General features: G+C 73.3%; 62 protein-coding genes, 2 pseudogenes and 1 riboswitch (2 of these 65 cut by a window edge). Of the genes and pseudogenes, 38 read left to right on the top strand and 26 right to left on the bottom strand.

Annotated elements, in window-relative coordinates:
* On the bottom strand, positions 1-141 hold the 5' end (the start) of the coding sequence (locus BKA14_RS15935) for a substrate-binding and GGDEF domain-containing protein (RefSeq protein WP_184951720.1). The gene continues 1,686 nt to the left of window position 1, outside the view; 141 of the gene's 1,827 nt are visible here — the first part of the coding sequence; it begins with the start codon at positions 139-141; the stop codon falls past the left edge of the window.
* 702 nt (positions 142-843) lie between these two features.
* On the opposite strand from BKA14_RS15935, the gene BKA14_RS15930 reads away from it, so the two are divergent.
* Positions 844-1,155, top strand: coding sequence for a hypothetical protein (locus tag BKA14_RS15930; protein WP_184951719.1), 312 nt, complete (start codon positions 844-846; stop codon positions 1,153-1,155).
* 3 nt (positions 1,156-1,158) lie between these two features.
* Here the strand turns inward: BKA14_RS15930 and BKA14_RS15925 are convergent, their stop codons facing one another.
* On the bottom strand, positions 1,159-1,455 hold the full coding sequence (locus BKA14_RS15925) for a GNAT family N-acetyltransferase (RefSeq protein WP_184951718.1): 297 nt from the start codon (positions 1,453-1,455) through the stop codon (positions 1,159-1,161).
* A 216-nt stretch (positions 1,456-1,671) separates the two neighbouring features.
* On the opposite strand from BKA14_RS15925, the gene BKA14_RS15920 reads away from it, so the two are divergent.
* Positions 1,672-2,367 carry an alpha/beta fold hydrolase gene (locus tag BKA14_RS15920; protein ID WP_203722946.1) on the top strand — a complete coding sequence of 232 codons (696 nt, stop codon included), beginning with the start codon at positions 1,672-1,674 and terminating at the stop codon, positions 2,365-2,367.
* Positions 2,368-2,371: 4 nt separating this feature from the next.
* The gene (locus tag BKA14_RS15915; RefSeq protein ID WP_184951716.1) at positions 2,372-3,274 is read left to right on the top strand and encodes a DUF5996 family protein; all 903 of its coding nucleotides are present in this window, start codon (positions 2,372-2,374) and stop codon (positions 3,272-3,274) included.
* 79 nt (positions 3,275-3,353) lie between these two features.
* Here BKA14_RS15915 and BKA14_RS15910 read toward each other — a convergent pair whose 3' ends face one another.
* The 4 genes from BKA14_RS15910 to BKA14_RS15895 all read right to left on the bottom strand — a co-directional run bounded on the left by BKA14_RS15910 (position 3,354) and on the right by BKA14_RS15895 (position 8,221).
* Positions 3,354-3,722 (bottom strand): ATP-binding protein, encoded by a 369-nt coding sequence (locus BKA14_RS15910; protein WP_184951715.1) that lies wholly within the window; start codon positions 3,720-3,722, stop codon positions 3,354-3,356.
* 29 nt (positions 3,723-3,751) lie between these two features.
* Positions 3,752-5,860 (bottom strand): MMPL family transporter, encoded by a 2,109-nt coding sequence (locus BKA14_RS15905; protein WP_184951714.1) that lies wholly within the window; start codon positions 5,858-5,860, stop codon positions 3,752-3,754.
* 83 nt (positions 5,861-5,943) lie between these two features.
* Positions 5,944-6,522 (bottom strand): TetR/AcrR family transcriptional regulator, encoded by a 579-nt coding sequence (locus tag BKA14_RS15900; RefSeq protein WP_184951713.1) that lies wholly within the window; start codon positions 6,520-6,522, stop codon positions 5,944-5,946.
* A gap of 109 nt (positions 6,523-6,631) precedes the next feature.
* On the bottom strand, positions 6,632-8,221 hold the full coding sequence (locus BKA14_RS15895) for an outer membrane protein assembly factor BamB family protein (RefSeq protein WP_184951712.1): 1,590 nt from the start codon (positions 8,219-8,221) through the stop codon (positions 6,632-6,634).
* Between the two features lie 232 nt (positions 8,222-8,453).
* Here BKA14_RS15895 and BKA14_RS15890 point away from each other — a divergent pair.
* The 13 genes and pseudogenes from BKA14_RS15890 to BKA14_RS15830 all read left to right on the top strand — a co-directional run.
* Positions 8,454-13,316 (top strand): annotated as a pseudogene (locus BKA14_RS15890) (type I polyketide synthase); the annotation flags it as partial.
* Positions 13,317-13,593: 277 nt separating this feature from the next.
* A complete protein-coding gene (locus BKA14_RS15885; RefSeq protein ID WP_184951710.1) occupies positions 13,594-21,672 on the top strand; it encodes a type I polyketide synthase in 8,079 nt (2,692 codons plus the stop codon).
* Between the two features lie 6 nt (positions 21,673-21,678).
* On the top strand, positions 21,679-26,358 hold the full coding sequence (locus BKA14_RS15880) for a type I polyketide synthase (RefSeq protein WP_184951709.1): 4,680 nt from the start codon (positions 21,679-21,681) through the stop codon (positions 26,356-26,358).
* 30 nt (positions 26,359-26,388) lie between these two features.
* Positions 26,389-31,779, top strand: coding sequence for a type I polyketide synthase (locus tag BKA14_RS15875; RefSeq protein ID WP_184951708.1), 5,391 nt, complete (start codon positions 26,389-26,391; stop codon positions 31,777-31,779).
* Between the two features lie 23 nt (positions 31,780-31,802).
* Positions 31,803-42,776, top strand: a pseudogene (locus tag BKA14_RS15870) (type I polyketide synthase); the annotation flags it as partial.
* Positions 42,777-42,912: 136 nt separating this feature from the next.
* Positions 42,913-43,776, top strand: coding sequence for an ACP S-malonyltransferase (locus BKA14_RS15865; protein WP_239093758.1), 864 nt, complete (start codon positions 42,913-42,915; stop codon positions 43,774-43,776).
* Positions 43,777-43,802: 26 nt separating this feature from the next.
* Positions 43,803-44,051 carry an acyl carrier protein gene (locus BKA14_RS15860; RefSeq protein WP_184951705.1) on the top strand — a complete coding sequence of 83 codons (249 nt, stop codon included), beginning with the start codon at positions 43,803-43,805 and terminating at the stop codon, positions 44,049-44,051.
* Complete coding sequence (locus BKA14_RS15855) at positions 44,048-45,664, top strand: AMP-binding protein (RefSeq protein ID WP_184951704.1); 1,617 nt, start codon at positions 44,048-44,050, stop codon at positions 45,662-45,664. The genes BKA14_RS15860 and BKA14_RS15855 overlap by 4 nt, the downstream gene beginning before the upstream one ends.
* Positions 45,661-47,154: an AMP-binding protein gene (locus BKA14_RS15850; protein WP_184951703.1), complete on the top strand. Its 1,494-nt coding sequence runs from the start codon at positions 45,661-45,663 to the stop codon at positions 47,152-47,154. Before BKA14_RS15855 ends, BKA14_RS15850 begins: the two co-directional genes overlap by 4 nt.
* Positions 47,151-48,404 carry a type III PLP-dependent enzyme domain-containing protein gene (locus BKA14_RS15845; protein ID WP_184951702.1) on the top strand — a complete coding sequence of 418 codons (1,254 nt, stop codon included), beginning with the start codon at positions 47,151-47,153 and terminating at the stop codon, positions 48,402-48,404. The genes BKA14_RS15850 and BKA14_RS15845 overlap by 4 nt, the downstream gene beginning before the upstream one ends.
* Before the next feature lie 35 nt (positions 48,405-48,439).
* A complete protein-coding gene (locus tag BKA14_RS15840; protein WP_203722977.1) occupies positions 48,440-48,892 on the top strand; it encodes a cobalamin B12-binding domain-containing protein in 453 nt (150 codons plus the stop codon).
* Positions 48,889-50,166, top strand: a complete 1,278-nt coding sequence (locus BKA14_RS15835) for a methylaspartate mutase (protein WP_184951701.1) — start codon at positions 48,889-48,891, stop codon at positions 50,164-50,166. The genes BKA14_RS15840 and BKA14_RS15835 overlap by 4 nt, the downstream gene beginning before the upstream one ends.
* 10 nt (positions 50,167-50,176) lie before the next feature.
* On the top strand, positions 50,177-50,899 hold the full coding sequence (locus BKA14_RS15830) for a thioesterase II family protein (RefSeq protein WP_184951700.1): 723 nt from the start codon (positions 50,177-50,179) through the stop codon (positions 50,897-50,899).
* A gap of 880 nt (positions 50,900-51,779) precedes the next feature.
* On the opposite strand, the gene BKA14_RS15825 is transcribed toward BKA14_RS15830, so the two are convergent.
* Complete coding sequence (locus BKA14_RS15825) at positions 51,780-67,397, bottom strand: SDR family NAD(P)-dependent oxidoreductase (RefSeq protein WP_438861885.1); 15,618 nt, start codon at positions 67,395-67,397, stop codon at positions 51,780-51,782.
* A 246-nt stretch (positions 67,398-67,643) separates the two neighbouring features.
* Here BKA14_RS15825 and BKA14_RS15820 point away from each other — a divergent pair, with 246 nt between their 5' ends.
* From BKA14_RS15820 to BKA14_RS15810, 3 genes are all read left to right on the top strand, one after another.
* On the top strand, positions 67,644-69,212 hold the full coding sequence (locus tag BKA14_RS15820; RefSeq protein ID WP_184951698.1) for an MFS transporter: 1,569 nt from the start codon (positions 67,644-67,646) through the stop codon (positions 69,210-69,212).
* A 109-nt stretch (positions 69,213-69,321) separates the two neighbouring features.
* Positions 69,322-70,515, top strand: coding sequence for an FAD-dependent monooxygenase (locus BKA14_RS15815; protein WP_184951697.1), 1,194 nt, complete (start codon positions 69,322-69,324; stop codon positions 70,513-70,515).
* A gap of 139 nt (positions 70,516-70,654) precedes the next feature.
* Positions 70,655-73,426, top strand: a complete 2,772-nt coding sequence (locus tag BKA14_RS15810) for a helix-turn-helix transcriptional regulator (protein WP_184951696.1) — start codon at positions 70,655-70,657, stop codon at positions 73,424-73,426.
* 102 nt (positions 73,427-73,528) lie between these two features.
* On the opposite strand, the gene BKA14_RS15805 is transcribed toward BKA14_RS15810, so the two are convergent.
* Positions 73,529-74,290, bottom strand: coding sequence for a thioesterase II family protein (locus BKA14_RS15805; RefSeq protein ID WP_184951695.1), 762 nt, complete (start codon positions 74,288-74,290; stop codon positions 73,529-73,531).
* 249 nt (positions 74,291-74,539) lie between these two features.
* Here BKA14_RS15805 and BKA14_RS15800 point away from each other — a divergent pair, with 249 nt between their 5' ends.
* Both BKA14_RS15800 and BKA14_RS15795 read left to right on the top strand, forming a co-directional pair.
* Complete coding sequence (locus BKA14_RS15800) at positions 74,540-75,259, top strand: 4'-phosphopantetheinyl transferase family protein (RefSeq protein ID WP_184951694.1); 720 nt, start codon at positions 74,540-74,542, stop codon at positions 75,257-75,259.
* 412 nt (positions 75,260-75,671) lie between these two features.
* Complete coding sequence (locus BKA14_RS15795; RefSeq protein WP_184951693.1) at positions 75,672-78,830, top strand: AfsR/SARP family transcriptional regulator; 3,159 nt, start codon at positions 75,672-75,674, stop codon at positions 78,828-78,830.
* Between the two features lie 88 nt (positions 78,831-78,918).
* Here the strand turns inward: BKA14_RS15795 and BKA14_RS15790 are convergent, their stop codons facing one another.
* The gene (locus tag BKA14_RS15790; RefSeq protein ID WP_184951692.1) at positions 78,919-79,104 is read right to left on the bottom strand and encodes a hypothetical protein; all 186 of its coding nucleotides are present in this window, start codon (positions 79,102-79,104) and stop codon (positions 78,919-78,921) included.
* A 284-nt stretch (positions 79,105-79,388) separates the two neighbouring features.
* On the opposite strand from BKA14_RS15790, the gene BKA14_RS15785 reads away from it, so the two are divergent.
* From BKA14_RS15785 to BKA14_RS15775, 3 genes are all read left to right on the top strand, one after another.
* Complete coding sequence (locus tag BKA14_RS15785) at positions 79,389-79,727, top strand: hydroxyisourate hydrolase (RefSeq protein ID WP_184951691.1); 339 nt, start codon at positions 79,389-79,391, stop codon at positions 79,725-79,727.
* Positions 79,728-79,750: 23 nt separating this feature from the next.
* A complete protein-coding gene (locus BKA14_RS15780; protein ID WP_184951690.1) occupies positions 79,751-81,466 on the top strand; it encodes a 2-isopropylmalate synthase in 1,716 nt (571 codons plus the stop codon).
* A 154-nt stretch (positions 81,467-81,620) separates the two neighbouring features.
* Complete coding sequence (locus BKA14_RS15775) at positions 81,621-82,325, top strand: AMP-binding protein (RefSeq protein ID WP_184951689.1); 705 nt, start codon at positions 81,621-81,623, stop codon at positions 82,323-82,325.
* Here the strand turns inward: BKA14_RS15775 and BKA14_RS15770 are convergent.
* From BKA14_RS15770 to BKA14_RS15760, 3 genes are all read right to left on the bottom strand, one after another.
* Positions 82,291-87,645, bottom strand: coding sequence for an ATP-binding protein (locus tag BKA14_RS15770; protein WP_184951688.1), 5,355 nt, complete (start codon positions 87,643-87,645; stop codon positions 82,291-82,293). The genes BKA14_RS15775 and BKA14_RS15770 overlap by 35 nt on opposite strands.
* Positions 87,646-87,724: 79 nt before the next feature.
* On the bottom strand, positions 87,725-88,558 hold the full coding sequence (locus BKA14_RS15765) for a metallophosphoesterase family protein (protein ID WP_184951687.1): 834 nt from the start codon (positions 88,556-88,558) through the stop codon (positions 87,725-87,727).
* Positions 88,555-89,364, bottom strand: a complete 810-nt coding sequence (locus tag BKA14_RS15760; RefSeq protein ID WP_184951686.1) for a MerR family transcriptional regulator — start codon at positions 89,362-89,364, stop codon at positions 88,555-88,557. The genes BKA14_RS15765 and BKA14_RS15760 overlap by 4 nt, the downstream gene beginning before the upstream one ends.
* Positions 89,365-89,442: 78 nt before the next feature.
* Between BKA14_RS15760 and BKA14_RS15755 the strand changes: the two genes are divergently transcribed.
* The 5 genes from BKA14_RS15755 to BKA14_RS15735 all read left to right on the top strand — a co-directional run bounded on the left by BKA14_RS15755 (position 89,443) and on the right by BKA14_RS15735 (position 94,777).
* Positions 89,443-89,781 carry a nuclear transport factor 2 family protein gene (locus tag BKA14_RS15755; protein WP_184951685.1) on the top strand — a complete coding sequence of 113 codons (339 nt, stop codon included), beginning with the start codon at positions 89,443-89,445 and terminating at the stop codon, positions 89,779-89,781.
* A gap of 36 nt (positions 89,782-89,817) precedes the next feature.
* Positions 89,818-90,744 (top strand): zinc-binding dehydrogenase, encoded by a 927-nt coding sequence (locus BKA14_RS15750; RefSeq protein WP_184951684.1) that lies wholly within the window; start codon positions 89,818-89,820, stop codon positions 90,742-90,744.
* Positions 90,745-90,792: 48 nt separating this feature from the next.
* Positions 90,793-92,775, top strand: a complete 1,983-nt coding sequence (locus BKA14_RS15745; RefSeq protein WP_184951683.1) for a M6 family metalloprotease domain-containing protein — start codon at positions 90,793-90,795, stop codon at positions 92,773-92,775.
* Positions 92,776-92,811: 36 nt separating this feature from the next.
* On the top strand, positions 92,812-93,591 hold the full coding sequence (locus BKA14_RS15740) for a dienelactone hydrolase family protein (RefSeq protein WP_184951682.1): 780 nt from the start codon (positions 92,812-92,814) through the stop codon (positions 93,589-93,591).
* 142 nt (positions 93,592-93,733) lie between these two features.
* Positions 93,734-94,777 carry a DNA polymerase Y family protein gene (locus BKA14_RS15735; RefSeq protein ID WP_184951681.1) on the top strand — a complete coding sequence of 348 codons (1,044 nt, stop codon included), beginning with the start codon at positions 93,734-93,736 and terminating at the stop codon, positions 94,775-94,777.
* 51 nt (positions 94,778-94,828) lie between these two features.
* Here the strand turns inward: BKA14_RS15735 and BKA14_RS15730 are convergent, their stop codons facing one another.
* The 4 genes from BKA14_RS15730 to BKA14_RS15715 all read right to left on the bottom strand — a co-directional run bounded on the left by BKA14_RS15730 (position 94,829) and on the right by BKA14_RS15715 (position 98,942).
* Complete coding sequence (locus BKA14_RS15730; protein WP_184951680.1) at positions 94,829-94,990, bottom strand: hypothetical protein; 162 nt, start codon at positions 94,988-94,990, stop codon at positions 94,829-94,831.
* An 89-nt stretch (positions 94,991-95,079) separates the two neighbouring features.
* Positions 95,080-95,304: a hypothetical protein gene (locus tag BKA14_RS15725; protein ID WP_184951679.1), complete on the bottom strand. Its 225-nt coding sequence runs from the start codon at positions 95,302-95,304 to the stop codon at positions 95,080-95,082.
* Between the two features lie 297 nt (positions 95,305-95,601).
* Positions 95,602-96,597: a ribonucleotide-diphosphate reductase subunit beta gene (locus BKA14_RS15720; RefSeq protein WP_184951678.1), complete on the bottom strand. Its 996-nt coding sequence runs from the start codon at positions 96,595-96,597 to the stop codon at positions 95,602-95,604.
* Entirely contained in the window at positions 96,597-98,942 is a 2,346-nt protein-coding gene (locus BKA14_RS15715) for a ribonucleoside-diphosphate reductase subunit alpha (RefSeq protein WP_184956770.1), read from the bottom strand. The genes BKA14_RS15720 and BKA14_RS15715 overlap by 1 nt, the downstream gene beginning before the upstream one ends.
* 129 nt (positions 98,943-99,071) lie before the next feature.
* Positions 99,072-99,283, bottom strand: a riboswitch (cobalamin riboswitch).
* Positions 99,284-100,505: 1,222 nt separating this feature from the next.
* On the opposite strand from BKA14_RS15715, the gene BKA14_RS15710 reads away from it, so the two are divergent.
* Positions 100,506-100,832, top strand: a complete 327-nt coding sequence (locus BKA14_RS15710) for a hypothetical protein (protein WP_184951677.1) — start codon at positions 100,506-100,508, stop codon at positions 100,830-100,832.
* Here BKA14_RS15710 and BKA14_RS15705 read toward each other — a convergent pair.
* Positions 100,829-101,692 (bottom strand): alpha/beta fold hydrolase, encoded by an 864-nt coding sequence (locus BKA14_RS15705; RefSeq protein WP_184951676.1) that lies wholly within the window; start codon positions 101,690-101,692, stop codon positions 100,829-100,831. The two genes, BKA14_RS15710 and BKA14_RS15705, sit on opposite strands and share 4 nt — an antisense overlap.
* A 112-nt stretch (positions 101,693-101,804) precedes the next feature.
* Between BKA14_RS15705 and BKA14_RS15700 the strand changes: the two genes are divergently transcribed.
* The 3 genes from BKA14_RS15700 to BKA14_RS15690 all read left to right on the top strand — a co-directional run bounded on the left by BKA14_RS15700 (position 101,805) and on the right by BKA14_RS15690 (position 103,699).
* Positions 101,805-102,281, top strand: coding sequence for a hypothetical protein (locus tag BKA14_RS15700; protein WP_184951675.1), 477 nt, complete (start codon positions 101,805-101,807; stop codon positions 102,279-102,281).
* Between the two features lie 114 nt (positions 102,282-102,395).
* A complete protein-coding gene (locus BKA14_RS15695) occupies positions 102,396-103,181 on the top strand; it encodes a SigB/SigF/SigG family RNA polymerase sigma factor (protein ID WP_184951674.1) in 786 nt (261 codons plus the stop codon).
* A gap of 215 nt (positions 103,182-103,396) precedes the next feature.
* The gene (locus BKA14_RS15690) at positions 103,397-103,699 is read left to right on the top strand and encodes an EthD domain-containing protein (RefSeq protein ID WP_184951673.1); all 303 of its coding nucleotides are present in this window, start codon (positions 103,397-103,399) and stop codon (positions 103,697-103,699) included.
* A 60-nt stretch (positions 103,700-103,759) separates the two neighbouring features.
* Here the strand turns inward: BKA14_RS15690 and BKA14_RS15685 are convergent, their stop codons facing one another.
* Genes BKA14_RS15685 through BKA14_RS15665 form a run of 5 tightly spaced genes read right to left on the bottom strand, consistent with a single transcriptional unit; the run spans position 103,760 to position 108,414 of the window.
* On the bottom strand, positions 103,760-104,584 hold the full coding sequence (locus BKA14_RS15685; RefSeq protein ID WP_184951672.1) for a class II fructose-bisphosphate aldolase: 825 nt from the start codon (positions 104,582-104,584) through the stop codon (positions 103,760-103,762).
* Positions 104,581-105,489, bottom strand: coding sequence for a 1-phosphofructokinase family hexose kinase (locus BKA14_RS43990; protein WP_184951671.1), 909 nt, complete (start codon positions 105,487-105,489; stop codon positions 104,581-104,583). Before BKA14_RS43990 ends, BKA14_RS15685 begins: the two co-directional genes overlap by 4 nt.
* A complete protein-coding gene (locus BKA14_RS15675) occupies positions 105,486-106,400 on the bottom strand; it encodes a DMT family transporter (RefSeq protein ID WP_184951670.1) in 915 nt (304 codons plus the stop codon). Before BKA14_RS15675 ends, BKA14_RS43990 begins: the two co-directional genes overlap by 4 nt.
* On the bottom strand, positions 106,397-107,317 hold the full coding sequence (locus BKA14_RS15670) for an N-acetylglucosamine kinase (protein ID WP_184951669.1): 921 nt from the start codon (positions 107,315-107,317) through the stop codon (positions 106,397-106,399). The genes BKA14_RS15675 and BKA14_RS15670 overlap by 4 nt, the downstream gene beginning before the upstream one ends.
* The gene (locus tag BKA14_RS15665) at positions 107,317-108,414 is read right to left on the bottom strand and encodes an SIS domain-containing protein (RefSeq protein ID WP_184951668.1); all 1,098 of its coding nucleotides are present in this window, start codon (positions 108,412-108,414) and stop codon (positions 107,317-107,319) included. Before BKA14_RS15665 ends, BKA14_RS15670 begins: the two co-directional genes overlap by 1 nt.
* A gap of 101 nt (positions 108,415-108,515) precedes the next feature.
* Between BKA14_RS15665 and BKA14_RS15660 the strand changes: the two genes are divergently transcribed.
* Both BKA14_RS15660 and BKA14_RS15655 read left to right on the top strand, forming a co-directional pair.
* Positions 108,516-109,265 carry a GntR family transcriptional regulator gene (locus BKA14_RS15660; RefSeq protein WP_203722531.1) on the top strand — a complete coding sequence of 250 codons (750 nt, stop codon included), beginning with the start codon at positions 108,516-108,518 and terminating at the stop codon, positions 109,263-109,265.
* A 52-nt stretch (positions 109,266-109,317) separates the two neighbouring features.
* On the top strand, positions 109,318-110,475 hold the full coding sequence (locus BKA14_RS15655; RefSeq protein ID WP_184951666.1) for an acyltransferase family protein: 1,158 nt from the start codon (positions 109,318-109,320) through the stop codon (positions 110,473-110,475).
* On the opposite strand, the gene BKA14_RS15650 is transcribed toward BKA14_RS15655, so the two are convergent.
* The 3 genes from BKA14_RS15650 to BKA14_RS15640 are packed head-to-tail and all read right to left on the bottom strand — an operon-like array spanning position 110,395 to position 112,659.
* Complete coding sequence (locus tag BKA14_RS15650) at positions 110,395-111,309, bottom strand: hypothetical protein (RefSeq protein WP_184951665.1); 915 nt, start codon at positions 111,307-111,309, stop codon at positions 110,395-110,397. The genes BKA14_RS15655 and BKA14_RS15650 overlap by 81 nt on opposite strands.
* Complete coding sequence (locus tag BKA14_RS15645; protein ID WP_184951664.1) at positions 111,302-111,805, bottom strand: SigE family RNA polymerase sigma factor; 504 nt, start codon at positions 111,803-111,805, stop codon at positions 111,302-111,304. The genes BKA14_RS15650 and BKA14_RS15645 overlap by 8 nt, the downstream gene beginning before the upstream one ends.
* The gene (locus BKA14_RS15640) at positions 111,802-112,659 is read right to left on the bottom strand and encodes an endo alpha-1,4 polygalactosaminidase (RefSeq protein WP_184951663.1); all 858 of its coding nucleotides are present in this window, start codon (positions 112,657-112,659) and stop codon (positions 111,802-111,804) included. The genes BKA14_RS15645 and BKA14_RS15640 overlap by 4 nt, the downstream gene beginning before the upstream one ends.
* 115 nt (positions 112,660-112,774) lie before the next feature.
* Between BKA14_RS15640 and BKA14_RS15635 the strand changes: the two genes are divergently transcribed.
* From BKA14_RS15635 to BKA14_RS15625, 3 genes are read left to right on the top strand one after another with little or no spacing between them, the layout of a single operon-like run.
* Positions 112,775-113,491, top strand: coding sequence for a mycothiol-dependent nitroreductase Rv2466c family protein (locus BKA14_RS15635; protein WP_184951662.1), 717 nt, complete (start codon positions 112,775-112,777; stop codon positions 113,489-113,491).
* Positions 113,492-113,505: 14 nt separating this feature from the next.
* Positions 113,506-114,237, top strand: coding sequence for an SDR family NAD(P)-dependent oxidoreductase (locus BKA14_RS15630; RefSeq protein ID WP_184951661.1), 732 nt, complete (start codon positions 113,506-113,508; stop codon positions 114,235-114,237).
* Positions 114,230-115,051, top strand: a complete 822-nt coding sequence (locus BKA14_RS15625; protein WP_184951660.1) for a sulfurtransferase — start codon at positions 114,230-114,232, stop codon at positions 115,049-115,051. Before BKA14_RS15630 ends, BKA14_RS15625 begins: the two co-directional genes overlap by 8 nt.
* Before the next feature lie 42 nt (positions 115,052-115,093).
* Here BKA14_RS15625 and BKA14_RS15620 read toward each other — a convergent pair whose 3' ends face one another.
* Positions 115,094-115,343, bottom strand: the end of a protein-coding gene (locus BKA14_RS15620) for an FAD-binding oxidoreductase (RefSeq protein ID WP_184951659.1). It continues 1,046 nt past the right edge of the window; only the last 250 of its 1,296 coding nucleotides appear in the window; its start codon lies off the right edge, out of view; the stop codon is at positions 115,094-115,096.

The following is a 115,343-nucleotide window of genomic DNA, read 5'->3' as shown; positions in this document are numbered from 1 at the left end:
GACCTGATCGGCGCCCGCGTCCAACGTCTGCACCGCCACCACCGCGGCCCCGGCCTCCGCCGCGGCGCCCGCGATGCCCTCGAGCAGCCCCCCGAAATACCACCCGCCCAGAAACGGTGACAGAACACCCAGGACGGTCATCGTGCCCCCTCCGCGCGTCACTGCGTCGATAGGGGACGATACCGCCGACCTTGGTCACGTCACCACGTCCCGCGGCCCCGGCCCGAAGCCGCCCGGCGCCGGACCCGGGGCATCCTGCCACGACCGCCCGCCTCCTACCGCTCCGACCGCCGACACCAGCGCGTTGTGCCAGCGGGCGCTCGATCAGGGCGCGTTCGTATACGGCAACCCGCAGATCTCCATGGTCCTAACCAGCGGCGCGGGTCCGGCCTCACTGTCACGGCGATCGGCGCGGTCAACACACGCACCGTCCCACCGCGTTGGTGCCCAGCGACCCGCGGACCGTTCCCCTCGTCCCGTATTTCGACGAGGAGCGGCTGGACGTGCCCGCGGACGATACGGTGCCGCTCACTCTGATCATCGAGGGTCTGCCGCTTGAGAACGCTCGCACTTTCGAGCTTGCCGTGACCTATCGGTCCGAGGGCGCGGAGCACACCCCATTGATCAAACGGGGCAACGGTGAGCCGTTCCGGGCGACGCCGAGTGTGTGCCCATGGGTAGGTCACGACGCCGGGGTGGCAAGAAGGCGCGTCCAGCCCGCCCGGCCGTACGGGACGCGAGGCGTCCGCGACTCCGGGCACAGCTACGGTACGACCGTCCGCGCCGGATCGCGTCGGCCGGGCCCGGCCGGTCGACTGAGAAGCTGAACCAGGCCCCACCTACGTGCAGGCGTTGACGGCCGTCGCCGCGGTGATCGACATTCCGCCGTGCACGATCGAGGCGCATCGCATCGCGCCGCCGGGTGGTGACACCTTTGTGCGGTCCGAACGGCGGATCGCCGGGTACGACAAGCTGAGTTTGGAGTTCACCGTCGACACCAGGCAGTGGCGGCTGACCAACGACGAACTCCTCGATCTCGGCCGGACCACGGCACAGCCCGACGGCCGCCCCTCGGCCCGGCTCCGGAACGTCACGTTCGATCCGGGGCCGGCGGTCACCGAGGGGCAGGTGGAGGACTGCGGCGAAGGTGGCTGACCCTCAATCCCGTACGGCGTGGGTCAGATCCTGATATTCCGGGTGGTTGCGGATGAAGCGGGCGAAGAACGGGCAGGCCGGCACGACGCGCAGGTGGCGCCGGCGGGCGTCGTCGAGGGTGTCGCGGGCCAGGCGGCTGCCCAGGCCGCGGCCCTCGTACGCCATCTCGATCTCGGTGTGGACGAAGACGATCTTCTCCGGCTCGAGGAGGTAGACGACGAAGCCGGCCAGTTCGCCGGCGACCGTGATCTCGTAGCGGTGCCGGTCCGGGTTGTCGTGGACCTCGACGGTGTCGCTCACAGCGGTTCCTTCCGGTGGTCAGCCCGCGTGGGGGCGTCAAAGGTCACGCCGTCACGAACCCGGTGTACAGAGGTCTCCTGACAGCCATGATCCGCGATCGAACACTGTGTTCCAAGCACACGGTCAAGGCTCCGGTGAGCTATCTCCCAGGGCCCTTGCGCTGCGCATACTCGCCGGTTGAGAGTTCAGCGAATTGGCCGGCAGAAAGGCGCTTCCGTGAAACCCACCATCGTCCTCGTCCACGGCGCGTTCGCCGAGTCCGCCAGCTGGGGCGGCGTGATCCAGCGGCTGCGGGCCGACGGCTTCCCGGTCGTGGCCGCGCCCAACCCGCTGCGCAGCCTGTCCGGCGACGCCGCCGTCGTCTCCAGCCTGCTGGCCACGATCAGCGGCCCGGTCGTGCTGGTCGGGCACTCCTACGGTGGCGCGGTCATCTCCAACGCCGCCGCCGGCCACGACCACGTCCAGGCGCTCGTCTTCGTGGCCGCGTTCGCGCCCGAGGTGGGCGAGAGCATCGGGCAGCTGTCGGGCCGGTTCCCGGGCAGCACGCTGGGTGAGACCTTGCAGGAGGTGCCGCTGCCCGACGGCACTGTGGATCTCTACATCCGGCAGGAGAAGTTCCACCAGCAGTTCACCGCGGACGTGCCGGCCGAGCGGGCTGCCGTCGACGCCGCCGCCCAGCGCCCGCTCAACACCACCGCGCTCAACGAGGGCTCCGGCGAGCCGGCCTGGAAGAACCTGCCGTCCTGGTTCATCTACCCGGAGCTGGACCGCAACATCCCGCTGGCGGCGCACCGGTTCATGGCCGAGCGGGCCGGTGCCCGGATCAGTGTGGAGCTGGCCGGCGCGTCGCACGCGATCCCGGCCTCCCAGCCCGGTCCGGTGGCCGACGTGATCGTGAAGGCGGCGGGCTGACCCGATGACCGACACGATCACCACGCCGTGGCCGCGGCTGCGCGTGGCCGACTGGACCGAGACCCGCGACACCGTGCACATGTGGACGCAGATCGTCGGCAAGGTGCGGATGGCGTACGCACCGCCGGTGAACCACTGGTGGCACGTCACGCTGTATCCGACCGCGCGCGGTTTGACCACGTCGGCCGTCCCGTACGGGGACGGGATCTTCGACGCCGAGTTCGACTTCGTCGAGCACCGGCTGCGCATCCGGACGAGTGACGGCCGCGCCCGCGACGTCGCGCTCGAACCCAAGCCGGTGGCCACGTTCTACGCCGAGACCATGGACGCCCTGTCCGCGCTGGGTCTCGAACCGCAGATCCACGCGGCCCCCAACGAGGTCGAGTCCGCGATCCCGTTCGCCGAGGACCAGACCCATTGCTCGTACGACGGTGAAGCCGTGCAGCTGTTCTGGCGGCAACTGCTGCAGGCGCAGCGGGTGCTGGGCCGGTTCCGCGCCGAGTTCGTGGGCAAGGCCAGCCCCGTCCACTTCTTCTGGGGCGCGATGGACCTGGCGTACACCCGCTTCTCCGGCTGCCTCGCCCCGGCCCACCCGGGCGGCGCGCCCAACTGCCCGCCGTGGGTGATGCAGGAGGGCTACTCGCACGAGCTGGCCAGTTTCGGTTTCTGGCCGGGCGGCGGCGACGAGGGCGCTTTCTACGCGTACGCGTATCCGGAGCCCGCGGGTTACGCCGAGCGCACCGCCGCCTACTACGACCCGGACCTGCGCGAATGCGTGCTGCCGTACGAGATCGTCGCGGGTTCCGACGATCCCGACGCGACGCTGCTGACGTTCCTGCGCTCGACCTACACGGCCGCCGCCGACCTGGCCGGGTGGGACCGCCCCGCGGTGGATCTGCCCCGGTAGCGGCCCGGGGGCACGGCTGGGCGGGCCGGGGGGAGAGGCGTCCGGGTCAACGGCGACCCGGGCGCCTCACACCGGCACCTCAGATCAGGGGGACGTCGGCCCAGACCACCTTGCCGCCCGCACGCGGCCGGCTGCCCCAGTTGCGGGTCATCGCCGTCACGAGCAGCAGGCCCCGGCCCCCGATGCGGCGCGCGTCCGGCGGGTACTGCCGGGGCAGCTCGGCGCTGGTGTCGGCGACCTCGATGCGGACGGTGTCGCGATGCCGGCGGACGACGAGTTCTCCGCCGTCGCCGGTGTGCTGCATGACGTTCTCCACCAGCTCGGTGATCACCAGCAGGGCGTCGTCGAGGGCCGCCGGGCTCTGCAGCCGGACCAGCATCGACCGGGCGTCACTGCGCAACGAGGCCAGATCCGTACGGTGGGTGAAGGACACGCGGAGCTGTTCCACAGCGGCATGACTACCCGGTGAAGCTGCGCTTACGCACGGTCGGCGGCCAGGCTCCGGGGTTCCGCCGGGGTGCGCCGGCCCGGCCGCCACCAGTTCCAGCGGCCGAGCAGCGACATCGTGGCCGGCAGGAGCAGGCCGCGGACCACGGTGACGTCGAGCAGGACCGCCACCGCCATGCCGACGCCGATCTCCTTGACCGCGACCAGGCCGCCCAGGACGAAGCCGAGGAAGACCAGGCCGATCGCGAGGGCGGCCGTGGTGATCACGGGGCCCGCGGCGGTGATCCCGGCCAGCACGGCGCGGTCGTTGGCGGCGGCGTCGGTGGCCGTCCGCCGGTCCCACTCCTCCTTGATCCGGGCCAGCAGGAACACCTCGTAGTCCATGGACAGCCCGAAGGCGAACACGAACAGCAGCAGCGGCGTCGTCAGGTCGAGCGCACCCCAGGGCTCGAAGCCCAGCACGGCGGCGCCCCACCCCCACTGGAAGACCGCGACCAGCACCCCCAGGGTGGCCAGCAGCGTCAGCACGTTCATCGCAATGGCCTTGAGCGGCACGATCACCGAGCGGGTGAGCAGGAACAACAGCGCCCCGGTGGCCACGACGACGATCGCCAGAGCCAGGGGCAGCCGCTCGGACACCGATCGTCCGGCGTCGGTCAGCTCGGCCGCGGGCCCGGCCACCAGCACGGGGGCGGGCGCGGCGAGGGCCCGCAGGCCGGCCACCAGCTGCCGGGCCGGGCGGCCGTCCTCGGCGCCGTCGGGCACCACGTCGGCGATGCTCACCCCGGGCGGCAGGTCGGAGCGGACGAACACGTCGGAGACGCCCGGCATCCGCTCGATGGTGTCGAACAGCTGCGGCATGCCCGGCGCGTCGGGGGCCGCCTCGACCAGGACGGTCAGCGGCTGCCGGGGCGGGTCGTCGAATCTCGCCTGCGTGGCCTCGTACGTCCGGCGGGACTCGCTGGTCGTGGGCAGCGCGCGGACGTCGGAGTTGCCGAACTCCACGAAGAACAGCGGCGCGCTCAGCACCAGCAGACCGGCCGCCGCGGTCAGGGCCACCCCACGCGGCCGGCGCTGCGCGAACCCGGCCAGGCGGGCCAGCAGGCCGGGACCCCGGCTCCGGGTGCGAGGGGCGGGGAGGCGGCGGTGGGCGATCGCGATCAGCGCCGGGACGAGCGTCAGGCCGGCCACCGTGGCCAGGACGACGACCAGCGCCCCGCCCATCGCCATCGCGGCCAGCAGCGGGTCGGCGAAGGCCAGCAGGCCGGCCAGGGCCGCGGCGACGGCCGAGCCGGACACCAGCACCGCCCGCCCGGCGGTGGCCACCGTACGGGCCAGCAGCTCGGCCAGGGGCGCGCGGGGGTCGGCCGCCCGTTCCTGCTGGAACCGGGCGATCATCAGCAGGCTGTAGTCGACCGCCAGCCCGATGCCGAGGAGGGTGACCACGTTGACCGCGTACTCGCTGACCGGCAGCAGCCCGGCCAGTCCGGTCAGCGTGAGCAGGGTGGCGGTGACCGCGCCGAGGGCCGCCGCCAGCGGCAGCAGGCCCGCCACGAGCCCGCCCAGCAGCACGATCAGCAGCACGGCCACGCAGACCAGCGCGACGGACTCGCCGACGGCGGCATCCCGTACGGCCTGGTCGTTGAACTCCTGCTCGGCCAGTAACGCGCCGCCGATCAGGATCTCGGGCGCGTCGATCCGGCGCAGCGCGTCGCTCACCTGGCCGGCCACCCGCAACGCGTCGTCGTCGCTCAGCGCCGGCTGCAACTCCACGGTGATCAAGGAGGCGCGCTGGTCGGTGGAGATCCGGCGGTTGCCCGTGGTGTAGGAGTCGTCGACCTCCTTGACGCCGTTGACGGCGCGGATCTCGTACACGATCCGGGTGACGCTGGTGATCAGCTCGATCGAGCCGACCTCGCGCCCGGAGACGACCGCGACCAGCCGTTCACCCTCGGGGGCCAGCGTGTCCAGGCGGTCCTGCGCGACCGCGGCCGGAGCGTCGGCGGGCAGGGGGTCGATCGACTGGGTGCGGTCGTAGACGGAGCCGCCGAACACCGCGCCGGCCAGCGCGACCGCCGCCCAGACGACGACGACGACGACCCGCCGGACGTACATCGCCCGGCCCAGCCCAGCCAGCATGACGGCCTCCCGATGAGCGCCGCGGGGCGGGCGCGGCACATGCAATCATCGACGGCCGCCGAAGCGCAACTGTCCGGCCGGGCTCACTGGGCGACGGTGGCGGCCGCCCGGCGCAGGGCCACGGCCAGGTCGTGGCCGGTGGGGGCGGTCTCCGGGTCGATCAGCCACTGCATCAGCACCCCGGTGAGCAGCGCCTGGTAGAGCGAGCCGACCGCGGCCGTCGTCCTCTCGTCGGCCTCGTCGTTGCCCTCGTCGAAGAGCGCGGCCAGCCCGGCCCGGGCCCCGGTGAGCCCGGCGGCGAGCTGCTCGCGCACCTCGGGCTGATGCCGGCTCTGGATGACCACTTCGAGCTGCATGGCCCAGAGGGCCTGGTTGGCCCGGAACGAGTCGAGGATGCGCACCCAGACCGCCTCGAACCGCTCCAGCGGGGTCGCGCCGGCCAGGTCGTCGGTGGCCAGGGCCTTGGCCATCTCGTCGCCCCACTCCTGCATCGCCTGGAACAGGGCGGCGTTGAGCAGGGCGTCGGTCGAGCGGTAGTGGTAGCCGATCGCGGCCAGGCTGGTGCCGGCCGCGTTCGCGATGTCGCGCGCGGTGGTGCGGGCATAGCCCTTCTCGTACAGGCAGCGCTTGGCGCCCTCGAGCAGGGCCTCACGGTTTCCCATGGCTCGATCGTACTCCGTCTCAGACAACCGTCTTATGCGGAAATCCCTGGTCGAACGGATGATGCGGGGCCCGGCAGCGGCCGGGCCCCGCATCGTCAGAACCGCAGGATCACTTGCCGTCGACGGAGAAGGCGTAGAACGTGCCGCTGGTGAAGCTGCCGGTGGTGCCGGCCCCGTTGGCGAACTTGGCGTAGCCGTTGCCCCAGTAGACGACACCGTCCACCACCGAGGCGCCCGAGTTCGACGAGTACGGCGCGGTGAAGTCCCACAGGATCCGGCCGGTGGCCGAGTCCATGGCGTACATGTGACCGCTGGTCGAGCTGCCGTAGAGCACGTCCGCGGCGACCGTCAGCGGGCCCCACGCGAAGCCCGGCGTCGGGTCCGGGACCTGCCACTGCACGCGGCCGGTGGCCGGGTCGAGCGCCGCGTAGCTGCTGCCGGTGGACGGGGTGCCGTCGGCCAGCTGGTACGGCGTCTTGAAGAAGTTGGCCTCGGCGACGTAGATGCGCTTGGCGTCCCACGCCGTGCCCCACATGATGCCGCCCACGTGGCCGCCGGGGCCGGGCGCCGCGCTCCACAGCACATTGCCGGTGTCGGGGTCGAGCGCCCAGTACTCGCCGCTCTTCTCGCCGCCGCCGACCGCGTCGCGCAGCTTGCCGTTCTTGTCCTTGAAGCCGAAGATGTGCGCGCCGTCGCCGAAGTCGTAGTCGTAGCCGGGGTTGGCCGGGCAGTTGTTCGGCGGCAGGCCGGGGATGCAGGAGGCGTTCCACGCGTCGAAGCGCATCGCGCCGGTGGCCCACTTGATCGCGCCGGTCTTCAGGTTGAGGGCCAGGATCGAGTCGATGTGGTTGTCGGGCGAGTAGCACTGCGGCGGGGTGCCGCCGTTGTTCTGGCACTGGTTGACGCTGTCCGGCACGCGGTAGTTCTGGCCGCTGGTGACGTAGACGGTGCCGCGGACCGGGTCGATGGCCGGGGTGCCCCACATCGCACCGCCCGCGTAGCCGGTCGGCTGGTTGCCGTTGTCCGGCACCATGTAGCGCTTCCAGAGCACCTTGCCGGTGTTCGCGTCGACCGCGTTGAAGTTGCCGCGGAAGGTGCAGCACTTGTAGGTCGGGTCGAACGCCGACATCTCACCCTCGGTGGACGAGACACCCTCGTACACGACGCCGTTGTGCACCACCGGCGACATCGTCAGGATCGCCGCGACGTGCGGGTCGAGCTGGGTCTTCCACTTGAGCGCCCCGGTGGTGGCGTCGACCGCCAGCAGGTTCGCCCCGACCTGGGTGCCCAGGAACAGCGTGTTGCCGCTGATGGCGACCGCGGTGCGCGACAGCGAGCCGGTCACTCCGTCGTAGTCGGAGATCTTCTTCGACCAGATCTGCTGACCGGTCGCCGCGTCCAGCTTGTAGAGGTAACCGCCCCAGTCGGGGAAGTAGACGGCGCCCTTGGCCACGATCGGGGTGGCCGAGACGTCGCCGTGGGTGGCGAACGTCCACTTGGCCTTGAGCCGGCTCACGTTCTTCGTCGTGATCTTGGTTTCCAGCAGGTTCGAGCGGGTGTTGAGCAGGTTGTTGCCGTTCATCGTCCAGTCGGTGAGGGTGCCCGCCGTGGCGGGCGTCGTGCTCGCCGCCACGGCGACGGTCAGCGCCGTCAGCAGGCCCAGGACCCGTACGGACCTCCGGCGCAGGGAATGCAACATGGTGCTCCTCCAATTTTCGCAATGGAGAAAAGATTTCTGTTGACGGCCCGAAACCTGCCACTCTCCCGGCGCCCGCAACACCCCTATGCGACCCCTGGCTCACGCCTCAGCCCGTCTCCCAAAACGGGCTCCTACCTGGACTTTGCCCGACCGTAAGGGTCCCGGACGGCCCGCAGGGGTACTGCGATCGACCGGCCGATTCCTAGATTGACATTCGAATTGCTCACTGAATTTGGTTGATCCGAGGCGGCCGCAAATGACCGATGACGCAAAGCTCCTCGACTATCTGAAAAGGGCCACCGTCGACCTGCGCGAGGCACGTCGTCAGGTCGGCGAGCTCGAGGCGCGGCAGCACGAGCCGATCGCCATCGTCGGCATGGGATGCCGGTTCCCGGGCGGGGTCCGCTCCGCCGAGGACCTGTGGCAGCTGGTCGCCGGCGACGGCGACGCGGTGACACCGTTCCCGGTGGACCGGGGCTGGGACCTCGTCGGCCTCTACGACCCGGAGCCCGGCCGGCCCGGCCGCAGCTACGCCCGCGACGGCGGCTTCCTGCACGACGCGGCCGGGTTCGACGCCGGCTTCTTCGGCATCAGCCCGCGCGAGGCGCTCGGCATGGACCCGCAGCAGCGGCTGCTGCTCGAAACCACGTGGGAGACCTGCGAGAACGCGGGCATCGACCCGAGCACGCTCGAGGGATCGATGACCGGGGTGTACGCGGGCGTGATGTACCACGACTACGCCGGCAGCAGCGCGGGCAGCCTGGTCACCGGGCGGGTCGCCTACACCCTGGGGCTCGAGGGCCCGGCGGTGAGCATCGACACGGCCTGCTCGTCCTCGCTGGTCGCGATCCACGAGGCCTGCCAGGCGCTGCGCGCGGGCGAGGTCACCCTGGCGCTGGCCGGCGGCGTAACCGTGATGTCCACCCCGGAGATGCTGATCTACTTCAGTGAGCAGCGCGGGCTCGCGCCGGACGGCCGGTGCAAGCCGTTCGCGGGCGCGGCCGACGGCACCGGCTGGGGCGAAGGTGTCGGACTGCTGCTGCTGGAGAAGCTGTCGGACGCCCAGCGCAACGGGCGGACCATCCTCGGGCTGATCCGTGGGTCGGCGGTCAACCAGGACGGCGCCAGCAACGGCATGACCGCCCCCAACGGGCCGTCGCAGCGCCGGGTGATCCGGGCCGCGCTGGCCGCCGCCCGGCTCACGGCCGACCAGGTGGACGTGGTGGAGGCGCACGGCACGGGCACCACGCTGGGCGACCCGATCGAGGCGCAGGCGCTGCTGGCCACCTACGGGCAGGACCGGTCGGCGCCGCTGCTGCTGGGGTCGATCAAATCGAACATCGGCCACACCCAGGCCGCGGCCGGCGTGGCCGGCGTGATCAAGATGGTGCAGGCGATGCGGCACGGGCTGGTGCCTCGCTCGCTGCACGTCGACGCGCCGACGCCGATGGTGGACTGGTCGGCGGGCGCGGTGGAGCTCGCCACGGCGGCGGTGGACTGGCCGGCGACGGATCGCCCGCGCCGCGCCGGGGTGTCGTCGTTCGGGCTGAGCGGCACGAACGCCCACGTGATCGTCGAGCAGGCCCCGGCCGCCGACGCGGTGCACTCCAGCAGCTCCCCTCGTGACACCGACCCCCCTCGCACGGTGCCGGTGACCTTGAGCGCCCGTACACCGGTTGCTCTCGACGCTGTCGCGGAGCGGCTCGCGGGCGTTGCGGGCGAGGCTTCACCGGTCGATCTGGCTTGGTCGGCAGTCACCGGGCGGACCGCACTCGAGCACCGGCGGGTTGTGCTCGCCTCGACCGCCGGGGAGCTGCGGGCCGAGCTGACCGGCGGTGGGGGAGTCACCGGTGTCATCGCGGGCGGGAAGCTGGCCGTGCTGTTCACCGGTCAGGGTTCGCAGCGGGCCGGGATGGGCGGCGAGTTGGCGGCCCGGTTCCCGGTGTTCGCCGAGGCCTTTGCCGCGGCGAAGGTTGATGTCATCGGTGACATCGATCAGACCGGGGTGGCGCAGCCGTCGATCTTCGCGTTCGAGGTGGCGCTGTACCGGTTGATCGAGTCGTGGGGGATCAAGCCCGACTATGTGGCCGGGCATTCGATCGGTGAGATCGCGGCCGCGCATGTCGCCGGTGTCCTGTCGCTGGAGGACGCCAAGACGCTCGTGGGCGCGCGGGCCCGGTTGATGCAGGCGTTGCCCGCGGGTGGGGTGATGGTCGCCGTGGCCGCGCCCGAAGGTGTGGTCCGGCCGTTGCTGACCGGCGGTGTGGACATCGCCGCGGTCAACGGGCCGACGTCGGTGGTGCTGTCGGGGGCCGAGGAGGCCGTGCAGGCGGTCGTGGACGCGTTGGGTGTGAAGGCGACGCGGCTCAAGACCTCGCACGCGTTCCACTCGTATCTGATGGAGCCGATGCTCGACGAGTTCGCGGCGGCGATCAGCGGGCTGACGTTCCACCAGCCGGCCATCCCGGTGGTGGCCACGGGTGACATGACGTCGTCTTCGTACTGGGTGCAGCACGTCAGGGACACCGTGCGGTTCGCCGACAACGTGGGCACGCTGCTCGATCAGGGTGTCACCACGTTCCTGGAGGTGGGCCCGGATGCGATCCTGACCGGGCTGGGCCGGCAGATCAGCGACGACGCCACGTTCATCGCCCTGCAGCACCGCAGCCAGGCTGAGGAGCACACGCTTGTCACCGGTGTCGCCACGGCGTGGACGCGGGGCGTCGAGGTCGACTGGAAGCCGCTGCTGGCCGGTGGCCGGCGCGTGGACCTGCCCACGTACCCGTTCCAGCACGAGCGTTACTGGCTCGACGGGGCCGACGACACCGACCACCCGCTGCTCGGCGCGGTCGTCACCGTCCCCGACGCGGACACGACGGTCCACACCGGACGTCTGCACCCGGCCCGCCAGCCCTGGCTGTCCGACCACGGCATCCACGGCGAAACCGTGCTGCCCGGCACCGCGTACGCCGAACTGGCGCTGCACGCCGCGGCCGGCACCGGCACCCCGCACGTGGCCGAGCTGGTGCAGGAGGCGCCTCTCCCGGTCGACGGCAACGGCGGCACGACCGTACGGGTCGTGGTGGGTGCGCTCGCCGGCGGCCGCCGCCCGATCAGCCTGTTCTCGCAGCAGACCGACGCGTCGGGCGAGGAACAGCCGTGGATCCGCAACGCCCGCGGCGTGCTGACCGCCGACGACCCCGGCCGCGCCGCCGAGTCGCTCGTCGTCTGGCCGCCGCCGGGCGCCCGGCCGGTCGACCTGGCCGGTCTGCACGACCGTCTCGCCGCGGCCGGGCACCACTACGGGCCGTCCTTCCGCGGGCTGCGCGCCGCCTGGCAGCGCGGCGACGACCTGTACGCCGAGGTCGCGCTGCCCGCCGAGCACCGCACCGACGCCGGTCGTTTCGGCATCCACCCGGCCCTGCTCGACGCGGCCATGCACGCCGACGGCCACGACGACGACCCGGACGCGCCGGCCATGATGCCGTTCGCCTGGAACGACGTGACGCTGCGGGCCCCGGCCGGCCCGGCCGTGCGGGTGCGCCTCACCCGTACGGGAACCGGGTCTCTGACGTTGGCCGTGGCCGACGCGGCGGGTGCGCCCGTGCTGACCGTCGGCGCCCTGGTGTCCCGCCCGGCCGGAGCCCCGGCGGCAGCCCGCGCGCCGCTCTACCGGGTGTCCTGGACGCCGGTCGACACCCCGGCACAGTCCCGCCCGGCGCTGCCCGCGGTCGTGACGACCAGCCTGCCCACCGGCGCCGGCGAGCAGCCGCACCGGGCCCACGACGCCGCCCGGCAGACGCTGACCCTGTTGCAGCAGTGGCTGGCCGACCCCATGGCCACCGACTCCACGCTGCTCGTCACGCACGGCGGAACGCCGGCCGAGGCGGCCGGGGCCGGCCTGGTGCGGGCCGCCCAGGCCGAGAACCCGGGCCGGATCGTGCTGCTCGGCACCGGCGGCACCGACGTGGACGGCACCGTGCTGGGCGCGGCCGCCGCGAGCGGCGAACCGGAGCTGGCCGTCACCGGCGGACGACTCACCGCGCCCCGCCTCGTCGCCGCCGAACCGGCCGCCACGCCGCTCGCCTTCCCGGCCGGCGGCACGGTGCTGATCACCGGCGGCGGCGGTCTCGGCCGGCTGGTCGCGCGGCACCTGGCCACCGCGCACGGGGTGAGCCGCATCGTGCTGGCCAGTCGCCGCGGCGCCGGCGCCCCGGGCGTGGCCGAGCTGATCGACGAGCTGGGCCCGGTCCTCACCGCGTACGCGTGCGATCTGACCGACCGTACGGCCGTGGCCGGCCTGATCGCCGCGCATCCGCCGGTGGCCGTGGTGCACACCGCCGCGGTGGTCGACGACGGCGTGCTCACCGCGCTGACCGCCGACCGGCTCGACGCGGTGCTGCGGCCCAAGGCGGACGCCGCGTGGCACCTGCACGAACTCACCCGGGATCTGCCGCTGGCCGCGTTCGTCCTCTTCTCCTCGGCGTCGGGCCTGCTCGACGGGGCCGGGCAGGGCGCTTACGCGGCCGCCAACGCCTACCTGGACGCGCTGGCCGCGCACCGCGCCGCAGCCGGACTGCCGGCCACGTCGATCGCCTGGGGCCTGTGGACCGGCACGGGCGGCCTCGACGAGCAGCTCACGACGGCCGACGTGGACCGGATGGCCCGCTCCGGCGTGCTGCCGCTGGACGCCGAGGCCGGGCTGGCGCTGCTGGACGCCGCGCTCGGTTCGCCCGAGACGGTGCCCGTGGCCCTGCGCCTCGACCTGGCCGCCCTGCGCCGCCAGGACGACGTGCCGGCCCTGCTGCGCACGCTGGCCCCGGCCCGCCCGACCGGCGCCGCGGCCGCCCCGGCGGGTGACGACCTGCGCGGCCACCTGGCCGGGCTGGCCGCCGGCGACCGCGAAGGGTTCCTGCTCGACCTCGTGCGGGCGCACGCCGCGGCCGTGCTCGGCCACGACGACCCGCGCACGATCGGGGCCGGCAAGGGCTTCACCGACCTTGGCTTCGACTCGCTCGGCGCCCTCGAACTGCGCAACCGCCTCGGCGCCGCGACGGGCCTGCGCCTGCCCGCGACGCTCATGTTCGACCACCCCGACCCGTTGCGGCTGGCCCGGTTCCTGCTGACCGAGCTGGCCCCGCCGGACCTGCCGGACGGGCCCGCCGACGCGACGCTGCGCGACGTGCTGGGCGCCATCCCGGTCGACGCGGTCCGCCGGGCCGGGCTGCTCGACGCGCTGCTCGCCCTCGTCCCGGCGCCGGCCGCACCGGCGCCGCGACCGGCGGCCGACGTCGCCATCCAGGACATGGCCATTGACGACCTGGTTGCCGCGGCACTCGCCGTCGGCGGCCCGAACTGACCGGAGACCTGCCGTGAACCCGTCCGTGGACCAGATCGTCGAGGCCCTGCGCCGTTCCATGCAGGACAACGAGCGGCTGCGCACCGAGAACGACCGGCTCGCCGCGGCGGCGGCCGAACCGATCGCCATCGTCGGCATGGCCTGCCGGTTCCCCGGCGGCATGACCTCGCCCGAGCAGCTGTGGGAGGCGGTGCTGGGCGGACACGACGGCGTGGGCGAGTGGCCCGCCGACCGGGGCTGGGACACCGACGCCATCTACGACCCCGAGCCCGGCGTGCCCGGCAAGTGCGTGACCCGGCACGGCAGTTTCCTTTACGACGCGGCCGAGTTCGATCCGGCGCTGTTCGGTATCTCGCCCCGCGAGGCGGTGGAGATGGACCCGCAGCAGCGGCTGCTGCTGGAGACGTCGTGGGAGGCGCTGGAGCGTACGGGCATCGACCCCACCTCGCTGCGCGGCAGCAGCACCGGCGTGTTCGCCGGTGTCATGTACCACGACTACCCGGCCGGCGCGGCGGGCAGCATCGTCTCCGGCCGGATCGCGTACGTGCTCGGCCTGGAGGGCCCCGCGCTGACCGTCGACACCGCGTGCTCCTCGTCGCTGGTCGCGCTGCACCTGGCGGCCGCGGCGCTGCGCTCCGGCGAGTGCTCGCTGGCCCTGGCCGGGGGCGTCACCGTGATGTCCACCCCGCAGACGTTCATCGAGTTCAGCGAGCAGGGCGGGCTGGCCCCGGACGGCCGCTGCAAGCCGTTCGCGGGCGCGGCCGACGGCACCGGCTGGGGCGAAGGCGTCGGCGTGCTGGTGGTCGAGCGGCTCTCCGACGCCCTGGCCAACGGCCACGACGTGCTGGCCGTGGTCCGGGGCACGGCGGTCAACTCCGACGGCGCGAGCAGCGGGCTGACCGCGCCCAACGGACCGGCCCAGCAGCGGGTGATCCGGCAGGCCCTGGACGCCGCCGGTCTGGCCCCGGCCGACGTGGACGTGGTGGAGGCGCACGGCACCGGCACGACGCTCGGCGACCCGATCGAGGCGCAGGCGCTGCTGGCCACGTACGGACGGGACCGCTCGGCGCCGCTGCTGCTGGGCTCGATCAAGTCGAACATCGGGCACACGCAGGCCGCGGCCGGTGTCGCCGGCGTCATCAAGATGGTGCAGGCCATGCGGCACGGGGTCGTGCCGGGCTCGCTGCACGTGGACGAGCCGTCGCCGATGGTGGACTGGACGGCCGGCGCGGTCGAACTGGCCACCGGCGCGGTGGCCTGGCCCGCGGTGGCTCGTCCGCGCCGGGCCGGGGTCTCGTCGTTCGGGCTCAGCGGCACCAACGCCCACGTCATCATCGAACAGGCCGCACCGGTCGCCGAGCCCGCCCCGGCTCCGGCACGGCCGGCCGGACCATTGCCGCTGCTCATCTCGGCGCGCACCGAGCAGGCCCGCGCCGGGCAGCTCGACCGCCTCGCCGAGCACCTGGCCACCGCCCGGCCGGAGCAGGCGGACGTGGCCTGGTCACTGGTGACCGGCCGCGCGCAGTTGCCGCTGCGCGCGGCCGTCGTCCCGCCGGAGACGACCCCGATCCTCGGCGAGGCCGCGGAAGCGCCGCTGGCCGTGTTGTTCACCGGTCAGGGGTCGCAGCGGGCCGGGATGGGTTCGGAGTTGGCGGCCCGGTTCCCGGTGTTCGCTTCCGCCTATGCCGCGGCTCGGGTGGATGTCGTGGGTGACATCGATCAGACGGGGGTGGCGCAGCCGTCGATCTTCGCGTTCGAGGTGGCGTTGTACCGGTTGATCGAGTCGTGGGGGATCAAGCCGGACTATGTGGCGGGGCATTCGATCGGTGAGATCGCGGCCGCGCATGTGTCCGGTGTTCTGTCGTTGGGGGACGCCAAGACTCTGGTTTCCGTACGGGCCCGGTTGATGCAGGCGTTGCCGGCCGGTGGGGTGATGGTGGCTGTCGCCGCCGCTGAAGCGTCGGTTCGCCCGTTGCTGACCGCGGGGGTGGACATCGCCGCGGTCAACGGCCCGGAGTCGGTCGTGTTGTCCGGTGGCGAAGGAGCCGTGCAGGCGGTCGTGGACGCGCTGGGTGTGAAGGCGACGCGGCTCAAGACGTCGCACGCGTTCCATTCGCACCTGATGGAGCCGATGCTCGACGAGTTCGCGGCGGCGATCAGCGGCCTGACGTTCAACCAGCCCAAGATCCCGGTCGTTGCCACCGGTGACCTGACTGAGCCGGGCTACTGGGTGCGGCACGTCCGCGACACGGTCCGGTTCGCCGACAACGTCCTGACGCTGCTCGGCCGGGGCGTGCGGACCTTCCTGGAGGTGGGACCGGACGCGACCCTGACCGGCCTCGGCCGCCGGATCAGCGACGACGCCACCTTCATCGCGCTGCAGCGGCGCAACAAGCCCGAGGAACACACCCTTGTCACCGGTGTCGCCACCGCCTGGACCCGCGGCGCCGACGTGGACTGGACCTCGCTGCTGACCGGCGGACGTCGGGTCGCCCTCCCGACGTACGCCTTCGATCGGCAGCGCTACTGGGCGGCCGGCCCGGCGGTTGCCGACGCCGGGACCGGTCACCCCCTCCTGGACGCCGTCGTCGCGGTGCCCGGCACGGACACCACCGTGCTGACCGGGCGGCTCAGCGCGGGCACCGCCGCCTGGCTGCCCGACCACGAGATCTTCGGCTCGGTGCTGCTGCCCGGCACGGCCTTCGTGGAGCTGGCCCTGCAGGCCGGGCACGAGACCGGCTGCCCCCACCTGGCCGACCTGGTGCAGGAGGCGCCGCTGACCCTGGCCGCGGGCCAGACCCGGCAGCTGCAGGTGGTCGTGGGCGAGCGCACCGCGGCCGGCACCCGGCCCGTACGGATCTGGTCGCGGCCCGGCGCCGACGCCGAGTGGACCCGGCACGCCGCCGGTGAGCTCACCGGCGACGCCCCCGCCGCGGCCGGCACCCTGTCCGTCTGGCCGCCGGCCGGTGCCGTCACGATCGGCGTCGACGACGCCTACCCACGGCTGCGCGCCCTGGGCTACGGCTACGGGCCGGCCTTCCAGGGCCTGCGCGCGGCCTGGGAACTCGACGGCGACCTGTACGCCGAGGTGACCCTGCCCGAGCCGGACCACGCCTTCGGGATGCACCCCGCCCTGCTCGACGCGGCCATGCACGCCGAGCTGCTGCGCGACACCGGTGACGACGACGGCCTCCAGTTGCCGTTCGCCTGGAACGACGTCGCCCTGCACGCCACCGGGGCCAGCACCGTACGGGTCCGGATCGCGCATCCCGCCGCCGACCGGATCAGCCTGCTCGTCACCGACGAGACCGGTCGTCCGGTGCTCACCGTCGGCTCGCTGGTGTCCCGCCCGCTCACCGCGGACCGCCTCACCGACGAGCCGCTGCTCGCCGTGACCTGGGCCCCGCTGGCCGCGACGGCCGCGACCGGGCCGGCTGAGCTGGTGCACATCTACGGCGTGGACGACCTCGACGTGATCGTCGGCAGCGGGCAGCACCTGGCCGCCGTGGCCACCGTCGTGCCCGAGGCGGACGGCGACGTGCCCGGCCGCACCCGCGACACCACCATGGACGTTCTCCGCCTGCTGCAGGCCTGGCTGGGCCGCGACGAGCTGACCGAGTCGCGGCTCGTGCTGCTGACCCGGCGGGCCGTCGCGGTGGGCGAGGACGACCACCTCGACGTGGTCGCGGCGCCGGTCTGGGGGCTCGTCCGGGCCGCTCAGGCCGAGAACCCGGATCGGTTCCTGCTGCTCGACACCGACGGCCCGCCCGCCGAGGAGCTGCTGGCCCAGGCGCTGGCGAGCGGCGAACCCGAGCTGGCGATCCGCGACGGCCAGTTGCTCGTGCCGCGGCTGGCCCCGGCCACCGTCCCCGCCGGCGACGCCCCCTGGGCCGGTGGCACCGTGCTGGTCACCGGGGGCACGGGCGGGCTGGGCGCGCTGATCGCCGAGCACCTGGTGCGGACCCACGGCGTACGGGATCTGGTGTTGAGCAGCCGCCGCGGCCCGGACGCCCCGGGCGCGGCCGAGCTGCGGGCCCGGCTCGTCGCGGCGGGCGCCACCGTGCGTCTCCTCGCCGCCGACGTGGCCGACCGGGACGACGTGGACCGGCTGGTCGCCATGGCCGGGCCGGCGCTGACCGGCGTCGTGCACGCGGCCGGGGTCGGCGACAACGCGCTGCTGACCCAGCTCGACGCCGAGCGGGTTTCCACCGTGCTGGCGCCCAAGGCCGACGCCGCCTGGCACCTGCACGAGGCCACCGCGCACCTGCCGATCGCCGCGTTCGTCCTGCTCAGCTCGGCCGGTGGGCTGGTGCTGGCGGCCGGGCAGGGCAACTACGCCGCGGCCAACGTGTTCCTCGACGGGCTGGCCCGCTACCGGCACGGCCAGGGCCTGCCCGCGACCGCGCTGGCGTACGGGCTGTGGGACGCGGGCGCCGGCCTGGCCGCCCAGCTGACCGACGCCGACCGGGACCGGATGCGCCGCCTGGGCCTGCCCGCCCTGGACACCCCCGAGGCGCTCACCCTGTTCGACCGCGCGGTGGCTTCCGGCGTACCGGAACTGGTTCTCCTGCCCGTGGACCGGGCCGCGCTGGCCGCCCGCACCGACGACCTGCCGGCGCTGCTGCGCGGCCTGGCCCCGGCCCGCCGGAACCGCGACCGCGCCACCGCCCGCAGTCTCGGCGCGGGGGAGGGACTGCGGCAGCGGCTCGCCGGGCTCAGCCCCGCCGACCGCGACCGGGCGCTGCTGCAGCTGGTCCGCGAGCAGGTCGCCACGGTGCTGGCGCACGGCTCGGCCGACGCCATCGCCCCCGAGCGCCCGTTCACCGACCTGGGCTTCGACTCGCTGACCGCGGTGGAGCTGCGCAACGCGCTGAGCGCCACCACCGGACTGCGGCTGCCGGCCACGCTCGTCTTCGACCACCCGTCGGCCGCCGCCACCGCCCGTTTGCTCGGCGCCGAACTGGGCAGCGAACCGGCCGCCGGCATCACCGCGCCGGTCGCCGTCCCGGCCGCCGACCCGGGCGAGCCGATCGCCATCGTGGCCATGGCCTGTCGCTACCCCGGTAGGGTGGCCTCGCCGGAGGACCTGTGGCGGCTGGTGGCCGACGGCGTCGACGCGGTCGGCACCTTCCCGGCGGACCGCGGCTGGGACCTCGAAGGCCTCTACGACCCCGAGCCGGGCCGGCCGGGCCGCAGCTGCACCCGCGAGGGCGCCTTTCTCTACGACGCGGCCGACTTCGACCCCGCGCTGTTCGAGATCTCGCCGCGGGAGGCGGTCGGCATGGACCCCCAGCAGCGTCTGCTGCTCGAGGTCGCCTGGGAGACCGCCGAGCGGGCCGGCATCGACCCGACCTCACTGCGGGGCAGCGACACCGGTGTCTTCGCGGGCGTGATGTACCACGACTACGCGGGCGGCGCGGCCGGCAGCATCGTGTCCGGCCGGGTCTCGTACGCGCTCGGTCTGGAGGGCCCGGCGGTCACCGTGGACACCGCCTGCTCGTCGTCGCTGGTCGCGCTGCACTGGGCGATCCAGGCGCTGCGGTCCGGTGACTGCTCGCTGGCGCTGGCCGGTGGGGTCACGGTGATGAGCACGCCCGAGATGCTCTGCTACTTCAGCGAGCAGCGCGGACTCGCGCCGGACGGGCGGTGCAAGTCGTTCGCGGGTTCCGCCGACGGCACCGGTTGGGGTGAGGGCGCCGGTCTGCTGCTGCTGGAACGGCTCTCCGACGCCGAGCGCAACGGCCACGAGATCCTTGCCGTCGTACGGGGTTCGGCCGTCAACCAGGACGGGGCCAGCAACGGGCTGACCGCGCCCAACGGCCCGGCTCAGCAGCGCGTGATCCGGCAGGCTCTGGCCGGCGCCGGGCTGACCGCGGCCGACGTGGACGTGGTGGAGGCGCACGGCACCGGCACGACGCTGGGTGACCCGATCGAGGCGCAGGCCTTGCTGGCCACCTACGGCCAGGACCGTGACATCCCGCTGCTGCTGGGTTCGATCAAGTCGAACATCGGCCACACGCAGGCCGCGGCGGGGGTGGCTGGGATCATCAAGGTGGTCGAGGCCATGCGGCACGGGGTGGTTCCTCGTACGTTGCACGTGGACGAGCCGTCGCCGATGGTCGATTGGGAGGCCGGGGCGGTCGACCTCGTGACCGACACGGTCGACTGGCCCGCGGTGGACCGGCCGCGCCGGGCCGCGGTGTCGTCGTTCGGGTTGAGCGGCACCAACGCCCACGTCATCGTCGAGCAGGCTCCGGTCCCGGCTCCGCGGCCACCCGCGGTCGTTCCGTCCGGCCCGGTGCCGGTCGCTGTCTCCGCCCGTACGGCGTCGGCGGTTCCCGGACAGGCCGCCCGGCTCGCCGCCGCCCCCGGCGACCTGCTCGACCTCGCCTACTCCTCGTTCACCACGCGGGCCGCTCTCGAGCACCGGATGGTCGTGCTGGCCGCCACCGAGGACGAACTGCGCGCCGGCCTGGCCGCCGGGCACGGCATCACCGGCGCGGCCGGCACCGGACCGCTCGCCCTGCTCTTCACCGGTCAGGGCGCCCAGCGGGCCGGCATGGGCCGGGAGCTGAGCGAACGGTTCCCGGTCTTCGCGGCCGCCTTCGCCGCCGCGCTGGCCGCCACCGGCGCGCCCGGCACCGGTGACGTGGGCCGGACCGGCGTGGCCCAGCCGCTCATCTTCGCGTTCGAGGTGGCCCTGCACCGGCTGCTCGAGTCGTGGGGCGTCCGGCCCGACTTCCTGGCCGGGCACTCGATCGGCGAGATCGCCGCCGCGCACGTCGCCGGTGTCCTGTCGCTGGAGGACGCCGGGGCGCTGGTCGCCGCGCGGGCCGAACTGATGCAGGCCCTGCCCGCGGGCGGCGTGATGGTGGCGGTGGCCGCGAGCGAGGAGACCGTACGGCCTCTGCTCGCCGGCGACGTCGACATCGCCGCGGTGAACGGCCCCGCCGCGGTCGTCCTGTCCGGGCTCGAGGCCGACGTCGAGGCCGTGGTGGCCGCGCTGGACGTGCGGGCGACCCGGCTCAAGACCTCGCACGCGTTCCACTCGCGGCTGATGGAACCGATGCTCGGCGAGTTCGCGGGCATCGTGGGCCAGCTGACCTTCCACCCGCCGGCCGTCCCGGTGATCGCGTCGGGCGACGTGAGCGACCCGTCGTACTGGGTGCGGCACGTGCGCGACACGGTCCGGTTCGCCGACACCGTGGCCGGGCTGCTCGACCGCGGCGTGACGACGTTCCTGGAGGTCGGGCCGGACGCGATCCTGACCAACCTGGGCCGCCAGATCACCGACGACGCGACCTTCGTGGCCCTGCAGAAGCGCGACCGCGCCGAGGACCGGGAACTGCTCACCGGCCTGGCCACCGCGTGGACCCGGGGCGTCGGCGTGGACTGGCAGGCGCTGCTGACCGGGGGCCGCAGAACCACCCTTCCCACGTACGCGTTCGACCGGCGGCGGTTCTGGATGGCGCACGACCCGGCGGCCACGACCGCACCGGTGACGATCACCGAGCCGGCGGCCCCCGACCCCGGGCAGGCCGACGACCTGCGCCGCACGCTGAGCACCCTGCCCGCCGCCGACGGGGACCGGCTGCTGCTGCGGCTCGTCCGCGGCCACGTCGCCACGGTGCTCGGCCACTCCTCGGCCGACGACATCGAGCCGGACCGGCCGTTCAAGGAGCTCGGCTTCGACTCCAACGCCGCGGTCGAGCTGCGCAACCAGCTCAACGCGGCCACCGGTGTCACGCTGCCGGCCACGCTCGTCTTCGACCACCCGACCAGCGAGGCGGTCGCCGCCGTGGTGCGGGACCTGCTGACACCGCGGGCCGCCGACCCCGCCACGGTCGTCCTGGCCGAGGTGGACCGGCTCGACGCGCTGCTCGACAGCGCCGACGTGAACGGCAGCCGCCCGCGGGTCACCGCGCGGCTCGAGGCGCTGCTGCGCAAGTGGCAGCGCGACCAGGACAGCCCGGGGGAGAGCGCCGGCGACGGCCTCGACCTCGACTCCGCCACCGACGACGAGTTGTTCGGCGTGCTCGACGACGCGCTCGGGCTCGGCGGCTCCGACACCGACCGCGTCGAGATTGGTTGATCTGCCATGGCTAACGACGACAAGCTCCGCGACTACCTCAAGCGCGCCACCGCCGAGCTGCAGCAGACCCGCAAGCGGCTGCAGGAGGCCGAGGAACGCCCGCACGAACCGATCGCCATCGTCGCCACGAGCTGCCGGTTCCCGGGCGGGGTGGACACACCGGAGGGGCTCTGGGACCTCGTCGTCTCGGGCCGCGACGGCATCACCGACTTCCCGGTCAACCGGGGCTGGCCGACCGACCTCTACGACCCCGAGCCGGCCACCCCGGGCAAGACCTACTCGACCAAGGGCGGCTTCCTGCACGACGCCGGTGACTTCGACGCCGACTTCTTCAAGATCAGCCCGCGGGAGGCGGCCGGCACCGACCCGCAGCAGCGGCTGCTGCTGGAGACCTCGTGGGAGGCCTTCGAGCGGGCCGGCATCGACCCGCAGTCGCTGCGCGGCAGCCGGGTCGGCGTCTTCGCCGGCGTGGTCTATCACGACTACGGCGTGGGCGGCAGCACCGGCGGGCTGGCCAGCGTGGTCTCCGGCCGGGTGGCGTACGCGCTGGGGCTGGAGGGCGCGGCCGTCACGGTCGACACCGCCTGCTCCTCGTCGCTGGTCGCGCTGCATTTCGCCCTGCAGGCGCTGCGTTCCGGCGAATGCTCGCTGGCCCTGGCCGGTGGGGTCACCGTGATGTCCACCCCGGCCTCGTTCATCGGCTTCAGCCAGCAGCGCGGCCTGGCCCCGGACGGGCACTGCAAGGCGTTCGCCGACGCCGCCGACGGCACCGGCTGGGGCGAAGGCGCCGGTCTGCTGCTGCTCGAACGGCTCTCCGAGGCCCGCCGCCACGGCCACCCGGTGCTGGCCGTGGTGCGCGGCTCGGCGATCAACTCCGACGGCGCCAGCAACGGGCTGACCGCCCCCAACGGCCCGTCCCAGCAGCGCGTCATCGAGGCGGCGCTGGCCTCCGCGGGGCTGCGCCCGGCCGACGTGGACGCGATCGAGGGACACGGCACCGGCACCGTGCTGGGCGACCCCATCGAGGCGCAGGCGCTGCTGGCCACCTACGGGCAGGGCCGGCCGGCGGGACGACCGCTGCGGCTCGGCTCGATCAAGTCGAACATCGGGCACGCCCAGGCCGCGGCCGGGGTCAGCGGCATCATCAAGATGGTCGAGGCGATCCGGCACGGCGTGCTGCCGCCGACGCTGCACGTCGACGCGCCGTCCTCGGTGGTGGACTGGACCGCCGGTGACATCAAGCTGCTGACCGAGGCCGAGCCGTGGCCCGACACCGGGCACGCCCGGCGCGCGGGCGTCTCGTCCTTCGGGCTCAGCGGCACCAACGCGCACATCATTCTCGAGCAGGCCCCGGCGGTGGCGGCGGTGCCGCCGACCCGGCGCGAGGGGATCGTGCCGGTGGGGGTTTCGGCCCGTACGCCGGAGGCCCTCACCGCGCAGCTCTCGCGGTGGCACGCGCACCTTGCGGACCGGCCCGAGCTCACCCTGCCCGACGTGGCCTGGACGTCGTTCACGGGGCGGGCCGCGCTGGCGCACCGGACCGTGCTGCTGCCTGCCTCGTCCGAGGAACTGCTGGCCGGTCTGGCCGCCGAGCGCCGGCCGGTCACGGGCACGGTGACGCCCGGTCCGCTGGCCGTGTTGTTCACCGGTCAGGGGTCGCAGCGGGCCGGGATGGGTTCGGAGCTGGCGGCCCGGTTCCCGGTGTTCGCTTCCGCCTATGCCGCGGCTCGGGTGGATGTCGTGGGTGACATCGATCAGACGGGGGTGGCGCAGCCGTCGATCTTCGCGTTCGAGGTGGCGTTGTACCGGCTGATCGAGTCGTGGGGGATCAAGCCGGACTATGTGGCGGGGCATTCGATCGGTGAGATCGCGGCCGCGCATGTGTCCGGTGTTCTGTCGTTGGGGGACGCCAAGACTCTGGTTTCCGTACGGGCCCGGTTGATGCAGGCGTTGCCGGCCGGTGGGGTGATGGTGGCTGTCGCCGCCGCTGAAGCGTCGGTTCGCCCGTTGCTGACCGCGGGGGTGGACATCGCCGCGGTCAACGGCCCGGAGTCGGTCGTGTTGTCCGGTGGCGAAGGAGCCGTGCAGGCGGTCGTGGACGCGCTGGGTGTGAAGGCGACGCGGCTCAAGACCTCGCACGCGTTCCACTCGTATCTGATGGAGCCGATGCTGGCGGACTTCGCGGCCGCTATCGGCGGGCTGACGTTCCACCAGCCGGCCATCCCCGTCGTGGCCACCGGTGACCTGACTGAGCCGGGCTACTGGGTGCGGCACGTGCGCGAGACCGTGCGGTTCGCCGACAACGTGACCGAGTTGCTGGACCGCGGTGTCTCGACCTTCCTGGAGGTCGGGCCGGACGCGATCCTGACCGGGCTCGGCAAGCAGATCAGCGACGACGCGGCGTTCATCGCGTTGCAGCACCGCAGCAAGCCCGAGGAGCACACGCTTGTCACCGGTGTCGCGACGGCGTGGACCCGTGGCACCGAGGTCACGTGGACGGCCGTGCTCGGCGAGGGCCACCAGGTCGACCTGCCCACGTACGCGTTCCAGCGCAGCACCTACTGGGCCGCCGAGGAACCGGTGGTCGCGGCCGACCCCGCCGAGGCCGGCTTCTGGGAGTCGATCGAACAGCAGGACGTCGCCGCGCTCTCGGCCCGGCTCGACCTCGACCCGGCCGCGCTCGGCGCCGTGCTCCCGGCGCTGTCCACGCTGCGGGCCGAGCACCGCGAGCGGGCCACCGTGGACAGCTGGCGCTACCGGCTCACCTGGACCGCGATCCCCGAGCCGGCCGACCTCACCCGTACGGGAACCTGGCTGGTCGTCGCACCCGCCCTCCCGGCCGCCGCCGAGCTCACCCTGGAGACCGTCAAGGAGCTGACCCGGCTCGGCAACACGGTGCTCCAGCTCAACCTGGCCGACCCCGGCCGCGCCGGCCTGGCCGACCAGCTGCGGGCGGCGGGCGACCTGATCGGCGTGGTGTCGCTGCTCGCGCTGGACACCGAACCGCACCCCGGCCACCCCACCCTGAGCCGCGGCGCCGCCCACACCGTCACGCTGGTGCAGGCGCTCGGCGACGCGGGGGTCACCGGCTCCCTGTGGTTCGTGACCCAGCAGGCCATGGCGCTGGACGGCGACCGGACCCCGGTCGACCCGGCCCAGGCGCGGCTGTGGGGCCTGGCCACCGGTCTCGCGCTGGACCTGCCCGCCACCTGGGGCGGCCTGGTCGACCTGCCGGCCGGCGCCGATGACACCGATGTCCGGCGGATGGCCACGGCGGTGCTCTCGGCCGGCGGCGAGGACCAGCTGCTCGTCCGGCCCGGCGGACTGCACGCCCGCCGGCTGGTCACCGCGTCCACCGGCGCCGCCCCCGGCCGCCGGCAGTGGCGGCCCCGCGGCACCGTGCTCGTCACCGGGGGCACCGGCGGCATCGGCGGCCACCTGGCCCGCTGGCTCGCCGCCGAGGGTGCCGAACACCTGGTGCTGGCCAGCCGCCGCGGCCGCGACGCCGCCGGGGCGCCCGAGCTCGAGGCCGAGCTGGCCGCGCTCGGCACCGAGGTCACCTTCGCGGCCTGCGACATCGCCGACCGGGACGCGGTGGCCGCGCTGCTGGCCGCGATCCCGGCCGACCGGCCGCTGCGCACGGTGGTGCACGCGGCCGGGCTGGCCCAGCGGGTGGCCGGCCTGGACGAGCTCGACCTGGCCGAGTTCGCCGCGGTCGGGCAGGCCAAGATCGCCGGCGCCGAGCACCTCGACGAACTGCTGGCCGATCACGACCTGGACGCGTTCGTGCTGTTCTCGTCGGGCTCGGCCGTGTGGGGCAGCGGCGGGCAGACCGCGTACGGCAGTGCCAACTCCTACCTCGACGCCCTCGCCGTGCGCCGCCGGCAGCTCGGCCGCCCGGCCACCGCCGTGGCGTGGGGCGCGTGGCGCACCGGCATGGTCGACGACGAGCTGGCCGGCCACATGCGCCGGCTCGGCGCGCCCGCCATGCCGCCCGAGCTGGCCCTGGCCGGTCTGCGGCAGGCCCTCGACCAGGACGACACCACGGTGGTGGTGGCCGACTTCGACTGGGACCGGTTCGCGCCCACCTACACCATGGCCCGCCGCCGGCCGCTGCTCGACGAGCTGCCCGCCGTGCGTGCGGCGCTGGCCGACACCCGGCCCGAGGGCGGCGCCGCGCAGGAGCTGGCGGCCCGGCTGGCCCCGCTGCCCGCCGCCGAGCAGCTGCGGGTCGTGCTCGACCTGGTGCGCGAACAGGTCGCGGAGATCCTCGGGCACGACGGCGCGGGCGCCGTCGAACCCGGCCGGGCCTTCGACGACCTCGGCTTCGACTCGGTGTCCGCGGTGGACCTGCGGTCCCGGCTCGGCACGGCCACCGGCGAGAAGCTGCCGACCACGCTGATCTTCGACTACGCCACGCCGGCCGCGCTGGCCGAGCACCTGCACGGACGGCTGACCGCGGGCGGCGGGGACGTCCTGGCCGACCTGGACCGGCTCGAACAGGCCGCCGGCACGCTCACCGCCGAACAGATCGACCGGGACCGGATCACCGCCCGGCTGCAGGCGGTGCTGACCCGGCTGACCGCGGTCGCGGGCGCCGGGGACACCGGTGTCGGGGACCGGATCGACGCGGCCTCGGCCGAGGACGTCTTCGCCTTCATCGACCAAGAACTCGGCCTGAACTAGCCGGCGAGCACGAAAGATCAGGTGAGCACCATGGGCAACGACGAGAAGCTGCTCGAATACCTCAAGAAAGTCACGTCGGAGCTGCACCAGACCCGCCAGCGGTTGCAGGAGGCCGAGCACGCCGACCAGGAGCCGATCGCCGTGATCGCGATGGGCTGCCGCTACCCCGGCGGGGTCACCTCGCCCGCCGGCCTGTGGGAGCTGGTGGCCGGCGGCGTCGACGCGATCAGCGAGTTCCCCGCCGACCGGGGCTGGGACACCGACCAGCTGCACGACGACGACCCCGACGCGGCGGGCACCAGCTACGTCCGCGAGGGCGGCTTCGTCGACGACGTGGCCGGCTTCGACCCGGCACTGTTCGGCATCTCGCCCCGCGAGGCGCTGACCATGGACCCGCAGCAGCGGATGCTGCTCGAACTGGCCTGGGAGACCGCCGAGCGGGCCGGCCTCGATCCGCTGAGCCTGCGCGGCAAGCCGGTCGGCGTGTTCGCCGGCTCCGGCCAGCAGGACTACGAGTACCTGCTGGCCGCCGCGCCCGAGGCGGCCGAGTCCTACCTGACCACGGCGACCGCCTCCGCGGTCATCTCCGGCCGGGTGTCGTACGCGCTGGGCCTCGAAGGACCGGCCGCGACCGTCGACACGGCCTGCTCGTCGTCGCTGGTCGCCCTGCACCTGGCGGCGACGGCGCTGCGCCGCCGCGAATGCACGATGGCGTTCGCGGGGGGCGTCATGGTGATGGCCACCCCGGCGCCGTTCGTGGCGTTCAGCCGCCAGCGCGGGCTCGCCCCCGACGGCCGGTGCAAGCCGTTCTCGGAGAGCGCCGACGGCACCGGCTGGTCCGAGGGCGGCGGCCTGCTGCTGCTGGAACGGCTGGCCGACGCCCGCCGCCACAACCACCCGGTGCTGGCCGTCATCCGTGGCTCGGCCGTCAACTCCGACGGCGCCAGCAACGGGCTGACCGCCCCCAACGGCCCCTCGCAGCAACGCGTCATCCGGGCCGCGCTGGCCGACGCCCGGCTCACCACCGCCCAGATCGACGTGGTCGAGGGCCACGGCACGGGCACCGTGCTGGGCGACCCGATCGAGGCGCAGGCGGTCATCGCCACCTACGGCCAGGGCCGCCCGGCCGATCGGCCGCTGTGGCTCGGCTCGATCAAGTCCAACATCGGCCACGCCCAGGCCGCGGCGGGTGTCGGCGGCGTGATCAAGATGATCGAGGCCATCCGCCACGGCCTGATGCCGCGCACCCTGCACCTGACCGAGCCGTCCTCCCACGTCGACTGGACCGCCGGCCACGTACGCCTGCTCGACCGCGAGGTCCCGTGGCCCGCCGGCCCGGAGCCGCGCCGCGCCGGCATCTCGTCCTTCGGCGTGAGCGGGACCAACGTCCACGTGATCGTCGAGGAGGCCCCGGCCCCCACCGCGCCGGCCGCCACCGATCCCGCGTCCGCTGTCACCAACGCGTCGGCCCTCACTGACGTGTCGGGCGCCGAGGCCGATTCCGCCGACGCGGCGCGGATCGTGCCCCTGGTGGCCTCGGCGCGTGACGCTCAGGCGCTTGACGCTCAGGCGCGGCAGCTGGCCGAGGCGCCGGGGGAGCCGCTCGACGTGGCCTACTCGGCCGCCACCACCCGAGCGGCCCTCGACTACCGCCGGGTGGTGCTCGCCGGCGCCGAGATCAGCGGGACCGTGTCACCGGGCGCGCTCTCAGTGCTGTTCACCGGCCAGGGCTCGCAGCGGGCCGGCATGGGCGACGACCTCGCCGCGCGATTCCCCGTGTTCGCGGCCGCCTATGCCGCCGCCAAGGTCGATGTCATCGGTGACATCGATCAGACCGGTGTCGCACAGCCGTCAATCTTCGCGTTCGAGGTGGCGTTGTACCGCCTGATCGAGTCCTGGGGCATCAAGCCGGATTACCTGGCCGGGCACTCGATCGGTGAGATCGCCGCCGCCCATGTCGCCGGTGTCCTTTCGCTGGAGGACGCCAAGACGCTCGTGAGCGCGCGGGCCCGGCTGATGCAGGCGTTGCCGGCCGGTGGGGTGATGGTCGCCGTGGCCGCGCCCGAGGACGTGGTTCGGCCCCTGCTGTCCGACGGCGTGGACATCGCCGCGATCAACGGCCCGGCCTCCGTGGTGCTGTCGGGCGCGGGCGACGCCGTCGGAGCGGTGGGGACGGCGCTGGACTGCAAGTCGACGGTGCTGAACACCTCGCACGCCTTCCACTCGCACCTGATGGAGCCGATGCTCGACGAGTTCGCGGCGGCGATCAGCGGCCTGACCTTCCACCAGCCGAGCATCCCCGTGGTGGCCACCGGTGACCTGACCGAGCCGGCCTACTGGGTCAGCCACGTGCGTGACACCGTGCGGTTCGCCGACAACGTGCAAGCGCTCCTCGACCGCGGTGTCACCACTTTCGTGGAGGTCGGCCCGGACGCGATCCTGACCGGCCTGGGCCGTCAGATCAGCGACGACGCCACCTTCATCGCGCTGCAGCACCGCGCCAAGCCCGAGGAACACACCCTTGTCACCGGTGTCGCCACCGCGTGGACCCGCGGCGTAGACGTCGACTGGACCCCGCTGCTCACCGGCGGCCGCCGGATCGAGCTGCCGACCTATCCGTTCCAGCACCGCCGCTACTGGATCGAGCCCGCCCCGGGCGCCACCGCCGACCTCGACGCCGCGGGCGCCGACCCGGCCGGTCACCCGCTGCTGGGTGCGGTCGTGCCCGCACCCGGGACCGGCGGCGTCACCCTCACCGGCCGTCTGTCCCTGCGCGACCAGCCCTGGCTGGCCGACCACCGGATCGGCGGCGCGACGCTCTTCCCCGGCACCGGCTTCGTCGAGCTCGCGCTGCGGGCGGGCCGCGAGACCGGCTGCGACCGCGTCGCCGAGCTGACCATCGAGGCGCCGCTGGTGCTGCCCGGCCGCGGCGGCGTCAAGGTGCAGGTGATCGCGGGCGCCGCCGACGACCAGGGCCGCCGCCCGGTCGCCGTGCACTCCCGGGCCGACGCCGCCGAGCCGTGGGTCTGCCACGCCACCGGCCTGCTCGCCCCGGCCGCCGACCTGGCCGCGGGGCCCTCGCCGGCCGCCGACCTGGCCGCGTGGCCCCCGCCGAATGCCGAGCCGATCGTCCTCGACGACTTCTACGCCGGGCTGACGGAGGCGGGCATTGGCTACGGGCCGGTCTTCCAGGGCCTGCGAGCGGTCTGGCGCTCCGGCGACGACGTCTACGCCGAGGTGCGGCTGCCCGAGGGCGCGGCTCCCGAGGCGTACGGCCTGCATCCGGCCCTGCTCGACGCGGCGCTGCACACTGTCACCTTCTCGAGCGCCGGGAGTGACCAGGCCACCCTCCCGTTCGCCTGGTCGGGCGTGACGCTCGGCGTCTCCGGGGCCACGGGTCTGCGCGTGCGGCTCACCCCGGTCCGGCCGGGCACCGTGGCCCTGCTCGTCGCCGACCCGGCCGGCCGGCCTGTGCTCGCGGTCGACTCCCTGGCCCTGCGCACCATCTCGGCCGAGCAGCTCGACGCCGCGGCCGCTCAGAAGTCGCTGTTCCGCATCGAGTGGACTCCGGTCCCGGTGACGCCGGCCGTCGATCTCACCCTGGCCGACCTGGAGCCGGCGGCGCCGGAAGAAGGCGCGTGGAAGAGTGGCGCGCCGGAAGGAGGCACGCCGGAACGGGGCGCGCCGGGCGGGATCGCACCGGACGGAACCGTCCCGGACGCCCTCGTCCTGCGCAGCGCGCCCGGCACCAGCCCGGCGGCCGTCCGCGCGGCGACCCACCGGGCGCTGGCCGCGGTGCAGCGCTGGCTGGCCGACGAGCGGCTGGCCGACACCCGGCTGCTGGTCCTCACCCAGGGCGCCGCCGGGCAGAACGGTGAGGACGTCACCGACCTGGCCGGCGCCGCCGTGCGTGGCCTGATCCGCTCGGCCCAGACCGAGCACCCGGAGCGGATCGTGCTGGCCGACACCGACGGCACCGTCGAACCGGCCGTGCTGCTGGCCCTGGACGAGCCGCAACTGCTGGTGCGCGACGGCGTGGCCCACGCGGCCCGCTTGACCAGGGCCGGCCGGGGCGACGACATCCCGGCCGGCACCTTCGGCCCCACCGGCACAGTACTTGTCACCGGTGGCACGGGCGCGCTCGGCGCCCTCGTGGCCGAGCACCTGACCCACGCGTACGGGGTCAGGAAGCTCTTGCTGACCAGCCGGCGCGGCCCCGACGCCCCGGGCGCGGCCGACCTGCAGGAGCGACTCGCCGCCACTGGCGCGGCCGTGCGGATCGTCGCGTGCGACCTGGCCGACCGGGACGCGGTGAAAGCCCTGCTGGACGGCGAGGATGTCACCGGTGTCGTGCACGCGGCCGGGGTCGTGGACGACGGCGCCATCGCCTCGCTCACGCCCGAACGGCTGGACGTCGTGCTGCGGGCCAAGGCGGACAGCGCCGCCCACCTGGACGAGCTGACCCGGGACCGGCCGCTCACCGCGTTCGTGCTGTTCTCCTCGGCCGCCGCCGTGCTCGGCTCGGCCGGGCAGGGCAACTACGCCGCGGCCAACGCCTACCTGGACGCGCTGGCCGCCCGCCGCCGGGCCGCCGGACTGCCGGCCCAGTCGCTGGCCTGGGGCCTGTGGAGCGTCGGCGGCGGCATGTCGGGCGAGCTGGCCGAGGCCGACCTGCGCCGGCTGGCCCGGGCCGGGGTCAGCCCGATCGGCGCCGAGCAGGGCCTGCGGTTGTTCGACGCGGCCGGCGCCGTGGACGCGGCCACTGTCGTACCGGTCAACCTGGACCTGCGCGCGCTCGGCCCGGCCGAGGGCGCGGCGGGCGCAATGTTCCGCTCGCTGGTCCGCCGCCCGGCCCGGCGTGCGGCCGACGCCGCCCCGGCCGTCGACCCGCTCGTGGCCCGGCTGGCCGCGCTGCCCGCCGCGGATCGGCTGGCCGCGCTCACCGACCTCGTCCGCGAGCGGGCCGCGGCCACGCTCGGGCACCCCGACACCACCGCCGTGGAGGCCGACCGGGCCTTCAACGACCTGGGCTTCGACTCGCTGACCGCGGTGGAGTTCCGCACCGGGCTCGGCGAGTCGACCGGCCTGCGGCTGCCCGCCACGCTCGTCTTCGACCACCCGACCCCGGTCGACGTGGCCCGCTACCTGCTCGACGAGCTGGGGCCGGGCGACGACACGGCGGGTCCGGCCGAGGACGACGTCCGCCGGGTCCTGGCCGGCATCCCGCTCGGCCGGCTCCGCGACGCGGGGCTGCTCGACGCGCTGCTCGAACTGGGCGGCGTGACACCCGCCGGCGCCGCGGCGCCGGCCGAACCGGACGGCGACGACGAGTCCATCGACGACATGGACACCGACGCCCTCATCAGCATGGCCCTCGGCGGCCTGGACCTGGACGACGCGCACTCGGGAATGGGGAACTAGCCATGGCTGAATCAGCGGACAAGGTGGTCCAGGCGCTGCGGGCCTCGCTCAAGGAGACCGAACGGCTGCGGGCGCAGAACCGCAAGCTCACCGCGGCCGCCCGCGAGCCCATCGCCATCGTCGGCATGGCCTGCCGCTATCCGGGCGGGGTGGCCTCGGCCGACGACCTGTGGCGGCTCGTCGACGACGGCGTCGACGCGATCTCGGCGTTCCCGGACAACCGGGGCTGGGACTCCGGCGTCTTCGACCCGGAGCCGGGCAAGGTCGGCCGCACCTACAGCAACCGGGGTGGCTTCCTGCACGACGCGGGCCGCTTCGACCCGGCGTTCTTCGGGATCAGCCCGAACGAGGCGCTGCTGATGGACCCGCAGCAGCGGCTGTTGCTGGAGACCTCGTACGAGGCCTTCGAGCACGCCGGCATCGACCCGGCCACGCTCAAGGGCGGCTCCACGGGCGTGTTCGCGGGCATGATGTACCACGACTACGCGGCCAACAACAGCACCGGCGCCAACGCCTCGGGCCGGGTCTCGTACGTGCTGGGTCTCGAGGGCCCGGCCGTCACCGTGGACACCGCGTGCTCGTCGTCGCTGGTCGCGCTGCACTGGGCGATCCAGGCGCTGCGGTCCGGCGAGTGCGAGCTGGCCCTGGTGGGCGGGGTCGCGGTGATGGCCACGCCGGAGGTCTTCGTCGAGTTCAGCCGGCAGCGCGGGCTGGCCCCGGACGGCCGGTGCAAGTCGTTCGCGGGCGCGGCCGACGGCACCTCGTGGGGTGAGGGCGTCGGCGTGCTGGTGGTCGAGCGGCTGGCCGACGCGCGCCGCCACGGCCACCGCGTGCTGGCCGTGGTGCGCGGCTCGGCGGTCAACCAGGACGGCGCCAGCAACGGCTTCAGCGCCCCCAACGGCCCCGCCCAGCGCCGGGTCATCCGGGCCGCGCTGGCCAACGCGCAGCTCTCGGCCGATCAGGTCGACCTGGTCGAGGCCCACGGCACGGGCACCACGCTGGGCGACCCGATCGAGGCGCAGGCGCTGCTGGCCACGTACGGGCAGGACCGGGCGGACGACGACCCGCTGTGGCTCGGCTCGATCAAGTCGAACATCGGGCACACCCAGTCGGCCGCGGGCGTGGCCGGCATCATCAAGCTGGTCCAGTCGATCCGGCACGGCGCCATGCCGCGCACGCTGCACGTCGACACGCCCACGCCGGTGGTCGACTGGACCAGCGGCAACGTACGGCTGCTGACCGAGCCCCGGGCGTGGCCCGAGCGGGACCGCCCGCGCCGGGCCGGCATCTCCTCGTTCGGCATCAGCGGCACCAACGCCCACGTCATCATCGAGCAGGCCCCGGACGAGGAGCCGGCCGAGCCCGCCCCGCCGGTCGCGCACACCCTCGTGCCCGTCGTGGTCACCGCGAAGTCCGCGGCCGCGCTGCCCGCCCAGCAGCAGCGGGTGCGGGAGCTGCTCGCGGCGGGCGCCCCCCTTCGGGACACCGCGCGGGCCCTGATCACCGACCGGGCGCTGTTCGAGCACCGCAGCGTCACCCTGGGCGCCGATCCGGACGAGACGCTCGCCGCCGCCCCGGTCACCGGCTCGGTCACCCCGGGCGGCACGGCCGTGCTGTTCACCGGGCAGGGCGCGCAGCAGCTCGGCATGGGCCGCGAACTGTCCGCACGGTTCCCCGTCTTCGCGGCCGCGTTCGACGCCGCGCTGGCGGCCCTCGACCGGCACGTGGACCACCCGCTGCGCGACGTGCTCTGGGGTGACGACGCCGCCGAGCTGGCCCGTACGGTCAACACCCAGACCGGCACCTTCGCGTACGAGACCGCCCTGTACCGGCTGCTCGAGTCCTTCGGCGTACGCCCGGACCTGCTGGCCGGTCACTCGGTCGGCGAGATCGTGGCCGCGCACGTGGCCGGCGTGCTGTCGCTGGACGACGCGGCCGCGCTGGTCGCCGCGCGCGGCCGGCTCATGCAGGCGCTGCCCGCCGGGGGCGTGATGATCGCGGTCGCGGCGAGCGAGGAGACCGTACGGCCGTTGCTGACCGGCGGGGTGGACATCGCCGCCGTCAACGGCCCGGCCTCCGTGGTGCTGTCCGGCACTGAGGACGCCGTACGGGCGGTCGTGGCCACGTTGGACGTGAAGGCGACCCGCCTCAACACCTCCCACGCGTTCCACTCGCACCTGATGGAGCCGATGCTCGGCGCGTTCGCCGACGCGTTGAGCGGCCTCACGTTCCACCCGCCGGCCGTCCCGATCGTCTCCGCCGTCACCGGCGCCGCGGCCGGCCCGGACACGCTGACCAGCCCCGCCTACTGGGTGCGGCACGTGCGCGAGGCGGTCCGGTTCGCCGACGCCGTCACCACGCTGCACGCGGCCGGGATCCGTACGTTCGTCGAGGCCGGCCCGGACGCCGTGCTGGCCGGGATGGTGCGGCAGACCCTGGACGACGACGTCACCGTGGTGGCGCTGCAGCGGCGTAACCGTTCGCCGGAACGCGAGCTCCTGACCGGCGTGGCCACCGCCTGGACCCGCGGCACGGCCGTCGACTGGACCGCGCTGCTGCCCGCGGGCCGGCACGTCGACCTGCCCTCGTACGCCTTCGACCGGCAGGAGTTCTGGATCGACGAGTGGGACTTCGCCGACGCCTGGACCGGTGGCACCGCCCGCAAGCTGACCGCGGCCGGCCTGACCCGGCACGAGCACCCGCTGCTGGGCGCCGTGCTCGGCGCGCCGCAGACCGGCGGGGTCGTGCTGACCGGCCGGCTCGGCCTCGACCGGCACGCCTGGGTGGCCGACCACGAGGTGCTCGGCAGCGTGCTGCTGCCCGGCACCGGCTTCGTCGAGCTCGCGCTGCGGGCGGGGGAGCAGGTCGACTGCGCGGTCCTGGAGGAGCTCACCCTGCAGGCCCCGCTGGTGCTGGCCACCGGTGGTGCCGCGCTGCAGGTGGTGGTGGGCGGCCCGGACGACGGCGGCCGCCGCACGGTCGACGTGTTCTCCCGCGCCGACGGCCCCAACCGGCCGTGGGTGCAGCACGCGGCCGGGGTCCTCGCCCCCGCCGGCACCGATGTCATCCCGCCTGACCTGGCGGCCTGGCCGCCGCCCGGCGCCGAACCGGTCACTGTGGACGGCGCCTACGACCGGCTGCTCGACCTGGGCTACGCCTACGGCCCGGTGTTCCAGGGCCTGCGGGCGGCCTGGCGGCGCGGTGACGAACTGTTCGCCGAGGTGGCCCTGCCTGCCGCCGAGCACGACGAGGCCGCCGCCTTCGGCATTCACCCGGCGCTGCTGGACGCCTCCATGCACGCGGCCATGCTGGGCGACCGGGGCGAGACCGCGCCGGACGAGCAGACCCTGCTGCCGTTCGCCTGGAACGGGGTCACGCTGCACGCCGCGGGCGCCGCCTCCGTACGAGTCCGGATCACCACGCCGACCACCGACAGCATGTCCTTCGCGGTCGCCGACGAGCAGGGCCGCCCCGTGCTGACCGTCGGCTCGCTGGTCTCCCGCGCGGTCTCCCCGGCCCAGCTGGCCTCGGCCGGACCGGACACCGCGGAGGCCCTGTTCGGCATCGACTGGCTGCCCGCCGCGGGCGGCGTGGCCGGCGGCGCGACGTGGGTCACGCTCGACGAGGCGGCCGTCGCTGAGGCGCCGTTCGTGCTCGCCCCGGTCACCGCCCCCGACGGCGGCGACGTGCCGGCGAAGGCGCTCGCGGTGGCCACCGACGTGCTCGCGCTGGTGCAGCGGTGGCTGGCCGAGCCCGCGTACGCCGCGTCGCGGCTGGTCCTGCTGACCCGGCACGCCGTCGACGTCACCGGCACCGACCCCATCGACCCGGTCACCGCGGGAGTGTGGGGCCTGATCCGGGCCGCCCAGGCCGAGAACCCCGACCGGTTCGTGCTGCTGGACACCGACGGCGACGTCACCGACGGCGTGCTGGCCCAGGCCCTGGCCGGCGGCGAACCGGAGATCGCGGTGCGCGCGGGCCGGATCAGGGTGCCGCGACTGGCCCCGCTCGGCCTGCCGGCAGTGGCGGAGCAGCCCTGGACGGCCGGCGGGACCGTGCTGATCACCGGCGGCACCGGCGGGCTGGGTGCGATCGTGGCCGAGCACCTGGTGCGGGCCCGGGGCGTACGGAAACTGGTGCTGACCAGCCGCCGGGGCGCCGACGCGCCGGGCGCCGCCGAGCTCGTCACCCGGCTCTCCGAGGCCGGCGCCGAGGCCGTGGTCGTCGAGGCGTGCGACGTGGCCGACCGGGACGCGCTGGCCGCGCTGCTGACGCGGATCGACGACCTGACCGGCGTGGTGCACGCGGCCGGCGTGGCCGCCAACGGTCTGACCGCCGACATGACCGCCGAGCAGCTCGCCGCCGTGTTCCCGGCCAAGGTGGACGCGGCCTGGCACCTGCACGATCTCACCCGCGACCGCGCGCTCACCGCCTTCGTGCTGTTCTCGTCGGCCGGTGGTCTGGTGCTCGCGGCCGGGCAGGGCAACTACGCGGCGGCCAACGTGTTCCTGGACGCGCTGGCCACCCAGCGCGCCGCGGCGGGGCTGCCGGCCACCTCCCTCGCGTACGGGCTGTGGCAGGCCGAGACCGGCATGAGCGGCCAGATGGACGACAGCCACCGGCAGCGGATGGACCGGCTGGGCCTGCCCGCGCTGGCCACCGCGGACGCGCTCGCACTGTTCGATCGGGCCGTCGCGGGCGACCGCCCCGGCGTGGTCGCGGTGCCGGTCGACCGGGCCGCGCTGCGCGAACGCGCCGACCAGCTGCCCGCCCTGCTGCGCGGCCTCGCCCCGGCCGGTCCCTCCCGCCGCCGGGCCACCGCCGCCACCGGCTCCTCACTGGCCGGGCAGCTGTCCGGCCGTACGCCCGGCGAACGGCACCGCATCGTGCTGGACCTGGTGCGCGGCCACGTGGCGGCGGTGCTCGGGCACGCCTCCGCCGACGCCGTCGAGGCCGACCGCGCGTTCAAGGACCTGGGCTTCGACTCGCTGTCCGCGGTCGAACTGCGCAACGTGCTCAACACCGCCACGGGTCTGCGGCTGTCGCCCACCCTGGTCTTCGACCACCCGAGCGCGGCCGCCGTCACCCGGCACATCCTGGACACCATCGGCGAGGCCGGCGAGCAGGCGCGCCCGGCGGCCCAGCCGAAACGCTCCGCCGCGAACGTGGACGACCCGATCGCGATCGTCGGCATGGCCTGCCGCTACCCCGGCGGGGTCGCCTCGCCCGAGGACCTGTGGCGGCTGGTGGCCGACGGCGTCGACGCGGTCGGCGACTTCCCGGCCGACCGGGGCTGGGACCCCGCCGTCCACGACCCGGAACCGGGACGGCCCGGGCGCACCTACGCCAACGAGGGCGGCTTCCTCTACGACGCCGCGCAGTTCGACCCGGTGTTCTTCGGCATCAGCCCCAACGAGGCGCTGATCATGGACCCGCAGCAGCGGCTGCTGCTGGAGACCGCCTGGGAGACCCTGGAACGCTCCGGCATCGACCCGGCCGCGCTGCGGGGCAGTGACACCGGTGTCTTCGCCGGCCTGATGTATCACGACTACGGCGTGGACAGCACCGGCGGCTCGCTGGTCTCCGGCCGGGTCGCGTACACGCTCGGCCTCGAAGGGCCCGCCATCAGCGTGGACACCGCCTGCTCGTCGTCGCTGGTCGCTTTGCACTTCGCGATGCAGTCGCTGCGGGCCGGGGAGTGCTCGCTGGCCCTGGCCGGTGGCGTCGCCGTGATGGCCACGCCTGCGATGTTCGTCGAGTTCAGCCGGCAGCGCGGCCTGGCCCCCGACGGGCGGTGCAAGTCGTTCGCGGGTGCGGCCGACGGCACCGGCTGGGGTGAGGGTGCCGGTCTGCTGCTGCTGGAACGGCTCTCCGACGCCGAGCGCAACGGTCACACCATCCTTGCCGTCGTACGGGGTTCGGCCGTCAACCAGGACGGCGCGAGCAACGGTTTCAGCGCGCCCAACGGTCCCTCGCAGCAGCGGGTGATCCGGCAGGCCCTCGACAGCGCGGGCCTCACCACGGCCGACGTGGACGTGGTGGAGGCGCACGGCACCGGCACGACGCTGGGCGACCCGATCGAGGCGCAGGCCTTGCTGGCCACCTACGGGCAGGACCGCTCGGTGCCGCTCCTGCTCGGTTCGATCAAGTCGAACATCGGCCACACGCAGGCCGCGGCGGGTGTCGCCGGGATCATCAAGATGGTCGAGGCCATGCGCCACGGCGTCGTGCCCCGCACCCTGCACGTCGACGAGCCGTCCCCGATGGTGGACTGGGAGGCCGGCGCAGTCGACCTGGTGACCGACACGGTGGACTGGCCCGCAGTCGATCGCCCGCGCCGGGCGGCGGTGTCGTCTTTCGGCATCAGCGGCACGAACGCCCACGTCATCATCGAGCAGGCGCCGCTCGCCGTCCCCGCCACCCCGGAGGCACCGGTGTCACGGCCGGTGGTGCCGTTGGTGCTGAACGCCCGCAAGGCGGACGGGCTGCGCCGGCAGGCCGAGCGGCTGCGCGAGCACCTGCTGGCCCGCCCCGACCTCGACCTGATCGACGTCGGCTGGTCGACGGTGACCACCCGAGCCGCTCTGGACCACCGCGCCGTGGTGGTCGGCCGCGAGCGCCAGGACCTGGTGGCGGCGCTCGACAAGGTGACCGGCCCGGTGGCACCCGGCTCGCTCGCCGTGCTGTTCACCGGTCAGGGCTCCCAGCGGGCCGGCATGGGCGACGAGCTGGCCGCACGGTTCCCGGTGTTCGCCGAGGCCTACGCCGCCGCCCGGGTGGATGTCACGGGTGACATCGATCAGACGGGTGTCGCGCAGCCGTCGATATTCGCGTTCGAGGTCGCTCTCTACCGCCTGATCGAGTCGTGGGGCATCAAGCCGGACTATCTGGCCGGGCACTCGATCGGTGAGATCGCGGCTGCGCATGTCACCGGTGTCCTGTCGCTGGAGGATGCCAAGACGTTGGTGGAGGCGCGGGCCCGGCTGATGCAGGCGCTGCCCGCCGGCGGTGTGATGGTCGCCGTCGCCGCCGGTGAAGAGACTGTGCGGGCACTGCTGGACGACGGCGTCGGCATCGCGGTCAATGGTGTGGGCGCTGATGCGACGAACGGCGTGGACATCGCCGCGGTCAACGGGCCCGCCTCGGTGGTGCTGTCCGGCACCGGGGAAGCCGTGCAGGCTGTCGTGGATGCGCTGGGAGTGAAGGCGACGCGGCTCAACACGTCGCATGCGTTCCACTCGCGGCTGATGGAGCCGATGCTGGCGGAGTTCGCGGCCGCGATCGGCGGGCTGACGTTCCACCAGCCGACGATCCCCGTCGTGGCCACCGGTGACATCGCCCAGCCCGCCTACTGGGTGAACCACGTCCGGGACACCGTCCGGTTCGCCGACAACGTCGGCACGCTGCTCGCTCACGGTGTGAGCACCTTCCTCGAGGTCGGGCCGGCCGCCACCCTCACCGGGCTGGGCAAGCTGATCAGCGACGACGCCACGTTCGTGGCCCTGCAGCACCGCGCCGTCGACGAGGAACTCGCACTGCTCACCGCGCTGGCCGGCTCCGGCCTCGCGGTCGACTGGGCGGGTGTCCTGGCGGGCACCGGCGCCCGGGTGGTGGATCTGCCCACGTACGCGTTCGATCGCCGCCATTTCTGGTTGCTGGACGACGAACCGGCCACCGATCCGGCCGCCATCGGCGTCGCCCCGGCCGCCCACCCCCTGCTCGGGGCCGTGGTCGCGACGCCCGGCACCGGCGGCGTGACGCTGACCGGCCGGGTCTCCGTGGGTTCGTCGCCCTGGGTGGCCGACCACGAGGTGCTCGGCTCGGTGCTGTTGCCCGGCACCGCGTTCGTCGAGCTCGCCCTGCGGGCCGGCGAGGAACTGAGCGGCACCGGGGCCGCCGGGGAAGCGAGCGGCTCCAGGGCCGCCGGGGAACTGAGCAGCACCGGGCTGCCGGGCGGCGCCGGCTTCGGTGTGGACGAGCTGACCCTGCTGGCCCCGCTGGTCCTCCCGGGCCGCGCGACGGTGGACGTGCAGGTGGTGGCCGACGGCCCCGACGCCACGGGCCGCCACCCCGTGACCGTCTGGTCCCGGGCCGACGGCACGGACGAGTGGCTGCGGCACGCGACCGGCTTCCTCGCCCCGGCCGGACCCACCACGCCCGGCCGCCTCACCGCCTGGCCCCCGCCGGGCGCCGAGCGGATCGAGGTGTCCGGCCTGTACGACACGCTGTTCGACCGCGGCTACGGCTACGGGTCCACGTTCCGCGGCCTGCGCGCCGCGTGGCGGCTCGACGGCACGGTCTACGCCGAGGTCGCCCTGCCCGAGCAGGCCCACGCCGACGCTCGCCGGTTCGGGCTGCACCCCGCGCTGCTCGACGCCACCATGCACGCCCTCGGCTTCGGCGCGCTCGGCGAGGGGGACGCCGACCCGGGCACGCTCATGCCGTTCTCGTGGGAGGGCGTCACCCTGCACGCGCCGGGCGCCGACACGGTCCGGGTGCGGCTGGCCCCGGCCGGGCCGGCCACGGTGTCGCTCGACCTCGCGGACGTAGCGGGGGAGCCGGTCGCCTCGGTGCGGTCGATGACCCTGCGCCCGGTCTCGGCCGGGCAGCTCGGCGCCGACCCGGCCGACCGGGCGTTGTTCGCCATTACGTGGAGCGAGGTCACCGGGGTCTCGGCCGCCGGTTCCCCGGCCGTCGCCGGGGACGCGGCGATCGCCTTGCCGGTCGTGCCGCCCGCCGCGGGCACGGTGCCCGAGCGGGCCGGCTCGGCCACGGTGGCCGCCCTGGAGGTGATCCAGGAGTGGTTGCCGCGCAAGGGCCGGGTGGTCGTGCTGACCCGGGACGCCGTCGCGGTCGGTCCGGACGACGACGTCGACCCGGCGGCGGCTCCGGTGTGGGGTCTGCTGCGGGCCGCTCAGGCCGAGAACCCGGACCGGTTCGTGCTGCTCGACACCGACGGCGACGTGGACGACGCCGTGGTGGCCCGGGCCGCCGCCACCGGGGAACCGGAGCTGGCGGTCCGCGGCGGCACGCTGTACCGGCCCCGCCTCACCCCGGCCGCACCGGTCGCGGGGGAGCCCCCGTGGGGCGGCACGGTGCTGATCACGGGCGGCACCGGCGGTCTCGGCGCGATCGTGGCCGAGCACCTCGTGCGCACTCACGGCGTACGGAACCTGGTCTTGACCTCGCGTCGGGGTCCGGATGCCCCGGGCGCCCAGGAGTTGTGCGAACGGCTGGCCGCGGCGGGTGCCACGGCCGAGGCGGTGGCGTGCGACGTGACCGACCGGACAGCCCTGGCCGCGCTGGTCGAACGGATCGGCGACGACCTGACCGGTGTGGTGCACGCGGCCGGCGTGGCTGCCAACGGGCTCACCGCCGACCTCACCGCCGGGCAGGTGCGCACGGTGCTCGCCCCCAAGGCGGACGCCGCGTGGCACCTGCACGAGCTCACGAGGGACCGGCCGCTGCGCGCGTTCGTGTTGTTCTCCTCGGCCGGCGGTCTGGTGCTGGCGGCGGGGCAGGGCAACTACGCGGCGGCCAACGTGTTCCTGGACGCGCTGGCCCAGCACCGGCACGCCGCCGGGCGGCCCGCCACCGCGCTGGCCTACGGCCTGTGGCAGGCCGAGACCGGGCTCAGCGGGATGCTCGACGAGGGCCACCGGCAGCGGATGGACCGGCTCGGCCTGCCCGCGCTGCCCACCGAGGAGGCGCTGGCCCTGTTCGACCGGGCCGTCGCCGGTGGCCTGCCGCAGGTGGTGCCGATGCCGGTCGACCGGGCGGCGCTGCGGCGGCGCACCGACCAGTTGCCCGCCCTGCTGCGCGGACTGGTCCCGGCCGTACGGCGCACCGTGGCCGGGACCGGCGGGCGGCGCTCGCCGCTGGAACGGCTGAGCGGGCTCGCCGGCGCCGCCCAGCTGGCCGAGATCACCCAGGTGATCCGGGAGTACGCGGCGGAGATCCTGGGTCACGCCGGCCCGGACGACGTCGAGCCGGAGCGGGACTTCCTGGAGGCCGGCTTCGACTCGCTGACCGCGGTGGAGCTGCGCAACCGGATCAACGCCGGGCTCGGCGTGACGCTGCCGGCCATGGCGGTGTTCGACAGCAAGACCCCGGCCGAGCTGGGCCGCCTCACGCAGGCCGAGCTGGGCACGCCGCAGGCCGCCGCCGCGGACAAACCGGACACGCTGTACCAGCTGTTCCTGGACGCGGTGCTGGCCGGCCGCCTGCAGCCCGGGCTGCGGCTGCTCAAGACCGTGGCCGACCTGCGGCCGGAGTTCGACGGGCCGGCCGGGACGAAGCTGCCCGCACCGGTCACCCTGACCGCGGGCACCGGCGCCGGGCCGCGGCTGATCTGCCTGAGCACGCCGACCATCGCGGGCGGGGTGCACCAGCACGCCCGGCTGGCGGCCCGGCTCACCGGCGGGCGGCACGTGACCGCGCTGCCCACACCCGGTTTCGGCCGGGGCGAGCCGGTGCCGGCGTCGTTCGCGGCGGCCGTGCGGGTGCTGGCCGCGGCGGTGCTGGAGGCGGCCGCGGGGCAGCCGTTCGTGCTGCTCGGCTTCTCCTCGGGCGGGCTGCTGGCCCACGCCACGACGGCGTACCTGGAGGACCGGGGCGCCCCCGTGGCCGGCGTGGTCCTGCTCGACAGCTACGAGGTCGAGCCGGGCAACGACGGCATCTTCGGGCACATGGCAATGGCGATCGAGGAGAAGGAGGCGACGTTCGGGCCGTTCGACAGCGCCCAGCTGTCCGCGTTCGGCCGGTACGTCGACCTGCTGGCCGAGTTCCGCCGTGACCCGCTCACCGCGCCGCTGCTGTTCGTGCAGGCCGCCGACTCGTTCGTGGAGGCCGAGCCCGAGGACTCCTCGTGGCAGGCCACCTGGGCCGGCGCGGACGTGCTGCGGACCGTGCCCGGCACCCATTTCTCGCTGGTCGAATCCGATGTGGACACGACCGCCGAAGTGGTCGATGAATGGCTCCACGCCATTTCCGGCTAGGGGCGTTAGGGGAATGTAAAACCCACCCCGAGCAGCCGAAAATTGAGTAAGAGACAGAAGGAAATGGGGAGCCATGCATACCGCGATCGTCTTTCCGGGAATGGGTCCGACGCGATTCGAGGACGTTTCCCGGTTCATGTTGACCAATTCCTTCGCCCGGCGCCGCATCGCCGAGGCGGACGAGGTGCTCGGCTATCCGCTGGTTCGGCGGTACCGCGAGACCGACGGCGAGTACACCGAGTACGCGCAGGTCGCCTTCCTGGTCAACTGCCTCGCCCTGGCCGACTGGAACGCGGCGCAGCAGGACGAGGCGCCGGTCGCGGTGACCGGGCCCAGCTTCGGCGGCAAGGCGGCCGCGGTCTGGGCCGGGTCGCTGGCCTTCGCCGACGCGGTCCGGATGACCGCCGGTTTCGCCCGCCTGATGACCGACTACTTCAGCACCCACCACACCGACGTGGTCACCCAGTCGTTCGCCCGCACCCCGCCGGAGCGGCTGCGCGAGGTTCTCGCGGAGCTCGACGAGGCCGGTGAGTGGTACGACATCTCCTGCTACGTGGACGACGACTTCACCATGCTGTCGCTGCGGGAGAGCCGGCTGGGCTGGCTGGAGCGCCGGTTGCGGGCGGTCGGCGGGCTGCCGCTCTACACGCTGCGGCCGCCGATGCACTCCAGCGCGTTCGGCGAGCTGCGCCGGCGGGCCGAGGCCGAGGTGGTCGGGGGCATGGCGTTCGCCGACCCGCGGATCCCGCTGGTGGCCGACCTGGACGGCGCGGTCATGACCACCGCCGCGCAGGTGCGGCAGCTGCTGCTGGACGGTTTCGTCCGGCCGGTGCGGTGGCCCGCCGTTGTGGCCACGCTGCGCGGCCTGTCCGTCGGCACCCTGCACGTGGCCGGCGCGGACAGCCTGTTCACCCGGGTGCCGATCACCACCAACACGTTCGCCGTGGCCGGGGTCAACCCGCGCACCGCGATGCAGCCGCGCCGCCGGGTCGCGGTCTGACACCCCTAGCCAGAAGGAGTCATGCCATGTGGGACGACCAGTTCGAGGACATCATGCGCCGCTACGTCCCGTTCCTCGACGCCGACGAGCCGCTCGACCCCGACGCCGGCCTGCGCGACCTGGGCCTGGACTCGATGGGGATCATCGAGATGATGGGCGCCCTCGAGGCCACCTATCACGTGCGATTCCTCGACGACATGCTGAACCTGCACACTTTCGCCACCGCCCGCACGCTGTGGCTGAGCGTTTCCAAGATGGTCGAGACGGTCTCATGACGACATTCGATCTGGCGGCCTCCCCCGGACCGGTGATCCCGGCCGGGGGAGGCCCCGAGGACTTGGGACTGCACAGCCGTTTCCTGCGCGGACTGGCCATCTCCCCGTGGGAGGTCGCGCTCAAGGTCGGTCCGCGCACGGTCACCTACGACGAGGCCCACGAGCGGGCGCTGGTCTGGGCCGGCTCGCTGCGCCGGGTCGTGCCCCGGCAGGGCGCGGTGGCCGTGCTGGCCGGGCGCAGCGTCGAGGCGTACCTGGGCATTCTCTCCTGTCTCTACGCCGGGCTGACCACGGTGCCGCTGCTGACCGACTTCCCGGTGGCTCGCCTGGTCGCGATGCTGCGCGCCGCCCACGTGCAGGCGCTCGTCGTCGACGCCGAGGGCGCGGCGCTGATCGGCCGGCTGCGCGAGCACGGCGTCGACCTGCCCGTGCTGGTGGCCGACGGCACCGCCGACCGGCCCCGGCCGATCGTGGTCGACGACAGCCACCGGCTGGTCTACCCGCGCCGGTCGCGGCCCGACGACATCGCCTACGTCCTGTTCACCTCGGGCTCCACCGGCACCCCCAAGGGCGTCCGGCTCAGCCACGGCAACCTGCGCCACTACTTCGACCTGATGGACTCCTGGTACGACTTCACCGCCACCGACGTGTTCTCGCAGGCGGCCAACCTCAACTGGGACTCCGCGGTCTCCGACCTGTGGTGCGCCTGGGGGGCCGGGGCGCCGCTGGTCTCGGTGCTGCCCAACCACTACCGGGACCTGCCGCTGTTCGTGTCCGAGCACCGCGTCTCGGTCTGGTTCTCCGCGCCGAGCGTGATCGCGCTGGTCCGGCGGATGGGCGGCCTGACCGCGGGGGCCATGCCGACGCTGCGCTGGACGTGGTTCGGCGGCGAGGCGCTGCGCTTCACCGACACCGCCGACTGGCAGGCCGCCGCGCCCAACTCGTCGGTGGTCAACGTGTACGGACCCACCGAGATCACCATCACCACGCACCGGCACACCTGGCAGCCCGCCGTGTCCCGCAAGGTCGGGGTGAACGGGGTGGTGCCGCTGGGCACGCTGCACGACGGCCTGGCGCAGATGCTCGTGGCGCCGGACGGCACGACGGTCGAGGGCGAGGGCGAGTTGTGCATCGCCGGCCCGCAGCTGTCCGCCGGCTACCTCGACCCGCGGCACAGCGCCGGCCGCTACCTGCGACGCGACGGCCGTACGTGGTACCGCACCGGCGACCTGGTGCGCGAGGCGGACGGCGGTGAGCTGGTCTACCTGGGCCGGGTCGACTCGCAGGTGCAGGTCAACGGTTTGCGGGTGGAGCTCGGCGAGCTCGACCACGCGGTCCGCTGCTGCCCCGGCGTGCAGGACGCGGTCACCGTGGGCGCCGCCGCCGGCAGCACCAGCGAGCTGGTCGTCTTCTACACCGGCGAACGGCTCGCCCCCGCGCGGCTGGCCCAGCACGTCGGCCGGACCGTGCCGCAGCAGATGGTGCCGCGGCACTACCGGCACCTGGCCGAGTTCCCGCTCAACACCAACAAGAAGATCGACCGCCTTCGCCTCACCGCCGAGGCGACCGCCCAGCTCAGCCCGTCAGGTGCCCGGAACGGAGAACGGCAATGACCGACCTCGTGCACTCCCTTCTCGACGCGGCAGCCGCCGACTCACCCGGCCGGTACGCCGTGCGCGACGCCACCGGCCGGTGGACGTACGCCGAACTGGCCGAGCGGGCCCGCGCCTTCACCACCTGGCTGATCGAGCGCGGCGTCCGTCCCGGCGACCGGGTCGTCGTGCAGTCGCCGACCCGCCGCGAACTGGCCGCCATGTTCTACGGCACGGTCCGCGCGGGTGCGGTCTTCGTGCCCATCAACAAGGCCATGAAGGCGTTCCACCTGGCCTCCGTCGTGCGCGACGCCGAGCCCGCGATCGCGCTGGTCACCGCCGACCTCGCGGTCAACATGCGGGAGGTGGCGACGGCCCCGGTGCACGACTTCGACGACGCCTGGGCCGAGGTGCTGCAGGTGGCCCGCCGGCCCGGGCAACTGCCCGCCCCCGAGGTGGAGCCGGAGGACCTGGCCGCACTCATCTACACCTCGGGCAGCACCGCGCTGCCCAAGGCCGTGATGGCGCCGCACGCGCAGATCACCTTCGCTTCCCGGGCGATCCAGGCCGAGATGGGCTACCGCGCCGATGACGTCGTGTTCTGCCGGTTCCCGCTCTCCTGGGACTACGGCCTCTACAAGGTGCTGTTGTGCGCGCTGGGCCGGTCCGAGATCGTGCTCGACGACGGCGAGAGCGACCTGGTGCTGCTGCGCCGCATGCGGGAGACCGGCACCACGGTGGTGCCGATCGTGCCCTCGCTGGCCACGATGATCACGTTGCTGGCCAAGCGGTCCGAGGGTCCGATGCCCCCGGTCCGGCTGATCACCAACACCGGCGCGGCCCTGCCCGCCGCGACCATCGAGGCACTGAAGGAGACCTTCCCCGGCGTCCGGGTCGTCCGGCAGTACGGCCAGACCGAGTGCAAGCGGATCACGGTGATGCCGCCCGAGCGCGAGCAGGACAAACCCGACTCGGTGGGCCGCCCCTTCGCGGGCACGACCGTACGGGTCCTCGGGCCGGACGGGGCCGAGCTGCCCCCGGGCCAGGTCGGGGAGATCGTGGCCGAGGGACCCCACGTGATGCCCGGATACTGGCGCCGGCCCGACCTCACCGCGACGACCTTCCGCCGTACGGGGGAAGGGGTTCTGCGATTGCACACCGGTGACTACGGCAGCCTCGACGCCGACGGCTACCTCTACTTCGAGGGCCGGCGCGACGACATGTTCAAGCGCCGCGGGATCCGGATGAGCACCACCGAGATCGAGGCCGCCGCCATGGACATCGCCGGGGTGCGCGCCGCCGCCGCGGTGCCGCCGGGCGAGGGCCGCGACCTGACCCTGTTCGTCGAGTCCGAGCTCGCGCCCAAGGTCGTCATCAAGGAGCTGTCGGTGCGCCTGGAGCCGGCCAAGGTGCCCGCCGTGTGCCGCGTGCTCGAGACCTTCCCCCTGACCCTGCACGGCAAGAACGCCCGGAAGGCCCTGATCGACATGCTGGAAGGGAACGACCGATGAGCCTGGACCAGGACTTCGCCGAGCAGCTCGCCAAGAGCTACGGCACCCCGCTGTTCGTCTACGACCTCGACGAGGTGGAGGCGGCTCGCGACGAACTGCTGGGCGCGCTGCCCGAGGAGTTCGAGCTGTTCTTCGCGGTCAAGGCCAACTCGCATCCCGAGCTGATCCGCACCCTGCGCGGCACCCCCGAGCACGGCTGCCGCACCGAGATCAGCTCGACCGGCGAGCTGGCCGTCTCGATCGCCGCGGGCCACGACCCCGGTGACATCCTCTACACCGGACCCGGCAAGACGCACGGCGAGCTGGACGTGGCCATCGGGGCCGGCGTCCGGATGTTCTCCGTCGAGTCGCTCTCCGACCTGCGGCACATCGGCGCGGCCGCCCAGCGGCAGGGTGTCGTCGCCCAAGCCCTGCTGCGGATCAACCACGTCGCCGCGTCCGCCACCACCAGCATCCGGATGACCGGCACGCCGTCGCAGTTCGGCATCGACAGCGAGACCCTGGCCGACGTGCTGCCCGAGCTGCGCGCGGTGGCCGGCACCGAACTGGCCGGCTTTCACTTCTTCCCGCTCAGCAACGCGCGCGACGAGGAAAGCCTGATCGGCGAGTTCCGCAACACCATCGAGGTGGCCGCGCAGCTCGCCGAGGAGCACGACCTGCCCGTACGGTTCCTCGACATCGGTGGCGGTTTCTCGGTCCCGTACGCGGTGCCGGGCCCCCGCGCGTCGTACCCGAAGCTGCGGGCCGAGCTGGCCGCGATCCTCGACCTGCACTTCCCCGGATGGCGCACCGGCGCGCCCACGGTGGCCTGCGAGTCCGGCCGCTACCTGATCGGCGCCTCGGGCACCCTGATCACCCAGGTCACCAACATCAAGCAGAGCCGTGGCCGCAACTTCGTCATCGCCGACGCCGGCATCAACACCTTCGGCGGCATGTCCGGGCTGGGCCGGCTGCTGCCGGTCGCGGTGCAGACGGACCTCGAGCCGGCCCAGAAGGCCAGCCTGGTCGGCCCGCTGTGCACCCCCGGCGACGTGCTGGGCCGCGAGATCGCCCTGCCCGACCTCTCCGAAGGCGACATCGTCACGATCCCCAACGCCGGCGCCTACGGTCCCACGGCCAGCCTGCTCATGTTCCTCGGGCGGCCCGCGCCGGCCGAGATCGTGGTGCGCGGCACCGAGGTGGTCTCCGTGTCGCGGATCGAGCACGAGCGCACCTGGACGGTCGGCACGGGCCCGAGCGTACGGATGTGACCGCACATCCGGCGGAACCCTTGAAGGAGCAGTACGTGACCGCAGGCAACCACACGCACGACCGCCCGACCGCGATCGTGTCCACCGTGGCTTCCGACTCGCACACCTGGAACCTGGTCTATCTTCAGCTTCTCCTCGAAGAGCACGGTTACGCCGTCACCAACCTCGGCGCGTGCACCCCGGACGACCTGCTCGTCCGGGAGTCACGGGACCGGCGGCCCGACGTCGTGGTGATCTCGACCGTGAACGGCCACGGACACCAGGACGGCCGGCGCGTCATCAGCGCGCTGCGGGGCTTCCCCGAGTTGTCCACCACCCCGGTGGTGATCGGCGGCAAGCTCGGCGTCACCGGCGGCGAGGGCCACAGGTACGGCGACGAACTGCTCGCCGCCGGGTTCACCCGCGTCTACGAGGAGGGTGTGGCCGGGCCGGCCGAGTTCTCCGGCTTCCTCTCCGAGGTGGCCACGATGCAGGGCGTCCCGGCATGATCGGCGCCAGACTGAGCCGCGACGGTGACACGGCCCCCCGGCCGGTGGACTTCGGGGAGTTCGTGCGCCGTCGCGGCGGGCACGGCCGCCTGGTCGTGCAGCCGCGGATGGGCTTCAGCGACCCCCGGCGGATGCGGGCCGGCCTGCGGGCCACCCGGGCCGCGCACGCCACCACCGTCGGCACCGTCACCCTGGACAGTTACACCCGCGTCGGTGACCTGCGGGCCGCCGCGCGCGCCCTGGCCGACGGCGTGCACCTCAACGGCTACCCGATCGTCAACCACGACTACGACGTCACCCGGCGCATGCTCGACGGTGTGCGCGACGACGACTTCCCGGTGCAGGTGCGGCACGGATCAGCTGTGCCCGACGACATCTTCGCGGCCCTGGTCGCGCTGCGCCTCAACGCCACCGAAGGCGGTCCGGTGTCGTACTGCCTCCCGTACGGGCGCACCCCGCTGACCGACGCCGTGCGCAACTGGCGGCGCTGCACCGAACAGTTCGCCCGGCTGCGCGACGACGGCGTCGAACCGCACCTGGAGACGTTCGGCGGCTGCCTGATGGGCCAGCTCTGCCCGCCCAGCCAGCTGGTCGCGCTCAGCGTGCTGGAGGCGCTGTTCTTCGTGCACCACGGCGTGCGCAGCGTGTCGGTCAGCTACGCCCAGCAGACCAACATGGAACAGGACCGGGAAGCGGTGTTCGCGCTGCGCCGGCTCTGCGCCGAACTGCTGCCCACCGACAACTGGCACGTGGTCGTCTACGCGTACATGGGCGTCTACCCCTGCACCCCGCAAGGCGCGGACCGGCTGCTGGAACGGGCGGCCGAGCTGACCGTCACCACCGGGTCCGAACGGCTCATCGTGAAGACGACCGCGGAGGCACGGCGCATCCCCACGGTGGCCGAGAACGTGGCGGCGCTGGAACGGGCCGGCGCGGCGCGCGGCGAGCTCCGGCCCGGCGCCGACTCCTCGACGTACGCCGAGGCGGCCGCGCTCGTGCACGCCGTGCTCAACTTGGACGCCGACCCGGGCCGCGCGCTGCTCGCCGCGTTCCGCTACGGCGTGCTCGACGTACCCTTCTGCCTGCACCCCGACAACATGGGCCGCACCCGCGGCTACATCGACAGCGACGGCTGGCTGCGCTGGGCCGACATCGGTTCCATGCCGTTGCGCGGGCTGGCCGGCCACCGCTTCCACCGGACGCTCACCTCGTCCGGCCTGCTCGACGACCTGTCCTACATCCGGCGCACCTTCGACCACGCGCCGGCCGCTTGAACGGAGTGTCATGACCAGCGCGTGGATCAGGCAGTTCCACACCGGCCGGGCGGATTCCGCCCGGCTGGTGTGCTTCCCGCACGCCGGCGGATCGGCGTCCTACTACTTCGCAGTCTCGCGGGCGCTCGCCCCCGACGTCGACGTGCTGGCCGTGCAATATCCGGGCCGTCAGGACCGCCGGCACGAACCCTGCGTCACCGACCTGCACGTGCTCGCCGACCTCGTCACCGAAGAGCTCACCCCGTACGGGGACCGGCCGTTGACCTTCTTCGGGCACAGCATGGGCGCCTCGCTCGCGTTCGAGGTGGCCCGGCGCCTGCCCGTGCCGATCACCGGGCTCTTCGTCAGCGGCCGCAGCGCGCCGACCTGCCCCCGCGACGACCGCATGCACCTGGCCGACGACCACCGCCTGATCGACGGTCTGGGCCGGATGAGCGGCACCGACGCCGCGGTGCTGGGCGACGAGGAGATCCTGCGCCTGATCCTGCCCGCGCTGCGCGGCGACTACCAGGCCGCCGAAACCTACCGCTACCGGCCCGGCCCGCCGCTGAGCTGCCCGGTCACCGCGCTGATCGGCGACCGGGACGACCAGGTCACCGAGGCCGAGGCCAAGCCGTGGGCCGAGCGCACCACCGGCCCTTTCCACCTGCACATCTTCGACGGCGGCCACTTCTACCTGAACGACCACGCCCCAGCAGTCATCACCCTGCTGCGCGACCACCTCGCCGCCTAGCTCGAACGCGGACCACGACGGCACACCATGCCCGCCCTCACGGTGCACGCTGTGCTGACCCGTCACGACCGGCACCACCTGCCTGGCCCGACCGGCTCCGCCACGTCCCCGCCGTCGAGCGGGTCATGACCGGCAACGCCGGCCTACCCCCGCGGTCCCGCGTGGCACGACGCCCCTACCGCCCTCAAACCAGGGAGCCATCACCCTGGGCGCGATCGCTGTCTTCGACCGGCACCTCACCTGCCTCATGGGGCATTCCGCTCCGCAATTGATCGCGGTCGAGGCATCGGGCCGGGTCGGGGTGTCGGTGAGCCTGGCGACCGTCGCCGGCGAGTTCCGGCAAGCCCTCGCCGAGCGCGACATCCGATGCGCTCCGGGTTCGTGTTCCAGCGGGTCTGCCCGGCCGGCAACGCCTGGACCCCGACGTCCGTGCACCGGAATGACTGTTCACGCTGTGCTTCGACGTCTGGGACACCTGCTCGCCCGCCTCGTTGGCACCTGCCCGCCAGCCGAACCCACTTCCCGCAACGCTTCCGGCGCGCAGGAAGAGGGCCATGACCAAAACCGCCGGCGGCCAGACGAAAAAGGGGATCGCCGCGCGGTCCGGTCTCAGCCGTGACGTACCCGGCGGCACCGGGTTCCGGCCGAGGGGCTGCGGGATGGTGGTGGTGTGCTTGTCCGTCCACGCCTGACGGCTGGCCCCTGCTCGGACAGCGCCTGACCTCGGCCTGCCGGCGATCGTCGCGCCCCTGCTGCCGGGGTCGTGCCGGACCACGTCGGCCGGACGTTGCCACCGGGTGTACTTCGTCGACGCCGGCGGAACCGTGCGGGAAACGAACGGCCCCCCGACTCCCAGGAGTCGGGGGGCCGTCGTGCGGTCCTACTTGAGTGAGCCGAGCTCCGCGTCCAGGATGTCGAACAGTTCGGCCGCGCTGGCGTCCGTCAGCTCGTCGGCCGCGTCGTCGCCGGCGCCGCCGGACAGGCGAGCCGCCAGGGATCGCAGACGGGCCGCCAGTTGCGCCTGCTCGCCCTCCGAAGGTGGCGCCGACTCCAGCGCCGCTTCGAGGCGGGTCAGGTCGTCCAGCAGCGACGCCGCCGGGGCCGCCTCGGCCGGGGCCAGTTCGGCCAGCAGGTGCGCGGCGACCGCCCGCGGCGTCGGGTGGTCGAAGATCAACGTGGCCGGCAGGCGCAGCCCGGTCGCGTTGTTCAGCGCGTTGCGCAGCTCGATGGCGGTCAGCGAGTCGAAGCCCAGGTCCCGGAACGGGCGGTCGGCGTCGACCCCGTCCGCACCCGCGTGCCCCAGCACCGTGGCCACGTGCGTACGGGCCAGCTGCAGCACCAGCTCCTCGCGGTCCGGACCGGCCAGCTTGCCCAGCCGCTCGGCCAGCGAAGCCGTACCGCCCGCGGCGGCGGCGCGTTTGACCGCGGCCCGGGGCCGGCGGGCCAGCCCGCGCAGCAGGGCGGGCAGGTCGTCGGCGCGGGCGCCCAGCGCGACCCGGTCCACGTGCATCGGCACCAGGTTGGCCCGTCCCGTGGCCAGGCCCGCGTCGAACAGGGCGAGCCCGTCCGCGACCGGCACGGCCGGGGTGCCGAGGCGGCGCATCCGCTCCAGGTCGGCTTCGGTGATGTCGCCGCCGAGACCGGTGCTGACCGTCCACAGCCCGTACGCCAGTGACGTGGCGGCCAGGCCGTGGTGCCGCCGGTGGTGGGCCAGTGCGTCCAGGAAAACGTTGGCCGCGGCGTAGTTGCCCTGCCCGGCCGCCAGCACCAGGCCGCCCGCCGACGACAGCACGACGAACGCTTTGAGTGCCCGGTCGCGGGTCAGCTCGTGCAGGTGCCACCCCGCGTCGACCTTGGGCGCCATCACGGCGTGCAGCCGGTCGGCGGTCAGGTCGGCGGTGAGCGCGTTGTCGGCCACCCCGGCCGCGTGCACCACCGCGGTCACCCCGTCCAGCAAACCGGCCAGGGCGTCGCGGTCGGTGACGTCGCAGGCCGCGATCCGCACCCGGGCGCCGGCCGCTTCCAGCCGTACGGCCAGGTCGGCCGCACCGGGTGCGTCCGGTCCGCGGCGGCTGGTCAGCACCACCCCGCCCGCGCCCTGCCGCACCAGGTGTTCGGCGATCAGCGCACCCAGGCCGCCGGTGCCCCCGGTGACCAGCACGGTGTCGCCGGCCGTCCACTCCACCGGCTGTTCGGGCGTTGCCGCCACCAGCCGCGGCGTGAGCAGCTTCCCGTCCCGTACGGCCAGCTCCGGCTCACCGCTGCCGACCGCCCGGGCCAGCAGGTCGTCGCCCACCACGTCGTCGGTGTCGAGCAGCACGAACCGGCCCGGGTTCTCGGCCTGGGCGGCCCGCAGCAGACCCCACACGCCGGCCGCGGCCGGGTCGACGTCGAAGCCCGGCACACCGGCCGCGTCGCGGGTCAGCACCACCAGCCGGGCCCCGGCCAGGTCGGGCCGGGCCAGGAAGCGTTGCACCAGTTCGAGCGCGGCTGCCGCGGTCGCCTTGGCACCGGTCACGGTGCCGGTGCCGGTGGGGGAGTGCACCGCGGCGACCACGGTGGCCACCCCGGCCGCGCCGTCCAGGTCGTCCGGGTTCTCGATGCGGACGATCCGGCCCGCGTCGGCCGCCGCCGGTCCGGCGTCGAGCCAGTCCACGGTGAACAGCGACCCGGCCACCGCGGCGCCCGCACCCAGCTGGTCGGGTGTCACCGGGCGCAGCGTGAGCGAGCGGACGGTCGCCACCGGGCCGCCGAAGACATCGGTGACGTCGAGGGTGACCGCACCCGGTCCGGCCGGGGCCAGCCGTACGCGGACCTCGGCGGCCCCGTCGGCGTGCAGCGACACCCCGGCCCAGGAGAACGGCAGCATCGTCGTGCCCTGGTCGGCGCCGTCGCCGGTGCCGCCGTAGCTCAGCGCGTGCATGGTGGCGTCGAGCAGCGCCGGGTGGATGCCGTACCGGCCCGCGTCGGTGCGCCGGTCCTCGGGCAGCGCCACCTCGGCGTAGACCTCGTCGCCGCGGCGCCACGCGGCCCGTAGTCCGCGGAAGACCGGCCCGTAGCCGTACCCGGCCGTCTCGAGTTCGTCGTAGAGACCGGACACGTCGACCGGTTCCGCCCCGGCCGGTGGCCACGCGGTGAGGTCGGCCGGCTCGTCGGCGGCCCCGGGGGCCAGGAATCCGTGGGCGTGCCGCGTCCAGGGCTCGTCGGCGCCGGCGTCCTCGGGCCGGGTGTGCACGGCGACCGGGCGGTATCCGCCGTGATCGGCCGGGCCCACCACGACCTGCAGTGTGCGGCCGTCCCGGGCGGGGATCGGCAGCGGCGCCTCCTGCACCAGTTCGGCCAGCTGGGGGGTGCCCAGATGCAGGCCGGCGTGCAGGGCCAGTTCGACGAAGGCGGTGCCGGGCAGGATCGTGCTGCCGTGCACGGCGTGCTCGGGCAGCCAGTCCTGGGCCCCGGCGGTCAGGCGGCCGGTGAAGACCGTGGTGTCGGCGCCGGGAACGCTGACCACCGCGCCCAGCAGCGGGTGGCCGGGGCGGGTGAGACCCATCGCGGCGGCGTCGGCGGCCGGTTCCACGGCGTCCAGCCAGAAGCGTTCGTGCTGGAACGCGTACGGGGGAAGGTCGATCTTGCGGCCTCCGGCCAGCAGCGGCTTCCAGTCGACCTCGACGCCCCGCGTCCACGCCGTGGCGACACCGGTGACAAGCGTGTGCTCCTCAGCCTGGCTGCGGTGCTGCAACGCAATGAACGTGGCGTCGTCGCTGATCTGCCGGCCCAGCCCGGTCAGGATCGCATCCGGGCCCACTTCGAGGAACGTGACGACGCCCCGGCCGAGCAGCGTGGTGACGTTGTCGGCGAACCGCACCGTGTCGCGCACGTGCCGCACCCAGTAGGACGGCGACGTCATGTCACCGGTGGCCACCACCGGGATGGCCGGCTGGTGGAACGTCAGCCCGCTGATCGCCGCGGCGAACTCGTCGAGCATCGGCTCCATCAGGTGCGAGTGGAACGCGTGTGACGTCCTGAGCCGGGTGGACTTCACACCGAGCACGTCCACGACCGCCTGCACGGCGTCCTCGGCGCCGGACAGCACCACCGAGGCGGGCCCGTTGACCGCGGCGATGTCCACGCCGTCGAGCAATTGCGCCCGTACGGCCTCCTCGCTCGCGGCGACGGCAACCATCACGCCACCCGTGGGCAGCGCCTGCATCAGCCGGGCCCGCGCGCTCACGAGCGTCTTGGCGTCCTCCAGCGACAGGACACCGGCGACATGCGCGGCGGCGATCTCACCGATCGAATGCCCGGCCACATAGTCGGGCTTGATCCCCCACGACTCGATCAGCCGGTACAGCGCCACCTCGAACGCGAAGATCGACGGCTGCGCCACCCCGGTCTGATCGATGTCACCGATGACATCAACCTTCGCCGCGGCAAAGGCCTCGGCGAACACCGGGAACCGGGCCGCCAAATCGTCGCCCATCCCGGCCCGCTGCGAACCCTGACCGGTGAACAGAACCGCCAGGGCGCCCGGTGTCACCGTGCCGGTCACACCCTCGCCGGCGTGCAGGTCCTCGGCCGAGCCGGCCAGCACGATCCGGCGGTGCTCGAGCGCGGCCCGGGTCGTGAACGACGAGTACGCCACGTCGAGCAGCGCGCCCGGCGCCGCTGTGAAGCGGGCGGTCTGGGCCTCCAGGGCGGGCCGGCTGCGGGCCGACATCGCGACCGGCACGAGCCCGGCCGGTGTGACCTCGGGCGCGCTGACCACCGCGAGCGGAGCCTGCTCGACGATGACGTGGGCGTTGGTGCCGCTCAACCCGAACGACGACACCGCCGCCCGGCGCGGCCGGTCCACCACGGGCCAGTCGACCGTGTCGGTCACCAGGTCGACCGCCCCGGCCTCCCAATCGACCATCGGCGACGGCTCGTCCACGTGCAACGTACGAGGAACCACCCCGTGCCGCATGGCCTCGACCACCTTGATGATCCCAGCCACCCCCGCCGCGGCCTGCGTGTGGCCGATGTTCGACTTGATCGAACCCAGCAGCAGCGGGATGTCACGGTCCTGGCCGTAGGTGGCCAGCAAGGCCTGCGCCTCGATCGGGTCACCCAGCGTGGTGCCGGTGCCGTGCGCCTCCACCACGTCCACGTCGGCCGCGGTCAGCCCGGCGCCGGCCAGAGCCTGCCGGATCACGCGCTGCTGGGCCGGGCCGTTGGGCGCGGTCAGCCCGTTGCTCGCGCCGTCCTGGTTGATCGCCGAACCCCGCACCACCGCAAGAATGTCGTGGCCGTTGCGCTCGGCGTCGGAGAGCCGCTCGAGCAGAAGCAGGCCCACACCTTCACCCCAGCCGGTGCCGTCGGCGGAACCCGCGAACGACTTGCACCGCCCGTCGGGGGCCAGGCCGCGCTGCTGGCTGAACTCCACGAAGATCTCCGGGGTGCTCATCACTGTCACCCCGCCGGCCAGTGCCATGGTGACCTCGCCGGACCGCAGCGCCTGGACCGCCATGTGCAGGGCCACCAGCGACGACGAGCACGCGGTGTCCACGCTCACCGCGGGACCCTCCAGCCCCAGCGCGTACGAGACCCGGCCGGACAGGATGCTGCCCGCGTTGCCGTTGCCCACGTACCCGGCCATGTCGTCCGGCACCTCGCGCAGCCAGCTGCCGTAGTCGTGGTACATGACACCGACGTACACGCCGGTCTGTGAGCCGCGGACGCTCACCGGGTCGATCCCGGCCCGCTCGAACGTCTCCCAGGCCGACTCGAGCAGCAGCCGCTGCTGCGGGTCCATGGCCAGGGCCTCGCGCGGCGAGATGCCGAAGAACGCCGGGTCGAAACCGGCCGCGTCGTACAGGAAGGAACCGTCCTTCGAGTACGTCTTGCCGGGCCGCCCCGGCTCCGGGTCGTACACCCCGGCCACGTCCCAGCCGCGGTCCGCGGGGAACGCGCCGACCGCGTCGGCACCGTCGGCGACCAGCCGCCACAATTCCTCCGGGGACGTGATGCCACCGGGGTAGCGGCAGGTCATGCCCACGATCACGATGGGGTCGCCGGTGGTCGCCGCGACCGGGACCGGGGCCGGGCTCGCGGGCTCGGCCGTGTCGCCCAGCGTGTCCAGGACGTACCGCGCGACCGCGGCCGCGCTCGGGTGGTCGAACACCAGCGTGGCCGGCAACCGCAGCCCGGTCGCCGTGTTGAGCGCGTTGCGCAGCTCCACCGCGGCCAGCGAGTCGAAGCCGAGCTCCTTGAACGCCCGCTCCGGCGGCACGGCCTCGGCCGAGGCGTGCCCGAGAACCGTGGCGACGCTGCCCCGCACCAGCTCCAGCACCAGCCGGTCGCGTTCCGCCCCGGCCAGCCCGGCCAGCCGCTGCGCCAGCGCGTTGCCGCCGCCTGGGGCGGCGCCGGCGCCGGCCGCGTTCCGGCGAGCCCGTACGCGGACCAGGCCGCGCAGCAGAGCGGGCAGTTCGTCACCCCGCGCCGCGAGGGCGGCCCGGTCGACCGGCAGCGCCACCGCCAGCGGCGTGTCAGTGCCGAGCGCCCGGTCGAACAGTGCCAGCGCGTCGGCGGTCTCGATCGCGGGGGTGCCCAGGCGGCGCATCCGGTCCAGGTCGGCGTCGGTGACCGGCCCGCCGAGGCCGGTGTCGGCCGCCCACAGCCCGTACGCGATCGCCGTGGCCGGCAAGTGGCGGGCTCGCCGGTGCCGGGCCAGCGCGTCCAGGAACACGTTGGCCGCCGCGTAGTTGCCCTGCCCGGCCGCGAGCACCAGCCCGCCCGCCGAGGAGAACAGCACGAACGCCTTGAGCGGCAGCCGCGCGGTCAGCTCGTGCAGGTGCCAGCCCGCGTCCACCTTGGGCGTGAGCACGGCACCGACCCGCTCGGCGGTGAGGTCGCCGATCAGCGCGTTGTCCGACACCCCGGCCGCGTGGATCACCGCGGTCAACGTGTCGGCATACCGCTCCACGAGCGCGCCCACGGCGTCCCGATCGGTCACGTCACAGGCCTCGATGTGCACGACGGCGCCCGCGGCGGTGAGCCGCTCGGCCAGCTCGTCCGCGCCCGGCGCCTGCGGCCCGCGCCGGCTGGTCAGCACGAGCCGTCCCGCGCCCAGGCCGGCCAGGTGCTCGGCCAGCCGCGCGCCGATGCCCCCGGTGCCCCCGGTGACCAGGATCGTGTCGTCGGCCGACCACTGCACGGCCTCGCCGCCGGCCGCCGCCACCAGCCGGGGTGCGAGCAGCCGCCCGTCGCGCACGGCCAGCTCGGGTTCGCCGGTCGCGACCGCCCGGGCCAGCACGTCGTCGCTCACGTCGTCGTCGCTGTCCAGCAGCACGAAGCGGCCGGGGTTCTCGGCTTGGGCGGCCCGCACCAGACCCCAGACCGGCGCGCTGACCACATCCGGGTCCTCGTCCGGCATCCCGGCGGCCCCACGGGTGACCACCACCAGCGGCTCGGCGTGGTCACCGGCCAGCCGCTCCTGCAGCACACGCAACGCTTCGCCCACTGCGGCGTGCACCCGAGCCGGCACGGTGAGTGCGCCGGACGCCCTGACGGCGGCGACCGCGTAGGCGGACGTTCCGGCGGGGGCCGTGACCGGCTGCCACTCGACGGTGAACAGGCCGTCGGTGGTAGCGGCGGTGGCGTTGATGCGGTCGGCGGTCACCGCACGGGAGACCAGGCGCTCGACCGACAGCACGGGCCGGCCGGCGCCGTCGGCGACCAGCATCGACGAGACTTCCGCGCCGCGGATGCGGCGGACCCGGACGCGCAGGTGGGCGGCGCCGGCCGCGTGCAGGCGGACGCCGGTCCAGGCGAACGGGAGCAGCGTGTCATCGGTGTCGTCGGCGTCGGTCTGCAGCAGGTCGGCGTGCATGGCCGTGTCCAGCAGCGCCGGGTGGATGCCGTAGCGGGCCGCGTCGGCGTGCGCCTGCTCGGGCAGCTCGACCTCGGCGAACAGTTCGTCGCCCTGTCGCCAGGCGGCCCGTAGCCCCTGGAAGACCGGGCCGTAGTGGTAACCGCGCTCGGCCAGCCGCCGGTACGCGCCTTCGACGGGCAGCGCCGTGGCCCCCGGGGGCGGCCATTCGGTGAGGGCGTCCACCGGCTCGGCGCCCGCCGGGGCCAGGAACCCGACCGCGTGCCGCGTCCACGGCGCGTCACCGGTGTCGTCGGGCCGCGTGTGCACGGTGAACGCCCGCCGCCCGGCCGGGCCGGGTGCGCCGACACCGACCTGCACGGCCACACCGCCGCGGGCCGGGAGGGTCAGCGGCGCCTCCAAGGTGAGTTCCTCCAGCAGCTCGCAGCCGGTTTCCTCGCCTGCCCGCAGCGCGAGTTCGACGAACCCGGTGCCCGGCAGGATCGCGCGGCCCAGCACCACGTGATCGGCAGTCCAGCGCTGGGTGCCGGCCGCGATCCGCCCGGTGAGCGTGAGACCGCCACCGTCGGCGGCCGCCACGACCGCGCCCAGCAGCGGGTGGTCGGCCGCGGCGAGGCCGGCGGAGCGCACGCCACCCGCCCCCGACTCGACCGCGTCCAGCCAGTAGGTGCGGCGCTGGAAGGCGTACGTGGGGAGGTCGCTGCGGTCGCCGTCACCCACCAGCGGCTTCCAGTCGACCTCGACGCCCCGCGTCCACGCCGTGGCGACACCGGTGACAAGCGTGTGCTCCTCAGCCTGGCTGCGGTGCTGCAGGGCGATGAACGTGGCGTCGTCGCTGATCTGCCGGCCCAGCCCGGTCAGGATCGCATCCGGGCCCACCTCCAGGAACGTGGTGACACCCTGATCGAGCAGCGTGCCCACGTTGTCGGCGAACCGCACGGTGTCCCTGACGTGCTGCACCCAGTACGAAGACGACGTCATGTCACCGGTGGCCACCACGGGGATGGCCGGCTGGTGGAACGTCAGCCCGCCGATCGCCGCCGCGAAGTCCGCCAGCATCGGCTCCATCAGATACGAGTGGAACGCGTGCGAGGTCTTGAGCCGCGTCGCCTTCACATCCAACGCGTCCACGACCGCCTGCACGGCCTCCTCGGCCCCGGACAGCACCACCGACGCCGGCCCGTTGACCGCGGCGATGTCCACACCGCCGGTCAGCAACGGCCGGACCACACCTTCGGGCGCGGCCACGGCGACCATCACCCCACCCGCGGGCAACGCCTGCATCAGCCGGGCCCGCGCCGCCACCAGCGTCTTGGCGTCGTCCAGGGAGAGCACACCGGCGACGTGCGCGGCGGCGATCTCACCGATCGAATGCCCGGCCAGATAATCCGGCTTCACGCCCCACGACTCGATCAACCGGTACAGCGCCACCTCGAACGCGAAGATCGACGGCTGCGCCACCCCGGTCTGATCGATGTCACCGATGACATCAACCTTCGCTGCGGCAAAGGCCTCGGCGAACACCGGGAACCGGGCCGCCAGCTCGTCGCCCATCCCGGCCCGCTGCGAACCCTGACCGGTGAACAACACGGCCAGCTTCCCGTCCGCGACGACCCCGGTGACACCGGTCCCCGCGGCGACCCCGGCCAGCCCCGAGATCATCTCGTCGGCCCCGGAGGCGACCACGGCCGCCCGGTGCTCCAGCTGAGCACGCCCAAAAGCAAGGGTTCGCGCGGCCGCGGCCAGGTCCGGCTCGCCCTCGGCACCGGCGAGGTGCCCGAGCAGCCGATCGGCCTGCCCGCGCAACGCTTCCGGCGTGTGCCCCGACAGCACCCACGGCAGCATCCCGGCCGCCGGCCCCCCGGTCGAGGCCGCCACCGGTGCTGCCGCGGGGGCCTGTTCGATGATGACGTGGGCGTTCGTGCCGCTGATGCCGAACGACGACACCCCGGCCCGGCGTGGGCGGTCGACCGCCGGCCACGGCACCGGATCGCGCACGAGGGAGACCTGACCGGCCTCCCAGTCCACCTTCGTGGAGGGCTCGTCCACGTGCAGCGTGCGGGGCACGACGCCGTGCCGCATGGCCTCGACCATCTTGATGATCCCGGCGACTCCGGCGGCGGCCTGCGTGTGGCCGATGTTCGACTTGATCGAGCCGAGCAGCAGCGGCGTGGAACGGTCCTGCCCGTAGGTGGCCAGCAAGGCCTGCGCCTCGATCGGGTCGCCCAGCGTGGTGCCCGTACCGTGGGCTTCCACGACGTCCACCGCGCCGGTGCCGAGCCCGCCGGAGGCCAGCGCGGCCCGGATCACGCGTTGCTGGGCGGGGCCGTTGGGGGCGGTCAAACCGTTGCTGGCGCCGTCCTGGTTGATGGCCGATCCACGGATCACCGCCCGCACGGGGTGGCCGTTGGCGATGGCGTCGGACAGCCGCTCGACGAGCAGCATGCCGGCGCCCTCGCCCCAGCCGGTGCCGTCGGCGGCGTCGGCGAACGACTTGCACCGGCCGTCGGCGGCGAGACCGCGCTGACGGCTGAAGTCGGTGAACGTGTCCGGTGTGGACATCACGGTCACGCCGCCGGCCAGGGCCAGCGAGCATTCGCCCTGCCGTACGGCCTGGATGGCCCAGTGCAGCGCGACCAGCGACGACGAGCAGGCGGTGTCGACGGTGACGGCCGGGCCTTCGAGCCCCAGCACGTACGCCACCCGGCCCGACACCACGCTGGCCAGGCTGCCGTTGCCGAGGTAGCCGGCCACGTCCTCGGGCACGTCGCCCAGCCGCGTGGCCCAGTCGTGGTACATCACGCCGGCGAACACGCCGGTGCGGCTGCCGCGCAGCGCGTGCGGGTCGATGCCGGCCCGCTCGAACGCCTCCCACGACACTTCGAGCAGCAGCCGCTGCTGCGGGTCCATGGCCTGGGCCTCGCGCGGCGAGATGCCGAAGAAGGCCGGGTCGAACTCGGCCGCCTCGTGCAGGAAGCCGCCCTCCTTGGAGTACGTCTTGCCCGGCCGGCCCGGCTCGGGGTCGTAGAGGCCGTCGACGTCCCAGCCACGGTTGCCGGGGAACTCGGTGATGCCGTCCTCGCCCCCGGCCACCAGCCGCCACAGGTCTTCCGGCGAGGCCACGCCGCCCGGGTAGCGGCAGGCCAGGCCGACGATGGCGATCGGCTCGTCGGTGGCCGCCGCGGTGATCGGGGCGGCGGTGACGGGCGCGGCCGCGGGCAGGGCGAGCTCACCCAGGTGCTCGGCCAGGGCCCGTACGGTCGGGTAGTCGAACGTCAGCGTGGCCGGCAGGCGCAGGCCGGTCGCCGTGGTGAGCCGGTTGCGCAGCTCCACGGAGGCCAGCGAGTCGAAGCCGATCTGCTGGAAGGCGCGCTTGGGGTCGACCGCGGCCGGGTCGTCGAAGCCGAGGACCGCCGCGACGTGCGCCCGCACGAGGTCCAGCAGCACGTCGGGACGGTCGGCGGGCGGCATCTGGGCGAGCCGGTGGGCCAGCGTGCCCTGCGGATCGGCGGCCGTGGTGGTGGCCGCGGCCCGGCGGGCGGGCCGCACCAGTCCGCGCAGCATCGCGGGCAGGTCGTCGCCTCGGCCGCGCAGGGCCTGCCGGTCGAGGCGCAGCGGCAGCACGGCGATGTGGTCGCCGGCCAGCGCGGTGTCGAACAGCGCGAGGTTCTCGGCGGGGGAGAGCGGCGTCAGGCCGGACCGTTCCGCGCGCCGCACGTCGGTCTGGCTGAGCTTGCTGCCCATGCCGGCCTCGCCGGTCCACAGACCCCAGGCCAGCGCGGTGGCGGCGAGCCCGCCGGCCCGTCGCCGTGCGGCCAGGGCGTCCAGGAACGCGTTGGCCGCGGCGTAGTTGCCCTGGCCGGCGCCGTCCAGCGTGCCCGCGGCGGAGGAGTAGAGCACGAACGCGGTGAGCGGCCGGCCCGCGGTCAGCTCGTGCAGGTGCCAGGCGCCGTCCGCCTTGGCCGCCAGCACCGTGTTCAGAGCGGTGCGGTCGAGCGTGCCGATCAGCCCGTCCGCGACCGCGCCGGCCGTGTGCACCACGCCGGTGAGGTCGGGCATCGTCTCCAGCAGCGCGGCCACGGCTCGCCGGTCGGCCACGTCGCAGGCGGCCACTGTTGCTTCGGCTCCGGCCGCTCGCAGCTCGGCCACGAGTTCCGCGGCTCCGGGCGCGTCCGGGCCGCGCCGGCTGGTCAGCACCAACCGGCGTACGCCGTGCTGGGCGACCAGGTGGCGGGCGGCCAGCCCGCCGAGCCCACCGGTGCCGCCGGTGATCAGAACCGTGCCGGAGCCCGCCCACGGCGAGTGGTCCCCGGGCGCCGGCTCGGCGGGGGCGAGGCGAGCCACGAGCAGCTGGCCGTCGCGGACGGCCAGTTCGGGTTCGCCGGTCGCCACCGCGGCGGCCAGCAGCGCGGCGTCGCCGTCACCCAGGTCGACCAGCTGGAAGCGGCCCGGATGCTCGGCCTGCGCCGTCCGGACCAGGCCCCCCAGCGCCGCGGCGGTGACGTCGGGCGCCTCGCCCGGTCGCGCCGCGACGGCGTGCCGGGTCACCACGACGAGGCGGCCGGTGCCCGGATCGGCCAGCCACGCGGTCAGCAGATCGAGCAGCGCCCCCGTACGGTCCCGGGTCGCGGCGGGCACGTCACCGCCGGCCGGATCGGCGACGACGGCCACCCACGGCGCGGCGGGGGTGCCGGCGGTCAGCGCCTCCCGCAGCGTGTCGAAGCCGGCGTGGATCGGCCCGGTCGTGGTGGCCGCCGGGGTGGGGATCGGCGCCCAGGCGACCTCGTAGAGCGCCGCGCCGGGCCGGGTGGTGGCGGCGACGGTCCGCGAGACGAACGAGCCGACGGTGGCGACTGTCGCGCCGGTCGGGTCGGTGAGCGTGATGGCGACCGCGTCGCCCGCCCCGGCCACGATGTGGGCGCGCACGGTGGTGGCGCCGGTCGCGTGCAGGGCGACGTCGGTCCAGGCGAACGGCAGCCGGGTGTCACCGCTCAGCGGTTGCCCCGTGGCGAAGTCGGTGGCGTGCAGCACCGCGTCGAACAAGGCGGGGTGCAGGCCGAACGTGTCCGCGGCGACACCGTCGGGCAGCGCCACCTCGGCGAACGCCTCACGCCCGCGGCGCCAGACCGCGCGCAGGCCGCGGAAGGACGGCCCGTAGCCGTAGCCCGCCGCGTCCAGCGTCTCGTACAGGTCGCTGACGTCGACCACCTCGGCGTCCGCGGGCGGCCAGGCGGCCGGGGAGGCGGCCGGCGAGACGGAGTCGTCCAGCGAGCCGGAAGCGTGCAGCAGCCACGGCTCCTCCGGCGACTCGGCGGTCCGGGAGTGGATCTCCACCGTACGGGCCCCGGACGTGTCCGGCTCGCCCACGACCACCTGCACGTCGGCCGCGCCGCCGGCGGTCAGGACCAGCGGGCTGTGCAGGGTCAGCTCGGCCAGCCGCGGCGTACCGGCCTCGTCACCGGCCCGCACGGCCAGCTCGACCAGGGCCGTGCCCGGCACCAGGACCGCCCCGCCCACCACGTGGTCGGCCAGCCAGGGCGTGGTCCGCGCCGACACGCGCCCGGTGAGCACGACGCTGCCACCGGGCAGCCGCACCACGGCCCCGAGCAGCGGGTGTCCGGCCGCGGTCTGCCCCAGCCCGGCCGCGTCCGACGCCGCCGGCGCGTGCAGCCAGTAGGAACGACGCTGGAACGCGTACGTGGGCAGGCTGATCCGCCGGGCGCCGCGGCCCGCGAAGTAGGCCGCCCAGTCCACGCCGGCCCCGCGGGCGTGCACAGTGGCCAGCGCGGCCACCAGCTCGGCGGCCTCGGAACGATCGCGGCGCAACGCCGGCACGAAGACGATCTCCTCGTCGGTGACGCTCCGCGCCCCCATGCCGCTGAGCACCGCGTCCGGCCCCAGCTCGAGGAACGTGGTCACGCCCTCCGCGGCCAGCGCGGCGATCCCGTCGGAGAACCGTACGCAGGCCCGCACGTGCCGCACCCAGTAGGCCGGGTCGCGCAGCTCGGCGCCGGTCGCGGGCCGCCCGGTCACGTTGGAGATCACCGGCAGCTGCGGTTCGTGGTAGTCGAGCACCTCGGCGATCTCGGCGAACTCGGCCAGCATCGGCTCCATCAGCCGCGAGTGGAACGCGTGCGACGTGTTGAGCCGGGTCGCCTTCACCCCGAGCGCGGCCACGACGGCGTCGACCTCGGACGCGACGCCGGACAGGACGACCGCGCGCGGCCCGTTCACCGCGGCCACGTCCACGCCGCCGGTGAGCAGCGGCAGCACGTCGGCCTCGGCCGCGGCCACGGCGGTCATCACGCCGCCCGGCGGCAGCGCGCCCATCAGCCGGCCCCGGCTGGTCACCAGGAGGGCCGCGTCGTCCAGATCGAGCACACCGGCGACGTGCGCGGCGGTCAGCTCGCCGACCGAATGGCCGGCCACGTGGTCGGGGGTCACGCCCCACGAGGTGACCAGGCGGTAGAGCGCGGTCTCGACCGCGAACAGCGCGGCCTGGGTGTACTCGGTGTGGTCGAGCAGGGCGCTGCCGGTGCCGAAGAGCACATCCCACAGCGAGACCTCGAGGTGCACGTCGAGGGCGGCGATCGCGTCGGCCAGGGCCTCCCGGAAGACGGGGAACGTACGGCTCAGCTCGCGGCCCATGTCGAGGCGCTGGCTACCCTGCCCGGTGAACAGGAAAGCGAGGCGACCGGCGGGCAGTGAGCCCTCCCGTACGGCGGAGGTCCGCGCACCCTCGGCCAGCGCGCGCAGGGCCTGCCGGGCCTGGTCGAGGCCGGTGGCCAGCACCACGGCGCGGCGGTCCAGCTTCGTACGGGTCACGCCGAGCGACAACCCCAGGTCGTTCAGGGCGACCGGCGTGGTGTCCAGGTGGGTCAGCAGCCGCTCGGCCTGGGCCCGCAGCGCCACGTCGTCGCGCGCGGTTACCACCAGCGGCACGGGCAAGCCGTCAGCGGGGGGCGGAGCCGAAGCCGGCTCGGTGGAGGCGGCCGGCGGCTCCTCGATGATCACGTGCGCGTTGGTGCCGCTGACGCCGAACGACGACACGGCGGCCCGGCGCGGCCGTTCCCCGGCCGGCCACGGGCGCGGCTCGGTGGCCAGCGCGACCGTGCCCGCCGACCAGTCCACGTGCGGGCTCGGCCGGTCCACGTGCAGCGTGGCCGGCAGCACCTCGCGGCGCATCGCCTCGATCATCTTGATGATCCCGGCCGCGCCCGCCGCCGCCTGGGTGTGGCCGATGTTCGACTTGATCGAGCCGAGCAGCAGTGGCTCGGCGGCGCTGTGCCCGGCGCCGTACGTGGCGATCACCGCCTGCGCCTCGATCGGGTCGCCCAGCGTGGTGCCGGTGCCGTGCGCCTCGACCACGTCGACGTCGCCCGCGGTGAGGCCCGCGTCGGCCAGGGCCTGCCGGATGACCTGGCGCTGGGCCGGGCCGTTGGGCGCGGTCAGGCCGTTACTGGCGCCGTCGGAGTTGACCGCGCTGCCCCGCACCACGGCGAGCACCGGGTGCCCGAGCCGCTGGGCGTCGGAGAGCCGCTCCAGCACGAGGACGCCGGCGCCCTCGGCGAACCCGGTGCCGTCGGCGGCCGCCGCGAACGGCTTGCACAGCCCGTCCGGGGCCAGGCCGCGCTGGCGGCTGAACGAGGTGAACGTGCCGGGCCCGGCCATCACGGCCACCCCGCCGGCGAAGGCCAGTTCGCTCTCGCCGCGGCGCAGCGACTGCACGGCCAGGTGCAGGGCGACCAGCGAGCTCGAGCAGGCGGTGTCGACGGTCAGCGCCGGGCCCTGCAGACCGAGCGCGTACGCGACCCGGCCGGACACGACGCTGGGCGCGTTGCCGGTCATCAGGTAGCCGTCGAGACCCTCCGCCGCCTCGTGCAGGCGCGGACCGTACTCCTGGGCCTCCGCACCCAGGAACACGCCGGTGCGGCTGCCGCGCAGCGTGGCCGCGTCGATGCCGGTCCGCTCGACGGCCTCCCACACGGTCTCCAGCACGAGCCGCTGCTGCGGGTCCATGGCCTGGGCCTCGCGCGGCGAGATGCCGAAGAACGCCGCGTCGAAGTCGGCGGCGTCGGTCAGGAAACCGCCGTGCCGCACGTACATCGAGCCGGGCCGGTCGGGATCGGGGTCGTAGAGCGCGTCGAGGTCCCAGCCCCGGTCGGCCGGGAAGTCGCCCAGCACGTGGCGCCCGTCGGCGACCAGGTCGCCGAGCTGCTCGGGGGAGTGCACGCCGCCGGGGTAGCGGCAGCCCACGCCGACGATCGCGATCGGCTCCTCGGAGAACGCCGGGCCGGCCGGGCCCGCGGGCGCGTCGTCCTCGCCGTCGACGGCCAGCGCGAGCAGGTGGGCCGCGAGCCGGGCCGGGGTGGGGAAGTCGAAGCCCACCGTGGGCGGCAGCGTCAGACCGCTGCTGCGGCCGAGCTCGGCCTGCAGCGCGACCAGGCCCAGCGAGTCGAGGCCGAGGTCGCGGAACGGTTGCTCGAGCTCGACCACCGGCGGCTGGTCCGGCGCGATCTGCCGCAGCACGGCCGCGGTGGCCGCGGCGACCAGCTCGGCCGCCACCCGGCGGCGCTCCGGCGGAGAAAGCGGCGTCACCCGGTCCACGAAGGAATTGGACTCGTCCATCTCCACACCCCACACATACGTCGAAAGAGAAAGAGAAAGGCGCACCGGCCCGCTGTCGAGGCTATGGTCGCCACGATCGCGGGCACACCCCTAGCGCGCCGCCTCGCCCACTGCCGACAACGGTCCGAGCAGGTGAACGTCGTGGTGGCAACCCCTTATCGGAATACGGAAACCCCTATCGGAAATGCGCTGACCCCGCAGGGGCGGCAATTCTTCTGGACTGTCGGTTGCGCATTTTCCTACCGTCATGGCATGACCCGAACCAATGCACCTTCAGTGGCGGGCCGAAAGGAATGGTTCGCCCTCTGCGTACTGCTGCTCCCCGTTCTGCTGGTCTCGATGGATCTGACGGTGCTCTACTACGCACTGCCGGCCATGAGCGCGGAACTGCAGCCGACCGGCGTCGAGCAGCTGTGGATGGTCGACATCTACGCCTTCGTGCTCGCCGGTCTGCTGCTCACCATGGGCACGCTCGGTGACCGGATCGGCCGGCGGCTCCTGCTGCTGGCCGGTGCGGTCGCGTTCGGTGCCGGCTCCCTGATCGCCGCGTACGCGTCCTCGGCCGAGTCGTTCATCGCCGCCCGCGCGGCCATGGGCATCGCGGGCGCCACGCTCATGCCCTCGACCCTGGCCCTGATCCGCAACCTGTTCCACGACCAGAAGCAGCGCCGCAGCGCGGTGGCGGCCTGGTCGGCCGGCATGGCGGCGGGCGCCGCGCTCGGCCCGATCATCGGCGGCCTGCTGCTGGACAACTTCTGGTGGGGTTCGGTCTTCCTCATCAACGTGCCCGTGATGGTGCTGCTCGTGGTGGCCGGCCCGATCCTGCTGCCCGAGTTCAAGGTGCCCGGCGCGGGCCGTTTCGACATCATCAGCGCGGTGCTCTCGCTGGGCGCGGTGCTGCCGGTCATCTACGGCCTCAAGCGCATCGCCGCGTACGGGTTCGGCACCCTCCCGGTGGTGGCGGTGGTGGCCGGCCTCGCACTCGCGGTGGCCTTCATCCGCCGGCAGCAGGTGGTCAGCAACCCGATGCTCGACCTGACCCTGTTCCGGCAGCGCGCCTTCGGCGCCTCGATCGCGATCAACCTGATGGCGCTGTTCGGTCTGGTCGGGTTCTCCCTGTTCACCACGCAGTACCTGCAGATGGTGGCCGGGCTGAGCCCGTTCCGGGCGGCGCTGTGGAGCATCCCGGGCACCGTCGCGGTCGGACTGGCCGTCCCGGTGGCCACGGCGATCGTCCGCAAGGTCCGCCCGGCGTTCGTCGTCAGCGGCGGTTTCGGGCTGGCCGCGGCGGGCTTCTTCACCATCACGTTCACCCCGGTCGAGCACGGCCTGGCCATCCTGCTGAGCGGTCTGACCGCGCTGTCGGCCGGCCTGGCCGTGGTGATGACCATGATCACCGAGATGGTGGTGGCCAGCGCCCCGCCGGAGAAGGCGGGTTCGGCGTCGGCGGTGCTGCAGACCGGCCAGGAGTTCGGGGGCGCGGTCGGGGTCGCGGTGCTGGGCAGCATCGGCACGGCCATCTACAGCAAGCTGATGGACGGCGTCGGGCCGGCCTCGGCCCAGGAGACGCTGGGCGGCGCCGTGGCGGCCGCTCAGCGGCTGTCCGGGCAGGCCGCGACCGAGCTGCTGGACAAGGCGCACCAGGCGTTCGTGGACGAGATGCACGTCGTCGCGATGGCGGCCACGCTGGTCAGCCTGATCGGCGCGGTGGTGGCCGCGGTCGCCCTGCGGCACGTCAAGGACGCCCCCAAGCCGCCCGGCGAGTCCTCTCCGGACGTGCCGTCTTCCACTGAGGAAGAGCTGGTGGCGGCCGTAAATTAATCGACGCACGTACAATTGGCGGGTCGCTCCCCTAGGGGGCGGCCCGCCGCGTTCCCTAGGTGGACAAACGTCTTGCACAGATGTCTCAAACGTGCGTACTATCGAACGCATGACGAAGACGGTCCTCATCTCCGGAGCCGGCATCGCCGGTGTCAGCCTCGCCTTCTGGTTGCGTCGCCACGGCTTCACGCCCACTGTCGTCGAGCGGGCCCCGGCCCTGCGCGACGGCGGCTACAAGGTGGACATCCGCGGCGCCGCGATCCCCGTCGTGCAGCGCATGGGTCTGCTCGACCGGGTTCGTGAGCTGCGCACCGACGTGCGCAGCGGCGCGGTGGTCGACCGCACCGGCCGCCGGGTCGCCAGCATGAACGGTGACAGCTTCGGCGCCCGTGAGGACGACGACGCCGAGATCCTCCGGGGCGACCTCAACCGCCTGATCTTCGAGTCCACCCGGGACGAGATCGACTACCGCTTCGGTGACTCGGTGACCGCGATCAACGGCACCGAGGTGACCTTCGCCGGCGGCCGCACCGAGTCGTTCGACCTGATCGTCGGGGCCGACGGGGTGCACTCGCGCACCCGCGCCCTGGCCTTCGGGCCGGAGCGCGAATACGTCCGCGACCTGGGCTACCGGGTCGCCATCTACACCGTCCCCAACCACCTCGGCATCGACCGCGAGGAACTGACGTACGTCAGCCCGGGCCGCACGACACTGGTCTACAGCACGGCCCGCGACACCGGCGCCAAGGCGATGTTCCTGTTCACCGCGCCCGAGGGCATCGACGAGAGCGACCCCCGCCGGGCGCTGCGCGAGGCCTACGCCGACCAGGGCTGGGAGGTGCCGCGCCTGCTCGAGGCGGTCGACGCCGCGCCCGACTTCTACTACGACACGCTGAGCCAGGTCCACATGGACAGCTGGTCGACCGGCAACGTCGCGCTGGTCGGCGACGCCGCCCACTGCGCGGCCCCCTCCTCCGGTCAGGGCACCAGCCTCGGCCTGGTCGGCGGGTACGTGCTGGCCGGCGAGCTGGCGGCGGCCGGCGGCGACCACGGGGCCGGCTTCGCGGCCTACGAGCGGCGGATGCGCCCCTTCGCCGAACGCAACCAGAAACTCGGCCCGGCCAACATCAAGCGCATGGTGCTCGGCAGCAAGGGTCAGGTCCGCACGTCGATGACGATGCTGTCGGTGATGTCCAAGCTGCCCGGACGGGACCGGTTGATGGCCGCGATGATGGCCCCCCTGCACAAGGCGGCCAACGCCATCGACGTTCCTGACTACGAGGAGACGCGGCGGGCGGCCTGACCTGCGCCGGCGCCCGGCGATAAGGCGCCGAAGGCGGCCCGATAGCGGGAGGGGCCAGGCTGATGCCAGTACCGGGGAGTCCGGTGCCTCCCGCCACCGGCGCCTCCCGCCGGCCGGGGACGAGCAAGGAGGTCCTGACATGGCACTGGTCGAGCGGAACGAGGCGCTCACCCGCCTCGACGGGCTCCTGGCGGACGCGGCCGCGGGCCGTGGCCGGGTCGCCCTGGTCACCGGCACGGTCGCGACGGGCAAGAGCGCGCTGCTGAGCGCCCTGGCCGACCGCGCCGCCGACGGCGGGGCCCTCGCCGTCACGGCGATCGGCTCGCGGGCCGAGCGGGACCTGCCGCTCGCCCTGCTCAGCCAGTTGTTCCACGACGCGCCGCTGCCGCCGCCGGAACGCGAGCGGGCGATGAACCTGCTGTTCGAGGGGACTCGGGCCGCCATGGTCGCGGAGGACATGGCGGACGGGCACATCGACGTCCAGATCGTTCACGGACTGTGCACCATCCTGCTCGACCTGGCCGAACGGCACCCGATCGCGCTGCTGGTCGACGACGTGCACCACGCCGACCGGGCGTCGCTGCTCTGCCTGTCCTACCTGGCCCGCCGGGTGCGCCCGGCCCACCTGCTGGTGGTCTTCAGCCGCAGCACGTTCGGCCGCACCGAGGAACCGGACTGGCAGAACGACCTGCTGCGGCCCGGTCACGGCGTGCACATCCCGCTGGAGGCGCTCTCCGGCGGCGGCGTGCGCCTGCTGGCCGAGGAGCTGGCCGGCGCGGAGGTCGCCGAGCGGCTGGCCGACCGCTGGTATCAGCTCTGCGGGGGCAACCCGCTCCTGCTCAAGGCCCTGGTGGCCGATCACCGGCAGGCGGTCGCCGAGACCGGGGCCGAGCCGGACGAGCCCGTGGTGGGCGAGGCCTACGCCGCGGCCGTCATGAACTGCCTGCGCCAGGCCGAGCCCCGGCTGCTCGAGGTGGCCCGCGGGGTGGCCGTGCTGGCCGACCCGGAAAGTCTCGACCAGCTCACCTCGATCGACCCCGAGCACGCCCAGCAGGCCGTCCGGTCGCTGACCGCGGCCGGGCTGCTCAGCATGGGCGCCTTCCGCCACCCGGCCGCCCGCGCCGCCGTGCTGGCCGACGTCGGCCCGGAGCAGCGCGCCGAGCTGCACCGGCGGGCCGCGGTGCTGGCGTACGACCGGGGCGCCTCCACCCGCGAGGTGGCCGAGCACCTGGTGCACGCGAGCGACGTCACCCAGACCTGGGGTGTCACCGTGCTCGAGGACGCCGCCCGCCAGGCGCTGCGCGACGGCCGGGTCGAGGCCGCGGTCAGCTATCTCAAGCTGGCCTGGAAGGCGTGCACCGACGACAAGCACCGGGTCCGCATCATGACCACGCTGGTCCGCGCCGAGTGGCGGATCAACCCGAGCACCTCGGCCGGTTATCTGCCCGAGCTCTCGGGCGCGCTGGAGAAGGGAGTGCTGCGCGGCAGCGACGCGCTGGTGCTGGCCAAGGCGCTGCTCTGGCACGGGCAGTTCGGCGAGGCCGAGCACGTGCTCGACCACCTCGGCGCCCGGGCCGGCGAGCTCGACGCCGACACGTCGGCCGAGCTGGCCGCGACCCGGCCCTGGCTGCGCTGCACGTACGCCCCGTTCGTGGCCCACCTGCCCAAGAGCACCACGCCGGTGTCGACCGTGTCGGCCAGCCGCCGGTTCGCCGCCGCCCGCACCCTGGCCTCGGTGATCAGCTCGACCCCGGGACCGGACGTCAGCGAGACCGTGGAGCGCATCCTGCGCGGCTCCCGGCTCGACGAGATGTCGCTCGACACCGTGGAGAGCGCGCTGCTGGCGCTCACTTACGCCGGGCACGCCGACCGGGCCGCCGGCTGGTGCGACATGTTCGTCGAGGAGGCCTACACCCGGCGGGCGCCCAGCCGGCAGGCCCGCCTGGCCGTGGTCCGGGCCGAGGTCGCCGTCCGTACCGGCAACCTGCCGGGGGCCGCCCGCTACGCCCGGACCGCGCTCGAGATCATGCCCCCGGCCAGCTGGGGTGTGGCCATCGGGCACCCGCTCTCCCTGCTGATCATCGCGTCGCTCGCGATGGGCGACTTCGACGACGTCCGCGAGCAGCTCGACCAGCCGGTGCCCGAGGCGATGTTCCAGACCCGCTACGGGCTGCACTACCTGCAGGCCCGCGGGCGCTACAGCCTGGCCACCGACCACCTCGGCCTGGCCCTGCGCGACTTCCAGCGGTGCGGCGACCTGATGGCGGCCTGGGGTGTGGACGCGCCCGGCCTGGTCGCCTGGCGGTCCGACGCGGCCGAGACCTATCTGCGGATGGGCCGGCCCGGGCAGGCCCGCCGGCTCGCCGAGGAACAGCTCAACCGCTGCACCAAGGAGATGCCGCGGGCGCAGGGGGTGGGGCTGCGGCTGCTGGCCGCGACCGGGCAGCTGCGGCACCGGCCGATGCTGCTGCGTCAGGCGGCCGACCTGCTGCAGAACAGCGGCGACCTGTACGAGCTGTCCCGCACGCTGGTCGACCTGGCCCAGGCCTACCACGCGCTCGGCGAGTCACGCCGGGCCGGCATGATCGGCCACCGGGCCCGCACCCTGGCCGAGCAGTGCGAGGCAACGCCGCTGCGGCGGGCCCTGTCGCAGGACGAGGAGCTGGACACGACCGGTGACCCGGCCGCGCCCGAGGTCGCCGGGGGAGCGGTGGCCATGCTCAGCGACGCCGAGCGCCGGGTGGCCGCGCTGGCCGCGGTCGGCTACACCAACCGCGAGATCGCCGACAAGCTCTACATCACCACGAGCACTGTCGAGCAGCACCTCACCCGCACCTATCGCAAGCTCAACGTGACCCGGCGCAGCGACCTGCCGGCGAACCTCGACACCAACCTCACCATCACTACCTGAGGACCCCCGCCTGCAGGTAGACGGACGGCCCGGAGCTCTTGTGGAGCTCCGGGCCGTTCCGGCAGGCCGCGCCGGTGGGCGGCGGCTGTGCCGTGTGCTGTCTCAGCGCCGGGGGGACGGCGTCAGGCCCGACCGGATCGTGTCCAGCACGGCGGCCTGGTGGCTGTGCAGATAGAAGTGGCCGCCGTCGAAGACCTGCATCGCGAACGGGCCGGTGGTGTGGGTCTGCCAGGTGGCCGCCTCGTCGAGGTCCACCTTGGGGTCGCGGTCGCCGACCAGCACGGTGACCGGGCAGCGCAGCGGCGGCCCGGGCTGCCAGCGGTAGGTCTCGGCGGCCCGGTAGTCGTCCCGGATCACGCCCAGGAACATGCGCAGCACGTCCGGGTCGTCGAGCAGGCCGCCCGCGGTGCCGTCGAGCCGGCGGATCTCGGCGATCAGGTCGGCGTCGCCGCGCAGGTGGATGCGCTCGTCGCGGTGGGCCGAGGGCGCCCGGCGGCCGGAGACGTACAGGTGCGCGGGGGCGACGCCGTCGGCCTCCATGAGCCGGGCCACCTCGAACGCCACCGAGGCGCCCATGCTGTGCCCGAACAGCGCGGTCGGCCGGGCGTCGGCGTGCCGCAACTGCTGGTAGACGTCGGCGGCCAGCTCCTGCAGGCTGCCGAGGCCGCGCTCGCCGCGCCGGTCCTGGCGGCCGGGATACTGCACCGCGAGCACCTCGATGCGGGGGGACAGTGCTCGCGAGACCGGGAAGTAGTAGCTGGCCGAACCGCCGGCGTGCGGCAGGCAGAGCAGCCGGGCCGGGGCGGCGTGGGCGCCGTGATAGCTGCGCAGCCACAGGCTGGTGTCGACGGTGGCGACCGTCATGGAGTGCCTCCTCGTGAGCGGCGGGCGGGTCAGGTCGTGCCACCGATTCTTCGGCTCGCGCCCGGTGCCCCGTAACCCCTGCGACAGTTGCCAGGGGGCCTCGGGGCCGTACCCCCGGACGGGCGACGGCCCTGGCCCTTACTGCCGCGGCCACCGGCCCGTGAAGGGGCTCGCGGCGATGTCGCCGGGTCCGCGGCCGCGCCTACGATGGCAAGCAGGAAAGACCCACCTAGCCACTGCGGGGACATCATGATCGAGGACATCCTGCCCGCCGGCGTGGTCGCGGTCGACACGTTCGACGACCCGCCGGACGCGACGCTGCTGCCCGAGGAGGAGCAGTTCGTCGCCAAGGCGGTCGAGAAACGGCGCCGGGAGTTCACGACCGCGCGGCACTGCGCCCGGGCGGCGCTGGGCCGGCTCGGCCGCCCACCGGCCCCGATCCTGTCCGGCCGGATGAACGAGCCGCTGTGGCCGGCCGGGATCGTCGGCACGATCACCCACTGCGCCGGTTACCGCGGCGTGGTGATCGCCGAGCAGTCCGTGATCACCACAGTCGGCATCGACGCCGAGCCCAACGAGCCGCTGACCGGTGGGGTGCTCGAGTCGGTGGCGCTGCCCGACGAGCGGGTGCACGTGTCCGAGCTGCTGGAGAGCCGGCCCGAGATCCGGTGGGACCGCATGCTGTTCTGCGCCAAGGAGGCGGTCTACAAGGCCTGGTTCCCGCTCGCCAAGCGCTGGCTCGACTTCGAGGACGCGGTGATCACGCTGCGTCCGGGCCCGGCCGGGCCGCAGACGGGCACTTTCGACGCCCGGCTGCTGGTGGTCGGCCCGCGGGTGGGCGGCCGGCGGCTCACCGGCTTCACCGGCCGCTGGATGGTCGACCACGGGCTGATCCTGACCGCCATCGTGGTGCCCGCCGTGGTCGCGTCGCGCCAGGACGACGACCGGATCGCCACCGGCCGGCATTGATGTGTCGCATTGGTTAATGGCGGCCCGGCACCGGTGAATCGTTCCCTGATTCATCGACGTACGCCACTGTCGGCATAACCTCCAAATCGGTCGTGATCGCCATTCCTGCGTCGATTGCTCTGTGACCTGCGCCTCTCCGTCGTGTGAGGACGGACGACTCCGGATAGCGCAAGGGGTAGATCGGTTATTGTTTCCGCGCGGATCGGTCGAGCGCGCGGGGCTACCACGGGTGGCGCGCCGGGCGCGCATTGCATAGCCTCGCATCCATACGGGGGATTTCTGACCGGCATCGGCGAGTCCGGCGGTGCATTACGGTCGTTGGCTGTGACGCAAGGATGCGTCGGGGGTTGCCGGGCGTCGGCCCGCGCATGTCCTAGCAGTGTGCGTGCGTGGCCCCCGAACGGGAGGGCACGTGGATTTCCTGATCCTGGGAACACTGGAAGTGCTGTTCGGGGAGAACCGGGCAGACATCGGCGGGCTGCGGCAGCAGATCATCCTGGCCACCCTCGCTCTCGAAGCCAACCGCGTGATCCGGGTCAACCGGCTGATGGAGGCGTTGTACGGCGACGATCTGCCGACCACCTCCCGGGTGCAGGTGCAGATCTGCATCTCGGCCCTGCGCCGGCTGTTCAACGCCAACGGCCACCCGGACACGATCGTCACCCGGTCGCAGGGCTACGTGCTGCAGATCCCCGAGGGCAGCCTCGACCTCAACCGCTACGAGAGCGGCCTGACCCAGGCCCGCCAGCTGCGCGAGTTCCGCCGGCTGGACGAGGCGGTCGGGCACTACCGCGGCGCGCTGTCGCTGTGGCGGGGACCGGCGCTGGACGGCATCGAGAGCCGGCTCGTGCAGTCGGCCGCCGAGCGGCTCGCCGAGCGCCGCCTCACCACCACCGAGGAATGCATCGAGCTGGAGCTGCGGCTGGGCCGGCACCGCGAGCTGATCGACGAGCTCACCGCGCTGGTGCACGAGAACCCGCTGCGGGCCCGGCTGCGCGAGCATCTGATGCTGGCGCTCTACCGCTCCGGCCGGCAGCCCGAAGCGCTCGACTCCTACCGTACGGCCCGCAAGCTGTTCATCGAGGAGCTCGGCCTCGAGCCGGGCGAGGAGCTGCGGCAGCTCGAGCACGCCATCCTCACCTCGGACCCGAAGCTCAACCTGCCCGAGCAGGTCCGCACCGGGGGCGACCAGCTGCCGGCGGCCCTCGCGGCCCCACCGGTCGCGCTGCCGCCGACGGTGCCCCCGCCGGCCGTCCCGCCGATCGTGCCGGTGCTCATCGACCCGGCTCCGGTCGCGATCCCGGCGCCCGGTGTGCCGATCTCCGCCGTCCCCGCGCCCGCCGCGGTGCTGCCGCCGCTGCCCGGCGTCGCCCCCGTGCCCTGCCTGCTGCCCACCGACATCGCCGACTTCACCGGCCGCGAGAAGCAGATAGAGGCCATCCAGCAGCAGTTCGCGCTGGCCACCGGCGACATGTCGCAGTTCGCGGTGCCGGTCGTGGTGATGGCGGGCAAGCCCGGCATCGGCAAGACCACCCTCGCGGTGCACGCCGCGCACCGGCTCGCCGCCAGCTACCCGGACGGTCAGCTCTTCGCCGACCTGCACGGCCGCCACCCCGAGCAGATCGGCCCGATGCGGGTGCTGGAGCGGTTCCTGCGGGCCCTCGGCGTGCCCGGCACGCAGATGCCCGAGCTGCTCGAGGAGCGCGCCGAGCTCTATCGCACCCTGCTGGCCGACCGGCGGGTGCTGGTGGTGCTCGACAACGCCGGCGGCGAGGCGCAGGTCCGCCCGCTGGTGCCCGGCACCTCACAGTCCGCGGTGCTGGTGACCAGCCGCAGCCGCCTGCCCGGCCTGCCCGGCGCCGTGCACATCGACGTCGACGTGTTCCGGGCCGAGCAGTCGATGCATCTGCTGTCGCGGGTGGCCGGCCCGGAGCGGGTGGAGTCCGAACCGGACTCGGCCGCCGAGCTGGCCGAGCTGTGCGGGCACCTGCCGCTGGCCCTGCGCATCGCCGGCGTACGGCTGGCCGCCCGGCCCCACTGGAGCGTCGACCACCTGGTGGAGCGGCTGGCCAACGAGGCCCGCCGGCTCGACGAGCTCAAGCACAGCGGGATGGGGATCCGGGCCAGCATCTCGCTGACCTACGACCACCTCGAGGCCGACGCCCAGCGGCTCTTCCGGCTGCTCACCGTGCTCGACTTCCCGCAGTTCTCCAGCTGGATGGCCGCGGCCCTGCTGGACACGTCGTTCTTCGACGCCCAGGACCTGCTGGACGACCTGGCCGACGCGCAACTGATCGAGACCACCGACGCCACCGGCCGCGGGATTCACGCGCAGTACCGCTTCCACGACCTCATCCGGGTCTTCGCGCGCGAGCGGCTGGTCGCCGAGGACGCCGCCGAGGACCGCGACGGGGCGCTGCGCCGCGTGGTGGGCGCGCTGCTGTTCCTGGCCGGCGAGGCCCACCGCGGCGTCTACGGCGGCGACTACCTGCGGGTCCGGGGCGAGGCGGCGCTGCACGCGCTGCCCGACCGGCAGGTCCGCCAGCTCGTCGACCCGCCGCTGCCCTGGTTCGAGCGGGAGCGTCTGACCATCGTGGCCACCGTGCGCCAGGCCGCTCAGGCCGGCCTGGTCGAGCACTGCTGGAGCCTGGCCATGACCGCGGTCACGCTGTTCGAGTCGCGGATCTACCTGAGTGACTGGCGTGAGACCCACCAGATCGCGCTGGAGGCGGCCCGGGAGGCCGGCGACGAGCGGGGCCAGGCCGCGATGCTCTACTCGCTGGGCTCGCTGCACATCGTGGAGCAGCGGTTCGCCGACGCGTTGCGCGAGCTGGCGGCGGCGGGCGAGCTGTTCGAGCGCGCCGGTGACCTGCAGGGCGCGGCGCTGGTCAGCCGGCACGTGGGTTTCGTGGACCGGATGAACGGACGCTTCGCGGAGGCCACCGAGAACTACGGCAAGGCGCTGGAGACCTTCCGCTGCAGCGGTGACCTGGTCGCGGCGGCGTACGTGCTGCACAGCATCGCGCAGATCAGGCTGGAGCAGGGCGACATGGAGGCGGCGCGGCAGCTGCTGCCGGAGGCGCTGGAGCACGCCCGCAGCGCGGGCAGCCGCCGGGTCGAGGCGCAGGTACTGCACCGGCTGGGCGAGGCGCATCTGCACGCCGGCGAACCGGCCCGCGCCATCGACGTGCTGAGGCAGGCACTGGTGCTGGTGCGGGAGCTGGGCGATCCGGTCGGCGAGGCGTACGCCCTGCACGGTCTGGGCGTCGCTCATCTGCGGACTCAGAAGCTGGAGGAGGCCGGCACCGCGCTGCGCGACGCCATGCGACTGGCTTGTGCGTCGGGGGAGCGGATGATCGAGGCCAAGGTCTCGATGGTGCTCGGCGAGGTGGCGCTGGCCGACGGCACTGCGCCGCAAGCGGTGGTCTATCTGCATCGGGCGCTGGGCCTGTTCCGGGCCATCGGGGCGCCGCAGTTCGAGACCAATGTGCTCAAGCTGCTCAGCGACGCGTACGCCGCGGCTGGTAATCCTGCCGACGTCGTGGTCGTTCCCATGACGCCCGCGGTCTGAGATCACGTTCCGTTCTTCGTTCCGCGTGACGAACCCGGCCGGCCGGTCCGGGGGTCACACGCCGCCCTGATGGGGGCGCCGGGGCGACTCAGCCCCAGGGCGTGTTGCCGTTGGTCGTGGCCGTCGGGCTCGGGGTCGGGTTGGGACCCGCGAGGACAGCGCCGGCCGGGTCCGTCTGCGCACCCGCCGTGCCGAAGGCGAAGGCAGCAGTGGCGGCGGCGAGGGCCAGGCCGAAGGTGGTCTTGACGGTCTTGGAAACGATCGTGGCGCGCATTGTTTTACCTGCTTCCTGAGTGGGTATCCGCTTGGGGCGGTGTGCCCCTCGCCGTTCTGAGATGAACGCTATGGACGCCTCTCATCGCCGCGTTATCTCCGCACAGCGGCCCTCCCCATCGATCCGGAATCGCCGGGGGGAAGGCCCGGCGATAAGGGTTCGGATAGGGCCACGAAGCCCGCGCGATAGCGGCCGCCCGCATGATCGTGGGCACGGCCGGGTCTTCCGGTCGCCCTCCGGGGCCATGGCGGCCACGGGGCTAGAGGACAGGCAGGTGATCGGGCATGAGTGTCTCGGCGCAGGCCCTCGACGGCGTGTACGGCAAGCCGGCCGCCGGCATGAAGGCACGTCTCGAGCAGGCTGTGGACGGGCGCTGGTCGCACATCGCGGACGCGGAGACGGACGCGAACGGCGCGATCGACAACTTCGTGCGGGGACGGCTCGCCCGCGGCCCGTACCGAATCGTGTTCGACACCGACCACTACTTCTCCGGCATGGGCATCGGTGCCGCCTACCCGGAGATCACTGTCGTCTTCCGCGTCCGTGGTGAGCCGCACACCTGCCAGGTGCAGGTCTTGATGACCCCGTACTCGTACTCGATGTACTTCGGTGACCGGGCGTGACCCGCGGAGAGAGGTAACGGTCAGTGAAAAGCTCATCGTCGACGCCGGGTCGCTACGCGCGCCCCGCCACCGTGGACCTGCCCGGCCGGATGTGGCCGGGCCGCACCATGACCGCCGCCCCGCGGTGGCTCAGCACCGACCTGCGCGACGGCAACCAGTCGCTGGTGAACCCGATGACCCCCGAGCGCAAGCTGGCCATGTTCCAGCTGCTGGTGGACATGGGCTTCACCGAGATCGAGGTCGGCTTCCCGGTCGCCAGCCAGGACGACCACGACTTCCTGCGCCTGCTCATCGAGCGCGACCTGATCCCGGACGACGTCCGCATCTCGGTGCTGGTGCAGGCCCGCGACGAGCTGATCCGGCGCACCGTGGAAAGCCTGGCCGGCGCCCGCCAGGCCACGATCCACCTCTACAACGCGACCTCGCCGCAGTTCCGCGGCACCGTCTTCGGGGTGACCCGGGCCGAGTGCAAGGACCTCGCCGTGCAGGGCACACGCCTGATGATGAAGTACGCGGACCGGTCGCTGACCGGCTGCGACCTCGGCTATCAGTACTCGCCGGAGATGTTCGCCGACACCGAGCTGGACTTCGCGCTCGAGGTCTGCGAGGCCGTGATGGACGTCTGGCAGCCCGAGGCGGGCCGGCCCATCACCCTGAACTTCCCGACCACTGTCGAGCGCACCACCCCCAACGTCTTCGCCGACCGGATCGAGTGGCTCGACCGCAACCTGTCCCGGCGCGAGCACGTCTGCCTGTCGGTGCACCCGCACAACGACCGCGGCACCGGCGTGGCCACCGCCGAGCTGGCCGTGCTGGCCGGCGCCCAGCGCATCGAGGGCTGCCTGTTCGGCAACGGTGAACGCGCCGGCAACGTCTGCCTGGTCACGCTGGGCCTGAACCTGTTCACCCAGGGCATCGACCCGGGGCTGGACTTCTCCGACCTGAACCGGATCCGGCGCACCGTCGAGGCGTGCAACGAGATCCCGGTGCACCCCCGGCACCCGTACGGCGGGGACATGGTCTACACCGCGTTCTCGGGCTCGCACCAGGACGCCATCAAGAAGGGCTTCGACGATCGGGCCCGGCAGGTCGCGGCGGGCGCCGACCCCGGCGAGCTGGTCTGGGACGTGCCCTATCTGCCGCTCGACCCGCAGGACGTCGGGCGCACGTACGAGTCGGTGGTGCGGATCAACAGCCAGTCCGGCAAGGGCGGCGTGGGGTACGTGCTGAGCTCCCGCTTCGGCCTCGAACTGCCCCGTGAGCTGCGGATCGAATTCGCCGCGACGGTGCAGGCGCAGGCCGACGCGCGCGGCCGCGAGATCAGCCCGGCCGAGATCGGCCGGCTCTTCCTCGACGAGTACGCCTCCTCGCGGCCGGTCGCCGTGCCGGTCGCGTTCCGCAAGCCGGTGCCGACCACTCTGCACGTGCAGGGCGACGCGTTCGCGGTCGGCGCGGCCCGGGCCGACGCGCTCGGCGACGTCGAGGCGCACCTCGCCTCGTGGGGCATGAAGGTGCACGAGGTGCACCGGATCGGGGTCACCGCGGCCGACTCGCAGCGCGACGACGTCGTGGTCTACGCCGAGTGCGCGATCGGCCGCCGCCGGGTCTGGGGCGCGGGCCTGGCCGGCGACCTCGGGCAGGCCACCGCGGCCGCCGTACGGGCTGCCATCAACCGGGCGCTGCAGGCTGCGGCACCGCGCCGCCCGGAGGTCGTGGCTCGCCCCTCGCTGGCCGGCTGACCAGCCCGCACACCCGCACCCCCTACGGCCGGACCCTGCCGTAGGGGGTGCCCTCGTGTCCGTGACCAGGGGTTCCCGCGCCCGGCGGACGGTCCTTACCGTCGAAGACAACCCCAGGCAAAGCCCACTCCCGACCGAGGACCAGGTGACTTCGATGACCACGATGACCGTCCCGGCGTACCAGGCGCCGGCCCTACGACACCGCACCACCGCCCTGATCACCCGGCGGCCCGCTCCGGCCCGGACCCGGCCCGAACCGGTGCTGCGCGCGGTGGCCCGCTCCGCGGCCACCACCGGAGGCCTGATCGCCGTGGACGACGCGGGCTATCACGCGACCTACGCCGAGGTCTGGCACGCCGCCGCCCGCACCCGGCGCGACCTGACCGAGGCCGGTGTGGAGCCGGGCGACGTGGTCGGTGTGGCCGCCGAACCCGGCACCGGGCTGGTGGCGGCGATCCTCGGGGTGTGGCTGACCGGCGCCGCGTATCTGCCGGTGGACCCGGCTCGCCCCGGCGCGGGCGGAATAGTGGCGCGCGCGGTCGTGGCCGGGCCGGGTCTGCGGCCCGGCTCGGATCTGCCGGTCGTGCCGATGGTCGAGGTGGTGGCCGCACCCACCGAGCCGCCCTACGCCCCGATGCCGCCGGGCGAGGCGGTCGCCGTGGTGCTGCCGGCCCGGGCCCGCAGCGGCCGGACGGTCACCACCCGGCTCACCCACGACGACTTGGCCACGTTGATCGCCGGCAGCGCCGACGACCCGCGCCCGCTGACCGGCTCGCCCGTGCTGCGGATGTTCCTTCCGCTCAGCGCGGGCGGCCGGGTGCGGTTCAGCCTTTCCGGCCGTGCTCGATCGCCTCGATGATGCGCGGTCGCAGGTCGGCCACGCCGACGATGGCGTCGACGGAGCCGACCTCGACGGCGCGGTGGATGCTGTGCACGCGGTCGAACTCGGCCGCCACCTCGCCCAGCTTCTGCGCCCGCACCTCGGCCCGCACCTCGGCCAGCCGGGCGTTGAGGGCGGCCCGCTCGGCGCCGGCGGTCGCGGCGACTCGGGCCTGCAGCCCGGTCACCCGCGGATCGGTGGCGGTGCGTTTGTTCACCTCGCCGGAGAACACGACGGCGGCGGCCGGGGCGCCCCCCAGCACGGAGGCGAACGAACCCTCCAGGGCGAGCACGGTCATGTTCGGGTTGAGCGCCTTGGAGAAGACCACGAACGCGCCGCCGTGGTAGCGGGAGATCACCGTGAAGACGATCGGGCCGCGGAAGTTGACGATTGCCCGGCCGATCTCCGCGCCGTACTCCAGCTGCAGCTTGCGCATCGATTCGGGTGAGCCGTCGAAGCCCGACAGGTTGGCCAGCACGACCAGCGGCCGGTTGCCCGACGCCGCGTTGATGGCGCGGGCCGCCTTCTTCGACGACCGCGGGAACAGCGTGCCCGCCGTGTACGTGTCGGGGCCGTCGGTGGGCGGGAACCCGCGCCGCGGCACCGACCTCGACTCGATACCGAGCAGGCACACCGGATAGCCGCCCAGGTGCACGTCCTGCACCACGGCGGTGTCGGCGTCGGCCATGCCGGCCCACCGCTCCAGCACGGGGTGGTCCTGGTCGGACAGCGCGCGCATCACCGTCCGGATGTCGAAGGGCTTCTTGCGGTCGGGATTGTGCTCGGCGGAGAAGATCTGCCCCACCGTGGTGAAGTCGCTGCCCGCCACGATGTGCGGGTAGCCGCTCAGGTCACGGCCGGTCGGGTCGGCCGTGGCGGCCCGGCGCGGGGTGGTCTCGCCCGGCAGCACGTACGTGTGGTCGTAGTGCGCCATCAGCACGTCGCGCGCGGCGGTCAGGGTGGGCGCCCAGTACTGCGCCTGCCCGTTCGGACCCATGATCCGGTCGTAGCCGCCGATACCGTAGTTGTCCTCGGCCGACACGCTGCCGGAGAAGTCGAGCGACTGCTTGCCGGTCAGCACCATCGCCGAGTCGGGCGTCATGACCAGGATGCCCTTGGTGTGCATGAGCATCGTGGCCTCGGCGTTCCAGTACGGCTGGGCGCCCACGTTGATGCCTGCCACCACGATGTTGATCTCACCGCCGGCCTGGGTGAACTCGACGATCCGCTTGAGCGCGGCCGCGATCCAGTCCATGTTCTCGGTGCCGGAGTCCATCGAGATCTTCGCGCCGGCCGACAACGAGTACCACTCCAGCGGCACGCCCAGCCGCCGGGCCAGGTCGAGCGCCGCGATGATCCGGGCGCACTCCGGTTCGGCCAGTGCGCCCAGCGCCTTGGTCGGGTCGCCCAGCAGCACGACGCGGGTCATGCCCTCCGGATAACGCTCGGTCGCCGTGGTCACGAGGCCGGCCACGATCGCCGCGGTGTTGCGGCCCCGCGGGCGGTCCACCGGCGCCAGCTCGCCGTCCGGCCCGAGGTCGTGCTCGGTGAACGTGCCGAGCAGACCGGCCAGCTCGTAGGGATACACAGTGTTGCGGCTCCGGGCCCGCAGGACCTTCAACCCGTACGCGTCCAAGGGCTCGACCGGCGCGGTGGACGGCTCACCGACCTCGAGCCGGGCGTCCGGCCCGCCCGCCAGGTGGATCCGCAGCGCGATCTCTTCCAGCCGGCCCGCCCCGGTGCGCCGGCGGGTCAGGAACTGCACCTCCTCCAGCCCGGCGCCCGCGGTCGTGGGCAGGATGCGCTGCACCAGACCGTCCAGCTCGGCCGGGGCCGGCTCCCCGGCCGGCGGCCAGACGTAGATCATGATCCGGTTGGTGCCGTACCGCTGGTTCTGCGGCCGCTGCGCCTGCACGTTGCGGATCGCGTCGAGCGCGGTGGCGGTGATGTTCTCCAGCGCCGGCAGTGCCACCAGGCGGCCGTCGGCGTCGCGCAGCGGCGTGAGGTCGCGCACCTGGCCCAGCGCGATCAGCCGCTCGTCGGCCGGGTTGCTGCGGGCGACCGCCCGGAACAGGTAGACCTCCTCGTCGGCGGTCGGCAGCCGGGTCAGGTCGAACTCGCGCAGGCGGTCGAGCTGCAGGCGCTGGGCGATCTGCGGGTGCAGGCCGCGCAGGACCCGGAACTCCCGGCCCGCGCGGAAGGTGAAGTGGTGGTGCATCGCGCCGCTGGTGCCGGCGACGGTGAACGTGACCCGGTCGAACCCGGCGGAGGCCAGCGCGCCCAGCCAGTCCGCCATCACGTCGGGATCCGGCTGCGCGGGCCAGGCGACATAGAAGTCGGCGACCTCGGCGCCCAGCTTGACGGCCGCGGCGACGACCTCGGGCAGCGTGTCGAGGCCGGCCGCGCCGGCCAGCACCCGGGTGCCGTCGTGCGTGGCGGTGACGAACCGGTGCCCGGCGACCTCCTCGACCCGGACGTCGGCCAGGCGGCGGTTGCTGTAGTACCGGCGGGTGAGCACCTCGAGCAGTGGCGCGTGGTCGCGGCCGGGCCGGCCGATCCGCTGCCCCATGAGCCGCACGAGGGGCTCGGAGACGGCGACCATGGCCTGGATCCGCTCGGCGCGGTCGGCGGCGTCCGGCGTCCGGTCGAGGTGGCGCAGGTGGGCCCGGGTCGCGGCGTACACCGCGGCCCGGCGGCGGCGCAGCAGCGGCTGGGCGAACCAGCGGAACACGACGCCGCGGGCCAGGTCGGCCACCGCCGGGAAGCGCACCTGGGTCGCCTCCACCAGGTGTTCGAGCACGAGGCCGGCCCGATCGGCCAGCGGTTCGCGCGGCGCCGGCCCGCTCAGCCACTGCCGCAGCACGTCGCTGACCACGGCGACGTGGGCCGCGGTGCGGCGCTGGGCCAAGAAGATCCGGAACACGGCGGTCTCCAGCTCCGGCGTCCGGTCCAGACCGTCCACGCCGTAGTGGCCGAGCGCCTTGCGCAGCCGGGCCTGGAACGCCTCGGGCAGCCCCGCCCGTTCGGCGTCGAGGCTGCGCAGGTAGCTGTGGAAGTACTCGCGGGGGCTGTGCACCGCGGTGCCCGGCTCGGCCGTCAGGTCGCCCGCGGGCTTGTTGCGGCCCAGCTCCTGCAGGTCGGCGAAGACGGTGAGCAGCTCGATCTCGCCCTCGGTGACGTCGGCGCGCGGGGCCGGCGCCGCGGGGCCGAACGGGTCCTCGTCGTAACCGAGCAGCAGGCTGCGCCGGTCGGGCTCGAGCGGCCGCCCGGCGGGCAGGTCGATCGTGACGGTCCCGGCCGCCGTGTCCTGCTCGGCGGCGCCGCCGGTGAGCGGTTCCAGCCGCAGCAGCGCCGCGCCGGTCTCGACCTGGCTGCCCACGGAGACTCCGCATTCGCGGATCCGGGCCCGGAACGGCGCTCGGATCACGTTCTCCATCTTCATGCTCTCCAGCACGAGCACGGGCGCGCCCGCCTCGACCTCGTCGCCCGCGGCCACCGGGGTCGCCACGACCAGCGCGGGGGCGGGGGAGCGGACCACGCCGCCCTCGTCGAGGCTGATCCGGTGGGTGACGCCGTCCACCTCGACCAGGTGGATGTGGCCGTGCGTCGCGGTGACCAGCCGGAACCGCTGCCCGTTGACGGTGATGTGGCCGCTGTGGGCGTCGAAGCGTTCGAGCTCGACGTCGGCGTGGTGCACGTCGCCGCCGGCCGAGACGCCGACCCGGAACCGGTTCGGGCCGACCCGGGCCACCTGGACGCGATAGCCGACGCCGCGCAGCTTGAGGTCGAGCGGGCGGCCGGTGTCGTGCTGCACCTGCGGGCGGCCGCCGTGCGCCGTGCTGAGCAGCCGCTGCACGCTCACCGCCTCGGCGTCGCGGGCGGCCTCGATGGCCGCGGCGGCCAGCGCGACCGCCGAGTGCCGGTGACCGACCAGGCGGCCCTCGGCCCGCACCCGGTCGATCCAGCCGGTGTCAGCGCTGCCGTCGATCACCTCGGGCTGGTCGAGCAGGTCGAGCACGAAGCTCTTGTTGGTGGCGCCCCCGTCGATGATCACGGTGGTCTCCCGCATGGCCCGGCGCAACCGGCCCAGCGCCTCCTCGCGGTCCCGGCCGTACGCGATGATCTTCGCGATCATCGAGTCGAACGCGGCCGGGATGCTGTCGCCCTCGCTGACCCCCGTGTCGACCCGGATGCCGGGCCCGGCCGGCAGCAGCAGCCGGCTGATCCGGCCCGGCGAGGGCGCGAAGTCACGGTCCGGGTCCTCCGCGTTGAGACGGGCCTCGACCGCGTGGCCGTTCTCGACCGGGGGCTCCCCGGTCAGCCGGCCCCCCGCGGCCACGTGCAACTGGAGCTTGACCAGGTCGGTGCCCGTGGTGATCTCGGTGATCGGGTGCTCGACCTGCAGCCGGGTGTTGACTTCGAGGAACGCGAACAGCTTGTCGCCCGGGTGGTAGAGGAACTCCACGGTCCCCGCGCCGCGATAACCGACGGCCAGGGCCAGCCGTACGGCGGACGCCTTCAGCTCGGCGGCCTGCGCCGGGGCCATGACCGGCGAGGCGGACTCCTCGATCACCTTCTGGTTGCGCCGCTGCACCGAGCAGTCGCGCACGCCCAGCGCCCACGCGGTGCCCTGCCCGTCCGCGATGACCTGCACCTCGACGTGCCGCGCGCCGGTGACCAGCCGCTCCAGGAAGACCACGCCGGAGCCGAACGCGCGCAGCGCCTCCTGGCTGGTCCGCTCGTACGCCTCGGTCAGGTCGGCCGCGTTGTCGACCCGGCGGATGCCCCGACCGCCGCCGCCCGCGGTGGCCTTGAGCATCAGCGGGTAACCGATCTCGTCGCCCGCCCGCAGCGCCTCGGCCAGCGTCGCCACCTCACCGCGGGACCACGGCGCGACCGGGACCCCGACCTCCTCGGCGATCAGCTTCGAGCCGATCTTGTCGCCCAGCCGGCGCATCGCCTCCGCGCCGGGGCCGACGAACGTGACCCCGACCTGCTCGCAGGCCTCGGCGAACTCCGGGTGCTCGGCCACGAACCCCCAGCCCACCCAGGCCGCGTCGGCCCCGGTGTCGACCAGCGCCCGCTGGAGCCGCTCGTAGTCGAGATACGGTCGGGCGGCCGCCGGGCCCAGGGGATAAGTGACGTCGGCTTCGCGCACGAACGTCGCCGTGCGGTCCTCGTCGGTGAACAGCGCGACCGTCTCGATCCGCGTTCCGGTTTCCGCCGACAGGTCGCGGACGGCGTGGATCAGCCGCATGGCGGCCTCCCCGCGGTTCACGATGGCTACACGCTTGAACACCGGACGACTCCTCGCTGTCGAGCGACTCTCGTCCTGTTTCTACCGTGAACGGGTGTCCCGGTTGGACCCCTGAATGGCACTACCCGGTAGGGGTGGGCGGCAGGATCGGCCGCAGCAGCGGCGGCTCGGCGCCGAAGCGGGCCTTCCACTCGCGCGGATAACCCAGCGACACCTCCTCGAACCGCACGCCGTCGCGCTGCGTCGTGCGGCGGATGTGCAGATGCCCGTAGACCGCCGCCGCGGCCCGGAACCGGACGTGCCAGTCGGCCGTGCGCTCGGTGCCGCACCACTGGGCGAACTCGGGGTAGCGCAGGATCTCGGTCGGGTGCCGGTGCAGCGGCCAGTGGCTCGCCAGCACCATGGGGCGCTCGGGACCGGCGTCGGTCAGCCGCTTCTCGGTGTACGCGATCCGGGCGTCGCACCAGGCCTCGCGCGACGGATACGGGTCGGGGTGCAGCAGCATCTCGTCGGTGCACACGATGCCGGTGCGCTCGGCGTACGCCAGCGACGCGGCCTTGGTGGCGGTGCCGGGCGCGCGCCACGTGTAGTCGTACAGCAGGAAGAGGGGCGCCACGGTCACCGCGCCCTGCCAGACCTCGTACGGGTCCTCGGGTGTCACCACCCCGATCGAGCGGCACGCCGCCACCAGGGCCTGGTAGCGCTGCTCGCCGCGCAGTTTCACCGGGTCCTGCGGATGGGTCCACAGTTCGTGGTTGCCGGGCGCCCAGATCACCTTGGCGAACCGCTTGCTGAGCGCCTCCAACGTGTCCGTGACCTCGTCGAAGATCTCCGCCACGTCCCCGGCGACGATGAGCCAGTCGTCGTCGGAGGCAGGCCGGAGCCGATCGGTCAGCGGCCTGTTCTCCGGATAGGCCACGTGCAGGTCGCTGACCGCGTACAGGGTGGCACTCACCCGCCCATGGTAGTGCGGCCGACGCGGAAGACCGGCCAGCCGATCTCCGTACGCCAGGCCGCCCGGTCATCGGTGTCACGCGGGCCGACCAGATAGTGCTCGCGCACCGGCCCGGCCACGGCGAGCGCGTTGGCGACCACCCAGGATCCGAGTTCCCCGTACGTGACCTCGATGTCGTCGTGGTCCCCGGCGTGCACGGTGGTGGCCAGTTCGGCGGCGGGCAGGGTCACCGGACGCACCCGTCCGCCGCGCGGCGGTTCCGCGGCCGGCCGGTAGACCAGCACGTGCCCGCGGCCCAGCTCGAACAGCGCGTTGTCGTACAGCCCGCCCGGGGCACCGGTCGGCTCGCGGACCAGCGCGTCCAGCTCGGCCATGGCGCCCGCGTACCAGGCGATCACGTGGTCGAGGTCGACGTCGTCCTCGATCGCGGCCACCGTGGTGGCGGGCACGGCGCGCAGGTCGACGCCGAGCGGGGCCGGCTCCGGCCGCAGCAGCCGGCGCAGCGACGCCACCGCGGCCCGGGTGCGGTCCAGCTCCGCCTCCAGCCGCTGCAGGTGGGTGGCCACGAGCGCGCCCCGCGTGCCCGGGTCGGGCGAGCGCAGGATGCGGTGCACGTCGGGCAGCGGCACGTCGAGCTCCCGCAGCCGGTGGATGATCTGTGCCACGGGGATCTGCTCGGCGCTGTAGTAGCGGTAGCCGGTCGCGTCGTCCACGGTCGCGGGTTCGAGCAGGCCGGCCTCGTGATAGCGGCGCAGCGTGCGCACGCTCAGATGGGTCAGCCGGGAGAATTCGCCGATCGCGAGCATGCCTGCAGTGTGCACCCTCCCCCCGGGGGAGAGTCCCGTGCTTGACCCGTACGCCGGGGGAAGCCGCACGCTCGGGTCATGACCACGACGAACCAGCTTCCCGCCACGATCCGCGACTACCTGACCGCGCACGCCGCCCGCGACACGGAGACCGCCCTGCGCGCCTTCGCCCCGGACGCCGTCGTGGTCGACGAGGGCAAGACCTTCAGGGGCCCGGACGAGATCGCCGGCTTCCTGGCCGACGCCGGCGCGCAATACACGTACACATCCGAACTGATCGGCGCCCAGCGCATCGACGACGCGCACTGGGTCGCCACCAACCACCTGGAGGGAAACTTCCCCGGCGGTGTCGTCGACCTCAACTACCGGTTCACCCTCGCCGGTGACCTGATCGCCGAGCTGGTGATCGCTCCTTGACCCTGTCCCGGGAACAGGGTTTGCAATGCGGAGATCATGCGCGCTCTCCTCGTTGATCACACCTCGTCCTCCGGTCTCACCCTCGGCGTGGCTCCGCAACCGGCGCCCGGCCCCGGCGAGGCGCTGGTCAAGGTCGAGGCGTTCGCCCTGAACGCGGGCGACCTGGCCACCGCGAGCGGCCTGACCAGCGGCAGCGTGCCCGGCTGGGAGGCCGCCGGGCACGTCGTCGCGGCCGCCGCCGACGGCTCCGGGCCCGCCGCCGGCACCCCCGTCACCACGTTCGGACACGGCGGCGGATGGGCCGAGTACCGGGCCGTCAGCACCGCCATGCTCGGCGCCGCCCCGCCCGGCGCCGACCTGGCGGCGATCAGCACCGTGCCGGTCGCGGCCGGCAGCGCCCTGCGCGCCCTGCGCCGAGCCGGCCCGACACTGGGCCGGCGGATCATGGTCACCGGGGCCACCGGCGGCGTCGGGCGGTACGCGATCCAGCTCGCCCGGATCGGCGGTGCCCGGCCCGTCGCGGTGACCAGGTCGGCCCGTCGCTTCGCGGACGAGCTGCGCGACCTGGGCGCCGAGGCCGTGGTGGCCGACCCGGCCGACTACGACGACACCGTGCACACCGTCATCGACACCGTGGGCGGAGAGCTGCTCGTGCGCGCGTTCGACCGGCTGGAGAACTGCGGTGTCCTCGTCTCGCTCGGGCACCTGGCCACCGGGGGCGAGACCTTCCCGTACGCCGCCCTGATGGCCGATCCGCAGCGCAACAACCGCAGCATCGTCAGCTTCCACCAGTTCGACGGGTCCCCGCTGCCACCCGACTTCGCGTGGCTGAACGACCAGCTGACCCGGGGCGCGCTGCGGCCCTCGATCAGCTGGCGCGGTTCCTGGACCCGAGCCGGCGAGGCCATCGAGGCGCTGCGCACCGGAACACTGCACGGCAAGGCGGTCGTCGAAGTCGGCTGACCGACGGCCTCCATTGAAGTAAGTCGATTAATGGGCCAGGATGACGGCATGACGAGTGTGCGGCGCCTGGTCTCGGCAACCTCCGTCGTGGTGCTGGCCCTGGTCGCCGCGCCGTCCGCGGCCACGGCCGGCCCCGGCGCCGATCCGGACACGCCGTGGCGCATGCGGCACTGGCCGCAGACGCAGCCGTGGCAGGCCGACGAGGCCGTCGCGCTCAACGGGCGGAACGGGCCACCACCCGTCGATCCGCAGCGGTACGAGCTGCCCGACACGATGACGTGGGCGGACTACCGGCCGATCCCCGGCACGAACTGGGCCGACCCGGCCGTACGGGGGTCGGAGCGCACCTTCGACGGCGCGCTGGTGCTCGTCGACTACCCGAACCAGCCGTTCGTCGTCACCCAGCCCGCGAACTCCACCATCTACGGCAACCCGTCCGGCGTCGAGAAACTCGCGCGGGCCGACGTGCCGGCGTTCTACCGCGACTTCCTCAACCAGCCCGGCCGGCTCAACCGCGGGCACACCATCCACGAGTACTGGATGGAGGACTCCGGCGGGCGGTTCGGCATCGAGCTCAGCGCGTACGGGGTCTATCAGATGCCCGCCAAGAGCCACGAGTACGGCATCGAGGCCCAGATGCAGCGCGGTCAGGGCTGCCCGGCCGGCGACACCTGCCACCGCAACCTGCGCACCGACGCCCGCGCGGCCTGGATCGCCGCGGTCGGCGAGGCGGAGGCGGCCACGTACGACTTCGTGTTCTTCCTCTCCGCCGGGCAGGACGAATCGGCCACCTGGCAGGAGTTCGGGCCGATGAAGTTCACCACCCGTGAAGAGGTGACCGACGACTTCGGGCCGCCCGACGACGCGCTGCCGAACTGGAACGCCACCCGCTACGTCGACTGGACCTCGTGGCAGGCCTCGGCCAACGTCTGGCCCAACGCCACCCAGGGCAGCTCACTGCAGGCCGAGAGCTCGGGCATGTCCACCTACGCGCACGAGTTCAGCCACATCCTGGGCGTGGGCGACAACTACAACAACCCGTACGGGACCCCGCCCCGGCGCGACTACAGCGGCCCGTGGGAGATGCTCAGCCGGGGCACGTTCAACGGTCCCGGCGGCCCGCACAGCCGCTGGCTGATCCCGGGCACGGCCGGCTCCTCGATGGGCGCCCAGCACATGCTGCGCAACAAGCTCAAACTCGGCATCGCCGACCCCGAGGCGGTGGTCCGTCTCTCCCGCGCCGCGCTGGCCGGGTCCGGCCTGGTCCTGACCCGGGTGACGGCCCGATCGGTCGAGTCGGGCGGCATCACCGTGACCCTCGACGGTGGCGACCGCGCACCCGCCTGCGACACGGCGACCGACCCGCTCTGCGACGGCGGTGGCTACGACAACTACACCCTCGAAGTCGTCGACCGGATGGGCTTCGACTCGTTCACCCCCGACTCCGGCGTGCTGCTGGCCAAGACCAAGAACGCCGACAACGCCCCGTTCATCTGGACGATCGACGCCAACCCGCAGGACATCGACAAGGTCGACTTCGTCCGCCCCGACGGCACCCCGCAGAAGATGACGATCGGTGACTACCGCCAGCTCTCCGACGCCCTGTTCCACGCCGGCGCCGGTTCGGGCAGCGAGTTCGAGTACGTCGACACGGCGAACCGGCTGCAGTTCTACGTCCTCGACCGGCGCCGCGACGGCCAAGGCGTGCTCTCGTACGAGGTGGCCGTCCGCTCACTCGACGGCGCCGGCCCGGCCCGCCGCGGCGTCCAGGCGTTCCCGGCCCTGGCCCGGCCCGACCGCTCCGGCTGGGCTCAGTGCACCATCGGTGTCCGCAACTCCGGCCGCGCGGCCGACGTCATCCGCGTCACCGCCCCCGGCGCCACCCTGCCCCGTACGGTGATCGGGTTGGCCGCCGGGAAGACGTCGACGATCCCGGTGTGGACGAAGAACATCGGCCGCACCACGGTGACTTTGACGTCGGAGAGCAACCCGTCCGCCCAGGCCACGACCGCCTGCGTCGTCCTGCGCTGACTCAGCGGAACAGGCCTGGATCGACGTCATTCCGCCATGCGTATCACCGCAGAAACCGTCGCCGACGGCATCCGCGAACAACTCTTCCGCATCGGGAACATCCCTGGAGTGCTCTGGACGCCCGCCGAGGCCTCCGGTCCCCGTCCGCTGGTCCTGATCGGGCACGGCGGCGGTCAGCACAAGAAGGGATGGGAGGTCGTCTCCCGAGCCTTCCCGTACGTCACCGCTTGCGGCTTTGCGGTCGCCGCGATCGACGCGCCGGGTACCGGTGACAGGCCGGAGCATCCGGAGATCCGGCGGCTCGTTGCGCTGATCGACGAACGAAAGGCTGCGGGCGAGCCCTTCGGACCCGCGCTGCCCGCCCTCTACGAAACCGTGGCGGCAGAACTCATCCCCGACTGGCGGACCACCCTCGACGGGCTGCAGGAACTGGACTCCGTTGGCGACAGCCAGCCCGTCGGGTACTACGGCCTGTCCGCGGCCGGGGAGTCGGGCATCCGCCTCGTCGCGGCCGAACCCCGGATCACTGCTGCGGTCCTCGGCCTCATGGCATGCGACTGGCTCCTGGACACCGCAGCGCGGATCACGATCCCCGTCGAGTACCTGCTGCAGTGGGACGACGAAGGCAATCCGCGGGACTCAGTCATGAAGCTGTTCGACGCACTCGGTTCCGCCGAGAAGACCCTGCACGCCAACCCCGGCGGCCACTTCCGGATCCCGGCGTTCGAAATCGACAGCTCGATTCGATTCTTCGCCAGGCACCTGGGAGCACAGGCGTCGACGGAATCTCCTGCGAACGGGGCCGCACGTTCCTGACTCGACCCGTTCCACGTGATCAAGTGGACCACCGAAGTCGTCGAATCGGTCCACCGCGCCGAAGCACCCACCATGCCGTCGGAGTTCACCCCCGATCTACCCGCGGAAGCCTGAGTCGTCGAACATGTGTACTATTCGCCGGGTGAGTCGAGGGCCGCTGCTGCACGCCGATGCCGACGCCTTCTTCGCGTCGGTGGTGCTGCGCAGCCGGCCGCATCTGGCCGCGCTTCCGGTGGCTGTCGTCGCTCATGTGGTCGTCGCGAGCGCGAACTATCCGGCCCGGGCCCGCGGTGTCCGGGCGGGCGTGCTCGCCCAGCAGGCGCTGTTGCAGTGTCCCGGGCTGATCCTGGTCGACGTGCCGCAGGACGAGGTCGAGGAGGCCGGGGAGGCTCTGCTCGACCTGTTCCGCGACTGCGCCCGGGCGGTCGAGCCCGGCTCGATGGAGGAGGCCTTCCTCGACGTCGGCGCCCGCAGCCCCGAGGAGGCGGTCGCGGCCGGTCACGAGGTCCGGCGGCGCGCCGCGGCCGAGCTCGCGATCCCGGTCAGCGTCGGTGTCGGCCGCACCAAACTGATGGCCAAGCTGGCCTCGCGGGCCGCCAAACCCGACGGGCTGCACGTCATCGGGCCCGGCCGGGAGGCCGAGCTGCGGGCCGCGTTGCCGTTGCGCGACGTCTGGGGTGTCGGCGCCCGTACGGTGGAACGCCTCGAGTCGCTGGGCATCACCACCCTGGCCGGGCTGGACGACATCCCGTACGAGACGTTGCGGCGCTTGTGCGGCACGGCGATGGCCCGGCGGCTCCGGGCTGTCCGGGAGGGCTCCGACGACGCCGTCGTGCGTCCCGTCGAGCGCCGTTCGACGCTGTCGTCGGAGGGGGCGACCAAGGGCTACGCGCGACCGGACCGGACGGCGGCGGAGCTGGCCGAGATGTGCGTCGAGCGGGTCTGCCGCCGCGCCGAGCGGGCCGGGCTCCTCGCGTCCGGCCTCACGCTCACGGCGCTACCGGAGGGCGAGGGCCCGGCCCGCGTGCTCAAAGGCAGCCGGCCGGCCCCGACGGCGAACCCGCGAGCCTGGTCCGGGGTGGTGCGGGCCCTGCTCGCCCGGAGCGAGGTGCCCCCGCTGGCCGGGCTTCGCGTCACCCTGACCGCCCTGGTGCCGGCCGATCGCGTGCAGGACACCCTTTTCTGACACGTACGGCCGGTGCGCGTCTCGTCAGGGACTCCCGCGGGCCGCGCTTTGCTAGGTGAGGTAGCGATGCGACGAGGAGTCATCATCGCCATGAGCCGGCACGCCGACCGGCAGAAGGCGGCCCGCGTCTTCGGGGCCACCGACATCGTCACCGAGCGCGGCGACGAAGGCATCGCCCGGATCAAGGGCCTGACGAACGGTCTCGGCGCGCACTCGGCGGTCGAGGCGGGGCTACCGGGCGATGGACGAGCGCCGTGCCGTCAAGGCCCTGCTCCGCCCCTGACCGCGGGCCCGCTCCGCGTTCATGTCCGCTCCGGAACGATGTCGACATAGGCGGCCGATACGGTGGGCACCCCGTCGGCCGCGGCGGCCACCCGGTGCGCGGCCGCGCGCAACCGGTGCGCAGCCGCCGGATCAAGCTCCCGCAGGTAGGCGATCTCCCAGACCAGGGCGTCCAGGGCGTGCGCAATCCGGCGCGCGTCGCCGGCCGTCCCGCCGTTCGTCGTGGAGGCCGCGGGCTGCGTCATGCTGCTTCTCCGTTCCGGTTCGGGCCGCGAGGATCAGATGCCGCGGAGTTCGGCGGCCGCCGCGACGAGCCGCCTCAGCGCGGCCTCGGCCTCAGCGTAACCGCGGCTCCTGAGACCACGGTCGGGGCTGACCCGCGGGCCCGGCCCAGCGCCCCCACCTCGTCGTGGGTGGACGCTTGCGTGTCGTCGGCGACGGCGCTGGTAGCCGGCGCGGAGCGCACCAACCACCCGATCCGGGACGCCCCGCCTGGCGGACGGGCCAGCACAGCACCGTCCGCCGTCGTACGAGGCCGGCCGTCAGAAGTCGTCGTCGAAGGTGACCGATCCGGTCACACCGACCTGGTAGGCCGAGACGCGGCGCTCGAAGAAGTTCGAGAGTTCCTGCACGTCCTGCAGCTCCATGAAGGCGAACGGGTTCTTGCTGCCGTAGACCGGGTCGATACCGAGCACTTCCAGCCGGCGGTCGGCCACATGTTGCAGGTACTCGCGCATGTCAGCGAGCGACATGCCGGAGACGCCCTGTTCGAGGATGTCCGCGGCGAACTGGACCTCGCACTCCACGGCCTCGGCCAGCATGTTCCTGACCTGCTGCTCCATCTCCGCGTCGAACAGGTCGGGTTCCTCCTGGCGGACGGTGTCGACCACGTCGAACGCGAACGCCATGTGCATGCTCTCGTCGCGGAACACCCAGTTGGTGCCGGATGCGAGCCCGTTCAGCAGACCGCGCGAGCGCAGGAAGTACACGTACGCAAAAGCGCCGTAGAAGAACAAGCCCTCGATGCACGCGGCGAAGCAGATCACGTTGAGCAGGAAGGCCCGCCGGTCCTCCTTCGTCTTGAGCTCGCGCATCGCATAAATCGAGTCGATCCACTTGAAACAGAACTCGGCCTTGCGCGCGATCGACGGGATGTTCTCGACCGCGGCGAACGCCTCGAACCGTTCCCGCTCGTCGGGCACATACGTGTCGAGCAAATTCAGATAGAACTGGACGTGCACGGCCTCCTCGAACAGTTGCCGCGACAGATACAGCCGGCCCTCGGGCGAGTTCACGTGCTGGTAGAGGTTGAGCACGAGGTTGTTGGCCACGATCGTGTCACCGGTGGCGAAGAACGCGACCAGCCGCGACACCAGATGCTGCTCGGCCGGGGACAGCCGTTGCAGGTCGGCCAGGTCGGAGTGCAGGTCGACCTCCTCGACGGTCCAGGTGTTCTTGATGGCGTCCTTGAACCGGTCGAAGAAGGCCGGATACCTCATCGGCCGCAGGGTCAGGTCCATTCCGGGGTCGAGCAGCATTATTGGCAGGCCTCACAGGACTCGGGGTTCTCCAGGGAGCAGGCGAGCGCTTCGTCGTCCGCGGCCGTGATCGGGGCGACGGAGACAGTGGCCTGCTGAATGCGCGTCGCGGGGCGCGAGCGCAGGTAATAGGACGTCTTCAGGCCGGCTTTCCAGCCGTACAGATACATCGAGGAGAGCTTGCCGATCGTCGGGGCGCTCAGGAACAGATTGAGCGACTGCGACTGGTCGATGTAGGGCGCCCGGGCCGCGGCCAGATCGATCAGCGCCCGCTGGGGGAGTTCCCACGCCGTACGGAACAATTCCCGTACGTCCTCCGGCAGTTCGGAAATGCCCTGCACCGAACCCTCGGCCCGCTTGATCCGCTCCCGGATCGAGGCCGTCCACAAACCGCGCGCCTTCAGTTCCCGTACGAGATAGGAATTGATCTGCAGGAACTCGCCCGACATGGTCTCACGCTTGAACAGATTGGACACCTGCGGCTCGATGCACTCGTAACAGCCGGCGATGGACGCGATGGTGGCCGTCGGGGCGATCGCCACGAGCAGCGAGTTGCGCAACCCTGTCGCACTGATGCGCGTTTTGAGCGCGGCCCACCGATCGGTCTGCGCGGGCGTGGCGCCCCACAGCTCGTGGTGCAGATCGCCGGCCGCCGCGCGGGTCTCCCCGTACGCGGGATGGGGTCCGAAACGCTCGGCGAGCCCCGCCGAGGACTCCAGCGCGGTCAGGAAAATCTCCTCCTGCACGCGGGTGGACAGTTCACGCGCGGCGGCCGAGTCGAACGGCAGCCGCAACTGGAAGAAGGCGTCCTGCAGGCCCATCAGGCCCAGCCCGATCGGCCGCCAGCGCGGGTTCGACCTCGCGGCCTGCTCCGACGGGTAGAAGTTGATGTCGATGACCCGGTCCAGGAAGACGACGGCCGTGCGAACAGTTTCGCGCAACTTCGGCCAGTCGACGCCGTCCCCGGTGATGTGCGCGCCCAGGTTGATCGAGCCCAGGTTGCACACCGCCGTCTCGTCGTCGCTGTTCACTTCGAGGATCTCGGTGCACAGGTTGGACAGGTGGATCGTGTTGCCGGGCGCGCCGGTCTGGTTGGAGAGCGCGTTCGAGCGGTCCTTGAACGTCATCCAGCCGTTGCCCGTTTGCGCGAGAGTGCGCATCATCCGCCCGTACAGGTCGCGCGCTTTGACGGTCTTGACGGCGTGCTTCTCGGCCCGCCGGTACGCGTCGTCGAAGGCCGCACCGAACAGGTCGGGCAGTTCCGGCGCGTCGGACGGATCGATCAGCGACCAGTCGCCGTCGGCCTCGACCCGGCGCATGAACTCGTCCGGAATCCAATTGGCCAGGTTCAGATTGTGCGTCCGCCGGGACTCCTCGCCGGTGTTGTCGCGCAGCTCCAGGAACTCCTCGACGTCCGGATGCCACGGCTCCAGATAGACGCACGCCGCGCCCTTGCGCCGGCCACCCTGATTGACGGCGGCCACACCCGCGTCGAGGGTTTTGAGGAACGGCACGATGCCGTTCGACTTGCCGTTGGTGCCACGGATCAGTGCGCCCCGGCCGCGGATCCGGCTCCACGAGATGCCGATGCCGCCCGAGAACTTCGACAGCTTGGCGACCTGGTGATAACGCTCGTAAATCGAGTCGAGTTCATCCCGCGGCGAATCGACCAGGAAGCAACTCGACATCTGGGTGTGCCGGGTGCCGGAATTGAACAACGTCGGCGAGCTGGGCAGATAAGCCAAACTGGACATGAGCCGGTAGAAGCCGATCGCCTCGGCCGGGGTGGTGCTCAAGCCGCAGGCGACGCGCAGCAGGAAATACTGCGGCGTCTCGACCACGGTGCGCTCCTGCGGGTGCCGCAGCAGGTAACGGTCGGCCACGGTGCGCAGCCCGAAATACTCGAACCGCAGGTCACCGCCGACATCGACGGCGTCGTCGAGCTTGCGCGCGTTGCGGGCCACGAACGCGGCCGTCTCGTCGCCGATCAGACCCTGCTGGTGGGCGTGGCGGATCGACTGGCTGAAGGTGGCCACCCCCTGAAGGCGCACTTCCTTGTCCACGTACGCCGCCAGCAGGCGCGCGGCCAGCTTCGAGTACTGCGGTTCCTCACCGATCAGCTCGGCCGCCGTCTGGATCGACAACTTGTCCAGCTCGGCGGTCGTCGCGCCGTCGTAAAGCCCGCTGATCGTCTTGGTCGCGACCCGCAACGGGTCCACCTCGCCGAGGTCGGCCACCCACCGCTCGACCGCCTTGACGATCTTGTTGACGTCGACCGTCTCCAGGTCGCCGTTGCGCTTGCGCACCTGCATCCCGTGCCGCCGTTGCTCCGGCACGGCCGTCATGTCCTGCGTGACAGTCACTCTCGCGTCCCCCTCACCGATGTGAAGGCACACGGGGACGCCGACGGCCACACCCCGGCCGTCATGATGGCGTCGGCCGTCCCGCGCGGCCTTCGACCACCGCACGCCACGGCGGCGCACGGTGCGCTGGCAGGTCTTCGGACTCGTGGGCGCCTGGCACGCTTCCTACTGGCCGTCGCTTCCCAGGCTCGGCGGAGCCCAGTGCTGTATGACGGCGGTCGTTCCCACTCACCGCTGCGGGGCAGTCCCGGACTTGCACCGGGTTCCCTCTTGCCTCGACCACCACACGACGCGGCGCTCGAACCAGCTGCGGGCAACACCATATATGGGCGAGGCTCAGGAGATGCAACACCAGATGGTGTGTCGGGCGTGTCGCACCTCACCGCCCGACCCCATCGACGCCCGTTGAGCGCTGTCCACGACGCGTCGACGTCTCCACCGCCCGGCCGTCAGCACCAGGCCAACCGCCGACGAAAGACTTGAGCCCTTGGTCGCGGACCAGCTGCCTCCCCGCGATCGGCTGGGTTTGTGCCGGCCTGTGGTGATCGGCTGGGGCTGCGCGTTGGCTGCTGTTCGCCGGGTGGAGGTGCGCGGCGGTTGGCGGGTTGCGCGGTGAGCGGCGTTTGTTGCGCGGTTGGGTGCGGTAGTGGCTGGGTTTGCGCGTTGGCCGCCGTTTGTTGCGTGCTGGCTCCTGGTGATCGGCTGGGGCTGCGCGTTGGCTGCTGTTCGCCGGGTGGAGGTGCGCGGCGGTTGGCGGGTTGCGCGGTGAGCGGCGTTTGTTGCACGGTTGGGTGCGGCGGTGGCTGGGTTTGCGCGTTGGCCCGCGTTCGTTGCGTGCTGGCTCCTGGTGATCGGCCGAAGCTGCGCGTTGGCTGCTGTTCGCCGGGTCGAGGAGCGCGGCGGGCGGTCGAGTTGCGCAGTGAGCGGCGTTTGTTGCGCGCATGAGTGCGGCGAGTGGCCGGGCTTGCGCATTGAGCGGCGCTTGCTGTGCGCATGCTCAAAGCGGGTACTTGATGTAGCACGTCGGTTGGCGTGCATGCGCGAGGTGACTGATCGGGCCTGCGCGTTCGGTGGCGTTTGTTGCGCGCGCGTGCCGTGACTGATCGGGTCTGCGCGTTGGGTGGCGTTTGTTGCGCGTGCGTGCGGTGACTGATCGGGCCTGCGCGTTGGGTGGCGTTTGTTGCGCGTGCGTGCGGCGACTGATCGGGCCTGCGCGTTGGGTGGCGTTTGTTGCGCGTGCGTGCGGCGACTGATCGGGCCTGCGCGTTGGGTGGCGTTTGTTGCGTGGTGTCGTGCGGCGGTCGGCTGGGCCTGTGCGTTGAGTGTTGTTTGCTGGGTGTGGATGCGCGGCGAGTGGCCAGACTGCGCATTGAGCGGCGTTTGTTGCGCGTGCTTCCGGCGACTGATCGGGTTTGCGCGTTGGTTGCGCGTTGGCTGCGCGTCGTGCGCGTGGTGACTGATCGGGGCTTGTTCGTCGGGTGGGCGGGGCTGTCTGGGCGCGGTGGGGTTGCATCCGGTACTGGGGTACGGCTTTACCGTCGGGCTATGACGAACACTGGGGAGTGGGTGCCTGTGGCGTGCACGCTGCCGGCCGTTGAGCGGCCGGTGCGGGTGGCCGAGTTCGACGAGCTGTTCGCGACCGTGCTGCTTGGGCAGATGCGGCAGTCGGAGACTGTGCTGGGCTGGGATTTTGATCCGGCGGCGGAGGCCGTGGTTCGGGAGCTGGCCGGGCGGGAGAACGAGTGCTGCTCGTTCTTTGAGTTCCGGTTCGAGCGGATCGGTGGAGTTTTGCGCGTGGCGGTCGAGGTGCCGGTCACGCGGGTGGCGGTGCTGGATGCGCTGGAACAGCGGGCCGCTGTCCATCTGAATTAGGGTGCAAGGAAGTCCAGGAGGATGGTGGCCACCTCGTCGGGGGCCTGTTCGGCCTGGTGGTGGCCGCTGTCGACGACGCTGTGCCGGAGCGTGGAGGCGACCCAGGGGGCCCAGATCGCCTGGGGGTCGCCGTGGATGTCGAGGTCGTCCCGGGCCGATTCGATCAGGAGGGTGGGGCAGGTGACCTGTCGGCCGGCGGACCGGTCGGCCGCGTCGTGGTCGCGGTCGATGCCCAGGCCGGCGCGGTAGTCCTCGCACATGCCGTGCACGACGGCGGGGTCGCGCAGGGCCCGCCACAGGTCGGCGTGGTTGCCGGGGCCCAGGTCTTCGGGGCCGGGCGTGCGGTACCAGGCGTCGGGGTCGGCGTTGATGACCCGCTCGGCCGGCTTGTCGGTCTGGCCCAGGAACCACCAGTGCCACCACGCCCGCGCGAAGGTGGCGTCGGTGCGTTCGAGGTGTTCGATGACCGGCAGGCCGTCCATGACCACCAGGTGGGTGACCGCCTCGGGATGGTCCATGGCGGTGCGGAAGGCGACCAGGGACCCGCGGTCGTGCCCGGCCACGGCGAAACGATCGTGCCCTAGGTGGCTCATCAGCGCGACCACGTCCTGGGCCATGGCGCGTTTGCTGGATTGGGCGTGACCGGGGGCGTCGGGGGGCAGTGTGGACTCGCCGTAGCCGCGCAGGTCCGGCGTCACCACGAAATGCCGGCGGGCCAGTTGGGGTGCGACCCGATGCCAGGTCGTGTGGGTGCGGGGGTGCCCGTGCAGCAGCACGACCGGGGGGCCGGTTCCGCCGTGCCGGACCCGCAGGGTGACGTCACCGACGTCGACGCGCTCGAGACGGAAATCTTCGAACATCGAGATCACCTACCCGGTTGATCTCCGCTGACACGTGTTTCCGGTTGCTTGTCCAAGGGCAACCACTGGCGTTGTCCCACCTGTATGGATGAAACAACCGCTAGGAGCTTCGATGAGGATCGTCAAGCTGGCCGCCGGGTTCGCTGTCGGCTACGTGCTCGGCAGCCGCGCCGGTCGTGACGCGTACGAGAAGATCGCCGCGAACGCCTCGCAGCTGCGTGAGCACCCGGCCGTGCAGCGGGTGCTGCCCAGCGGTGCGGACACCAGCACGGCGAATGGTCGCCAGGCAGACGCCGTCACCCCGAAGGTGAACAACAAAGACGCCGTCACCCCGAAGGTGAACAACCAGGACGTCGTCACCCCGAAGGTGAACAACAAAGACGCCGTGACCACGAAGGTGCACGACAAGGACGCCGTCACCCCGAAGGTGCACGACGAGGACGCCGTGACCACGAAGGTGCACGACGAGGACGCCGTGACCGCGATCGCGAAGGTGCACGAGGCGGCCACCGAAACGGCGGCTCCGCGTAAGCCGCGGCCCCCGAAGGCGGCGCCGGTGGCGCCGGTCGCCGGCACCATCCTGAATTGATCCCCCACCCGTGACGTCAGCTGATCGAGTGAGTTTCGGCCGTTCCGGGCCGGGCACTGGGAAGCGGCGTCGTGGGCGCGATTCTTGCCCCCGTAATGAACAAGGAGCCCTTGCATGACGGTGATCACCACTGCGGTCCGCACCGAGGAGACCAGCACGGATGCGGCGAGCGAGCTGATCACGGCGATGGCCGCCCTGCCGGCCGGGCACCCGTCCCGGCCGGCTCTGCGTGACCGGGCCATCGAGGCGTGGCTGCCGCTGGCCCGCCACCTGGCCCAGCGCTACGCCGGGCGCGGTGAGCCCGTCGACGACCTGTTCCAGGTGGCCGTCGTGGGCCTGATCAAGGCGGTGGACCGCTTCGAGTCCGACCGTGGTGTCGACTTCGCGGGCTATGCCATCCCGACGATTGTCGGCGAGGTCAAGCGCCACTTCCGCGACCGTACGTGGTCCGTCCGGGTGCCGCGTCGCCTGCAGGAGATGCGGCTCGCCATCACCGCGGCCAACATGGCACTCAGCCACGACCTGGGCCGGGCGCCGACCGTCACCGACATCGCCACCCACCTCGGCGTCACCGAGGAGGAGGTGCTGGAGGGGCTGGAGGGTGCCCGCGCCTACAACTCCACCAGCCTGTCCACGCCGGTCAGCGCGGACGGCAACACCGAGCTGGGCGAGACGCTGGGCGGCGAGGACCGCGAGTTCGAGCTGGCGGAGCTGCGGATCGCGCTCGGCCCGACGCTGGCTTCGCTCGACGAGCGGGAGCAGCGCATCATCCACCTGCGCTTCTACGGCAACCTGACCCAGTCGCAGATCGCCGAGCAGATCGGCATCTCGCAGATGCACGTCTCCCGGCTGCTGTCCAAGGCGCTGGTCAAGCTGCGCGGCCAGCTGGGGGAGTGCTGAGCCCAGCAACCCAAGGTGCCAGGACCGGCACGAGCAACCCAGGTTCCTAGGAAGCTCTAAGCAGGGCAAGGGGGCGGCCACTCGGCCGTCCCCTGCTTTGTGCCTTTGATACGCCAACGGCATGAGATAGAACGTTCGGTCTTGACGACAAAGGGTGCCGCTCGTAGGCTCGCCAAGGCAGAACGTTCGTTCTGCTCCGAGTGCGAGGAGAGCCCATGCCCACCAAGATCACATTGATCGTCGACAACCCCGGGAACGTGGACGAGTTCGAGAAGGTCTACGCCGAGGTGAGGGCGGCCGCGGCCACGTTCCCGAAGGTCCGGCGCGTCGAATCGGCCAAGGTGTGGCCCAAGGAGGACGGCTCGCCCACGCCCGCCTACCGGACGCTCGACCTTTATTTCGACAGCTACGACGACGCCTCGGCCGCGGTCGCCACACCGGTCGCCGGCGCGGTCTTCGGCGGTCTGATCGGGACGCAGGTCCCGTTCAAGGGCCTGTTCTCCGACATCGAGGAGTAGCCGGCGCGGTCAGCGCGTCGCCCCGAGCCTGACGGCCGCCGGCGGGCCCGCCGGCCGTGGTCAGGCCGGGACGCCGGCGCCGAGGAGGGTGAGCAGGCGGGTGACCTCGGCCCGGACGGCGTCGCGGCCCGGGGTCAGGTACTTGCGGGGGTCGGTCAGCGTGTCCTGGCCGGCCAGCACGTCGCGGACGGTCTCGGTGAGGACGCGGTTGAGCAGCGTCCCGACGTTGACCTTGGTGATGCCCCGGGCCGCGGCCTCGCGCAGCCCGTCGTCGGGCACCCCGGACGAGCCGTGCAGCACCAGCGGCACCGGCACCGCGTCGGCGAGCCGGGCGATCAGGTCGAGGTCGAGGCGGGCGTCGCGGCTGGCCATGGCGTGCGAGGAGCCGACGGCCACGGCCAGCGAGTCCACCCCGGTGGCGGCGACGAAGGCCGCGGCCTGGGCGGGGTCGGTGCGGACGCCGGGCGCGTGGGCGCCGTCCTTGCCGCCGATCTCGCCCAGTTCGGCCTCGACCGCGCAGCCCACCGCGTGGCAGCGGTGCACGACGGCACGGGTGCGGGCCACGTTCTCCTCGTACGGCAGGGCGGCCGCGTCGAACATCACCGACCGCAGACCGAGCGCGACCGCCTGGTCGATCAGGTCTTCGTCCTCGGCGTGGTCGAGGTGCACGGTGACCGGCACGGAGGCGGCCGCGGCCAGGCTCAGGCAGGCGGTGGCGAACGGGGCCAGCGATCCGTGGTAGCGCACGGCGTTCTGCGAGATCTGCAGGATGACCGGCAGCCCGGCCTGTTCGGCCCCGGTCACGATGGCCTCGGCGTGTTCGAGCAGGATCGCGTTGAAGGCGCCGACCGCGCGGCCGCTGCCTCGGAGGTCGGTCAGGGTCACGGGAGTTCCTCCACGGTGATGGCGCCGAGCCAGCGGCGGCGCGCGTCGAGATCGATTTCGCCGGCCACCGGGCGCAGCACGCAGGCGGCCGAGGTGGCCACGGCGTCGGTCAGGGCTGTGGGCCATGGCGAGGAGCAGGCCAGGCGCAGGGCCAGGGCGGCGGTTGCGGCGTCGCCCGCGCCGGTCGGGTTGCCGTCCACCACTTCGGGCGTACGGGCGTGCCAGGCGCCGCCGGGGGTGACGGCCACCGCGCCCTCCTCGCCCAGCGTCACCACGACGGCGGCCGCGCCCTGGTCGAGCAGCCCGCGCGCGACGGTGACCGGCGGGCCCGCGCCGATGTCCGCCAGCTCGGCCCGGTTGGGCACGAGCACCGCGCCTGCCCCGATCGCCGCCCGCAACGCCGGGCCGGACACGTCGACGATGACCGGAAGCGCACCGGCCAGCCGGGCCAGCCGGGCCGGCAGGTCGTCGGGCAGGCCCGGGGGGACGCTGCCCGAGATCACCAGGGCGCCGGCCCCGGCGAGCTCGCCGGCCACCGTGGCGGCGATGGCGTCGGCGGTCCCGGCCGGCGCCGGGCTGCCCGGCTCCAGCAGGATGGTCGTCGGGCCGTCCGCTCCGACCACGGCGACGGTCCGCCGTACGGAAGCGAACGCGGGGATCAGATGGTGGGGCAGGCCCAGGGTGTCGAGCCCGTCGCGGAACGGGTCGGGCTCGGCGCGGGCGCCGGGGGCGACGACGACCGCGTCCCCACCGAGCTGACGCACCACGGCGGCCACGTTGACCCCTTTGCCGCCGGCCCGCGACCGCACGGTCTCCACCCGTACGCTGGAACCGACAGCGAACGCCGGGACCGCGTAGGTGATGTCGAGGGCCGGGTTGAGCGTGACCGTGACGACGCGGGTCATCCGACTGCCAGTTCGGCCGACTTCTCGGTGGTGTAGACCATCAGCGTCGACCCGGCCAGCGCGAGCACGATGCCCGCCGTCTGCCAGCCCGACGGCAGCGTCTGGTACACCGCGAGCGACAGCGCGATGGTCAGCACCGGGGCCAGCGCGTTGGTGATCGGCGCGACCACCGACGCCTTGCCCCGGCTCATCGCCATCACCAGGAACAGCGCGCCGATGGCGTTGAGCACCTGGGTCACGGCGGTCAGGGCGGGGGCCTGCCAGCCGAAGCCGGTGGGGAAGCCGCCCATCATGATCAGGGCGACCGGGATGAGCACGAGGCCGCTGATCGTCATCCACCCGAACGTGGTGGCGTCGTTGACCCCGGCCAGGGCGGCCTTGCGCATGTAGTAGGCCTGTACGCCCCAGGCGACGCAGATGAGCACGGCCAGGATCAGGTACGGGCCGGTCTCGGCGCCCTCGTCGCTGGGCGCGATGGAGAACAGCACGATCGCCACCAGGGCCAGGATCACGCCGATCACGGCCAGCCGGGTCAGGCGTTCCTTGAGCGCGACCAGCGCCATGATCACGGTGATGGCGGGGGAGAGGGCGATGATCGGGAAGATGATGTACGCGGGCCCGATGGTCAGCGCCTTGAACAGCAGCAGCTGGCCGCCCGCGCCGGTCAGGCCCACGATCAGCCCGTACGCGGCGGCGACCGGGCGGCGGTCGAAGGTGGTGCCGCGCAGGGCGGCCCCAGCCGGGATGAGCATGGTGATCGACCAGATGATGTAGACCATGCCGTCGGGGTAGCCGTAGCGGCTGGTGGGCTGGCTGGAGAACGCGCCCCAGACACCCCAGAAGAGCACGAGCAGAGCGGCGTACGGGATCCAGCCGGTGCGGCGGCCGGCGGCGGTGCTGAGAGTGGTCATGGGCGTGGTCCGTTCGCGAGACGGGCGGCGTACAGGGCCGCGCCGTGGTCCGGGGGGAAGAGTGGTTCGCGCAGGTCGTAGCGCCCGTCGAGGGACTGGCGGAACGAGTCGAGCAGCAGCGGGCTGGTGAACATGCCGCCGGACCAGGAGACCGGGATCGGCGGCGGAGAATCGAATCCGAGGACGCGGGCCTCGGCGTGGACCATCGCGGCGAGCTCGCGGCCGGCCTCGCGCAGGATGTCCGCGCTCGCGGTGTCGCCGGCGTCGGCGGCTTCACTGACCGCGGTGCTCAGGGCGGCGATCTTGGCCCGGTCGCCCTGCCAGCGGTTGAGCACGACGTCGACGATCTCGAGGTCGTCGGTGAGGTCGAGCCGGGCCCGCAGAACGTCGGCCAGCGGGCCGCGCGGCAGCCGTCCGTCGCCCATCTTGCTGAAGGCGTTGAGCCCGCGGATCGCGACCCAATGGGCCGAGCCCTCGTCGCCGAAGATCTCGCCCCAGCCGCCCGCCCGCGACTTGCGGTCACCGTTCTCGCCGTACGCGATGGAACCCGTGCCGGCCACCACGTTGATGCCGTCGGCGGCGCCCAGTGAGCCGGCCCAGCCGCAGATCATGTCGTTGCCGCAGCGGTACCGGTCGGTCCCGAGCACCGCCTGCGGGAGGGCGTCGAGTTTCGGCACGTCGGCCAGGACCTCGCCGTAGCAGGGGATCCCGAAGAAGGAGTACGTGATGTCAGCGGGCTCGATGCGGGCGCTCGCGCACACCTCGGCCACGCCCCGGGCGAGCACGGGTTCGACGATGTCGATGCCGCTCATCAGGTAGTAGATGCTGGCCGTGCGGGCCGAGGCCACGATCGCGCCGTCGTCGTCGATGAGACAGAACGCGGTCTTGGTGCCGCCGCCGTCCACTCCGAGAAACATCAGGACCGCCTTTCGCCGTACGGGTGGATGACCACGCCCTGCACGACCCGGTTGACCTCGCCGCCGGGGAACGGGTTGTCCGGGGTCAGCCCGGCCGCCAGCGAGCAGGTCAGCGCGGTCAGCTGGGCGGTGATGACCGCGGGCAGGGCCCACAGCGCGTCGGGCAGCCCGGGTTCGCGCGGGACGGGCCAGGTGCCGCCCGCGTCGACCAGCACGACCCGGCCGGGGCCGAGCTCGGCGGTCAGTTCGCGGGCCAGGTCGAGGTCGTACGCGCGGCGGTAGTCGTCGCCGGAGACGAAGACGACCGCGAGCGTGCCGGGGGTCAGCGCGGCCTTGGGACCGTGCCGGAAGCCCAGCGAGGACTCGCCCAGCGCCACCGTCGTGCCCGCGGTGAGTTCGAGCGTCTTGAGCGCGGCCTCGCGGGCCAATCCTTTGAGGCTGCCCGAGCCTAGGTAGACGATGCGGTCCGGGCGCAGCGCCGTGACCGTCCGCTCGATCTCGCCCGCGTGGGCCAGCACCGTGCCGGCCGCCGCGGCCAGCGCGTCGACGTCGGCCTCACCGGCCAGGCACAGCCACGCGGCGAGCACCATCGACGTGAACGAGGACGTCATGGCGAAGCCGCGGTCGTTGGTCGCGGCGGGCAGGGTCACCACGGCGGCGTTGGCCGCGCCCTGGAAGGTGCGGGCCAGGCGCCCGCTGCCGTCGCAGGTGATCACCAGATGGTGGGCGGCCGGGGCGAGCTGGTCGATCAGCTCGGCCGCCGCGACCGACTCCGGGCTGTTGCCGCTGCGGGCGAACGACACCAGCAGCACCGGCCGGTCGCCCGCGGTGACCGCCTGCGGATCGGTGACGATGTCGGTGGTGGCGATCGCCTCGACCGGCCGTTTCAGCACGCGGGCCAGCTCCGGGGCGAGCACCTCGCCGGCGTAGGCCGAGGTGCCGGCGCCGGTCAGCACGATCCGGGTGCGTTCGTGCTCGGGCAGAGCCGCGCCCAGCAGGCGGTCCACGCCGGCCCGGGCGGCGTCCACGACGCGCCGGGTGGCGCGCCAGACGTCGGGCTGCTGCTCGATCTCGGCCCGGGTGTCGCTGCTGCTCATCGCGCTCCTCGCCTTGCCAACCTGGTCTGGTTCCGGAAAGCTACTGGTATGCAACTGGTATGTCAACGGTTTCGACTGGGCGGCCTGGTACCGTCGGGGCGGTGCAGACCAGCCCCTTGATCGGCCCGGACGCCCAGCCGCTTTACCTGCGGCTCGCCGAGCGCCTCTACGACGACCTGCGGGCCGCGGACGGCGCCGACGGCGCGCGGCTGCCCTCCGAGCGGCAGCTGGCCGAGCGGTACGCGGTCTCGCGCGTGACGATCCGGGCCGCGCTGGGCGAACTGCGCGAACGCGGCGTGCTGGTGTCGCTGCCGGCCCGGGGCTGGGCCGTGGCCGCCGCCCCCCAGCGGCGCGGCGCGGGCACCGCGGGCCGGGTGATGGGGTTCGCCGACCTGGCCGCCCAGCGCGGCCTGACCACCCGCAACCAGGTGCTGGTCAGCCACGTGCGAGCCGCCACCAGCCGCGAGGCCGAGCTGCTGCGCACGGTGGCCGGGGCCGACCTGTTCGAGATGCGCCGCCTGCGCTACCTCAACGACCTGGTCATCGCGGTCGAGCACAACCGCCTGCCGCTGGCCGTGGCCCCCGAACTGGCCACCACCGACTTCGGCCGGCGCTCCCTCTACGAGGTGCTGCGGGCGGCCTCCCCGCGCCAGCAGCCGCACTACGCCGACTACTCGGTCGAGGCCCGCAACGCCACCGACGAGGAACGCGAGCAGCTCGAGATCACCGGCCCGGTGCCGATCCTGTCGGCCACCCAGCTCACCTTCAATCAGGAGGGCGTCCCGATCGAGCTGACCGTCCAGGCCTACCGCGGCGACCGCTACACGTTCCGCGCCTCCATCACCGACTGACCCCCTTGACGGGCCCGGTCACGATCGGTGTCCGGAGTGCGGAGGGAGCGGTGTGAGCTGGACGACCCGGATCGCGGCGGCCACGCCCGAGCACCGCGACCGTACGATCGACGCCTTGCGCGCGGTGGCCATCGTGGGTGTGATCCTCGGGCACTGGCTGGTGTCGGCAGTGGTCAGCGACCCGCAGCGACCCGCGGCCTGGCACGGCGCGAGCCCGCTGTCCGGCCACCCCGCGCTGGTCCCGGCGACGTGGGTGCTGCAGACGCTCGGCCTGTTCTTCTTCGCCGGTGGCTACTCGGCCGCGCGCAGCCTCGGCGGCAAGGCGTACCGGCCCTGGCTGACCGCGCGGCTGACCCGGCTGGCCCGTCCGGTGGCGGTGCTCTTCGCGGTGTGGGTGCCCGTGATGCTGGTGCTGCGCCTGACCGCGGTGCCCGGCAGCACGCGCCGGCTGGTGCAGTCGCTGATCACGCATCCGATGTGGTTCCTGCTGGTCTTCGTCGTGCTGACCGCGCTCACTCCGCTGCTGCGCGAAGCCCTCTTCCGGTACGGGTTGTGGGCGGCGCTGCCGTTGGTGGCACTCGTGGCCGTCAGCGACGTCCAGCGGTGGAACGGCCTGGTCGCCCCCGCCGGCTGGGCGGTGCCCTACCTGCTGGGGATCGCGCTGGCCGAGGGGCGCCTGCCGCGAAGGGCCGGCGCGATCCTGGGGCCGGCCGGGGCCGTCGCCGGGGCGGTGCTGGTGCTCGGGCTCGGCTACCCGGCCGGCGCGGTCGGTGTGCCCGGGGACGGCCGGTCCAACCTGAACCCGCCCACGTTGTTCGCGCTCGCCCTGGCCGCAACCCAGATCGGGATGTTCCTGCTGCTGCGCCCGTGGCTGGCGGGCCGGCTGCGCAGGCCTGCCGTATGGGCGCCGGTGGTGCTGCTCAACCTGGCCGCGATGACGTTGTTCTGCTGGCACCAGAGCGCGCTGCTGCTGGTGACCGCGGGTGGGTTGCTCGCGGGCCCGCTGCCCGGCCTGCACGACGCGCCGGTCGGGGCGTGGCCGCTGCACCGGCTGGTGTGGCTGCCGTTGTTCGCACTCGTGCTGGCCGGGCTGTGGACGCTGGTGCGCCGCGGGGAGAGCGGGCCGGCTTCAGCGCGGGTTGGAGCGGTTGAGGATGTGGACGCCCGCGGCGAAGCGCAGCAGGTCGGCGTCGGAGACCGTCAGCGCTGAGCCGGCGGTGATGTCGAGGACGGCGTCCCAGTCGGCGACGGCGACCTCGAGCCGGGCCCCGTCGGCGTCGCGGGTGAGCCGTCGGCCGTCCGCGGGCAGCGGATACTCCTTGCGCAGCACCACACTGAACGCACCGTCGCCGAAGCTCATGGTGGATTCGGTGACGGTGTCGGGGGTCAGGCCCGCGGGCGACCAGTCGAGGCGGAACGGCGGCAGCACGGCGATCGCCCCGCTCGTCAGCGACTCGGCCAGGGCGATCACCTGGGCCGGCGTGTAGGTGTCGTCGGTGGCCAGCTGCAGCCACTGTCCCGCCCGCTCCGGCCAGTACAGGACGTACTGCCGGGCCGGCTCGGCGGCGATGGTGCGCAACCAGCCCGTACGGCCGCGGACCGTGACCGTGGTCCCGTCGGTGAACGACGGTTTCGCGCCGGTGACGGTGACGGTGGTGTCGGCATGGTCGCGCAGGTCGGTGGCCTCGAAAAAGGCGCTGAGCGTGCCGGAGCGCAGCGTGGCCACGGGCGCCCGCATGCCGTCGGTGGGCGGGAGCGCGTACGGGAAAACGGGGTTCTGGAAGCCGGGAACCAGCGTCAGCGACGGCGTGACACCGGTGGCGGCGGGAAGCGGCACGCTCGGGCCGGGGCGGTCGAGCAGCACCGCCACCGCGGGCACGCCGACGGCGAGAACGGCGGCCAGCGCGGACACCTGCACGGCGAGGCGGCGCCGGCGATAGCGGCCGGACCGCTGATGCACCTTGCTCAGCAGCTGCGCGTCGGGTGGGGCGCCGGCGGCCGCGCCGTGCATGCTGCGGGCCAGCCGCTGCTCCAGGTCATCCATCGCCGACCAGCCCCTTCTCGGTCATCACGGTGCGCATCTTGGCCAGGGCGCGGGAAGCCTGCGACCGTACGGTGGACTCGCCGCAGTCGAGCAGGGCGGCGATCTCGGCGTCGGGCAGATCGCAGTAGAAGCGCAGCACGAGCACGGCCCGCTGCGCCCGCGGCAGACCGGCCAGCAGCTGCCACATCTGGTCGCGGACCAGCACGTGATGCTGCGGATCGGCGGCGACGGCGGTCTCGGGCAGCTCGGCCAGCACTGCCTCGCGGGACGCGCGGCGCCGCCGCCAGGACAGGAACTCCCGCAGGATCGCCTTGCGCACGTACGCCTCCGCGCTGTGCAACGCGGCGACCTTGGCCCAGCGCCGGTGCATCCGCGCCAGGACCTCCTGCACGAGGTCCTCGGCGAGGTGCGAGTCGCCGGACAGCACGTACGCGAATCGCAGCAGCGCCCAGCCGCGGGTCTGCACGAACTCGTCGAAGCTGTCCGGCTCGCTCAACAGGTCTTGAACTTGTACGTGCCCGAGCCGGGAGCGGTGACGTCGACGTCGCGCAGCACGATCGAGAGGCGGCTGCCGAACTGTTTGCAGGCCTTGCCGAACCCGTTCGCGGTGTATTCGATCACCACCACATTGTTGCCGTACGTCGAGGTGTAGGCGTCACATTCGTCCCACTCGCCGCACTCCTCGGCCACAGCGAAGTCGAACCCGGCCGTACGGGACTCGGCCGCGCTCAGGTCGGCCGTGTTCTTCTGGCCGATCGCCAGCTTCTTCCCGTGCGCGTAGGCGGCCAGCGAGGCGGCGTAGGCGAGCGCGTCGGCCTTCTTGAGCCGGCCCCCGGAACGGCTGTACGAGTCCAGGTTGTCGGGCTCCACACCCTGGAAGCCCTTGCTCGCGCAGGTGCTGATCCAGCCGCCGACCACCTGGGTCAGTTCGGCCCGTTTGGCCGCCGTCGAGAAGTCCAGCAGGTATTCGTTCCAGTCGGGGTCCACGACGGGCTTGCCCTTGCTGTCGCGCAGCAGCACGCTCGGGTGGTTGGTCTCCCACCACCGCTTGGCCGCGGCGTCGGCCTGCGTCTGGAAGGCGTTGACGTAGCAGATGTTGTAGAGCCCGGCCGCGACGGCGGCGGTGTAGTCGCGGCTGACCACCTTGACCCCCGCGGGCGGCTGATACGGGCTCCCGATCTGATAGTCGAAGCCCGCGTTGGCCGGCGGCGGCGCCCAGGTGGCGGCCTGGGGCGTGACCGGCGCGGGCCGGGTCGCCGCGTGCGCGACCCCGAGCCCCGCGGCCACCACGGCCAGGGCGGCGGCCGCCACGACCACGGCCTTGATACGACTGCGTTTCTTCGACGTCATGCGTGCACTCCTCGAGGACGAGCGGGGGGACTCTCCTCCGACAACGCGGTGAACGGCCGCGGCCGCTGCACGCCGGCAAGACTTTTTTCGCCGAGTTCCCGTGAGAGGGTGGGCCATGGCTGACATCAACTTCTACTTCGACCCGATCTGCCCGTTCGCCTGGATGACCAGCAAGTGGATCCGGATCGTGCAGGCCCAGCGGGACTACACCGTCGACTGGCGGTTCATCTCGTTGCGGCAGATCAACGCGCACCTCGACTACGACAGCCACTTCCCGCCCGAGTACGAGGCCCAGCACACCGCGGGTCTGCGCCTGCTGCGGGTGGCCTCCGCCGTGCGGGAGAAGCACGGCCGGGAAGTGATCGGCCCGCTGTACGCCGCGTACGGCGCCCGGATCTTCCAGACCGGCCCGGACGAGACCCGCGAGCCCGGCTGGCAGGGCTCTCCCGGCCTGGCCGCCGGCGCGTTGACCGAGGCCGGGCTGCCCGCCGCGCTGGCCGAGCACCTCGACGACACCGCGCGCGACGCCGAGATCCAAGCCGAGTCGGACGAGGCGCTGGGGTTGACCGGCCGCGACGTGGGCACGCCGATCGTGCATTTCGAGCCGCCGGCCGGGGTGGCGTTCTTCGGGCCGGTGATCAGCCGGCTGCCCGACGAGGAGCAGGCCGCGGTGCTGTGGGACCACGTCGTGGGGCTGGCCCGGTTCCCCGGCTTCGCCGAGCTCAAGCGCAGCCTGCGCGAGCAGCCGCAACTGCCGTCGTTCGGCGTCACCGGTGACGAACCGGGTAAGACCGAGGACTGGCACGCGGGCAGCCGCCGCCTCCAGCACTGACCGAGGAGTTCTTCATGGCACGCATCGTCGTCACCGGGGCCGCCGACGGTCTGGGCCGGTTGACCGCGGCGACGCTGCTCGGCGCGGGGCACGACGTGATCGTGCACGCCCGCAACGCCGAGCGGCTGACCGCCGTACGGGATCTGCTCGACCGGGGTGCGGCCGGGGTGACCGGCGACCTGGCCGACCTCGGGCAGACCCGCGACCTGGCCGAGCAGGTCAACCGGCTGGGGCGGGCCGATGCGGTCATCCACAACGCCGGTGTCCTCGACGGCGCCCACGTCATGCCGGTCAACGTCCTGGCCCCGTACGTGTTGACGGCGCTGATCGCCCGCCCGCGGCGGCTGGTCTACCTGACCAGCGGGATGCACAGCGGTGGCCGCCCCGACCCGGCCCGGCTGACCCGCGGCGGCTCGTACTCGGACAGCAAGCTGTTCGTGACGGCCCTGGCCCTCGCGGTCGCCCGCCGCCGGCCGGACGTGATCAGCAACGCCGTCGACCCGGGCTGGGTGCCGACCCGGATGGGCGGGCGCGGCGCCCCCGACGATCTGCGGCTGGGCCACCTCACCCAGGAGTGGCTCACCACCAGCGGCGACCCCGAGGCCGACACCACCGGCGGCTACTGGTTCCACCAGCGGCGGCACGACCCCCACCCGGCGGCGGGCGACCCCGGGTTCCAGGAGAAACTGCTGGCGGCACTGTATGAACTCACCGGCGTCGCGCTGGAGGAGGAGTCCCATGAGTGAGGTCCTGATCTCGGCCGACGAGCTGAGTGCGGTTCTGCGTTCGGACACCGGGGTCACGTTGCTCGACGTCCGGTGGGCGCTCGGGGCCACCGACGGCCGGGAGCAGTACGAGCGGGCCCACATCCCCGGAGCCGTCTTCGTCGACCTCGACACCGAGCTGGCCGGGCCGCACGCTCCCGGCGCCGGGCGGCACCCGCTGCCGGCGACCGCGGATCTGCAGGCGGCGGCGCGGCGGTGGGGTGTCCGCCGGGGCGTGCCGGTCGTCGTCTACGACAACACGGGCGGCCTGGCCGCGGCCCGCGCCTGGTGGCTGTTGCGGGCGTGGGGCGTGACCGGCGTACGGCTGCTCGACGGCGGCCTGAAGGCGTGGCGCGCGGGGGAGCGGCCGGTGTCGGAGGGGAACGAGACGGCGGCCGTGCCGGGCGACGTCGAGCTCACCCCGGGCCACCTGCCGACCCTCACGGCCGACGAGGCGGCGGCCCTGCCCGGCACCGGGACGCTGCTGGACGCCCGCGCGGCCGAGCGTTACCGCGGCGAGGTCGAGCCGGTCGACCCGCGGGCCGGGCACATTCCCGGTGCCGTCTCCGCGCCGACCACCGGCAACCTCGACGCGGACGGGCGCTTCCGGCCCGCCGAGCAGCTGCGCGAACGGTTCGCCGGCGTCACCGGGCCGGTCGGGGTCTACTGCGGATCGGGGGTCACCGCGGCCCATGAGATCGTCGCGCTGGCCGTGGCCGGCATCGACGCCGCGCTCTACCCGGGATCCTGGTCGGCCTGGTCGTCCGACCCGGATCGCCCGGTCGCCACCGGCTAGGTTCTGTCTCCTGGCTCAAGACCGTCGGGTGCGGCGAAGTCTTCAGGCCAGCGCCTTGCCGGGGTTGAGAATCCCGTGCGGGTCGAACAGGGACTTGATCCGGTGGTGCAGATCGAGCGACGTGTCGCCCAGTTCGCGGCGGAGCCAGGCGCGTTTCAGGACGCCGATGCCGTGTTCGCCGGTGACCGTGCCGCCGAGGTCGAGGGCCAGGGCGAAGATGTCGTCGGCGGCGCGGTGGGCGGCGTCGGGGACGGGTTCGCCGTGCCGGCCGGCCACGATGATCGGGTGGATG

Source organism: Paractinoplanes abujensis (assembly GCF_014204895.1).
GTDB classification, from domain to species: domain Bacteria; phylum Actinomycetota; class Actinomycetes; order Mycobacteriales; family Micromonosporaceae; genus Actinoplanes; species Actinoplanes abujensis.
Note: the sequence above shows the minus strand (reverse complement) of the source record. Positions and strands in the feature narration are given on the sequence as shown.

Excerpts from the sequence above, each read along its gene's own strand:
- BKA14_RS15915 (WP_184951716.1), top strand. The coding sequence starts at position 2,372 with ATGACCGACACGATCACCACGCCGTGGCCGCGGCTGCGCGTGGCCGAC.
- BKA14_RS15905 (WP_184951714.1), bottom strand. The coding sequence starts at position 5,860 with ATGCTGGCTGGGCTGGGCCGGGCGATGTACGTCCGGCGGGTCGTCGTC.
- BKA14_RS15900 (WP_184951713.1), bottom strand. The coding sequence starts at position 6,522 with ATGGGAAACCGTGAGGCCCTGCTCGAGGGCGCCAAGCGCTGCCTGTAC.
- BKA14_RS15895 (WP_184951712.1), bottom strand. The coding sequence starts at position 8,221 with ATGTTGCATTCCCTGCGCCGGAGGTCCGTACGGGTCCTGGGCCTGCTG.
- BKA14_RS15880 (WP_184951709.1), top strand. The coding sequence starts at position 21,679 with ATGGCTAACGACGACAAGCTCCGCGACTACCTCAAGCGCGCCACCGCC.
- BKA14_RS15875 (WP_184951708.1), top strand. The coding sequence starts at position 26,389 with ATGGGCAACGACGAGAAGCTGCTCGAATACCTCAAGAAAGTCACGTCG.
- BKA14_RS15865 (WP_239093758.1), top strand. The coding sequence starts at position 42,913 with ATGTTGACCAATTCCTTCGCCCGGCGCCGCATCGCCGAGGCGGACGAG.
- BKA14_RS15860 (WP_184951705.1), top strand. The coding sequence starts at position 43,803 with ATGTGGGACGACCAGTTCGAGGACATCATGCGCCGCTACGTCCCGTTC.
- BKA14_RS15855 (WP_184951704.1), top strand. The coding sequence starts at position 44,048 with ATGACGACATTCGATCTGGCGGCCTCCCCCGGACCGGTGATCCCGGCC.
- BKA14_RS15850 (WP_184951703.1), top strand. The coding sequence starts at position 45,661 with ATGACCGACCTCGTGCACTCCCTTCTCGACGCGGCAGCCGCCGACTCA.
- BKA14_RS15845 (WP_184951702.1), top strand. The coding sequence starts at position 47,151 with ATGAGCCTGGACCAGGACTTCGCCGAGCAGCTCGCCAAGAGCTACGGC.
- BKA14_RS15835 (WP_184951701.1), top strand. The coding sequence starts at position 48,889 with ATGATCGGCGCCAGACTGAGCCGCGACGGTGACACGGCCCCCCGGCCG.
- BKA14_RS15830 (WP_184951700.1), top strand. The coding sequence starts at position 50,177 with ATGACCAGCGCGTGGATCAGGCAGTTCCACACCGGCCGGGCGGATTCC.
- BKA14_RS15820 (WP_184951698.1), top strand. The coding sequence starts at position 67,644 with ATGACCCGAACCAATGCACCTTCAGTGGCGGGCCGAAAGGAATGGTTC.
- BKA14_RS15815 (WP_184951697.1), top strand. The coding sequence starts at position 69,322 with ATGACGAAGACGGTCCTCATCTCCGGAGCCGGCATCGCCGGTGTCAGC.
- BKA14_RS15810 (WP_184951696.1), top strand. The coding sequence starts at position 70,655 with ATGGCACTGGTCGAGCGGAACGAGGCGCTCACCCGCCTCGACGGGCTC.
- BKA14_RS15805 (WP_184951695.1), bottom strand. The coding sequence starts at position 74,290 with ATGACGGTCGCCACCGTCGACACCAGCCTGTGGCTGCGCAGCTATCAC.
- BKA14_RS15800 (WP_184951694.1), top strand. The coding sequence starts at position 74,540 with ATGATCGAGGACATCCTGCCCGCCGGCGTGGTCGCGGTCGACACGTTC.
- BKA14_RS15790 (WP_184951692.1), bottom strand. The coding sequence starts at position 79,104 with ATGCGCGCCACGATCGTTTCCAAGACCGTCAAGACCACCTTCGGCCTG.
- BKA14_RS15785 (WP_184951691.1), top strand. The coding sequence starts at position 79,389 with ATGAGTGTCTCGGCGCAGGCCCTCGACGGCGTGTACGGCAAGCCGGCC.
- BKA14_RS15775 (WP_184951689.1), top strand. The coding sequence starts at position 81,621 with ATGACCACGATGACCGTCCCGGCGTACCAGGCGCCGGCCCTACGACAC.
- BKA14_RS15760 (WP_184951686.1), bottom strand. The coding sequence starts at position 89,364 with ATGCTCGCGATCGGCGAATTCTCCCGGCTGACCCATCTGAGCGTGCGC.
- BKA14_RS15755 (WP_184951685.1), top strand. The coding sequence starts at position 89,443 with ATGACCACGACGAACCAGCTTCCCGCCACGATCCGCGACTACCTGACC.
- BKA14_RS15750 (WP_184951684.1), top strand. The coding sequence starts at position 89,818 with ATGCGCGCTCTCCTCGTTGATCACACCTCGTCCTCCGGTCTCACCCTC.
- BKA14_RS15745 (WP_184951683.1), top strand. The coding sequence starts at position 90,793 with ATGACGAGTGTGCGGCGCCTGGTCTCGGCAACCTCCGTCGTGGTGCTG.
- BKA14_RS15740 (WP_184951682.1), top strand. The coding sequence starts at position 92,812 with ATGCGTATCACCGCAGAAACCGTCGCCGACGGCATCCGCGAACAACTC.
- BKA14_RS15725 (WP_184951679.1), bottom strand. The coding sequence starts at position 95,304 with ATGACGCAGCCCGCGGCCTCCACGACGAACGGCGGGACGGCCGGCGAC.
- BKA14_RS15720 (WP_184951678.1), bottom strand. The coding sequence starts at position 96,597 with ATGCTGCTCGACCCCGGAATGGACCTGACCCTGCGGCCGATGAGGTAT.
- BKA14_RS15715 (WP_184956770.1), bottom strand. The coding sequence starts at position 98,942 with ATGACGGCCGTGCCGGAGCAACGGCGGCACGGGATGCAGGTGCGCAAG.
- BKA14_RS15710 (WP_184951677.1), top strand. The coding sequence starts at position 100,506 with ATGACGAACACTGGGGAGTGGGTGCCTGTGGCGTGCACGCTGCCGGCC.
- BKA14_RS15705 (WP_184951676.1), bottom strand. The coding sequence starts at position 101,692 with ATGTTCGAAGATTTCCGTCTCGAGCGCGTCGACGTCGGTGACGTCACC.
- BKA14_RS15700 (WP_184951675.1), top strand. The coding sequence starts at position 101,805 with ATGAGGATCGTCAAGCTGGCCGCCGGGTTCGCTGTCGGCTACGTGCTC.
- BKA14_RS15695 (WP_184951674.1), top strand. The coding sequence starts at position 102,396 with ATGACGGTGATCACCACTGCGGTCCGCACCGAGGAGACCAGCACGGAT.
- BKA14_RS15690 (WP_184951673.1), top strand. The coding sequence starts at position 103,397 with ATGCCCACCAAGATCACATTGATCGTCGACAACCCCGGGAACGTGGAC.
- BKA14_RS43990 (WP_184951671.1), bottom strand. The coding sequence starts at position 105,489 with ATGACCCGCGTCGTCACGGTCACGCTCAACCCGGCCCTCGACATCACC.
- BKA14_RS15675 (WP_184951670.1), bottom strand. The coding sequence starts at position 106,400 with ATGACCACTCTCAGCACCGCCGCCGGCCGCCGCACCGGCTGGATCCCG.
- BKA14_RS15670 (WP_184951669.1), bottom strand. The coding sequence starts at position 107,317 with ATGTTTCTCGGAGTGGACGGCGGCGGCACCAAGACCGCGTTCTGTCTC.
- BKA14_RS15665 (WP_184951668.1), bottom strand. The coding sequence starts at position 108,414 with ATGAGCAGCAGCGACACCCGGGCCGAGATCGAGCAGCAGCCCGACGTC.
- BKA14_RS15650 (WP_184951665.1), bottom strand. The coding sequence starts at position 111,309 with ATGGATGACCTGGAGCAGCGGCTGGCCCGCAGCATGCACGGCGCGGCC.
- BKA14_RS15640 (WP_184951663.1), bottom strand. The coding sequence starts at position 112,659 with ATGACGTCGAAGAAACGCAGTCGTATCAAGGCCGTGGTCGTGGCGGCC.
- BKA14_RS15635 (WP_184951662.1), top strand. The coding sequence starts at position 112,775 with ATGGCTGACATCAACTTCTACTTCGACCCGATCTGCCCGTTCGCCTGG.
- BKA14_RS15630 (WP_184951661.1), top strand. The coding sequence starts at position 113,506 with ATGGCACGCATCGTCGTCACCGGGGCCGCCGACGGTCTGGGCCGGTTG.
- BKA14_RS15625 (WP_184951660.1), top strand. The coding sequence starts at position 114,230 with ATGAGTGAGGTCCTGATCTCGGCCGACGAGCTGAGTGCGGTTCTGCGT.